97 protein-coding genes and 2 tRNA genes (1 of these 99 running past the window's edge) are annotated in these 114,178 nt (G+C 69.8%); 43 read left to right on the forward strand and 56 right to left on the reverse strand.

What is annotated here, in order from left to right:
* Positions 1 to 110: 110 nt before the first annotated feature.
* On the forward strand, positions 111 to 1,160 hold the full coding sequence (locus tag ACSHV8_RS35280) for a LacI family DNA-binding transcriptional regulator (protein ID WP_436522979.1): 1,050 nt from the start codon (positions 111 to 113) through the stop codon (positions 1,158 to 1,160).
* 110 nt (positions 1,161 to 1,270) lie between these two features.
* Here ACSHV8_RS35280 and ACSHV8_RS35285 read toward each other — a convergent pair whose 3' ends face one another.
* The 7 genes from ACSHV8_RS35285 to ACSHV8_RS35315 form a co-directional block, all read right to left on the reverse strand.
* Entirely contained in the window at positions 1,271 to 1,711 is a 441-nt protein-coding gene (locus ACSHV8_RS35285) for a hypothetical protein (protein WP_436522981.1), read from the reverse strand.
* Between the two features lie 42 nt (positions 1,712 to 1,753).
* Positions 1,754 to 12,472 (reverse strand): LamG-like jellyroll fold domain-containing protein, encoded by a 10,719-nt coding sequence (locus tag ACSHV8_RS35290; protein WP_436522983.1) that lies wholly within the window; start codon positions 12,470 to 12,472, stop codon positions 1,754 to 1,756.
* 272 nt (positions 12,473 to 12,744) lie between these two features.
* The gene (locus tag ACSHV8_RS35295; RefSeq protein ID WP_436522985.1) at positions 12,745 to 13,317 is read right to left on the reverse strand and encodes a hypothetical protein; all 573 of its coding nucleotides are present in this window, start codon (positions 13,315 to 13,317) and stop codon (positions 12,745 to 12,747) included.
* A gap of 36 nt (positions 13,318 to 13,353) precedes the next feature.
* On the reverse strand, positions 13,354 to 13,947 hold the full coding sequence (locus tag ACSHV8_RS35300; RefSeq protein WP_436522987.1) for a GTP-binding protein: 594 nt from the start codon (positions 13,945 to 13,947) through the stop codon (positions 13,354 to 13,356).
* The gene (locus ACSHV8_RS35305) at positions 13,928 to 14,278 is read right to left on the reverse strand and encodes a DUF742 domain-containing protein (RefSeq protein ID WP_436537066.1); all 351 of its coding nucleotides are present in this window, start codon (positions 14,276 to 14,278) and stop codon (positions 13,928 to 13,930) included. The genes ACSHV8_RS35300 and ACSHV8_RS35305 overlap by 20 nt, the downstream gene beginning before the upstream one ends.
* Before the next feature lie 22 nt (positions 14,279 to 14,300).
* The gene (locus tag ACSHV8_RS35310; protein ID WP_436522989.1) at positions 14,301 to 14,723 is read right to left on the reverse strand and encodes a roadblock/LC7 domain-containing protein; all 423 of its coding nucleotides are present in this window, start codon (positions 14,721 to 14,723) and stop codon (positions 14,301 to 14,303) included.
* Positions 14,723 to 17,560 (reverse strand): nitrate- and nitrite sensing domain-containing protein, encoded by a 2,838-nt coding sequence (locus tag ACSHV8_RS35315; RefSeq protein ID WP_436522991.1) that lies wholly within the window; start codon positions 17,558 to 17,560, stop codon positions 14,723 to 14,725. Before ACSHV8_RS35315 ends, ACSHV8_RS35310 begins: the two co-directional genes overlap by 1 nt.
* A gap of 345 nt (positions 17,561 to 17,905) precedes the next feature.
* Here ACSHV8_RS35315 and ACSHV8_RS35320 point away from each other — a divergent pair, with 345 nt between their 5' ends.
* Entirely contained in the window at positions 17,906 to 18,583 is a 678-nt protein-coding gene (locus tag ACSHV8_RS35320) for a hypothetical protein (protein ID WP_436522993.1), read from the forward strand.
* A 12-nt stretch (positions 18,584 to 18,595) separates the two neighbouring features.
* The gene (locus ACSHV8_RS35325) at positions 18,596 to 19,630 is read left to right on the forward strand and encodes a hypothetical protein (RefSeq protein WP_436522995.1); all 1,035 of its coding nucleotides are present in this window, start codon (positions 18,596 to 18,598) and stop codon (positions 19,628 to 19,630) included.
* 106 nt (positions 19,631 to 19,736) lie between these two features.
* On the opposite strand, the gene ACSHV8_RS35330 is transcribed toward ACSHV8_RS35325, so the two are convergent.
* From ACSHV8_RS35330 to ACSHV8_RS35340, 3 genes are all read right to left on the reverse strand, one after another.
* A complete protein-coding gene (locus tag ACSHV8_RS35330) occupies positions 19,737 to 20,234 on the reverse strand; it encodes a hypothetical protein (RefSeq protein WP_436522997.1) in 498 nt (165 codons plus the stop codon).
* A gap of 261 nt (positions 20,235 to 20,495) precedes the next feature.
* Positions 20,496 to 22,601: a M48 family metalloprotease gene (locus tag ACSHV8_RS35335; protein ID WP_436522999.1), complete on the reverse strand. Its 2,106-nt coding sequence runs from the start codon at positions 22,599 to 22,601 to the stop codon at positions 20,496 to 20,498.
* 105 nt (positions 22,602 to 22,706) lie between these two features.
* Positions 22,707 to 24,125 carry a family 20 glycosylhydrolase gene (locus tag ACSHV8_RS35340; protein ID WP_436523001.1) on the reverse strand — a complete coding sequence of 473 codons (1,419 nt, stop codon included), beginning with the start codon at positions 24,123 to 24,125 and terminating at the stop codon, positions 22,707 to 22,709.
* 37 nt (positions 24,126 to 24,162) lie between these two features.
* On the opposite strand from ACSHV8_RS35340, the gene ACSHV8_RS35345 reads away from it, so the two are divergent.
* A complete protein-coding gene (locus tag ACSHV8_RS35345; protein ID WP_436523003.1) occupies positions 24,163 to 24,684 on the forward strand; it encodes a GNAT family N-acetyltransferase in 522 nt (173 codons plus the stop codon).
* A 1-nt stretch (position 24,685) separates the two neighbouring features.
* Here ACSHV8_RS35345 and ACSHV8_RS35350 read toward each other — a convergent pair whose 3' ends face one another.
* The 3 genes from ACSHV8_RS35350 to ACSHV8_RS35360 all read right to left on the reverse strand — a co-directional run bounded on the left by ACSHV8_RS35350 (position 24,686) and on the right by ACSHV8_RS35360 (position 26,713).
* Positions 24,686 to 25,294, reverse strand: a complete 609-nt coding sequence (locus ACSHV8_RS35350) for a hypothetical protein (RefSeq protein WP_436523005.1) — start codon at positions 25,292 to 25,294, stop codon at positions 24,686 to 24,688.
* Between the two features lie 5 nt (positions 25,295 to 25,299).
* Positions 25,300 to 25,797 (reverse strand): sigma-70 family RNA polymerase sigma factor, encoded by a 498-nt coding sequence (locus ACSHV8_RS35355; protein WP_436523007.1) that lies wholly within the window; start codon positions 25,795 to 25,797, stop codon positions 25,300 to 25,302.
* 73 nt (positions 25,798 to 25,870) lie between these two features.
* Positions 25,871 to 26,713: an LLM class flavin-dependent oxidoreductase gene (locus tag ACSHV8_RS35360; protein WP_436523009.1), complete on the reverse strand. Its 843-nt coding sequence runs from the start codon at positions 26,711 to 26,713 to the stop codon at positions 25,871 to 25,873.
* A 33-nt stretch (positions 26,714 to 26,746) separates the two neighbouring features.
* Between ACSHV8_RS35360 and ACSHV8_RS35365 the strand changes: the two genes are divergently transcribed.
* Positions 26,747 to 26,983, forward strand: coding sequence for a hypothetical protein (locus ACSHV8_RS35365; protein WP_436523011.1), 237 nt, complete (start codon positions 26,747 to 26,749; stop codon positions 26,981 to 26,983).
* Between the two features lie 109 nt (positions 26,984 to 27,092).
* On the opposite strand, the gene ACSHV8_RS35370 is transcribed toward ACSHV8_RS35365, so the two are convergent.
* The gene (locus ACSHV8_RS35370) at positions 27,093 to 28,049 is read right to left on the reverse strand and encodes a helix-turn-helix transcriptional regulator (RefSeq protein ID WP_436523013.1); all 957 of its coding nucleotides are present in this window, start codon (positions 28,047 to 28,049) and stop codon (positions 27,093 to 27,095) included.
* A 64-nt stretch (positions 28,050 to 28,113) separates the two neighbouring features.
* Here ACSHV8_RS35370 and ACSHV8_RS35375 point away from each other — a divergent pair, with 64 nt between their 5' ends.
* From ACSHV8_RS35375 to ACSHV8_RS35390, 4 genes are all read left to right on the forward strand, one after another.
* Positions 28,114 to 29,016: an ABC transporter ATP-binding protein gene (locus ACSHV8_RS35375; protein WP_436537068.1), complete on the forward strand. Its 903-nt coding sequence runs from the start codon at positions 28,114 to 28,116 to the stop codon at positions 29,014 to 29,016.
* A 3-nt stretch (positions 29,017 to 29,019) separates the two neighbouring features.
* Positions 29,020 to 29,757: an ABC transporter permease gene (locus ACSHV8_RS35380; RefSeq protein WP_436523015.1), complete on the forward strand. Its 738-nt coding sequence runs from the start codon at positions 29,020 to 29,022 to the stop codon at positions 29,755 to 29,757.
* Positions 29,758 to 29,829: 72 nt separating this feature from the next.
* Positions 29,830 to 31,044, forward strand: coding sequence for a magnesium and cobalt transport protein CorA (locus tag ACSHV8_RS35385; protein WP_436523017.1), 1,215 nt, complete (start codon positions 29,830 to 29,832; stop codon positions 31,042 to 31,044).
* Positions 31,045 to 31,236: 192 nt separating this feature from the next.
* Positions 31,237 to 32,484 (forward strand): hypothetical protein, encoded by a 1,248-nt coding sequence (locus ACSHV8_RS35390; protein ID WP_436523019.1) that lies wholly within the window; start codon positions 31,237 to 31,239, stop codon positions 32,482 to 32,484.
* A gap of 77 nt (positions 32,485 to 32,561) precedes the next feature.
* Here the strand turns inward: ACSHV8_RS35390 and ACSHV8_RS35395 are convergent, their stop codons facing one another.
* Entirely contained in the window at positions 32,562 to 33,209 is a 648-nt protein-coding gene (locus ACSHV8_RS35395) for a hypothetical protein (protein WP_436523021.1), read from the reverse strand.
* 216 nt (positions 33,210 to 33,425) lie between these two features.
* On the opposite strand from ACSHV8_RS35395, the gene ACSHV8_RS35400 reads away from it, so the two are divergent.
* A complete protein-coding gene (locus ACSHV8_RS35400; protein WP_436523023.1) occupies positions 33,426 to 33,755 on the forward strand; it encodes a PRC-barrel domain-containing protein in 330 nt (109 codons plus the stop codon).
* 34 nt (positions 33,756 to 33,789) lie between these two features.
* Here ACSHV8_RS35400 and ACSHV8_RS35405 read toward each other — a convergent pair whose 3' ends face one another.
* The 3 genes from ACSHV8_RS35405 to ACSHV8_RS35415 all read right to left on the reverse strand — a co-directional run bounded on the left by ACSHV8_RS35405 (position 33,790) and on the right by ACSHV8_RS35415 (position 36,565).
* A complete protein-coding gene (locus ACSHV8_RS35405; protein WP_436523025.1) occupies positions 33,790 to 34,659 on the reverse strand; it encodes an MHYT domain-containing protein in 870 nt (289 codons plus the stop codon).
* Positions 34,660 to 34,947: 288 nt separating this feature from the next.
* Positions 34,948 to 35,820: a response regulator gene (locus ACSHV8_RS35410; RefSeq protein ID WP_436523027.1), complete on the reverse strand. Its 873-nt coding sequence runs from the start codon at positions 35,818 to 35,820 to the stop codon at positions 34,948 to 34,950.
* A 196-nt stretch (positions 35,821 to 36,016) separates the two neighbouring features.
* Positions 36,017 to 36,565: a PadR family transcriptional regulator gene (locus ACSHV8_RS35415; RefSeq protein ID WP_436523029.1), complete on the reverse strand. Its 549-nt coding sequence runs from the start codon at positions 36,563 to 36,565 to the stop codon at positions 36,017 to 36,019.
* Between the two features lie 105 nt (positions 36,566 to 36,670).
* Here ACSHV8_RS35415 and ACSHV8_RS35420 point away from each other — a divergent pair, with 105 nt between their 5' ends.
* Entirely contained in the window at positions 36,671 to 37,894 is a 1,224-nt protein-coding gene (locus ACSHV8_RS35420) for an FAD-binding protein (protein WP_436523031.1), read from the forward strand.
* Between the two features lie 165 nt (positions 37,895 to 38,059).
* On the opposite strand, the gene ACSHV8_RS35425 is transcribed toward ACSHV8_RS35420, so the two are convergent.
* Entirely contained in the window at positions 38,060 to 38,482 is a 423-nt protein-coding gene (locus tag ACSHV8_RS35425; protein ID WP_436523033.1) for a rhodanese-like domain-containing protein, read from the reverse strand.
* A 71-nt stretch (positions 38,483 to 38,553) separates the two neighbouring features.
* On the opposite strand from ACSHV8_RS35425, the gene ftrA reads away from it, so the two are divergent.
* Positions 38,554 to 39,531: a transcriptional regulator FtrA gene (gene ftrA / locus ACSHV8_RS35430; RefSeq protein WP_436523035.1), complete on the forward strand. Its 978-nt coding sequence runs from the start codon at positions 38,554 to 38,556 to the stop codon at positions 39,529 to 39,531.
* Here ftrA and ACSHV8_RS35435 read toward each other — a convergent pair.
* From ACSHV8_RS35435 to ACSHV8_RS35470, 8 genes are all read right to left on the reverse strand, one after another.
* Entirely contained in the window at positions 39,498 to 40,055 is a 558-nt protein-coding gene (locus ACSHV8_RS35435; protein ID WP_436523037.1) for a hypothetical protein, read from the reverse strand. The two genes, ftrA and ACSHV8_RS35435, sit on opposite strands and share 34 nt — an antisense overlap.
* 10 nt (positions 40,056 to 40,065) lie before the next feature.
* Positions 40,066 to 41,880, reverse strand: coding sequence for a glycosyltransferase family 4 protein (locus ACSHV8_RS35440; RefSeq protein ID WP_436523039.1), 1,815 nt, complete (start codon positions 41,878 to 41,880; stop codon positions 40,066 to 40,068).
* Between the two features lie 57 nt (positions 41,881 to 41,937).
* The gene (locus ACSHV8_RS35445; RefSeq protein WP_436523041.1) at positions 41,938 to 42,528 is read right to left on the reverse strand and encodes an RBBP9/YdeN family alpha/beta hydrolase; all 591 of its coding nucleotides are present in this window, start codon (positions 42,526 to 42,528) and stop codon (positions 41,938 to 41,940) included.
* A 60-nt stretch (positions 42,529 to 42,588) separates the two neighbouring features.
* Positions 42,589 to 42,972, reverse strand: a complete 384-nt coding sequence (locus tag ACSHV8_RS35450; protein WP_436523043.1) for a hypothetical protein — start codon at positions 42,970 to 42,972, stop codon at positions 42,589 to 42,591.
* Positions 42,969 to 45,650 (reverse strand): hypothetical protein, encoded by a 2,682-nt coding sequence (locus ACSHV8_RS35455; protein ID WP_436523045.1) that lies wholly within the window; start codon positions 45,648 to 45,650, stop codon positions 42,969 to 42,971. Before ACSHV8_RS35455 ends, ACSHV8_RS35450 begins: the two co-directional genes overlap by 4 nt.
* A gap of 124 nt (positions 45,651 to 45,774) precedes the next feature.
* On the reverse strand, positions 45,775 to 47,313 hold the full coding sequence (locus ACSHV8_RS35460; protein ID WP_436523047.1) for a class I SAM-dependent methyltransferase: 1,539 nt from the start codon (positions 47,311 to 47,313) through the stop codon (positions 45,775 to 45,777).
* A gap of 8 nt (positions 47,314 to 47,321) precedes the next feature.
* Positions 47,322 to 48,263 carry an L-histidine N(alpha)-methyltransferase gene (locus ACSHV8_RS35465; RefSeq protein WP_436537070.1) on the reverse strand — a complete coding sequence of 314 codons (942 nt, stop codon included), beginning with the start codon at positions 48,261 to 48,263 and terminating at the stop codon, positions 47,322 to 47,324.
* A gap of 382 nt (positions 48,264 to 48,645) precedes the next feature.
* Positions 48,646 to 50,694, reverse strand: a complete 2,049-nt coding sequence (locus ACSHV8_RS35470) for a beta-galactosidase (RefSeq protein WP_436523049.1) — start codon at positions 50,692 to 50,694, stop codon at positions 48,646 to 48,648.
* Between the two features lie 45 nt (positions 50,695 to 50,739).
* On the opposite strand from ACSHV8_RS35470, the gene ACSHV8_RS35475 reads away from it, so the two are divergent.
* The gene (locus ACSHV8_RS35475) at positions 50,740 to 52,872 is read left to right on the forward strand and encodes a glycosyl hydrolase family 95 catalytic domain-containing protein (protein ID WP_436523051.1); all 2,133 of its coding nucleotides are present in this window, start codon (positions 50,740 to 50,742) and stop codon (positions 52,870 to 52,872) included.
* Positions 52,873 to 52,946: 74 nt separating this feature from the next.
* Here ACSHV8_RS35475 and ACSHV8_RS35480 read toward each other — a convergent pair whose 3' ends face one another.
* From ACSHV8_RS35480 to ACSHV8_RS35490, 3 genes are read right to left on the reverse strand one after another with little or no spacing between them, the layout of a single operon-like run.
* Positions 52,947 to 53,888 (reverse strand): carbohydrate ABC transporter permease, encoded by a 942-nt coding sequence (locus tag ACSHV8_RS35480; RefSeq protein ID WP_436523053.1) that lies wholly within the window; start codon positions 53,886 to 53,888, stop codon positions 52,947 to 52,949.
* On the reverse strand, positions 53,885 to 54,808 hold the full coding sequence (locus ACSHV8_RS35485; protein WP_436523055.1) for an ABC transporter permease: 924 nt from the start codon (positions 54,806 to 54,808) through the stop codon (positions 53,885 to 53,887). The genes ACSHV8_RS35480 and ACSHV8_RS35485 overlap by 4 nt, the downstream gene beginning before the upstream one ends.
* Before the next feature lie 59 nt (positions 54,809 to 54,867).
* Complete coding sequence (locus tag ACSHV8_RS35490) at positions 54,868 to 56,526, reverse strand: extracellular solute-binding protein (protein WP_436523057.1); 1,659 nt, start codon at positions 56,524 to 56,526, stop codon at positions 54,868 to 54,870.
* Positions 56,527 to 56,719: 193 nt separating this feature from the next.
* Here ACSHV8_RS35490 and ACSHV8_RS35495 point away from each other — a divergent pair, with 193 nt between their 5' ends.
* From ACSHV8_RS35495 to ACSHV8_RS35505, 3 genes are all read left to right on the forward strand, one after another.
* The gene (locus ACSHV8_RS35495) at positions 56,720 to 57,826 is read left to right on the forward strand and encodes an ROK family transcriptional regulator (protein WP_436523059.1); all 1,107 of its coding nucleotides are present in this window, start codon (positions 56,720 to 56,722) and stop codon (positions 57,824 to 57,826) included.
* Positions 57,827 to 58,028: 202 nt separating this feature from the next.
* Positions 58,029 to 60,986, forward strand: a complete 2,958-nt coding sequence (locus tag ACSHV8_RS35500) for a glycoside hydrolase family 3 C-terminal domain-containing protein (RefSeq protein ID WP_436523061.1) — start codon at positions 58,029 to 58,031, stop codon at positions 60,984 to 60,986.
* Positions 60,987 to 61,075: 89 nt separating this feature from the next.
* A complete protein-coding gene (locus ACSHV8_RS35505) occupies positions 61,076 to 61,480 on the forward strand; it encodes a hypothetical protein (protein ID WP_436523063.1) in 405 nt (134 codons plus the stop codon).
* A 196-nt stretch (positions 61,481 to 61,676) separates the two neighbouring features.
* On the opposite strand, the gene ACSHV8_RS35510 is transcribed toward ACSHV8_RS35505, so the two are convergent.
* Positions 61,677 to 63,338, reverse strand: coding sequence for a cellulase family glycosylhydrolase (locus tag ACSHV8_RS35510; protein ID WP_436523065.1), 1,662 nt, complete (start codon positions 63,336 to 63,338; stop codon positions 61,677 to 61,679).
* 483 nt (positions 63,339 to 63,821) lie between these two features.
* Between ACSHV8_RS35510 and ACSHV8_RS35515 the strand changes: the two genes are divergently transcribed.
* Positions 63,822 to 64,376, forward strand: coding sequence for a hypothetical protein (locus tag ACSHV8_RS35515; protein WP_436523067.1), 555 nt, complete (start codon positions 63,822 to 63,824; stop codon positions 64,374 to 64,376).
* Positions 64,377 to 64,379: 3 nt separating this feature from the next.
* Here ACSHV8_RS35515 and ACSHV8_RS35520 read toward each other — a convergent pair whose 3' ends face one another.
* From ACSHV8_RS35520 to ACSHV8_RS35530, 3 genes are read right to left on the reverse strand one after another with little or no spacing between them, the layout of a single operon-like run.
* On the reverse strand, positions 64,380 to 65,000 hold the full coding sequence (locus ACSHV8_RS35520) for a GNAT family N-acetyltransferase (RefSeq protein ID WP_436523069.1): 621 nt from the start codon (positions 64,998 to 65,000) through the stop codon (positions 64,380 to 64,382).
* Positions 65,001 to 65,011: 11 nt separating this feature from the next.
* On the reverse strand, positions 65,012 to 66,619 hold the full coding sequence (locus ACSHV8_RS35525; protein WP_436523071.1) for an APC family permease: 1,608 nt from the start codon (positions 66,617 to 66,619) through the stop codon (positions 65,012 to 65,014).
* On the reverse strand, positions 66,616 to 67,266 hold the full coding sequence (locus ACSHV8_RS35530) for a GOLPH3/VPS74 family protein (RefSeq protein WP_436523073.1): 651 nt from the start codon (positions 67,264 to 67,266) through the stop codon (positions 66,616 to 66,618). Before ACSHV8_RS35530 ends, ACSHV8_RS35525 begins: the two co-directional genes overlap by 4 nt.
* Positions 67,267 to 67,508: 242 nt before the next feature.
* Here ACSHV8_RS35530 and ACSHV8_RS35535 point away from each other — a divergent pair, with 242 nt between their 5' ends.
* The 3 genes from ACSHV8_RS35535 (at position 67,509) to ACSHV8_RS35545 (ending at position 69,682) form a co-directional block, all read left to right on the forward strand.
* Complete coding sequence (locus tag ACSHV8_RS35535) at positions 67,509 to 68,357, forward strand: helix-turn-helix domain-containing protein (protein WP_436523075.1); 849 nt, start codon at positions 67,509 to 67,511, stop codon at positions 68,355 to 68,357.
* Positions 68,358 to 68,398: 41 nt separating this feature from the next.
* Positions 68,399 to 68,614, forward strand: a complete 216-nt coding sequence (locus tag ACSHV8_RS35540) for a DUF397 domain-containing protein (protein ID WP_436537072.1) — start codon at positions 68,399 to 68,401, stop codon at positions 68,612 to 68,614.
* Between the two features lie 243 nt (positions 68,615 to 68,857).
* On the forward strand, positions 68,858 to 69,682 hold the full coding sequence (locus ACSHV8_RS35545; protein ID WP_436523077.1) for a S1 family peptidase: 825 nt from the start codon (positions 68,858 to 68,860) through the stop codon (positions 69,680 to 69,682).
* Positions 69,683 to 70,865: 1,183 nt separating this feature from the next.
* Here ACSHV8_RS35545 and ACSHV8_RS35550 read toward each other — a convergent pair.
* Positions 70,866 to 72,101, reverse strand: coding sequence for a hypothetical protein (locus ACSHV8_RS35550; RefSeq protein WP_436523079.1), 1,236 nt, complete (start codon positions 72,099 to 72,101; stop codon positions 70,866 to 70,868).
* A gap of 93 nt (positions 72,102 to 72,194) precedes the next feature.
* A complete protein-coding gene (locus ACSHV8_RS35555; RefSeq protein WP_436523081.1) occupies positions 72,195 to 72,521 on the reverse strand; it encodes a hypothetical protein in 327 nt (108 codons plus the stop codon).
* A 556-nt stretch (positions 72,522 to 73,077) separates the two neighbouring features.
* Here ACSHV8_RS35555 and ACSHV8_RS35560 point away from each other — a divergent pair.
* Complete coding sequence (locus ACSHV8_RS35560; protein WP_436523083.1) at positions 73,078 to 74,892, forward strand: diguanylate cyclase domain-containing protein; 1,815 nt, start codon at positions 73,078 to 73,080, stop codon at positions 74,890 to 74,892.
* Between the two features lie 75 nt (positions 74,893 to 74,967).
* Positions 74,968 to 76,116 (forward strand): helix-turn-helix domain-containing protein, encoded by a 1,149-nt coding sequence (locus ACSHV8_RS35565; protein ID WP_436523085.1) that lies wholly within the window; start codon positions 74,968 to 74,970, stop codon positions 76,114 to 76,116.
* Positions 76,117 to 76,121: 5 nt separating this feature from the next.
* Here ACSHV8_RS35565 and ACSHV8_RS35570 read toward each other — a convergent pair whose 3' ends face one another.
* Positions 76,122 to 77,537 carry an LVIVD repeat-containing protein gene (locus tag ACSHV8_RS35570; RefSeq protein ID WP_436523087.1) on the reverse strand — a complete coding sequence of 472 codons (1,416 nt, stop codon included), beginning with the start codon at positions 77,535 to 77,537 and terminating at the stop codon, positions 76,122 to 76,124.
* Between the two features lie 106 nt (positions 77,538 to 77,643).
* On the opposite strand from ACSHV8_RS35570, the gene ACSHV8_RS35575 reads away from it, so the two are divergent.
* Positions 77,644 to 78,294 (forward strand): DUF305 domain-containing protein, encoded by a 651-nt coding sequence (locus ACSHV8_RS35575; RefSeq protein ID WP_436523089.1) that lies wholly within the window; start codon positions 77,644 to 77,646, stop codon positions 78,292 to 78,294.
* Positions 78,295 to 78,397: 103 nt separating this feature from the next.
* Here ACSHV8_RS35575 and ACSHV8_RS35580 read toward each other — a convergent pair whose 3' ends face one another.
* Entirely contained in the window at positions 78,398 to 79,120 is a 723-nt protein-coding gene (locus ACSHV8_RS35580; protein ID WP_436523091.1) for an SDR family NAD(P)-dependent oxidoreductase, read from the reverse strand.
* Positions 79,121 to 79,152: 32 nt separating this feature from the next.
* Complete coding sequence (locus tag ACSHV8_RS35585; protein ID WP_436523093.1) at positions 79,153 to 79,971, reverse strand: helix-turn-helix transcriptional regulator; 819 nt, start codon at positions 79,969 to 79,971, stop codon at positions 79,153 to 79,155.
* Between the two features lie 136 nt (positions 79,972 to 80,107).
* On the opposite strand from ACSHV8_RS35585, the gene ACSHV8_RS35590 reads away from it, so the two are divergent.
* From ACSHV8_RS35590 to ACSHV8_RS35600, 3 genes are read left to right on the forward strand one after another with little or no spacing between them, the layout of a single operon-like run.
* Positions 80,108 to 80,671, forward strand: a complete 564-nt coding sequence (locus ACSHV8_RS35590) for a hypothetical protein (protein ID WP_436523095.1) — start codon at positions 80,108 to 80,110, stop codon at positions 80,669 to 80,671.
* The gene (locus tag ACSHV8_RS35595; RefSeq protein WP_436523096.1) at positions 80,671 to 82,626 is read left to right on the forward strand and encodes a flotillin family protein; all 1,956 of its coding nucleotides are present in this window, start codon (positions 80,671 to 80,673) and stop codon (positions 82,624 to 82,626) included. The genes ACSHV8_RS35590 and ACSHV8_RS35595 overlap by 1 nt, the downstream gene beginning before the upstream one ends.
* A complete protein-coding gene (locus ACSHV8_RS35600) occupies positions 82,623 to 87,434 on the forward strand; it encodes a DNA repair ATPase (RefSeq protein ID WP_436523098.1) in 4,812 nt (1,603 codons plus the stop codon). Before ACSHV8_RS35595 ends, ACSHV8_RS35600 begins: the two co-directional genes overlap by 4 nt.
* A 39-nt stretch (positions 87,435 to 87,473) precedes the next feature.
* Here the strand turns inward: ACSHV8_RS35600 and ACSHV8_RS35605 are convergent, their stop codons facing one another.
* Together ACSHV8_RS35605 and ACSHV8_RS35610 are read right to left on the reverse strand one after the other, a co-directional pair.
* Complete coding sequence (locus tag ACSHV8_RS35605; RefSeq protein WP_436537074.1) at positions 87,474 to 88,073, reverse strand: FIMAH domain-containing protein; 600 nt, start codon at positions 88,071 to 88,073, stop codon at positions 87,474 to 87,476.
* A 28-nt stretch (positions 88,074 to 88,101) separates the two neighbouring features.
* Positions 88,102 to 89,325, reverse strand: coding sequence for a cytochrome P450 family protein (locus tag ACSHV8_RS35610; RefSeq protein ID WP_436523100.1), 1,224 nt, complete (start codon positions 89,323 to 89,325; stop codon positions 88,102 to 88,104).
* Positions 89,326 to 89,468: 143 nt separating this feature from the next.
* Between ACSHV8_RS35610 and ACSHV8_RS35615 the strand changes: the two genes are divergently transcribed.
* From ACSHV8_RS35615 to ACSHV8_RS35625, 3 genes are all read left to right on the forward strand, one after another.
* Positions 89,469 to 89,969 carry a hypothetical protein gene (locus ACSHV8_RS35615; RefSeq protein WP_436523102.1) on the forward strand — a complete coding sequence of 167 codons (501 nt, stop codon included), beginning with the start codon at positions 89,469 to 89,471 and terminating at the stop codon, positions 89,967 to 89,969.
* Positions 89,970 to 90,121: 152 nt separating this feature from the next.
* On the forward strand, positions 90,122 to 91,222 hold the full coding sequence (locus ACSHV8_RS35620) for a sensor histidine kinase (RefSeq protein ID WP_436523104.1): 1,101 nt from the start codon (positions 90,122 to 90,124) through the stop codon (positions 91,220 to 91,222).
* Between the two features lie 231 nt (positions 91,223 to 91,453).
* Positions 91,454 to 92,116: a response regulator gene (locus ACSHV8_RS35625; protein WP_436523106.1), complete on the forward strand. Its 663-nt coding sequence runs from the start codon at positions 91,454 to 91,456 to the stop codon at positions 92,114 to 92,116.
* Positions 92,117 to 92,212: 96 nt separating this feature from the next.
* Here the strand turns inward: ACSHV8_RS35625 and ACSHV8_RS35630 are convergent, their stop codons facing one another.
* The 5 genes from ACSHV8_RS35630 to ACSHV8_RS35650 all read right to left on the reverse strand — a co-directional run bounded on the left by ACSHV8_RS35630 (position 92,213) and on the right by ACSHV8_RS35650 (position 96,754).
* A complete protein-coding gene (locus tag ACSHV8_RS35630; RefSeq protein WP_436523108.1) occupies positions 92,213 to 93,100 on the reverse strand; it encodes an ABC transporter permease in 888 nt (295 codons plus the stop codon).
* Positions 93,097 to 93,855 (reverse strand): ABC transporter permease, encoded by a 759-nt coding sequence (locus ACSHV8_RS35635; protein ID WP_436523110.1) that lies wholly within the window; start codon positions 93,853 to 93,855, stop codon positions 93,097 to 93,099. Before ACSHV8_RS35635 ends, ACSHV8_RS35630 begins: the two co-directional genes overlap by 4 nt.
* Entirely contained in the window at positions 93,852 to 94,631 is a 780-nt protein-coding gene (locus ACSHV8_RS35640) for an ABC transporter ATP-binding protein (RefSeq protein ID WP_436523112.1), read from the reverse strand. Before ACSHV8_RS35640 ends, ACSHV8_RS35635 begins: the two co-directional genes overlap by 4 nt.
* 23 nt (positions 94,632 to 94,654) lie before the next feature.
* On the reverse strand, positions 94,655 to 95,725 hold the full coding sequence (locus ACSHV8_RS35645; protein ID WP_436523114.1) for an ABC transporter substrate-binding protein: 1,071 nt from the start codon (positions 95,723 to 95,725) through the stop codon (positions 94,655 to 94,657).
* Positions 95,726 to 96,136: 411 nt separating this feature from the next.
* A complete protein-coding gene (locus tag ACSHV8_RS35650) occupies positions 96,137 to 96,754 on the reverse strand; it encodes an NADPH-dependent FMN reductase (protein ID WP_436523116.1) in 618 nt (205 codons plus the stop codon).
* Positions 96,755 to 96,893: 139 nt separating this feature from the next.
* On the opposite strand from ACSHV8_RS35650, the gene ACSHV8_RS35655 reads away from it, so the two are divergent.
* Entirely contained in the window at positions 96,894 to 98,705 is a 1,812-nt protein-coding gene (locus tag ACSHV8_RS35655) for a glycoside hydrolase family 9 protein (protein WP_436523118.1), read from the forward strand.
* Between the two features lie 146 nt (positions 98,706 to 98,851).
* Positions 98,852 to 99,052 (forward strand): hypothetical protein, encoded by a 201-nt coding sequence (locus tag ACSHV8_RS35660; RefSeq protein WP_436523120.1) that lies wholly within the window; start codon positions 98,852 to 98,854, stop codon positions 99,050 to 99,052.
* A gap of 45 nt (positions 99,053 to 99,097) precedes the next feature.
* Here the strand turns inward: ACSHV8_RS35660 and ACSHV8_RS35665 are convergent.
* From ACSHV8_RS35665 to ACSHV8_RS35675, 3 genes are all read right to left on the reverse strand, one after another.
* Positions 99,098 to 99,170: transfer RNA gene (locus ACSHV8_RS35665), tRNA-Lys, on the reverse strand.
* A 54-nt stretch (positions 99,171 to 99,224) separates the two neighbouring features.
* On the reverse strand, positions 99,225 to 100,211 hold the full coding sequence (locus tag ACSHV8_RS35670; protein WP_436523122.1) for an SEC-C metal-binding domain-containing protein: 987 nt from the start codon (positions 100,209 to 100,211) through the stop codon (positions 99,225 to 99,227).
* A 66-nt stretch (positions 100,212 to 100,277) separates the two neighbouring features.
* Positions 100,278 to 100,353: transfer RNA gene (locus ACSHV8_RS35675), tRNA-Lys, on the reverse strand.
* A 134-nt stretch (positions 100,354 to 100,487) separates the two neighbouring features.
* Here ACSHV8_RS35675 and ACSHV8_RS35680 point away from each other — a divergent pair.
* Positions 100,488 to 101,723: an Ig-like domain-containing protein gene (locus ACSHV8_RS35680; RefSeq protein ID WP_436523124.1), complete on the forward strand. Its 1,236-nt coding sequence runs from the start codon at positions 100,488 to 100,490 to the stop codon at positions 101,721 to 101,723.
* 150 nt (positions 101,724 to 101,873) lie between these two features.
* The gene (locus tag ACSHV8_RS35685; RefSeq protein ID WP_436523126.1) at positions 101,874 to 103,133 is read left to right on the forward strand and encodes an Ig-like domain-containing protein; all 1,260 of its coding nucleotides are present in this window, start codon (positions 101,874 to 101,876) and stop codon (positions 103,131 to 103,133) included.
* A gap of 76 nt (positions 103,134 to 103,209) precedes the next feature.
* Here ACSHV8_RS35685 and ACSHV8_RS35690 read toward each other — a convergent pair whose 3' ends face one another.
* Positions 103,210 to 103,674 carry a GNAT family N-acetyltransferase gene (locus ACSHV8_RS35690; RefSeq protein ID WP_436523128.1) on the reverse strand — a complete coding sequence of 155 codons (465 nt, stop codon included), beginning with the start codon at positions 103,672 to 103,674 and terminating at the stop codon, positions 103,210 to 103,212.
* 10 nt (positions 103,675 to 103,684) lie between these two features.
* On the reverse strand, positions 103,685 to 104,233 hold the full coding sequence (locus ACSHV8_RS35695; protein ID WP_436523130.1) for a hypothetical protein: 549 nt from the start codon (positions 104,231 to 104,233) through the stop codon (positions 103,685 to 103,687).
* Between the two features lie 68 nt (positions 104,234 to 104,301).
* On the opposite strand from ACSHV8_RS35695, the gene ACSHV8_RS35700 reads away from it, so the two are divergent.
* Positions 104,302 to 104,880 carry a TetR/AcrR family transcriptional regulator gene (locus ACSHV8_RS35700; protein WP_436523132.1) on the forward strand — a complete coding sequence of 193 codons (579 nt, stop codon included), beginning with the start codon at positions 104,302 to 104,304 and terminating at the stop codon, positions 104,878 to 104,880.
* 4 nt (positions 104,881 to 104,884) lie between these two features.
* Positions 104,885 to 105,277, forward strand: coding sequence for a hypothetical protein (locus ACSHV8_RS35705; RefSeq protein WP_436523134.1), 393 nt, complete (start codon positions 104,885 to 104,887; stop codon positions 105,275 to 105,277).
* A gap of 58 nt (positions 105,278 to 105,335) precedes the next feature.
* Here the strand turns inward: ACSHV8_RS35705 and ACSHV8_RS35710 are convergent, their stop codons facing one another.
* The 5 genes from ACSHV8_RS35710 to ACSHV8_RS35730 form a co-directional block, all read right to left on the reverse strand.
* Positions 105,336 to 106,142, reverse strand: a complete 807-nt coding sequence (locus ACSHV8_RS35710) for a hypothetical protein (protein WP_436523135.1) — start codon at positions 106,140 to 106,142, stop codon at positions 105,336 to 105,338.
* A complete protein-coding gene (locus tag ACSHV8_RS35715) occupies positions 106,135 to 106,656 on the reverse strand; it encodes a SigE family RNA polymerase sigma factor (protein ID WP_436523137.1) in 522 nt (173 codons plus the stop codon). Before ACSHV8_RS35715 ends, ACSHV8_RS35710 begins: the two co-directional genes overlap by 8 nt.
* A gap of 41 nt (positions 106,657 to 106,697) precedes the next feature.
* Positions 106,698 to 107,954 carry a GH12 family glycosyl hydrolase domain-containing protein gene (locus ACSHV8_RS35720; protein WP_436523139.1) on the reverse strand — a complete coding sequence of 419 codons (1,257 nt, stop codon included), beginning with the start codon at positions 107,952 to 107,954 and terminating at the stop codon, positions 106,698 to 106,700.
* A 400-nt stretch (positions 107,955 to 108,354) separates the two neighbouring features.
* A complete protein-coding gene (locus ACSHV8_RS35725; RefSeq protein WP_436523141.1) occupies positions 108,355 to 108,882 on the reverse strand; it encodes a cysteine hydrolase family protein in 528 nt (175 codons plus the stop codon).
* Positions 108,883 to 108,902: 20 nt separating this feature from the next.
* Positions 108,903 to 110,090, reverse strand: coding sequence for a hypothetical protein (locus ACSHV8_RS35730; RefSeq protein ID WP_436523143.1), 1,188 nt, complete (start codon positions 110,088 to 110,090; stop codon positions 108,903 to 108,905).
* Positions 110,091 to 110,842: 752 nt separating this feature from the next.
* Here ACSHV8_RS35730 and ACSHV8_RS35735 point away from each other — a divergent pair.
* From ACSHV8_RS35735 to ACSHV8_RS35770, 8 genes are all read left to right on the forward strand, one after another.
* A complete protein-coding gene (locus tag ACSHV8_RS35735) occupies positions 110,843 to 111,100 on the forward strand; it encodes a DUF6284 family protein (protein ID WP_436523145.1) in 258 nt (85 codons plus the stop codon).
* Positions 111,100 to 111,453: an RRQRL motif-containing zinc-binding protein gene (locus tag ACSHV8_RS35740; protein WP_436523147.1), complete on the forward strand. Its 354-nt coding sequence runs from the start codon at positions 111,100 to 111,102 to the stop codon at positions 111,451 to 111,453. Before ACSHV8_RS35735 ends, ACSHV8_RS35740 begins: the two co-directional genes overlap by 1 nt.
* Before the next feature lie 34 nt (positions 111,454 to 111,487).
* Positions 111,488 to 112,414, forward strand: a complete 927-nt coding sequence (locus ACSHV8_RS35745; RefSeq protein WP_436523149.1) for an ABC transporter permease — start codon at positions 111,488 to 111,490, stop codon at positions 112,412 to 112,414.
* Positions 112,415 to 112,505: 91 nt separating this feature from the next.
* Positions 112,506 to 112,670, forward strand: a complete 165-nt coding sequence (locus ACSHV8_RS35750) for a hypothetical protein (protein ID WP_436523151.1) — start codon at positions 112,506 to 112,508, stop codon at positions 112,668 to 112,670.
* Positions 112,670 to 112,855, forward strand: coding sequence for a hypothetical protein (locus ACSHV8_RS35755; protein WP_436523153.1), 186 nt, complete (start codon positions 112,670 to 112,672; stop codon positions 112,853 to 112,855). The genes ACSHV8_RS35750 and ACSHV8_RS35755 overlap by 1 nt, the downstream gene beginning before the upstream one ends.
* A gap of 84 nt (positions 112,856 to 112,939) precedes the next feature.
* The gene (locus ACSHV8_RS35760) at positions 112,940 to 113,116 is read left to right on the forward strand and encodes a hypothetical protein (RefSeq protein ID WP_436523155.1); all 177 of its coding nucleotides are present in this window, start codon (positions 112,940 to 112,942) and stop codon (positions 113,114 to 113,116) included.
* 95 nt (positions 113,117 to 113,211) lie between these two features.
* On the forward strand, positions 113,212 to 113,364 hold the full coding sequence (locus ACSHV8_RS35765; RefSeq protein WP_436523157.1) for a hypothetical protein: 153 nt from the start codon (positions 113,212 to 113,214) through the stop codon (positions 113,362 to 113,364).
* Between the two features lie 138 nt (positions 113,365 to 113,502).
* Positions 113,503 to 114,178: the 5' portion of an NUDIX domain-containing protein gene (locus tag ACSHV8_RS35770; RefSeq protein WP_436523159.1), read on the forward strand. It continues 56 nt past the right edge of the window; the window shows 676 of its 732 coding nt (coding positions 1–676); it begins with the start codon at positions 113,503 to 113,505; its stop codon lies beyond the right edge, outside the window.

Raw genomic sequence — 114,178 nt, forward strand, 5'->3', positions numbered from 1 at the left:
CGGGGGCGCGCCGCACCTTTCCCGTCCTCGCCGCGTCGGCGCCGGTGGGCCGGGCCCGACGGCCGGGCTACCGTGTGGGCAGCGGAAGGAACGGTGACTGGGTGCCTCGGGTGACGTTGCAGACGATCGCGGATCGGGTCGGCGTGAGCCGGATGACGGTCTCCAACGCGTTCTCCCGACCCGACCAGCTCTCCCCCAACCTGCGCAAACGCATCCTCGACGCGGCGCAGGACCTGGGTTACGCGGGCCCTGACCCGACCGCCCGCGCCCTGGCCAAAGGCACCACCGGCGCCATCGGCATCCTGCTCACCGACTCGCTGCGCTACGCCTTCACCGACCTGGTCGCCGGCAGCTTCCTCGGCGCGATCTCCGAAGAACTCGCCCCGACCGGCCTGTCCATCACCCTGCTCACCTCGGCCGGCACCGAAGACCTGATCCCGGCCCGGGACGTGGCCATGGACGGCGCACTCGTCTACTCCTGCGACCCGACCTCACCGGCGGTCGCCTGGCTGCGCCGCCGCAAACTGCCGATGGTCTTCGTCGACCAGGCCCCGGTCGAGGGCTACGCCTGCGTCAACGTCGCCGACCGCACCGGCGCCCAGGACACCGCACGGCATCTGCTCGATCTTGGGCACACCCGGATCGCGTACGCGTTGGCCGGCGCCCACGGGCAGCACGGCCTGGTCACCGACCGATCGGTGCTGACCGAGGGCTGGGCCTCCGTCCAGCGGCGCCTCGGCTGGGACGACGTGCTCTCCTCGGCCGGCCTGACCCCGATCGTCATCCGGGAGCCGTTCGAACGGGTCGACGCGATCCGCCGCGACGCCCGCGAGCTGCTGTCCCGCCCGGACCGGCCGACGGCCTTCCTCTGCTTCTCGGACGTCACCGCCGTCGGCATCTACCAGGCCGCCGAGGACCTGGGCCTGCGCATCCCGGACGACGTGTCGGTGACCGGCTTCGACGACGGCCCGACGGCGAGCCAGTTGCGGCCGGCCCTGACGACGGTCCGGCAGGACGTGGAGGAAAAGGGAAGGGCAGCGGCCAGTGCTCTGACCGCTGCCCTGCAATCCACCCGGGACGGCAAACCCGTCCCCACTCCTCAAACCCTGCTGCCGGCCACCCTGGTCGTCCGGGACAGCACCGGGCCGGCGCGCGGCTGAAGCCGAGACGACAAATCCGGCCGGCGCTTGTCGGCGCCGGCCGGATCAGTGCGAGACGGGACTCAGCCCGTCGGGACGGGCCGGCCGATCACTTTCTCTTCGCGCTCATCTCATGCGCTGTCCGATGGACTGAAAAACTCCTTCAAGCGCCGGATCGCTTTCCGTCGTTCGAATCGCAGCCAGCGCCGGGGGAAAAGCGTGATGAACCGCGATCGACGGCTGTCGTGATAAACGGTGTCGTCGATCGCGTCGTCAGCGTATCCCGAAACGGTGACGCTGCCGGCACTCGCGGTGTCACGAAGGAGGGCCTTCGCCTTCACCACGACCGCGTACTCCATCGTGCCGTTGAGCCGCGAGTAATCTCCCATGGCGACCAGACCTTGGGCCCGCATCCGCGGATTTCCGGAATCGAGGGCCGCGGCGATCAATTCCGGCGTCGCCCAACCACCGAGAACCATTTTCACCAGGTCGACTCCGGCATCCGGGTCATCCCGTTGAATGCGGGCGAGCAGATCCTGCCTTTCGGCATCCCAATCAAATTCGTCCGACATGGCAGAAACGCTCCTTTCATGATTCGATCAACAACCAGGACACTACTTCTTCTTCTTCGTCAGCACCTCCGGGAGGGGAGCCCCGGTCGGAGGCAGGGGGCGGTTCTTGTTGTCGATCAACCCCAGCTTCTTCAGCGCCGAGAGGACGTTCTCCCCCTGCTTGTCCGTGATGGAGGCGATCGTCGGAACGTGACCGTGATACTCGTGGTAATCCGGTCGCGGATCGTCGTCGTCGTACTGGACATCCCGGTGCCGGTCGAGGATGACGATCTCACCGTTCTCATGATCCACACCGATTCGCCGATCCGAGGTCGGCTTGATCTGGATAGATCGGTCCAGCGCGGCCTGACCATTGCGCGGCGCCGGGCTGACATCGTTACCCGAGCTGCTCGTCGGAACCATGCCGTGTTTGTTGTAGCTGGAGTCGTCGTAGACCGAGACACATTTACGCTTGTTGTTGTTGTGAACCAGGACCGACTCGGCGCCCGCGAACACATAGTACGTGTGCGTGCCGGCGACCGTGAGGTCGCGCATTTCCTTGGTGTCGTCGTAATTGCGAACCTCGTTGACGACGACGTCGCCCTGGCCCTCGACCTTGAGGTGGTCGCCCGGCTTGAGGTCCTTCGCCTCGGTCCACGCCTTGGTGGTCTCGTCCCAGAACGGGTGGTTCTGGGTCGTGTTCAGGGTGGCCGATTTGCCGTCCTGGTCCTTGACCGTGACGTCGGAGAACTCGTGGTCGGTGTTGCGGTGCAGCTGGGTGACCGGCTGGTCGTAGGACTTACCCGTCTCCGGGTCGGTCGCCACGACCGTGTCGCCGACGTTGACGTCCTGGATCGGGCGCTCCGAACCGTCGGCCATCAGGACCTTGGTGTTCGGGTCGAAGCTGTGGCAGCTGGCGCCGCCGGTGATCCCGGAGATGAGGCCGGTGGCCATCGGGAGGCCACCACCGCCGTCGGACGAGGCGTGGCTGGCGCTGCTGAGCGGAGAACCGCCGCCCTTGTTCTTCTTGCCTCCGAAGAAGGCACCCATGCCCGGGATCATGCTCATGGCCGCGGACTTGGGGTCGACCCGACCGGTGGTGACGGCCTGGTTGAAGACCTCGTCGACGCCGTTCTCGACGGCTTCGGTGGCCATGCGGCCGAGGAAGCCGGTGCCGACCTTGCCGGCGACCATGGCGCCGACCTTGCCGGCGATGGCGCCACCGGCGCCGCCGATGAGACCGGTCAGGGCGCCGGTGCCCAGCGAACCGAGCGCGTCACCGAACGAGCTGATGTTGCCCTGGGCGGCATCCTTGGCCAGGTTGACCAGGGCGGACGCACCGACCATACAGGCGACCGCGCCGGCCCCGGCGGTGGCCGCCGTGCAGGCCATGCCGGCCAGGATTCCGACGCCGATGGCCGCGATCTCGATGATCGCGTCTTTATGTTCGACGACGAATTTCTTGGTGGCTTTGGCTGCGTCCTTGATCGCCGCGACCGGGTTCTTGGCCACCCGTTTCGCGGCCGCGGTGACCGCTTTACCCGCCGCCTTGGCCTTCTTCATGACGGCCTTCGTGATCTTGGCTGCCTTGTGGACAGCCGCCTTCACGAACTTGGTGACCTTCTTCTTGACCTTGGCGACCTGCTTCTTGACGTACCGCTTCACCTTCGACGCGTAGTGCTTGACCGCTTTGACCAACCGGTGGCTGGCCTTCTTCACGGCCTTGACGGTGCGGTGATAGGTGGCCTTGACCGCACTCACCGAGCGGTGGTAACTCGCCGCAGCGTACGAGTACGCCGACGACACCGAGTAGGAGACGTACGACGACACCGAGTGGACCGTGTTGCTGACGAAGCTCGTCGCCTTCTTGAAGATCGATCCGAAGCCGAAGTGGCCGGTCGGGTCGGTCACGGTCAGCGGGTTCGCGTCGCCGTACTGGTAGCGGTTGGCGTTGACCGAGTCACCGATCGGGCTGTTCGAGACCGTGTCACGGGTGTCGAACTGACCGGTGTCGGTGTTGTACCAGCGGGCCATCATGTTGACCCGGCTGGTCGAGCTCTCGGTCCACTCCGACTGGTAGCCGAGGTTGCCGACCATCTGCCCGCCGCTGGCGACGGCCTTGCCCAGTGGGTCGTAGACCGTGGAGCCGTCCAGCGCCGTGCCGGTCGCGGTGTACTGGGCCACCACGTCGTTGTGCAGGTCGGTCCAGGCCAGCTTGGTGCCGCCGCCGCTGGCCGCGGTCTCGGCGATCACCTCGTTGCCGATGCCACGGACGTACGTCGCCTGGCTGTCCGCGGCCAGGTCGTTGTCCGCCCCGGTGTAGGAGAAGCCGTCCTTGATGGCCCGGCCCAGCGCGTCGTACTGGTACGTCTGCGTCCCGCCGTTACGGTCACCCTGGGAGACGACCTGACCGAACGCGTCGGTCTTGGTCAGCGTGGTGCCGGCGTAGTTCAGCGTGCCGCGGGCGGTGTAGTTGTAGTTCACGTTGTCCGCGGTCAGCAGCCGGTTACGGGCGTCGTACGTGAACAGCTTGCTGCCGTTCTGCACCCGGTTACCGGACTTGTCGTACGCGTACACCGTCGTGGCCGCCCCGTTGTTCCACGAGGTGAGCCGGTCGGCGTAGTCGTACGTGTAGGTGTTGCTGATCGTCTGACCACCGAACCCGGTGGTCTTCTTAGACGTCAGATCGTCGTTCTCGTTCCAGCCGTAATCGACCTTGGCGATCGACGTCCCGGCCGACGACGTGAGGTCGTCGGTCTTGAGCCGGTGCGCGTCGTCGTAGGTGAAGTTCCGGCTGTTCCCGGTCCCGTACGCGATCTTCTTGACGCTGTTCAGGACGTCGTAGCTGTACGTCGCGTCGACGCCCTTGCCGCTGTTGGTCAGCTTCTGGAGCCGCCCCGCGGTGTCGTACCCGTAGTTGGTCGTGCCCGCCGCGTCGGTCCGCGAGGTCATCGAACCGTCGCCGTTGTAGGAGAAGGACGAGTTCCCGGACGGACCGTTGATGGAGGTGGCCAGACCCCGGTCGTCGTAGGTGATCTCGTTGTCGCCGCCGACCCCGGAGAACTTGGTGACCCGGCCGTCCTTGTCGTACCCGAAGGTGTGGTCGACGGTCGTGGCCTCGGCACCGGCACCGGACTGCTTGGTCAGCTGCCCCATGAGGTCATAGGTGTTGCTGACCGAGACACCGCCCGGGAGCAACTGTTTGACCGCCCGGCCACCCTTGTCGTAGACGACCGTGAACGTGCGGTCGGCCAGATTCGGGTGTGCCGCCGTGGACGGCTCGATCTGCGATTCCGTCAGACCCCAGGTGTTGTACGTGGTCCAGAACGCATTGTTCCGGCCGTCGGTGAACCGGGTCCGGTTGCCCTCCAGGTCGTACCCGAAGCTCGTCTCGATCGCGTCCGAGTCGTTGATCGGCTGCCGTTCCTTGATCAGCATGCCGGTCGGGTCGTACTCGTAGGTGGTCGTGTGCTTGCGGGCGTCGATCACCGCGACCGCGTTGCCGGCCGCGTCGTACTGGCTGGACTCGGTGGTCAGCAACGTGCCGGCGGCGCTGTACTCACTCGACGACACGGGCTGATTGGCCATGTCGTACGAGGTGATGCTGTAGCTGTTGTCGGCCTGGGTCGTCTTCGTCGGACGGCCCAGACCGTCGTACGTCCTCGTGGTCTTGTTGTTGGCTCCGTCGTACGACTCGACGGTCTCGCCCAGCGCGTTGTACTTCACGCTCTGGGTGACTCCGGTCGGTGACGTCGCCTTGGCGATCTGACCGTTGGCGCCGTATTCGAACGTGGTCTCGTACGACGCCGCCGACGGCGCCCGGACGATCTGCGTGCTCTTCTCCTGCCGGCCCATGTAGTCCCAGGTCGTCGCGGCGACGGCTCCGGTCGGGTCGGTCGAGGTGAGCAGATCACCGATCTTGTCGTACGTGTACGCCGTCTCCCCACCGTCAGCGGTGATCATCTTCGACATCCGGTCGAGCTGGTCGTACTCGTACCGGGTGACGTTGCCGTACGGGTCGGTGATCGTCTTGACCTCACCGGAGTCGGTGTAGGTCGTGGTCGTCTCCGGCGTGATCGCCGCCGAACCGTCCGGCGGCGTGTAGGTCGGGCTGCGCTGCAGCGTCGGCTTGCCGTCGGCGTCGTAGTACGTCACCGACCAGTTGCCGAGCGCGTCCTTCGAGTCGGTGACCTCGCCGAACGTGTTGTAGCCGGTCCACGCGACCGCGTTCGCGGTCACCACACCGGTCTCCACCGATTCGGCCTGGGCGGCCGGCGCGGTCGACTTCACCGCGTTGCCGTCCTCGTCGTACGAGGTGTAGCTGGTGTAGCCACGCGGGTCGGTCACCGAGGTGACGGCGTCTTCCTCGTCGTACGTGTAGGCGGTCCGGGTGATCTTGTTGCTGGTCGCCGCGAGGGTGCCGCCGGCCAGCGCCTTGACGTCCGTGGCGGACAGCGCCTGCTGGTACACCTGCACGTCGCGGATGCTGCCGTTGAGGTTGTCGCCGAGCGCGTTGTTCCACATGCCCGACCCGATGTAGACCGGACCGGTCGTGCCGAAGATCGCACCGGTGGAGGTGCTCTCCAGGGTGCCGCCCACGTAGAGCCTGACCGAGCTGTCGGCCGGGTCGTACACGCCGGTGAGCTGGGTCCACGTGTTCGCGGCGGGCGTGCTGGTGGAGAGTGCCTCGGTGCCCGAGTTGGTGTCGGCGGCGTCGTCGCTCACCACGAGGAAGCGCCAGCGGCCACTCTCCTGGTCGTAGGCGAGGTCGTACGGCGACTGCTGCTTGCCGCCACCGCCGGACACCGCCCGGTAGAGCTGGTTCTTGTCGGCGATCTTGACCCAGGCCGAGACGGTGAACGCCCGCGTCGTGTCGACGACCGAGTTGTTGCTGGTCAGGTATCCGTTCCCGGAGAGAACGGCGGACCCGCCGTCGGCGGCGCTCCAGGCCACGGTGCCGGTGGTGACGTCGGCCGGGCTGTTGCCGGCGCTGTCGGCGGCCCGCGTTCCGGTGCCGTCGTTCAGCTTCCAGCGGGCGACCGGGCTGACCGAACCGGAGACGTACTGGGTCTGGGCCACGGCCCGGCCCGCCCGGTCGTACAGCGCCTCGACCTTGCTCAGCACCGAACCGGACGCGTCGCTCTGCGTCGTGGACAGCGCGTTGTCGTCCTTGTCGTAGACGACGCTGGTGGTCCGCTTGAGCCCGTCCGGGTCGGCGGTCGACGATGTCTCGCGACCGGCGAAGTCGTACGTGTGCGTGGTCTTGGTCGTGCTGTTGTTGGTGTACTCGGTGACCAGGTTGCCGGCGTCGTCGTACTCGTTCTGCTCGACGACGAACGAGTTCGTCCCGTCGGTGCGGACGACCTTGGCCTCGAGACCGTTGTCGGTGTAGTAGTGGTTGGTCGTCCAGTCCTGGGCGTCCACCTCGGCCGCCAGGCGACCGGCGTCGTCGTAGACGTTGCGGGCCACCCGGAGGTCGGCCGCGGCCTGCGGCTTGTTCGGGTCACCGGTCCAGCCGAGCAGCCAGGTCTCGGTCAGGTTGCCGGCCTCGTCGTACACGCTCTTGGTGACCGTGCCGTCCGGGCTGGTCTGGTTGACCACCCGGCCCAGGCTGTCGAACGTGAACGTGGTCGTCGCCCCGCCCGGCGAGGTCGAGCTGAACTCCTGGCCGTACTGGTTGTAGCCGTGCTTCTCGACGCGGGCGGTGTCGCCACCGGTCGCGTCCTCCTGCCGTACCTCGGTGATGTTGCCGTCGAGGTCGTAGACCGTGCTGGTGACCTCGGTGTGCACGGCGCCGGTGACCCGGTTGGTGATCGCCGGAGCCTTCTCCGACACCTCCCGGTCCATCCGGTCGTAGCTGTGCGTGCTGGTCACACCGCTCGGGTTGGTGCTGGTCACCTCGGTCTCGGTGAGCACCCGGCCCAGCGCGTCGTAGGTGAACTTGGTGATCTTGCCGGCCGGCTCGGTCACCTGGGCCACATCACCCGATTTGAGGTACGTGACCGTCTGGAACCCGCCGCCCGGCATCGTCACCCTGGTCGGCAGGCCCGCCGGGGGCGTGCCCCCGTCCGCGGCGACCGTGGTCGCGTCGGTGAACGCGGTCCTGGTGACCCGCCCCTCCGGCTCGGTGACCGTGGTCAGGTTGCCCTTGGCGTCGTACTCGTTGGTGGTGAGGTAGCGGTTGTCGGTCTCGCTGGTCGAACCCGCGCCGCGAACCGTGAGCAGCAGGTCGTTCTTCGGGTTGGGGGTCAGCGTGGTGGTCGTCGCGTCCGGGAAGTACGTGTAGTAGACCGACGAGCACTTCTTGGCCGACTGGTCCTGACACGTCACCGACTGCTTGGTGTTGCCCCGCGCGTCCTGGAACGTCTGGGTCAGCACGCCGTTGGGGTCCCAGACCATGCTGGAGAAGCCGCCGACGTCGTACCCGTACTGGGTCGTCTTGCTCCGCTCGTCGGTCTGCGCCACGATCCGGTTGCCGTTGACCAGGTCGAAGTAGGAGACCTGGGCGGCCCGCTTGCCGTCCGCGTCGGCCGGCGTGGTGACCGTGACCTGCGAGACCGGCATGGCGATGGGCGTCTTGGTGCCGGCCACCATGGTCATCGAGACCGGGGCGGTCTGCTTGGCCTTGACCACGTGGTCGGCGACCTGGGCCGGGGTCAGCGTGGTGTCGTAGTACGCGACCTCGGAGATCGATCCCGGCCACCAGCCGAAGTCGGCCGTGCCGTGCGAGGCCCAGCCACCGGACCAGCGGCCCGAGCCGACGTACGCGTGCAGCGCACCGAACGCGGCCGGCGCCTTGGCCAGCGTGCTGATCGGGGTGCCGTCCAGGTAGAGCGCCTGGGCGGTGGTGGAGGCGACCAGCGCGACGTGGTGCCAGTTGCCGTCGTTGACCAGCGAGGTGCTGGTCATCTGGTTGGCCGCGGAACCGGACCAGAAACCGCCGCGCAGCTTGCCGTCGATGCCGACGTAGAGCGCGGGCGTCCAGCCACCGGCCGATGCCTCGCCCACCGGGTCGATCTGGGAAGCGAACAGCACACCACCCTTGGTGCTGCTCTTCGGCATCTTGAACCACATCTCGACGCTGTTCGGACCGGCCGCCGGGATGTCGTCCGCGGGCAGTTCGAGGTACGAGGTGGCGCCGTCGAACGCGGTCGCGGTCGCGTCGGTGAACGGACCGGCCTGGCCGACCTGCACCGCGTTGTAGACCGCGGTCCCGCCGGCGACCTCGTTGACCGGGTCGGCGGCGTTCTGGTCGTCGCCCAGCCGCCAGTAGTCCTTGGGCTTGGCGCCCAGGACGGCACCGGCGTAGACCAGGCTGCTACCGGCGACGCTCGGCTCGGCGAGGTTCCACGTGCCGCCGTTCTCGTCGACGACCGAGGAGACCCGGCCGGTGTTCTTGTCGTAGCCGACCTTGGCGGTCACCCCGCCGCTGGGCCGGGTGACCGTGGACAGCACCGGCTGCGTGACCCGGCCGGACGCGTTCAGCTTGGTCACCGAGTCGGAGGTCAGCGTCTGGTTGTAGAACGCGACGTCGGCGATCGAGCCGGAGAACCAGGACGGGGTCGCGGTCGCGATGCCGGTCTTGGCGTGGTCCGGCCAGCCGCCACCGACGTACCCGGAACCGATGTTGATGTTCGCGGCCAGGTTCTCGACCGTGTAGATGGTTCCGGCCAGCGAGGCCTCGGCCTTGCCGTCCACGTAGAGGATCTGCGAGTCGCCCGCACCGGCCAGCACCACGTGGTGCCACTTGGCGTCGGTCACCGTGGTGGTGGACTTCATCGCCAGGGTGGCGTTGCCCATCCACAGCTCGCCGCGAAGCTTGCCGTTCTTGTCGATGTAGAGCGCGGGCGTGTAGTTGGCGGTGGTGCTGCCCTTGCTGATCGGGTCGGCGTTGTAGCTGAACAGCACGCCGTTCGGGGTGGAGGTGTTGAACCACATGCTGATCGACTGGTACTGGCCCGCGGCGATCAAATTCGAAGGCATCTGCACGTACGAGGTGGTGCCGTTGAAGCCCGCGGTGGTCGGACCGGACGCGGCCAGCGGGCCGGTCTGCCCGAGGTTCACGTTGCGGTACTGGGCGGCGTCGATGCCGGCGTTGGAGAGCACCCGGCTCTTCGCCACGCTCGCACCGGCCGCCTCGTTGAACGGCCAGTACGCCTCCGGGTCCAGGTTCAGCACGGTGGTGCCGTGCTGGGCGGTCTGGTCGTAGCCGTACGCCCAGCAGTGCTGGTAGTCGTTGGGCTGGCAGACCTGGGCCAGGCGGTCACCGGTGTAGCCGTACTGCCAGGTGTTGGCGCTGGTGGCGTCGTTGGCGTCCACGCGGTCGGTGGCCACCGTGGACACGTGGAACGCGGTCGCGTCGGTCGGCTTGGTCCAGGCGACCGTCAGCTTGCGGCCGGACGCGCTGGTCACCGTCGACGGGTTGCCGTCGGTACCGTACGCGATGGTCAGCGTGCGCCCGTTGGCGTCGGTGACCGAGGTCAGCCGGAACACCTTGGCGCCGGCGACGCCGGTGTCGCGGCCGAAGACGTACGCGGTCGCGTCCTTGTCGGTCAGCTTGTAACCGGTGACCGTGGTGCCGGACTTGACCTCCTCGAAGGTCGAGAAGCGGCCCGACGGCGGGATGAACGTGCCGGTCGAGGTGCGGCCGAACGCGACCTCCTCACCGGTCGGGTAGGTGATCCGCACCGACTGCAGCGTGTTGGCCGAGTCCAGGGTCTGCGTCGCCTTGGCGTCGAGGATGCTCGACCAACCGGTGCCGAACGCGGTGTCGGTCCGGGTGTCCAGGCTGTTGTAGCTGCGGTTGATCGCCAGCGACGGGCCGACCGTGTTGATGTTCGCGTCGGTCGCCGAGGTCGTGTAGTTACCGATGCTGGAGTCGAAGCCCTTGCCGCCGTTCTGCGCCAGGTTGCTGGTCACCACCGGTTGCGCGACGTTCGTGGTGAACGCGTACGCGGGCGAAGTGGCGCCGTAGGCGGACTGGTCGTAGGGCCGGACCGTGTACAGGTACGTGGTGTTCCAGGCCAGCTTGCCGGCCGGCACCGTCCACGACGAGGCCACCGCCGCCGAGGTCGCGACCGTGGTCTTGCCGTCGGCGCTGAGCACGGTGAAGACGTAGGTCAGGCCCTTGCCCGGCCAGTTGTCCGAGTCGTGGCCCTTGACCAGCAGCTCCGGGGTCAGCGTGGAGGACACCGAGTTGTTGGCCGGGTAGCGGACGTCGACCTGCGGCAGCACGTTGGCGCTGTAGGTCACCGAGAGCTCCGGCTTGTACGCGCCCGAGGAGTAGTTCGCCGAGGTGAACCGCTTCCACGCGTAGCTGTCGGTCTCCGACGCGGTCAGCGCCAGGCCGTAGTTCGCGTCGCCCTTGGACCAGGCGTCGATCGAGGCCGCGTCCAGCGGCACCGAGACCCACTTGCCCTTGCTCCGGTCACCGCCGGTGTTGGTGCAGGCCGCGCCCGGGTCGGTCACGGTCGTCGAGCCGATCGCGGCCGAGTACGTCGGCGAGTCGGTGATCGACGTCGACGCGGTCAGGTCGGCCACGGTCCACTTCGAGGTGGCCTTGCGGACGTAGAAGATCCGGTCCGTGTCACAGCTGTAGGTCCAGGTCAGGTACAGCTTCAGCGTCGCCGCCGTGACGTGCTTGCCCTTGATGTCGGTGTCGAAGTCGTCCAGGTGGATGAACGAGCGCGCCTTGGTGGTACCGCTGTTGTAGGTACCGACGGCCAGGTTGTCACCGTTGTTGTTGGTGTCCGAGTCGTTGTCGACCATCACGTCACCGGTGGTGCCGGTGGTCGCGGTCGGGTCGACCCGGACCGGGTAGACCCGCGCCGGGTCGTTCAGCCACGCGCGGTCGGCCTCGACCCGCAGCGCGATCCCGCCGTCCAGCTCCACCAGCGAGAACGCGACCTTGGTGGACTCGGCCGCGGCACCGGAGTGCGGGTCGACCTTCGAGTCCTGCATCGAGCCGCGGGGCAGCCAGGCGACCGCCTTGCCCTTGGCGTCGAGCAGTTCGATGCCGCCGTTCTCGTCGACGCGGGGGGTCAGCCCGTGCAGCGTCAGCGGGTACGTCCAGACGTTGGCCGCCTGCGGCGAGCGCAGGACCATCGTCTCCTTGATGCCGGCGTCGAACGTCTCCAGTTCGAGGTCGGTCTCCGGCAGGATGCCCGGGTAGGTGGCGAGGTTGCCCTTCACCGCCGCGGTCACCGGGTTGGCGCCGAGCAGCGAGTAGCCGACGCTCTCGCCGGTCGGCAGTTCGAGGTTGGCCAGCGTGGCCGGCGCGGTCCCGGTGGCGCCCGGCGTGGCCGGGCTCGACGCGGTGGCACTCGGCGAGGCGCTCGGCGACGAGCTCGGAGCGACCCGCTCCGGCGTGGCCTCGGTCTCGGCCGGCGCCTGGGCGGCGACCGAGGTGTCCATCGCGTTGGCGGCGGCGTGCAGCCGGCCGTCCGCCTCGTGCTTCAGGTTGACGTCGATCTTCTGCCAGTCACCGGACTCGTCCTGGAAGTTGACCGGACGCGGGTACGTCTTCGTCGTGACCGTGCCGTCGGCGTTGGTGAACACGTCCGACAGCGGCGTCGACCGGTCCTGATCACGGACGCTGGTCTTCGGGTCGAAGCCCTCCTCGGCCGGGCCGGTACCGCCGGCCTTGGTCGCCGGGTCGTACGGCTGGTACGCGTCGAGCGTTCCGGGCGCCTGCTTGAACGGCCGCCCCGTCCCGCCGCGCGCTTTGGTGTCGGCGTACCCGGCGTCGTCCGGACCACCGTCGCCGTGCCCCTGCTTGGGCACCGCCGGTGTTCCGAACGCCCACGCCGGTCGTTGTGACCACCACGACCATATCCACGAGACCGGTAACTCCGGGTCTCGGACGGCGCCGACTGGAGCGGCCACCGTCAATCCAAGAAGGACCGCGCAAACAATCGCGATCCGGCCCAGCCCACGGCGCATCGGCCGTCCTTCCCCCGAAACTGATAAAAGGCTGGGAGAGTTTGCATCGTAGATCGTCGAAGTACAAGCTTCGCGCGGGAACTTACTTTCGGACCGGAAGTGATTCCGGACTCTCAGTCACTCTTGGACGAGAGCACTTCGGACACCAGGTCATGGACCTGCGCGGTCACCTTGGCCGGGTCGGTCTCGGTCACCCTGACCACGTTGGCCAGCGACCTTCCGTCATCGACAGTGGTCACAGCAATAAAATTGGTCCGCGGAAATTGGCCGGCCCATTGGGCCACTGCACCGGCCGGCGCCGGCCCGGCGGCGAGAACAACATCACACCCGCCGTTGACCAGGGTGGCGAGAAAGGACGACGCATTCTGCGCGGTCTGCGGCCCGTCGACCTCAAGGAAACTGACCTTGCCGCGGGTCTCGGTGGACGCCTGCTGCATGCCCGCCCAGACCGGGGCGGCACTCGCGTCGGTGGTGCCCTGGGCCGGGGTCAGCAGACACGCGGACGCCTCGGTGTAGACCCGGGAGCGTGGGTCCGGGCGCTCCTCGCCGGGCCAGAGCGCCCACGTCGTCAGCCCGGCCGCCACCAGAACGGCGGCGGCACCACCCAGCCACCACGACGGCCGGCCCGGAAGCCGTCGTCCGGAAGTCCGGTCGGTCGTCGCCGACCCCTGCAATCGCTTGTCCATACGTCCACCCAGCACCGGACGAGCGTACTCAGGCGATCAAGCCCGAACTCCGGCGTACTGACGACGGGCCACGTACTCCACCAGCTCGATCAGGACGTTGCGGGCGGCGACCTGGTCGCGGGCGTCGAAGAGCACAACCGGCACACCCGGGTCCAGGTCGAGGGCGCGGGACACCGCGTCCGGCCCGAAGCGGTGCTCCGAGTCGAAAGTGTTCACCGCGACGACGAACGGGGTTCCGCGCTGCTCGAAGTAGTCGATCGACGGGAAGCAGTCGGCCAGACGGCGGGTGTCGGCCAGCACGACCGCACCGAGCGCACCCTGCGACAGTTCATCCCAGAGGAACCAGAAACGGTCCTGCCCCGGGGTGCCGAACAGGTACAGCTGCAGGTCCTCGGTGATCGTGATCCGGCCGAAGTCCATGGTGACGGTGGTGGTGGTCTTACCCTCCACACCGGACACGTCGTCGGCGCCCTCGGCCCCGGTGAGGACTTCCTCGGTCTGCAACGGCCGGATCTCGCTGACCGAGCCGACCATCGTCGTCTTGCCCACGCCGAAGCCACCCGCGATGAGGATCTTCAGCGCCACGGGGATGCGCGAACCGTTGGCGCGGTCAGAGCGCACGGAGTCCATTGACAACCGCCTTGAGTACGTCGACGTCGTGCGGCTGAGTGGCCGCGGGAGGTTCGTACAGCGAGATGAGACCCGCAGAGCGTAGATCACCGAGGAGAACTCGGATCACGCCGATCGACAGGTCCAGGTGGGAGGCGAGCTCCACCACGGAGATCGGCTCCCAGGCGGCGGCCACGATGGCATGGTGCTCCGGCTGCAACTGGACGCCGGACGCCAGGTCCGGCACGGTCGCGACCACGAACGCGACCAGGTCGAAGTCGCCGCCGGACGGCGCGACACGGCCCTGGGTCATCGCGTACGGCCGGACCACCGGACCCGCGTCCTGGTCCATCCAGTCGTGATTCACGCGCGACTCATCGCAGCTTCTCAGGGGTCATGATGTCGCGCTCGGGGGCGCTCATCGTCTGCCCGACCCGGGTGACCAGCATCGCCATCTCGTACGCGATCAGGCCGAGGTCGGCGTCGGCCGAGGCCAGGACGGCCAGGCAGGCACCCTGTCCGGCCGCGGTGACGAAGAGGAACGCATCCTCCATCTCGACCACCGTCTGCCGGACCGCACCGGCCCCGAAATGCCGGCTCGCCCCCTTGGCCAGGCTCTGGAATCCGGCCGCCATCGCCGAAAGATGCTCGGCGTCCTCCCGGCTCATGGCGGCCGAGGCGCCCAGCATCAGGCCGTCCGCGGAAAGCACCACGGCCTGCTGTGCGGTCGGCACCCGCTCGACGAGGTCGTCGAGGAGCCAGGTGAGGTTCGCGCTCTGCTTCGTCGTCTGTGCCACTATGCGTCCTTCTCCGGCCTGTCTACTTCATTACCGCCGGGAACGTCGGCGCGGTCGCCGGCCGCATCACCGTCGCCCCCGGGTGCTGCCTTGTGGTTCCCGGCGCCCGATAGGTCGATCGCCGGGATGATGACGGTGGCCGACGGGTCGTCGGCGCCGCCGGTCGTACCGTCCTGCGCTGTCGCCCGGGAGGCCTGGATCCGGCCCCGCGTCGTGCCCAGCTGCAGTGCGCTCATCAGCGTACGGACCTGTTCCGGCGTACGTTCCGGCGCGGTGGACCGCTCCGGCTCGACCACCGGGTTGCGCAACTGCGGCGCCAGGCTGGCCTGCCGGACCCGCTTGGGCAGGCCGTCCGGGCCGAACTGCCCGGACGCCTCGTCGCCGGCGTCCGCATCGGACACCGGGCTCGTCCCGCCGCTCGGCGGCACCGGGGCCGGCGCGACGGGCATCGGCGCGGCCGAGGCCGGTGCGACCGGGGCCGGCGGCTCCGGGGTGGTGAACAGCGGGGCGGCCGAGGGCGGCATCACCGGCGCCGAGTTGCGCGGCACCGAGCGCGGGGCGCCCAGGGCGCCGGCCACGTCGTCGAGCCGGCTCGGGGTCGCCTCCGGTGGCAGCTCGGCCGGCGTCTCCGGACCGCGCCGGACCCGCTTGCGCTGGACCAGGCCGTCCGGGGTGAACCCGGACGCGACCGAGCTGGGCGCCGGGCCACTGGTCGGTGCCGGGCCGGCGGTCTCGGCCGGGCGGTGCCGGCCGTTGAGCGCCTCACCGGCGACCGCGGGCGCGGCCGAACCGTTCACCCGCTGCGCCGGGATCGCCGGGACCTGCTGCAGCTCACTGCCGCTCTTGTCGGCCCACTGCAGGGCGGCCAGGTCGGAGGCGCCGGACGCGGCCGGGGGCAGGCTGAAGCTGCCGGACGTCTCGCCGCGGCCCCGCGAACCGGCCGGGACGACCGGACCGGGCGCCTCGGTGACCAGATCGCCGGGGATCATCACGATCGCGGTGATCCCGCCGTACGGCGAAGCCGACAGCGACACCCGGATCCCGTGGCGGGTCGCGAGCTGGGCGACCACGAACAGGCCCAGGCGGGCGCTGTCGGCCGGGTCGAACTCGGGCGGCTCGGCCAGCCGCCGGTTGGCGATCTCGACGCCCTCCGGGGTCATGCCCAGACCGCGGTCCTCGACCTCGATCACGTAGCCGTTCGGCAGACCCTGGCCGGAGACCTGGACCCGGGTGTGCGGCGGGGAGAACGACGCGGCGTTCTCGATGAGCTCGGCCAGCAGGTGGATGACGTCACCGACCGACCGGCCGAGCAGCGCCGCCGAGGCCACCGCGCGGATGTCGACCCGCTTGTAGTCCTCGACCTCACTGATCGCGCCGCGGATCACGTCGATCACCGGGACCGGGTTGCGCCAGCCGCGGCCGGGCGCCGCACCGGCCAGGATGACCAGGTCCTCGGCGTGGCGCCGCATCCGCGTGGCCAGGTGGTCGACCCGGTACAGGTCCTCGAGCTCCTGCGGCTCGGTCTCGCGCCGCTCCATCCGGTCCAGCAGCGAGAGCTGGCGGTGCAGCAGTGTCTGGCTGCGCCGGGCGATGTTGAGGAACACCTCGTTGATGCCGCGCCGGACGTTCGCCTCGTCGACCGCGGACTGCACGGCGGTGCGCTGCACGTCGTTGAAGGCGTGCCCGAGCTGGCCGATCTCGTCCTGCCCGTACTCCAGCGGGGGTGTCTCGGCGTCGACGTCGACCGCCTCGCCGCGCTGCAGGCGCCGGACCACCGTGGGCAGCCGCTCGGCGGCCATCTCCAGGGCCTCGCGGCGCAGCTTGATCAGGCGGCCCACGATCGACCGGCCGACCCGCACCGACACCCAGATGGCCAGCACGAACGCGATCAGGCCGACGACGGCGGCGAGACCCAGCCAGAGGAACACGTTGACGGCCAGCGGGGTGGCGTCGGAGGCGACCTCGTCGACCGCGCGCAGCTCGAACGCCCGCAGGCCGGACGACACCTCGTCGTAGGTCGCCTGCCACTCGGAGCCGGAGACCGGTGGCGCACCACCGCTGTAGCTCTGGTCGATCAGCTGGTTCTGCATGATGTCCAGCTGGATGAAGGAGGAGCCGGTGATCAGGCGGGCGTAGTCGCCCTGCGCCTGCTGCGGCATGTCCCGCACACCGGTGCTCAGCAGGTACCGCGAGGTGGCGACGTTCTCGATCAGCTCGCCGCGGCTCTTCTGGTCGATCCGGCCGGCCGCGTTGGCGGCTGCCAGCAGCGCGTCGACCCGGCTCAGGTACTCCTGGCCGCGGTAGCCGGTGATCAGGCCACGGACCTCACGGTCGACCTTCTCGTGGAAGAAGACCGCGGCCGTCGCCGAGACGTCGAATCCGGCGTCCACCGCGTCGTTGTAAGCGGTCATCATGTTGAGCACGTCGACGTCGTGGGCGTCGACCCGGGCGCGGAGCTTCTCGACGGTGGCGAGGCCGGTCAGCATCGCGTCGGTCCGCGCCTTCAGGTCCTCGCTCATGTCCAGGCCCGGCAGGGCCGACCGGAATCCGTTGATCGCCTGGTCGGTGGCGGCGCGCTGGGTCGTCAGGTCGGCGGCCGGGGTCTTGCGGCCGGCCGAGAGATAGACCGCGGAGAAGTGCCGCTCACGCTGCAACTGCGCGATGAGCTGCAGGCCCGGGTCGCCCAGGCGGTGCACCGCGTCGCGCGCGTTGAGCAGGTCCATCGCCGGACCGGCGGTGGCGGCGGTCGCGAAGACCCAGAGCGCGAGGAGCGCGGCCAGTGGCACCGCGACCATCGCGATGATCTTCGATCTGATCGACCAGTTGCGGCTTCTCATCAAGCTCCGCCCGAGGGGGTTCGGCAGGGAACGGCGGCACGCCACCGGGCCCGGTGGCAAGCCGATCAGAAGTGGACGGCGGCGCCCCGGGTTGGATGCGCCTCGGAAGAATACGTAAAGACGTCCGTCACAGCTAGCTCTCGATCCATCGAAAACTTCCCTTCCACTACCTTTGTCCACCGGAGACGGGAGTTGATCTCCAGTTCAACGGCGTCGGAGTTGCGACAGTCCAGGTCAGCGGCGGGTGACGAGTCGCTCACCGAATGGTGCGGGTCCGTTTCCGCCGAACGGGATTGATGAACGGGTGTGAGTGGGAATACCTCCGACGGAAGAAGGAGGAAGCTGATGTCCGCCACCGCCACCATCGTCCTGATCATCGTCATCCTGCTGGTGCTCGGCGCGATCGCGTTCGCGCTCCCGGCCCTGCGCCGCCGCCGGCTCCAGCAGACGTTCGGTCCCGAGTACGACCGGGTGGTCGCCGACACCGGCAACCGCACCGAGGCCGAGCGCGAGCTGCAGGAACGCACCAAGCGGCACGCGCAGCTGGAACTCACGCCGCTGACCGCCGAGGCCCGGGCCAAGTACTCGGCCGCCTGGGAAGAGGTCCAGATCCGGTTCGTGGACAGCCCCAAGGAAGCCGTGGAGACCGCCGACGAACTGGTCACCCGCCTGATCACCGACCGCGGCTACCCGACCGGCGACTACGACGAGCACCTGGCCAACCTCTCCGTCGAACACGCCGCCACGCTGGAGCACTACCGGAACGCCCACGAGATCAGTCTTCGCAGTAAGAATGACGAAGCGGGCACCGAGGACCTGCGCCAGGCGCTGGTCCACTACCGGGCGCTCTTCGCCGACCTGCTCGGCGAGGACCCGGTGGCCGGCGCCGGCACCGTACCCGCACCGCGAACCACCACCGAGGACACCACCACCAGCACCACGACCACCGACCGGTCCGTGACCGGGACACCCGCCCCCGAACCCGGCGTCGCACCCTCCCGGCCCGACGCCACCAGCCGCTGAGGAGCACCCACGATGCGCTTCTTCTCCAACGAGGCCAAGGACAACGTCGAAGATCAGGACGTACGGACGGACGCCGTGCCGCAGCAGCGACCCGGCTCCCCGTGGGACGACCGTCCCGGAGCGAACGCCGAGCCCGCCGCGTTCGGGACACCCGCCCCGGAGGACACCTACCGGAGCACCGACGCCGACGACCGGACGGACGAGGACCGCGACCGTGTGGCCGAGGACCGCACGGTGACGCCGGCCGACGGCGTGACCGAGGACGACGAGCGGGCGCGGTCGAACGACGACACGGTCGCCTGGCCGGCCGGCGAGACCCCGGCCGCCCACGACGCCGACCGCGACCCGGACGTGGACGTGCCGCTGGACGACCACCGGGACACCGACGGCGACACGCCGGAGAACCGGGACGCGTTCGGGGACCCGGACGCGCTCGACGAGCGGGACCGGATCGACGAGCGGGAAACGGCCGAGGACGTGCACGTGCCCGTGCACCGGGCCGCCGAGGACGACGAGGCCGAGGTCGCCGAGGTGACGGAGGACCGCGGAACGTTCGACGACCCGCAGGTGGTGGACGTGGAGAAGGACGACGTGAAGGACGAACCGTTCGAGGCCGCACCCGTGGTCGCCGAGCCGGTCGACGCCTCCGCCGAGACCGAGCCGGTCGACGCTTCGACCGAGGCCGAGCCGGTCGTCGCCGAGCCCGTCGATGCCCCCGCCGAGGTCGAGGCCGAGCCGGTGGTGGCGGTGGCCGCCGTTCCCGAGCCGGCGACTACGGCCGCGGTCTCCGGGCCGGCGCCGTTCTTCCCCGAGTCGGACACGCAGCCGCTGCGCGACCGGTGGCGCGACATCCAGCTGCGCTTCGTCGACGACCCGAAGGCGACCACGGCCGAGGCGGCGACGCTGGTCGACGAGACGATCGAGAAGCTGACCGCCGCGCTGCGCGACCACAAGGGATCGCTGGCCGGGGGCGGTGACGACACCGAGGCGCTGCGCGTGGAGCTGCGGTCCTACCGGGACATCCTGGACCGGCTGCTCGGGCTCTGAGAGCTCACGTCGATCCGCAAAAAGAGGGAGCCCTCGCGGGCTCCCTCTTTCGCTGTCCGATCCCGGAGCCGGAGTCCCCGGCCCCTCGAGCTTTTCCGCCGGCCGGTCACGGCACCGAGGTGCTCGGCTCCTCCTGGCCGGCTTCCTCGTCGCCGGGGCCGTTGCCGGTCCCGTTGCCCGCCTCGCTGTCCGCCGACGGCGGGAGCGACGGGGAGGAATCGGTGGACGGCTCGACGCCGGGGACGGACGGCTCGACGCTCGGCGGCACGGACTCCGAGGGCGCGACGCTCACCGACGCCGACGGGCTGACCGCCACCGACGGCGCCACCGAGGCGCCGGCCGACGGCGACGGGCTGCTGCTTCTGCTGACGGTGGGCGTGGCCGAGGTCGGCAGGATCCACTCGATGGCCGGGCCGGTCGAATCCTCCGAGCCCGCGCCGAAACCACCCTGATCGGTCTGAGCAGCCGGCAACTGCTCCCTGATCGTGGCCGGCGGCGTGCCGACCGGCACGTCGTCATCACTGAGCTGCGCGCCCAGCCACAGTGCCGGGCCGAGCCCGACCGCGACGATGGCCCCGAACAGCGCCATCGGCCCCCGCTCCATGAGCGCCTCCCCTAACGGTCCCCCGCGATCGTCTCGCCTCGCATCGGGCCTGTGCTACCCAATTCGGGCGTACGCGAAGCCAACAACCGCTGAGGTCATTGTGACCCGAAGTGACGTCAGAGTTACTCATTCGTCGCGGAGGAGACTCGCGTTACATCCCGGCTTGTTTCCGGCCCCACTTTCGGACACGGATCAGGGGCGCGGGGAGTTCACACAGAGGTAGCGGGCGTACGCACCATCAGCGGAATCGGGCTTATCCCCTCAGCGGGTTCCGGCCAGGAAGGTGACCGCTTCCTCCCAGGCCGCCCAGCCGCCCGGAAGCTCGTCGGTGTCCAGCGACGAGCGGAGGGTGAGACTGCCGCCGTCCCGCAGACCGATCACCCAGCCGCGGCGACGGCCGGGAAGGGTGGTCACCGCGGCGACGTCGACGAAGGGGACGAATCGCCGGCCGTCGGCGGGAGCCTCCATCGTCGCCACCGCACCCCGGGATGTTTCCCGGCTTTCGTCGGCCTCAGAGCCGGCCGTGGCGCCGGTCTCCGCGGACCCGGCACCGCCGGTGTCGTCGGCTTTCCGGCCCGGAACCGACACCCCGCCGTCGGCGATCTGGTTGAGGCGCCGCTTGGCCTCCGGCCCCTTACCCCGAGACAGGCCCGGGACCAGCAGAAACCCGAGATCGGTGACGAGCAGATCGGTCCGCTCCCCGTCCGCCGACAGATTGATCAACCCGCCCAGCGCCTGCGCCCGCGCGGCCACCCCGTCCCCGCCCGGCGCGGCCAGGTTCACACCGATCTTGGCCAGGTACGCCCGGACCGCCTCGGCCTGCTCGGGGTCGGCCGCCGCGGCGGCCACATCGGTCAGGTTCAGGTACCGCCCGTCGGCCGCGACCAGCTCGGCCGTACCGGTCCAGCTGTGTCGCCATCGGGCGACGTCACTGCGCAGCGCGGCCAGGGCCAGCATCAGCGACAGCAGGTCGACGATCCGGTCGGCCGTCTCCTCCGGCGTCAGGCCGGGGAAGATCGTCGCCGCGGCGGTCCGGAGGCGGCCGTCCGCCGCCAGTTCCAGCACGCTTGCCGCATCCGGCACGGCGACTCCGACCGCCCGGGAGACCGTGGCCAGGGCGGCTTCCGCCTCGCGTTCCATCTCGGCGGTGCGGGCGACGCTCAGGAAGTCGTCCCAGCCGACCTCGGTGCGACCGCGCGACGGGAAGGCGACCGCCTGCAGCGCCCGCCCGAGTCCGGGCAGGTCAGGAACCAGCTCATCAGCCGCCGCCTCCGACGTTTCCGATTTGCCGGGATCCGAGGCTTTTGTCGCTTCTGACGTCGCCACGGCCGACTCGCTGCCGCTCTCCGACACCCCGGCGTCCGTCGACACCTCGGCCGAAGCCGGCACCCCAGAAGCCGGCACCCCAGAAGGCGACGTCGCGAGAGACGTCGTCACCGGCGGTGCCAGCGCGGCCAACCGCTCCACCAGCGGCGGATGCGTATCCCAGGCCCCACCCGGCTCCGCTCCCCGGGCCCGCAGGATCGCCACGTCCTCACCCCGAGCCGCGAGCACCCGCAGGAATCCCCCGAAAACGTCCTCCGGAACGTGTCCCGCCTGCCAGCCCGGCCCCACGTACTCCGCGTGGAACAACCGCTGCATCCCGGCCAGCACCGGCAGATCCCGCAACGCACCGGCCGCCGCGGCCACACCGGCGTGTTCGGCGGCGGCACGATCGGCGGCCATCTCCTGTGCCCGGCTGAAGGGGGCATCCCAACGACGATAAATTTCCCCGTACGCCCGGAAGACCGCCCCCGCCGGGTTCCGCCCGCGACCCCAGCGTGGGGCGAGGCGGCCGATCGCCACCCGGCCCCGGTAGGCCAGGGGCGCCCAGCGTCCGAGCCGGGCCGAGCCGTGCGCGAGTTCATGGGTCACCGCGGCCCGCAGCCGGCCGCTGTCCCAGGCCTGCAGCAGCGGCAGCCCGACGTAGAGGTCCCGGCGCCCGCCGAGCAGCCCGAGCGCCCGGGTCCGTTCGCCGACCACGACGGCCGCGTCGGCCACCACGATCAGCCCGGCCGGTGAGGACACTCCGGCCGCGGCCGACGCGCCGTCGACCAGGGCCCACAGTTCCGGGGCGTCGGCGCGGGGCACGGCGACCCCGGCCGGCACGCGGCGGCGGCCGTGCAGGGCACGCCAGGTCCCGTAGGCCAGCGCACCGAACGTGGCCAGGCTCAGCGGCACCCCGGCCCGCAGCGCCAGCTCGGCCGGCAGCAGTCTCAGCACGGTCCACAGCGCGCCCAGGACCACGATCAGCTGTAGTCCGGCCACGATCAGGAAGCCGGCCAGGGCGGCGGCCGATCTCGCCGCCGCTCGCGCGTCGTTGCTCAAGCCGCTCTCCTCCCACCCCGAAAACGGGCCCAGCCTAGGCGGTCCCACCTATCGGGTGACGCCACCGGCGTGTGGTGAGAAGTACGAACGCCGGGCCCGAGTCGATCAGGCCGACGGCCAGTCGATCTCGGGCGCGCGGAAGTACGACACCCCGGCCGCCTCCCAGCGCGGACCGAAAAGGGCCACCCGCTCGCGGAACGACTCCCAGTCCCGCCCGGCCCGCGGGGTCCAGCCGATCTCGGCCACCGCGGGCAGCCGGGGGAAGGTCAGGTACTGCACGTCGGCGACGCTGCGCAGGGTTTCCGACCAGAGCGGCGCGGCCACGCCGAGCAGCGATTCCTCGGTCACGCCGGCCAGGCGTTCGGCCGGGTCCCAGTCGTAGGCCCGCCGTACCGGTACGAGCCCGGCCCAGTCCAGCCCGAGGCGGGTGCCGGCGTCGTACTTCATGTCGAGGTAGGTCCGGTCGGCCGGCGACATGATCACGGACCGCCCGGCGGCGACCGCCGCGCCCACGCCCGCGTCCTGCTCCTCGGGCCGCCAGTACTGCACGACGGTGCCCTCGGGCAGGTCGGCCGCCGCGATCTCGTGCCAGCCGATCGCGCGCTTGCCATACTTGCCGGGCAGCGGCAGGACCCGGGCCAGGAACGCGCGGTAGTCCTCGGCCGTGGTGGAGAGGCACTCGTCGCCGCCGAGGTGCAGGTACGGCCCCGGGGTGGCGTCGGCCAGCGTCTTGAGCACGGTCTCGACGAAGGCGTACGTCTCCTCCTTGCCGGCCACCAGCGAGCTGTACCCGACCTCGGCGTCGGTGCGCGGCGCGACCGGCTGCCCGTCGGCGGTGAGTTCCGGGTAGGCCACCAGGGCGGCGTTCACATGCCCGGGCATGTCGATCTCGGGGACCACCGTGACGAACCGCTCGGCCGCGTAGGCCACCACGTCCGCGTAGTCGGCCAGGGTCAGGAAGCCCGGCCCCTCGCCGTCGCATCCGGTGCCCGGACCGCCGCCGATCTCGGTGAGCCGGGGCCAGCCCGGGATCTCCAGACGCCAGCCCTGATCGTCGGTGAGGTGCAGGTGCAGGTGATTGATCTTGAACTGGATCAGCAGGTCGAGGTGCGCCTTGATCTCGTCCACGGTGAAGAAGTGCCGGGCCAGGTCCAGCATCGCCCCCCGGTACGCGAAGCGCGGCCGGTCCTCGATCACCCCACCCGGCAGTACGCCGTCACCGGCACCCAGTTGCACCAGCGTCTGCACGCCCCAGAACAGTCCGGCCCGCTCGGCCGCCCGCACCGTCACCCCGGTCGCGGTGATCTCCAGCCGGTAACCCTCGGCTCCGAGCGCGTCGGCGTCGCTCCGTTCGAGGCGGATCTCTCCACTGTCGGCAGAGACGTCCACGAGGGCCCCGGAGAGCACCGCGGCGCCGGCTCGCGCCAGGGCCTCGGGAGTGATCGCAAAGGTCACGGCCGGTTCCGGAACTACCAGGGCGGGGGCCGGGATGACATCGCCGAGCCGCTTCGTCTGAGGGCGCACTCTGAAGACTCTAAACTGTTTCGCTATGGCGATAACTGTGCGTCACGCCACCCATGGCGACGAGCAACCTTTACACGCCCTCGCGACACTTACCTTCGGGTTAGCCTGCCCACCGGGCACCACAAAGGCTGACATCGATCATTTTATCGCCGCGAATCTGTCGGCCGAACGATTCGCCGGCTACCTCGCCGACCCGGCCCGGATCGTGCTGCTGGCCTCCGGCGACGACGGTCCGGTGGGTTATTCGATGCTGGTCCGCGGCCCGATCGCCGACCCGGACGTGGCCGCCGTGGTCGACGCGGACACCAGCATCGAGTTGAGCAAGTTCTACGTCCTGTCCGACCGGCACGGCTCGGGCATCGCGCACACGCTGATGACCGCCACGCTGGCCGAGGCGGCCGCGACCGGTGCGGACTCGTGCTGGCTGGGCGTGAACCAGCAGAACGTGCGGGCGGCCAGGTTCTACACCAAGCACGACTTCGCGATCATCGGCGTGAAGCGTTTCCTGGTCGGCTCGGAGTGGCACGACGACCACATCCGCCTGCGCAAACTCCCCTAGGTCACTTGAGCAGGGTGCAGGGCACGGGATCGCCCTGGACCAGACCCATCTGGACGACCCGCGCCGGGGTGCCGGTGTCGCTGACCTCGTCGAAGATGACGAAGTGCAGGCTGGTGCCTGCGGGCATCGCCATCGGTCGGATGGTGAAGACGCGTTCTTCGCCGTCCGGACCCGGGCGCTCGGCCGTTATGACGTCGTTGAGCTGCGGCAGCGCGGGCTGTCGGTCCTCGCAGCCCACGATGCGAGCATCCGCACCGATCTTCTTGAACTCGACGAGCGCCGGAATGCCGGCCTTCTTCAACGCCGCGGTCAACTCCTCGGGGTGAGCCAGCTGCCGGATCGTCAGGACGACCGAGCCGTCCGGGACGGTGTCGACCGACCAGGCCGCCAGCTCGATCGAGGACGGCGGCTTCGGGGCCGGGCCGGACCGCAGGGCCGGCGCCACCCCGGCGGCCAGGGCCACGGCCAGGCCCACGGCGGCGACCGCCGTGACCCCCCGGCGTCGCCGGCGCAGTTTCCGGCCCCGGGCGGCGATGTCCGGCAGCGAGCGCCGCATGTGCACCGGCTCGAACTCGTCGCGCACCAGGGTGTACAGGTCGTCACTGCTCACGGCGGTCACTCCTTCTCGGTGACGGGGGTCAGATTCGCGCGCAGCGTGCGGGTCGCCCGGGCGAGATGGGCGGTGACCGTGCCGGGGGCGATCCCCAGCGTGCGCGCGGTGGTCTCGCTGTCGAGGTCCAGGAAGATCCGCAGCACGACGACCTGCCGCTGCCGGGCGGGCAGCAGCTTGAGAGCCGCCATGATGCGGCGGTCGGGCACCGCCCCGCCCGGATCGGCGCCCGGGTCGGGCCGGTCGGACCACTCCGTCGCCGGAGCCTCCCGGCGGCGGCGACGCCACCAGGAGACGTGCAGGTTGAGCGCGGTGCGGACAACCCAGGCGGGCGGCGCCGGGTGGTGCGCGACCTTCGTCCACGACGCCCACGCGCGGGCGAAGGCCTCGGCCACCAGTTCCTCGGCCGCCTGCCGGCTGCCGACCACCGCCGCCACGGCTCGCAGGCAGTCGTCCCGGGCGCTCTCGTAGAAGCTGGCGAAGTCCGCCGACCCACGTTCCATACCCGTGTTACGCCCGGCGGCCGTCATCCACTTACCGGCGTGAAGGGATTCGTCACCATGACGCCACAACCGGTCAGGCGACCAGGGCCTGCACCTGCTCGGCGACGAAGCGCACGTAGCCCTCGGGGTCGGGCTCGCCGTACATCGGCTGGAGGATGACCTTGGTGGCGCCGGCCGTCGCGTAGGCCCGCACGGCCGCGGCGATCTCCTCGGCGTCCCCGGCCACGCCCGGCTCGTCCGGCCCGACCTGCTCCCGGTGGAGGCGCAGGCGTTCCCGCGCGCCCGGCCCGAACGCGGCCGACATGAACACCACGATCTCGTGCGGGCCGTCGGCGGCGATCAGCCGTTTCGCCTCGGCGACACCGGCGACCGTGGTCGCCCCGGTCAGGATCGTGCCGTCGCCGACCTGGCCGGCCAGGGCCAGCGTCTTCGGCCCGGTGGCGCCGATCAGCAGCGGCGGTGCCGCGGCGGGCGGCCAGTCCAGCGTCACCGCGTCGAGCCGCACGTAACGCCCGTCGGTGCTCACGGTCTCACCCCGCAGCAGGGCGCGCAGGGCCGTCGCATGCTCCCTGAGCAGCGTCAACGGGGAGGCCGGGCGGGCGCCGACCTGGGCCATCCAGTCCTGCACGCCGTGGCCGATGCCGGGAATCACGCGGTCGCCGGAGAGCCGGGCCAGGGTGGCGATCTCCATGGCGCCGAGCGCCACGTTGCGGAACGGCACGGGCATGATCCCGATGCCGACCCGCAGCCGCTCGGTGACCGCGAGCGCGGCCGCGGCGGCCGCGACGCCGCCGCTCAGGAAGCAGTCCTCCCAGAGCCAGAGCTCGGCCAGCCCGGCCTCGTCCGCCGCCCGGGCGACGTCGGGCAGCCGCTCCGGCGGGTTGTAGGGGAGGTAGATCGCGCCAAGGGTCGTCATGCCCGCCATTCTGGTCGCACCCCCCGACAAGAAATGCCGACAAGGGGGCCGACGCCGGAAGGCGACGAGACCGGCGGGACCACGGATCTGGCGGAGACCACGCCGGTGACGATCAACGGCCGTCCGGCCACTCTGGACCGGGCCGAGGAGGTCTGGGTCGTCAACGGCGGCCGGCTGCCCGACGGGTCGGCGTTCCGGTTGACCGTCCCGCGATCGTTCACGGCCGATCAGGTGCTGCAATTGGCGCGGTCGGTACGCCGTACCAAATAATCGGGGTTCTTCTTGTGGCCGACGCCCCGAAAGTGACGCGAAAGTGTCGCACCCACCGGCTAACTTCATTGATGCGGACCGACGCCACGGGGGTGTCGGTCCGTCCAGATCAGACGGACGTCCCGCGCAGCAGGCTCTCCCCCGCCGCCCGGGCACGTTCGCGCAGCTCAGCCGGGGATTCGATGGTGAAGGGCGCGCCCAGCACGCCCAGCACCATCACCGGCCAGCCGAGGTCGTCGACGTTCATCCGGAGCCGGCAGACGCCATCGGCGACCGGTTCGACGGTCCCCCAGTGGCCGGTCGACTCGGCGATCCGCTCGGCGCTCGCCTCGACGAGCACCGAGACCTCGTAGCGGTTGGGGATCGCCCGGATCCGCGACCGCAGCCAGGCCACCGGGTCGCCGCCGGGGATCTCCCGCGGGCGGAAGCGCGCGCCGGTCAGCGCCGGGCCGGCGATCCGGTCGACCCGGAAGTTGCGCCAGTCGGCGCGGTCGAGGTCCCAGGCCAGCAGGTACCACTTGCGGCCGAGCGGGACCAGCCGGTGCGGCTCGGCGTGCCGGTGGCTGAGCGCGCCCTCGCGCGGCGTGTAGTCGAAGCGCAGCCGCTCCTCGGCCCGGGTGGCCATCGCGATCGTGGTCAGCACCCCGGCGTCCAGTACCGGCCCGCCGCCGAGGACGCCGGGGCTGGTCACCGCCTGCAGCGCGTCGATGCGGCGGCGCAGCCGGGGCGGGAGCAGCTGGATCACCTTGGCCAGGGCCCGCACCGACGTCTCCTCGAACCCGGCGACCGCCCCGGCGGCGGCGGTGCGCAGGCCGACCGCGATCGCCACCGCCTCCTCGTCGTCGAGCAGCAGCGGCGGCACCGCGGCCCCGGCCTGCAGCTGGTAGCCACCGGCCACACCGCGGCTGGCGTCGACCGGATAGCCCAGCTCGCGCAGCCGGTCGACGTCGCGCCGCAGGGTGCGCGGGGAGACTTCGAGGCGGTCGGCCAGCTCGGAGCCGGGCCAGTAGCGGTGGGTCTGCAACAGGGAGAGCAGGCGCAGCATCCGGGCACTCGTGTTCGCCATGGCTCCAGAATCCCTCCGATTGCGGCCAGGAGCTGACCGCAAAAGAACCTAGCGTCGAAGCATGATGATTGCGACGCGAGAACTGACGAAGCGGTTCAAGAGCGTTACCGCGGTCGACGGCATCACCCTGGACGTGGCCGACGGCGAACTCGTCGCCCTGCTCGGCCCGAACGGCGCCGGCAAGTCCACCACGCTGCGCATGCTCACCACGCTGATCCCGCCGACCTCGGGCAGCGCCGAGGTGGCCGGGCTGGACGTGGTCACCCGGCAACGCGACGTGCGCCGCCGGATCGGCTACATCGGGCAGGGCAACGGCGCCGGGCACAGTCAGCGCGGGCGCGACGAGCTGATCAGCCAGGGCCGGGCCTATGGCCTCCCGGTGCGCCAGGCCCGCGCCCGCGCCGGCGAGCTGATCGACTCGCTCGGGCTGGGCGAGGTCGCCGACCGGACCGTCTCCACGCTCTCCGGCGGCCAGCGCCGCCGCCTGGACATCGCCATGGGCCTGATCCACGCGCCCGAGCTGCTCTTTCTCGACGAGCCGTCGACCGGGCTGGACCCGCAGAACCGGGCCAATCTGCAGGAGCACATCGTCCGGCTGCGCCGCGAGCACGGCACCACGATCGTGCTGACCACGCACTACCTGGAGGAGGCCGACTCGATGGCCGAGCGGGTCATCGTGATCGACCACGGGAAGCTCATCGCCGACGACAGCCCGGAGCGCCTGAAGGCCAAGCACGTCGGTGACCGGGTGATCCTCGGCTTCGGCTCCGAGGAGGAGGCGGCCCGCGTCCGAGAGGGTGTCCGGGAGGGCACCCGGGTGGTGATCACGACCGAGGACGGGCCCCGGCTGGTGCCGACCCTGCTGGATCTGCGGCCGCTCACCGTCGAGGTGATCCGGCCGACCCTGGACGACGTCTTCCTCACCCTGACCGGCCGCAGCCTGCGCGAAGAAACCCCGGAGGCCTGAAGAATGAGCTCGATCGTCACCGACACCCGGGTCGTGTTCAGCCGGGAACTGCGCCCGGTGCTGCGCAGCCCGTTCTCGATCGTCTTCTCGATGGTGCAGCCGCTGTTCTTCCTGGCGCTCTACGCCCCTCTGCTGCCCGACGGCACGGCCCTGCAGTGGTTCGTGCCCGGGATCATCGTGATGTCCTGCCTGTTCGGCACGTCGATGACCGGCTCGAACCTGCTCTACGAGATCCAGACCGGCTCGCACGAGCGGATGCTGGTCACCCCGTTGCGCCGCCCGGCGCTGCTGATCGGGCGGGCGCTCAAGGAGATCGTCCCGATGCTGGCCCAGGCCGTGCTGATCGTGGTCGTGTGCCTGCCGTTCGGGTTCCGGCTGCACCCGCTCGGGGCGCTGCTCGGTCTGCTGATGCTGGCCGGTTTCTGCGTGGGGCTGGGCGCGTTGTCGTACACGCTGGCGCTGGCCTCGAAGAACCAGGAGTGGCTGTTCTGGACCGTGCAGCAGACCCTGCTCTTCCCGTTGCTGCTTCTGGCCGGGGTGCTCCTGCCGATCGGTGACGGCCCGGCGTGGTTGCGGTTCCTTTCCAAGATCAACCCGATGACGTACGTCGTGAACGCCGAACGCGGTCTGTTCGACGGCCACGTCTGGGCCCCGGCGACGGGGTACGGCCTGATCGCCGCCGCCGGCGTGGGTCTGCTCGGATTGCTGGCCGGTGTACGGGCGATGCAGCGCTCCGATTGACGCGCGGGCCCGCTACCTTCTTAAATCGCGACTCAACGAGTCGGGCGAGGCGGAGAGGTGGCGGGCAGGCGCATGCTCGGTCGGCGGCGTCGGGACGACGACGAGTTCGTCCTACCCGGTTTCGAGGAAGACGGCTGGCATCCCGAGTCGAGCGACGAGCGGGCCCGGGTCGGCTCCCGATGGCGCGCCCGGCGGCGTGCCCTGCCCGGCCCGTTCCGCCAGTTGCTGGACGGGTTGATCCGTCCACCGGCGACCGCCACGACGGTGCGCCGCGGCAACCCGGACGCGGTGGTGGACTGCGCGGTCTACGCCGGTGGCACGCGACGGGCCGAGCCGGGGCAGGCGCGGCAGATGCCGTACGCGGAAGCCGCCCGTCTTGCTCGTCGCCGCCGCAACGCGTTCGTCTGGCTCGGCCTGCACGAGCCCGACCAGCCCACCATGAACGCCGTCGCCGAGATCTTCGGCCTGCACGAGTTGGTCGCCGAGCAGGCCACCAGCGGCGGGCACCGGCCCGGGGTGGAGACCGCCGGCGACGTGACCCGGCTGGTGCTGCGGGCCGCCCGCTACGTCGAGCACGACCGGCTGACCGACACCTCCGAGGTGGTCGAGACCGGCGACATCACGGTGCTGATCGGCCCGTGGTTCGCGATCACGGTCCGGCACGGCCCGGTCGGCCCGCTCTGGCAGGTCCGTCAGGAGCTGGAGAAACGCCCTGAGGTGCTGCGGCACGGGCCGTGGGCGGTGGCCTACGCGGTCGGCAGCCGCCTGGTCGACAACTACCTGGACGTCGCCGGGCACGTCGAGCGCGACCTGGAGCGCCTGGAGGAGGAGTCCTTCGCGGCCACCCGCAGCACCGGCATCGCCCACATCTACCAGCTGAAACGGGAGATGGTGGAGTTCAAGCGGGCGGTCCTGCCGCTGGCCGAGCCGCTGGCCCGCCTGCTGGAGGACGGCCAGGTGCCGGCCGGGTTGAAGCCGTACCTGATCGACGTGCGCGGGCGGCTGAGCCGGGCCGTGGACCGGGTGGCCGGCTTCGACGACCTGCTCAACTCGATCCTGCAGGCCCGCCTGGCGCAGATCTCGATCGACCAGAACGACGACATGCGCAAGATCGCCGCCTGGGCCGCGATCGCCGCGGTGCCGACGGTCATCGCCGGCATCTACGGCATGAACTTCGATGTCATCCCCGGCCTGGGCTCGCGGTACGGCTTCGACGGCACGATCGCCGCGATGGCGGTGCTCTGCGGCGGCCTCTACTGGCGGCTGAAACGGACCGGCTGGCTCTGATCACCTTCAGTGATCGCGACCAAGGTCACAGTTGAACTCCATTTAGGAGTCCACGCGTCTGGATACTCTCAGGATCAGCCGATCGGACCGGTTTCCACACCGGACGGTGACCCGGATCGGTCACCTTCGCCCCTAGCCCGCGACCACGGCGAGTGACTAGGTTCCGGGTTGTTTGATCTTTGGGGGAGAACCATGTCCAGCATCAGCCTGACCCTGCGCGAGCGTGCCTGGCTGCCGCTGGAACAGATCCGCACGGTCGGCCCGCTGACCGGGATCACCGCGGCCCGGGTCCGGGACGCGTTCATCGGTCTGCACCGGGCCGACCCGGGGCACCGCGCGGTCGCCCGGCTGGACCGGACGGCCGCGGCCTGGGAGGAACTGGACGAGGCCGGGTTCGCGGCCCACGTCCAGGGGGCGGTGACCGACCTCGGTCCGGGGCCGCTGGACTTCGAGGCGATGACCCGGCGGCTGCAGGACGAGCCGGCCGACGATCATCCCGTACGGATCCTGGTCGGTGGCGGCTACGTGGCGCTCAGGGTCTCCCGGGCGTACGGCGACGCCGAGCCGGTCAACGCCCTGCTCCGCGAGCTGGTCCGGGCCGCCTGGGCGGGTCGCCCGGCCGAGCTGGTCCCGTTCACCCCGCACCGCTGGGCGCTGCCGAAGGCATGGATGAAGCAGGTCGGCATGCGTCCGAGCCGCTGGCGCGACGGGCTCGGGGTGCACCACCGGCCGCCGCGCCGCACGCCGGGCCCGACCCGCCCGTGGCAGCCCGCCCTGGTCGCCTGCTCGGTCCGCTCGACCCGGGTGCTCGGCGAGATGCGGGTCTGGCGCGACGAGCACGCTCCGGGCGCCACCGCCTCGGCCATCGCGTTCGCCGCGTTCACCGCGGCCCTGATCGAGCTGGGGTTGCAGCCGGACCTGAGCGGCGGCGTGTTCCTGGCCGACGCGCGCTGGCACCTGGGCCAGGCGGCCGGGGTGGACGGCAACTTCTCGGCCGGTTCGTACCTGTCGCCGGAGAGCCTGACCCATCCGGCGCCGATCGACCGGACGCTCACCGCCGAGCTGGCCGGCGGCCGGATCCTGACCTCGATGCTGCGGCGTGAGGGGCGGCTGCTGCTGACCCGGGCGCCGCGCCGCCCGGAGCCGTACCCGGACCAGGTCGCGATCGAGCCCCGCCCGCGGCTGGTCTTCGACGACCAGGGACGGCACGACCTGCTCGGTGACCTGCCGTGGGGCGTGGACCCGGCGGGCCGGGTGAACCAGAACGTGCCGGCCTACTGCGAGCCCGAGGGGATCGTGCTGGCGATCAGCGAGATGGACGGGGTGCTGCACCTGGACGCGGCGTTCCACGCCACGACCTACGACCCGCGGGTCGTGCAGCGGGCCCTGGATCTGGTCTGCAGCGACCCGGCCGGCCTGATCATGGCCGGCGCCCGCTGAGCGGGATCACCTGACGAACGGAAAGGCGCACGGCCGGGGGGAAGCCGGCCGTGCGCCCTTTTTCATCCGGGATCAGGTCAGTGGTGACCGCTGCCCTGCCCCGGCCCACCGTGGCCCGGGCCGCCCGGCTGCTGACCGCCCGGGCCGCCGGGCTGAGAGCCGCCGGGGTGGGCGCCGCCCTGGTGCGGGGTGCCGGGCTGGTCGTGGCCGGGCATGCCCGGGTTGGTGGGCCCGCCGGGGTGTCCGGTTCCGGGACCGCCCGGACCGCCTTGACCCCCCGGCGGAGTGGAACGCACGACCGGCAGCGTGAGCGCGGTGGTGCGCGTCTGGGTACGGGCCCGCAGCCCGCAGTCGTTGTAGGACACAGTCGCCCAGAGCTTGGCCGCGCCACCGGGCACGTAGTCCGTGGTGACCCGGATCCGGGTGACGTCCGGGCGCCGCGGGGAGAGCCCGCGGCCGGTCAGGAAGCCGGCGGCGCGACGGTTGCCCAGGTATTCCACCCGGACCCGCTCGCCGCGGACCTGGACCTGCGCGTCACAGACCGGCCGGTCGGTCCGCCAGGCGATGTCGACCCAGGTGGGCACGTTGGCCCGGATCGGCTTGAGCCAGCTGCTGACCGGCTCGGGGCCCCGGGGTGCCGCCGCGAGGGCGGGTGCCGCCGCGGCCGTCGCCAGCCCGGCCGCTGCAGTGGCCAGCGCGAACGTCGTTCCGATTCGCCGACTCATGTGCATTTCGAATCCTCCGATGCCCTCTGTTCGCCGGTCCGTCAGTAGCGCGGTCCGACGAAAGGGACAATATGGGAATTGAGTACCTTACTGTCCGGATTTGCCCGCGTTTTTCGGAGGGGAAACGTGATTTGGACAAAGCGGCAGAATTCAGTCATACGAAAAGCTGATGCGGCCGCCCGGACTGAAACCCCGATCACGGGGTATTCGCTGGTCATGGCGGAGAACGCGGAAGATCTCGGCGAGCCGGTGGCCTACCTGGTCCTCAAGAAGGGCGTGCCGGTCTACACGCTCAGCGGCGACAACGTCGGCCGGGTCGGGCAGGTCCTGGCCGACGAGCGCGAGGACGTCTTCCACGGGCTGCTGATCGACACGCCGGACGGGCGCCGCTTCGCCGCCGGCGATCAGGTGGCCGGCCTCTACGAGCGGGGCGCGATCGTCACCGAGCCGGCCGAGCGCCTGGCCCGGCCGGGTGACAACCTGCCCGCGGGCCGCCACGAGAGCAGCTTCAAACGGGCGTGGGACTGGCTGGTCCAGCCCCGCTGACGCCGTACGCGCCAATTCTCTTGATCGTGATTTTCTACTGCTGACCGCGGTCGCGGTAGGTCCAGTTGCCGTTGCCGAGGGTGCCCCGGCCGGACGAGCTCTGCGCGGCCTGCTGGGCCTGCTGGGCCATCCGGGCGTCGATGCGGGCCTTCAGGTACTCACTGGCGGCGCGGTCCTCCTCGCTGGGCGCGGCCATCAGCGCGTAGACCATGCCGAGCAGCGCGAAGACCACCGTGACGCCGATCGGGACCAGCAGCGACTGCGCGCTCGCGCCGTGGACCGCGCCGAAGTGCTGCTCCGTCGTCACTGACATCGCGGACATGCCGGTGAAGTGCATGCCGTTGACCGCGATGCCCATCACCAGGGCGGAGATGAAGATGACGGCCGGCTTGCGGACCACCAGGGTGAGCCAGAGCGCGACGGTGGCGGCGACCACGGCGATCACCACGGAGAGAATGACCCGGGAGCCCTCGTAGTGGATCTCGCCGTCCACGCGCATCGCGGCCATGCCGGTGTAGTGCATGGCGGCCACGCCCAGGCCGGCCAGCACGCCGCCGACCAGGATCCGCAGGTTCCGCGCGCCGTTGCCGAGCAGCGCGATGGCCAGACCCACGCCGACCGCGACGACCGCGATGAGCACGCTGGCGGCGGTCAGGCCGACGTCGTAGCGAACCGTGGAACCGACCACCTCGAAGCCGAGCATGGCCACGAAGTGCATCGTCCAGATGCCGGTGGCGCCGATGGCCAGCGTGCTCAGGACCAGCCACCAGATCTTCTCGGCCTGGGTGCGGCCCGACCGCAGGCGCACCGCGCCGATGAGACCGAGCAACGAGCCGAGCACGGACAGCAGATAGCTGAACGCCGGGGTCACCCATCCGTGGTCAAAGTGATGGATCTCCGCCATGGTGCCGCGCTCCCTCGCCTGAAGAGTTTTGCCGCGCTGCATACTGCCGCAGCCCCGTCGCAGCCGTCACCGATTGTGATCCAACTTTCGTTACAAGCACACGAGCAGATGATCTCGATTTGGGTCACGGTTGATGGCGGATCATCCGAAACGGCGATATCGGACATCCGTTTTGCCACGTAGGACCGGTATAGTCGGCTTTCCGTTACGAACCGACTACAAATGGGACGATCGTGTTGCCGACCGTCCCGGGGATAACTTTCCGTAACCTATCCGAAATGCCGAAGATCAGGCGTCGGCCGGGGCCGGACCGACCGGCGAGAGCAGCCCGAGCGCGGCCGATCGCTGCGAATGCAGAATCTGCACGGTCTCCTCGGTGCAGGTGCCGGGCGCCTCATCCATGACACAGAGTGTGCCCACGACGTGACCCTCCGGGGAATGCAAAGGCACGCTCGCGTACGACCGGACCCCGCTCACCGCGAACAGCGGCGTATCCGCGTACTCGTCGCTCACCCGGCTGTCCCCGATCAGCACCGGCACGTCCTCGGCCACCACGATCGCGTCCGGAGACCACTCGGCCGGAACCCCGCCCGCCTCCCGGACCCACTTCGGCAGGCCGTACGACCCGGCGACCACCGCGCTGTCGTTGAGCATCAGCGTGATCGCCGCCGTCGGCACCCCGGTCAGCACGGCCAGCTGCTGGGCGAACGCGTCCAGCCCGGCCGCCTGCGCGGGCCGGGTCAGAAAGTCCGAGACCGCCAGCAGGCGCGGCACGTCGGCCAGCTGGGCCGCCGTGCCCGGGTGCGCCTCACGGGCCTCCAGCAGCTCGGTCGCGGCCTCCAGCAGGTGCTTCGGGCGGACCGGCTTGGAGATCGTCACGTCGCAGAGCTGCCGGGCCGCGGCCGGCGTGGCCGCCGACAGCATGATCACCGGGATGTCGTGGGTGCTGGCCTCGGCGCGCAGCCGGTCGGCGACCTCCAGGCCGCTCATGCCCGGCATGTGATGATCGAGGATGACCAGGTCGGGCGAGTCGTGGACGATCAGGTCGAGCGCGGCGGCGCCGTCCGGGGCGGTCCGCACGGCGTGGCCGGCGTTGCTCAGCACGGTCTTGAGCAGCTCGGCGATGTCCCGGTCGTCCTCCGCGATCACGATGGACGCCATGACTCGCTCCCCTCTGCACCGGCCCGCGCCGACGGCCACTCCGGTGAGATCACCGGGTGCGGTCGGCCGCACGATCGACCCGACCATAAACCCGGGGAGCGTTACAGATCCCTGAAATCCACAATGTCGGACATCGTCGATTTATGGCCCTTTTCGCGTTGGGGAGCTCCGCGGGCCGCGGCGTCGTCGAACGTTTTCAGGCGGCCCAGGCGAGCTCGGCCGAGCGGATCCTCGTCAGCAGGGTGGCGATCCAGGCCAGCTCGGCCGCGACCAGCCCGTGCCAGTAGGCGTGCTCCAACGTGTCCAGCTCGGTCATCGCAACCGACCCGTCCGGCAACGCCGCCTGCTCCCCGGCCAGGCGCTCGGCCCGCGCCGAGAGCAACGCAACCGCCCGATCGGCCGGGAGACTGCCCAGGTAGGCGACGGCCAGCGCGAAATCCACCGACGCGACCGGGGTGTCCCGCAGGCCGGACTCCACCTTCGCCCGGAAGCAGGCGATACCGGGGCCGGTCAACTCGTACTCCGTCCGGGGCGGGCGGTTGCCCACCTGGCCGGGCTCCCGGGCCTCGACCAGGCCGTCCCGGTGCAGGGACTTGAGCAGGGTGGTCACCGTGCTGCGGGTCGCGCTCAAGTGCGCGTACCGCCCCCGGAGGCGGGTCGCCAGATCGTAGGCGTGCGCCGGCCGCTCCCCGAGGAACCCGAGGATCGGCAGCACCAGACTGTTCCGTGAGGCATCCAGCGGCATGGAACAACGTTATGGGCGTATACACCTAGAGACAACCCAAAATTGACCTTGATCTCCGGAACGACCCCGAATGGCCGACTGGTGTACGCCCGTAGGGTGATGGGGGTGGAACCACTGACGAACTGGGCCGGCAACATCACCTTCGGCGCCCGGCGGGTCCTGCGCCCGCGCTCGCTCGACGAGGCCCGTGAGCTGATCACGGCCGCCACGAAGCTGCGCGTGCTCGGCAGCGGGCACTCGTTCAACCGCCTGGCCGACACCGACGGCGATCTGCTCTCGCTGGCCGGGCTGCCCCGGACCGTCGAGATCGCCCCCGACCGGCGGACCGTCCGGGTCGACGGCGGCATCCGGTACGGCGACCTCGCCACCCGCCTGCACGCCGAGGGCCTCGCCCTGCACAACATGGCGTCGCTGCCGCACATCTCGGTGGCCGGCGCGGTCGCCACCGCCACCCACGGCTCCGGGGTCGGCAACGGCAACCTGGCCACCGCGGTCGCCGCCGTCGAGATCATCCGGGCCGACGGCGAGCTGGTCACCGTGTCCCGCGGCGACACCGACTTCCCCGGCTCGGTGGCCGCGCTCGGCGCCCTGGGCGCGGTGGTCGCCCTGACCCTGGACGTGCAGCCCGCGTTCGAGCTGCGGCAGTACGTCTACGAGAACCTGCCCGCCGCGTCGGTCCGCTCCGACCTGCCCGCGATCCTGGCCGACGGCTACAGCGTCAGCCTGTTCACCCGCTGGACGAGCGCGGACGTCGACCAGGTCTGGCTCAAGCGGCTCGACCCGATGACCGCGCCGACGTTCCACGGCGCCACGCTCGCCGACGGCCCGCGCCACCCGGTGCCCGGCATGCCCACCGGGAACTGCACCCAGCAGGGCGGCGTGCCCGGCCCCTGGCACGAGCGCCTGCCGCACTTCCGGATGGAGTTCACCCCCAGCAGCGGCGAGGAACTGCAGTCCGAGTTCCACGTACCGCTCGACCGGGCCGGCGACGCGATCGATGCGGTGGCCCAGGTCCGCGAGCGGGTCGCCGCCGTCCTTCAGGTTTCCGAGGTACGGACGATCGCCGCCGACGACCTCTGGCTGTCGCCCAACCACGAGCGGGACAGTCTGGCCCTGCACTTCACCTGGATCGCCGACACCGAGGCGGTGCTGCCGGTCGTCGCCGACGTGGAGAAGGTGCTCGCCCCGCTGGGCGCCCGCCCGCACCTCGGCAAGATCTTCACCAGCGCGCCCGAGCTGCCCCGGGCGGCCGAGTTCTCGGCGCTGGTCCAGCGCTTCGACCCCACCGCCAAGTTCCGCAACGACTTCCTCGACCGCCTCCTCAGCTGACCCCCACCCTCCCAGCTGGCGCTCACGGCTGCCCCAACCCGCCCGAAACAGCCCTGAACGCCAGCTGCGGCCGTCCGGCTGGCGCTCACGGCTGCCTCAACCCGCCCGGGACAGCCCTGAACGCCAGCTGCGGCCGTCCGGCTGGTGCTCACGGCTCGGTCGGGGTCAGCAGCCGCAGGCGGCGCCGGCGGGGGCGGTCAGTTCGTCGGCCGGGCGGGACCACTCGCCCTTCTCGTCGCGCACCGGGAAACCCTCGCGGACCCAGTACTCGTACCCGCCGATCATCTCCTTGACCGGGTAGCCCAGCTTGGCGAACTCCAGCGCCGCCCGGGTCGCCCCGTTGCAGCCCGGGCCCCAGCAGTAGGTGATCACCGCGGTCCCGGCCGGGATCAGCTCGGCCGCCCGCCCGGCGATCGCCCGGGTCGGCAGGTGGACCGCGTGCGGGAGGTGTCCCTGCCGCCACGACTCGTCGCTCCGCGAGTCGACGACGACCACGCCGGGCGTGCCGGCTTCCAGGTCGGCGTGCACGTCACTGACGTCGGTCTCGAAGCGGAGCCGGTTGCTGAAGTGTTCGATCGCGCTGCTCATGCCCTTGATCGTGCCGCCCTTCAGGCCCTGGCCCCAGTGGCGCTGATGCCATCCACCGCTAATATTTCGCCATGCTGACGATCGGGCGGCGCGGGCCGTCGGTGACGGTTCTGGCGTACGACGGCATGTCCGTCTTCGAGCTCGGCATCGTCACCGAGGTGTTCGGCCTGCCCCGCCCCGAGTTCGACCGCCCGTGGTACGAGTTGACCGTCTGCGCCGAGTCCCCCGGCCCGGTCCGGGTGATCGGCGGCGCGTCCCTGCACACCGAGCACGGCCTGGACACGTTCGCGGCCGGGCAGACGGTGATCGTCCCCGGGGTGCCCGACGTCCGCGCCGATCCGTCTCCCGCCCTGGTCACCGCGCTGCGCTCGGCCCACGCCCGGGGCGCCCGGATCATGTCGATCTGCTCGGGCGCGTTCGCGCTGGCCGGCGCCGGCCTGCTCGACGGCCGCCGCGCGACCACCCATTGGCGGTACGCGGAGACCCTGCGCGCCCGCCACCCGTCCGTCGAGGTCGACGCCGACGTCCTCTATCTCGACGACGGCGACGTCCTGACCAGCGCCGGCAGCGCCGCCGGCCTGGATCTGTGCCTGCACGTGATCCGCCGCGACCACGGGCCGGCCATCGCCAACGCGGTCGCCCGCCGCCTGGTCGTTCAGCCGCACCGGGACGGCGGTCAGGCCCAGTTCATCGAGGCGCCGGTGGCCGACGACCCGGCCGACGACCGGCTGGCCCGGAGCATGGAGTGGGCGCTGGGCCACCTGGCCGAGCCGATCACGGTCGAGGTGCTGGCCCGGCGCGCGCACATGTCCGGGCGTACCTATCTGCGGCATTTCGCCCGGGCCACCGGCACCACGCCGATCCGCTGGCTGATCGGCCAGCGCGTGCACGCCAGCCTGGCCCTGCTGGAGACCACGGCGACCCCGGTCGAGGCGGTGGCGTCCGCGGTCGGTTTCGACTCGCCGGTGACGTTCCGCCACCACTTCACGCAGTCGATGCGGACGTCGCCGTCGGCCTATCGCCGGGCGTTCGGCGCCGGCCCGCGGTAGGTCAGGTCGGCGTAAAGGGTGTCCGCCCCGATCCGCGCGACGAACAGGTATTGCCCGTGCTCGCCCGGATCGGTGGCGTAGCTGCTGACGATCCTCTCCTCGCCCGATTTGTCGGCCAGCGCTCCCGGGCAGGAGTCGGTCACGTCGGCCCCGGCCTCGGCCGCCAGGCGTTTCCCGGCCCAGGTGGCCAGGGTCGCGCAGGCCTGCGGGGTGGCCGGGGAGGTCGACCAGACCAGGGTGAAACTGTCCTCGGCGAGCATGACCGGATGCCCGTCCTGCTGGGTCCACCGGGCACCGTCGACGTCGATCACCGCCGGGTCCTGACCCAGCTCCCAGCCGTCCGGGCCGCCGTACGCCAGAACGCCCTGCAACGCCGTGTCCCGCGCCGCGGTCGGCGAGGACGGCCGGGTCGAGATCCAGGCGACCAGCGCCACCAGGACGACGACGACCACGCCGGCCGCGATCACGATCGGCCGTCGTCGGCGCGGGGCGGTGATCGGTTCGGCCGGGCTCGTCTCAGTCACCCGCCCAGTGTCACGCACCACCGCCAGGACGTTGCGCCGGGAGCCGGCCCAGCGTCTCGAACAGTTCGGCGACGGTGGCCGCCCAGCTGACCTTCGCGTTGATCTGGGCCCGCAGGTCGGCCGCCCGGGTGACCGAGCCGGCCGGGTCGAGCAGCACCCGGGCGATCTCCTCACCCCACCGCTGGGCGATCTCCTCGTCGGTGCCGTCCATGGAGACGATCTCCCGCGGCTGGGATCGGTCCCCGTCCTCGATCTTCAACTCGCGGAGCAGGTGGGCCAGACCGCTCTCGGCGGTGATCAGCACCGGCACGGTGGCGGCGATCGCCTCGTAGGCGGCCAGGCCGAAACCCTCGTGCCGGGACGGCATGATCACGACGCGGGCCTTGCGGAGATCCTCCCACAGGGTCTTCTCGTCCGGCCGGAACTCCCGCATGACCGCTTTGAAGCCTCGGGTCGAGAGCTCGTCCAGGTGGTCCTTGACTTTTTGGGCGTCGCTCTTCGGGACGCCCCGGATGACCAGCGTCGGCCGGTAGGAGGGTCCACCGGACACCAGCTTGACGGCGATCTCCACCGCCTGCACCGCGATGTCGATCCCCTTCGACCGGAAATCCTCGGCCCGGCCGATCAGCAGGACCTCGCGCCGGCTCGGCGGCTTCACGACCGAGTTGTCGGTGACCCGCAGGCCGGGCGTCAGCCGGAACACCGGCGGCGCCGCCGACTGTCCCAGCAGGTCGTCCGCGATGGCGTCGCTCAGCCACGGGCCCACCCCGGCCACCAGGTCGGCGGTGCCGGCCAGGTCGATCTCGTCCTGGGTGCGCTGCCCGGCGATCTCCATCCGCGACTCGTCGCCCGGCCACTCCTTGGCGACTTCCAGCGACTCGGCGTCGGTGTGCACGATGTGCAGCCGCCGTGCCGCCGGGAAGTAGTCGCGTCGGAGAACCTCCGCGTACGGCCCCAGCAACCGGCCGTGCCCGACGATCACATCCGGGCGGTAGTCGTCACCGGCGAAGGGCGGCTTGGTCAGCAACAGATCCTTCCCGGACAGACCGAGAGCCGGGGTCGACCCGATCAGGGTGACGTCGGCCTGCTCGGCCGCGTCCCGCTCGGACTCGGAGACCTCCGGCACCAGCACCCGGACGTCCGCGCCGGCGGTCCGCAGGGCGACCGCGAACTCCCGGTTGAACGTCGAGATGCCGCCGTGCCGCGACTCCCACTCGTCGGCCACCAGCAGAAAGCTCGGCACGGCCACGGCCGGCTCGCTCGGCCGATCGGTCACGACGGTGACGACCGGCGGCATCGGCGCGGTCACGGCCTCGGGAACGACCGGCTCGGCCTCGGGAACGACCAGCTCCGGCAGCGAACCTGATCGGATGCGGTCCAGACCCGCGCGCAGCGTCGTGGTGTCACGAAGCCGGCCGGAGTCGTCCCGCAGGCGCCACTCGTCCCGCCCTTCGACCGGGCCGACGAGGGTCACCTCGAAACCGTCCACTCTCTCCGGCATGCCGTCATCGGTCGTCCACCCGCCGATCACCACGACCAGCGCCGAGCGGGCACCCGGGGACGGGCTCACCGGGGTGTGGATCTCGTGCCCGACCGTGTCGGCGGTGCCGGAGCACACGTACACGGCCAGGGTCTTCGTCTTTCCCCCGGCCTCCGGCACATTGATGTACGGACGGGGGTGCTGCCGGCCCTGCGACCGTCCCTCGTCGACCCGGCCGTGAAGGTGCTCGGCGATCTCCAGCCGCAGGTCGTCGATCAGCCGGGTGACCGTCGGCAGGTCCTGCTGAACAAGAGCCGAGGTCAGATCCCGCAGCGTTCCGTCCATGTTCGAATGCTAGTCCGGTGACGCACAGCCGGAGCACAGTCGAACGACAGGTTTGGATCAGTCCGCGGTGAGGCGCACACCGGGATCGTCGCACCATTTCCGCACCGACCGCCACGTCCCGTAACCGGCGACCATGTCGAGGTGACCGGCGCCCGGGATCAGGTCGACGTCGAACGCGCCCGGGTAGACCCGATGGGCCGGCGGCGAGCAGTACGGATCGTCGTCCCCGCACACCAGCCGGGGGGCCCGCATCGACGTCGACCGGACCGCGTGATGGGCCCCGGCGGGCGGCTGGAACTCCCGGATCTCGTCGGTCCCGGCCAGGAAGTCCAGGCTGGGCGGGGCGACCAGCAGCACCCGCTCGACCGGCAGGTGCACGCTGCCCTGGGTCGCGAGATGCATCCAGGCCATGCACGAGAGGCTGTGGGCGATCACCACCGGGCGGGCGCCGGCCGACGGGGCGAGGAGCCTCTCGATCACGCCGAGCCAGTCCTTGAGGGCCGGGGCGTCCGGATCGGGCAGTTGCGGGTAGTCCACCTGATGACCGTCGGCGGCCAGGTCCTCGGCGAGAAGGCGCTGCCAGTGGCCCGCCGGCTGCCGGTTCTGCCAGCCGTGCAGGACCAGAAAGCGGTGTGGCGTGGTGGCCATGGCATCCCCTCGCGAGCTGTCGCGCCGTCGCTCTCGGTCAACGACCGCACGGGTACATGGTTAGAACCAGTCACTCCATCGGACGAGACGCGGCAGGAGCAGCAGCGAGACGAAGAACGAGGCGCCGGTGAGCACCAGCGGCAGCAGGGCCTGGCGCAGCGCCCGGCGTTGATTCAGCTGCCGGATGTCCTGCTTCTCGGCCTCGCTGAAGTCCCGGTCGATGTCCAGGTCGGCGTCCCGCTCGCCGTTCTGCAGCACCTGGGCCGCCCAGGTCAGGAACGCGGCCGTGAGCACCCAGAACGCCGAGTCCAGCACGACTTTCCCGGTCGAGACGTCGCCCTCGGGACCGGTGGCGATCGAGGTGACCAGGTTGATCCCGGCACCGGCGAATATCCCGGCCAGGAAGTTCAGCGAGGAGGACGCCGGGAGCATCATCATCTTCATTCCGCCTCATCCGCGTCGGACTCTGGGAAGGGCGGTTCCGGCCAGGCCCGCCCACACACTTCCCGGCCGATCTCGTCGATCTCCTCGAGGACGGCCGGCGGGGTGTGCTCGTCGAAATTCCGGTAGAGATCCTGCACTCTCGTGCGGTGCCGGATGAACGCCTCGAGTTTCTCCTGGACCCGGGCGCTGTGCGCGACCCCCTCGCGGCTGCGCTTCTTGATCTGCTCGGCCAGCTCGCCCTGCAACTGGCTGACGGCGGCCCGCCACATCTGAAGGTCGTGCTCGTTCATTCCTCGCCGGGGCGGGGTGAACGGCGTGACCGGCTCGGCGGCGGCGCCGGCCGGCGGATTCGTCGCCGGCCGCACCGGATCCGACTCGGGCGACGGGATCATGTCACGGAGGATGTCCAGGTACTTCGCGAACACCGTCCGCTCGACGATGTCGGCCAGCTGCGCCGTGATGAACGGCAGGCGCAGCCGTTCCTCCGGCCGGTCCAGGGACACGTCCCGGCTGGACTCCAGCTCCTGATTGGCCCGCTCCAGCAGGGTCGTCAGGTGCGGGTGCACCGAGTCCTCGGTGCACAGCCGCAGCGTCTCGAGGACCAGCGCGAGATCGATCTCCCGGTTCCGTGAGGTCCACTGGCCCTCCCGGCTGCGCAGCCAGGTCAGCGCCTTCTCCACCTTGGGCTCGTCGCGGTGGCCGCTGAGCACCAGCGCGGTCAGGGCCATCGACGTGGCCAGCTCGTCGGTGTTCCACGACCCCGTTCCGCTGCGCCACCAGTGCGACTTGTCGTCGACCTGGCTCAGCAGCCAGTTGCTCGCGCGACGCACGGTCTCGTTGTCCCGGGGCCGGATCACCGCGGAGCAGAGCCCCTGCACGATCCGGGCCGTCACCCAGGGAACCCGGGCCGGGAAGAAGTGACCGCGCCGCTGCTGCGCCCGGGCGGCCATCCGGACCAGATGCTGGATCCGGTTGTCGTCCCGGTACTGCAGCGGGGCCGTGCCCTCCAGCCCGAGCAGCAGACCGAGCGCCCAGTTGCGGTAGGCCTTCTCCTTCTCGGCGTCGAACTCCTGCCAGGACATGCCGCTCGGGTGGCCCGCCTTGCCGTAGAGCTCGTCCTCGCCCCGCATCTGCTCGGCGATCTCCTCGAAGTCCGCGAAGTCCTCGGTGTTGGCGCCGATCGGCTCCAGCGTCAGCTGCGCCGGGTCGTCGTACCGCCACCGCTCGCGGATCTTGGTGGCGATCCTCAGCCACTCCTCGTCCCGGTGCAGCCGGGTCAGCGCCATGGCGGCGAAGACCGCGGCGCCGAGGTTGTCGCCCCAGGCCGGGTCCTCCTCGGTGCTCTGCTCCAGCCAGAACCGGAGATACTCCAGCATCTCCCGGCTCAACTTGAGATACAGGGACTCCACCCGGAGCCGGCCGGGCGACCGGAAGTGGTCGATCCGGCTCAGCGTCGCCTTGAGGCGGGCGTCCCCACCGGCCTGGAGGTGCTGCCAGACGATGTTCTCGGGCCGGTTCTCCGGGCCCTGGGCCTCGATCCAGTGCTCCAGCGCGTACCGGATGATCAACCCGGCGCGGCGGCGCGGGCCGAGCGTGAAGGCGTCGTCGGTCCGGTGTACCACACCACGACGCTGGAAGGCCTCCACCTCGTCGCCGAACAGGGACCGGGCCTCGCCCTCGGGCAACGACTCGCCGAAGAAGCCCAGGCTGGCCAGGTGGTAGAGCGCCGCCCGCTGCCGGCCGGGGGCGACGTTCGCCGTGTACTGCTCCTGCAGCTCGGCCTCGCTCGGCACGCGCGCGTTGTGCACCCGGAACTCGATGGCCGAGGCCGCGGTGTGCACGTCGCCGTCGGCGAGATCGCGGATGTCGCGGCGGACCTCCTCACTGAACTCCCCGTTGTGCTCGTCGAGCATCAGCGTGATGGTGTCCGCGCCGTCGATGCCGATCGTCTGCAGCGTGATCGCGGACTCGCCCTGGTCGAGCAGGTCCGTCATGGCCCGCCAGCTGGTCGCCAGCACCTGGATCGTCAGACCGAAATCCTCGCGCAGCGTACGGATGCAGCCGAACAGTGCCTTCAGCACCGGCAGATTCGCCTGCATGTCGTCGATGACCAGGAGGAAGGAGTCGTTCCGGGCCGCCTGGAACAGGGTCACCAGGACCGATTCCGGCCCGTCGTCCGGGTCGGTGAAGTTCAGCCAGATGACGCCGCGCTCATTGATCTCGGCCTGGTGGGCGAAGTTCGCCGCGAGCGCGGACCGGCCGGAGCCGGGATCCCCGACGACGAGGATGTCCTTGCCGAACTTGAGGGCGCGCTGGACCTGGTCGGCGGCCGGGGTCAGCCGGTAGATCCGCTGGTGGCTCTGCCGCCACTGCTCAAGGGTCGGCGCCAGCGCCTGGCCGATCGGTTTCGGACGCCAGGTGACCGGCAGCGGCTCCGGGCTCATCAGCGCGTAGGCCAGCAGCCCCAGCGGGTCGATCTGCTTCTCCAGTGCGCGGCGCAGCACCGGAACACTGATCCGGACTTCCCGGGCCTGGTCCGGAGCGCCGGCCACCTCGACCACCAGCTGAGGTTCGTCGACGAAGTCGGGCGAGATTTTGGTGATGGACAGGGCCGGATCGTGCGTGTCGGCTATCGACCGGCGCAGGTTCTGCAGGTCGTCCCGGGCGGCCGCCAGCACCTCCCGCGAGTTCCCACTCGACCCCAGGTTTTCAAGCGCAGCCCACCCAGAAGCGACGACGGGCACCGACGCTGGCTCCCTTCACTGCGGTGGGCCGGCCACCGCCGTCGAGGGAACGCCGGTGTCAAGCCTGGGGGGCTCCAGCCGTGCGGCTCGGTCGGCGGGCGAGAACCCTCAGGTACTCGGTACCGATCAATTCACCGGGCACGCGGCCCGCACCGTGCTGGACTATCTCGAATTCTTGATCTTCAAATGCCGTGGTGACATCTCGGGCGTCACCCAGATCGTGACTAGTCATTTTCTGCGCGTATTGCCGGGCGGAACCAGAAAGATCGTCCAAGTCGATCGTCAGCATACCGCGCCACCCCGCGGCACGCTCGCGGAGACGCAGCTCGAAATCATCGGTAGCGGCGGCGACCCGGCGCGACGAGTCCCATTCGATCTCGAACTCGTCAGTAGCCCGGTAATCATTTCCCGGGTGCAGCCGAACGGTGGTAAGAACCGCGCCGCCGGGCCGGAGAAGATGAAACCAACTATTCAATACCTTTTGCGATTCATTACGGGCGAATCGGGTCAAGAAGGCGTCGGCCACGATCAGGTCGAACTCGCCGTCGACCGGCAGTCCGGCCGCGGCCAGGTCACGCTGCTCGGTGACGTCGGCCTGATGCGTCATGATCCGCTGGCCCCAGCGCCGCGCGTACCACCGGTTCGCCCCCAGCGGCGTCTCGCACAGGTCGAGGACGTGCACTTCGAGATCCTTGGGGATCTTCCCGTCCGCGCTCTTGGCCGCGTCCAGCACGAAGGCCAGCGTCGTGTAGTCGGCGGTGCCGCTGATCAGCACTTTCCGCGCGCCGCGCCCGTGAATGGCGTCCCGCAACGCCGAGGCGTAGAAGTCGGCGTGCCAATTCGGGCTGCTCACCATGTCGAACAGCCGAAGGTACTGCCAGGCGCCGTGATACCAGGCGCAGTTGCCGTCACCGAGATAGCGGCTCGAAGTGCAGGAGAGCTGTGCGGCCGACCGGATCATCGGGGCCGACTCCAGCAACCAGCCGGTCATCTCCGGCGCCGGGCGAGGCGAGGCGGCCGTCGCCTTGAGGCGGGCGAGCACCGCGCGCATCAGCCGCTGCGCGTCCGCGATCTCCGACTTCCGGCCGCTGACCAGCCAGGACGCGCTCCCGTTGCCGCTGAACTCCTGCTTCACGACCACGCTGTCGTCGATCAGCCAGACCGTGTTCATCGGGATCTGCGACAGCCGGTCCCAGCCGGTGACGGTCACCGGATGGGACCGGAGCTGGTGCTCCTTGTCGGCGTCGATCAGGTGCGAGGCCCGCAGCTCGGTCTCGTCGCCGGAGGGCACCAGGTAGTAGCGCTCGACGTGGCACCGCTGGGCCAGCTGCTGCCAGATCATCCCGGAGAACAGGTTGCCGGCCGGCTGGCTCGGGCTCAGCGGCACGATCTGCTGCACCTTGTGCTGCACGGTGCTGCTGAGGCACTGCACCAGTTCCTCGACCGCGTCCATCGGCACGCGGACGCTGTGCGGATCGGTGCCCTCGAACGAGACCCGGTGCATGACGCAGGCCTGCCGAGCATGTTCGATCATCTCCACGGCGGCCGGAGATCCCCCGAAGCGCCGGTACGAGTCGATTTTCCCGTCAGGCAACATCTGCGCTCCTACCCACGCGAGGCGACAACAGTCATATGATCGCTGTCCCAATCAATAGCGGTCCGGCAAATTGACCATCCCGCCTTCTCGACCATCTGCACGACTTCATCGGCATCGAACCGGCGGGACAGGAAGCAACGGAATTGATAACCGTGCGGGAGAGGTTTATCGTCCAGCCGCACGTCCCGCAAGAGAGTCACCCGCCCGATGAACGCGTCATCGTGATAGTCGACCTCGAATTCGAGATCAGCAGAACGCAGCCCAGCGGCCAGCAGCGGCTCCAGAGCGGCACACCGGAATTCTTGGCTGTGATAGGCGGCGATGGATGAACGCATCAGTTCGGCGGGTCGTCGCAGCAACACGCTCAGTAATAGAATGTCACCGAGCCGCAACGCCACCGCGAGGTTCTGCAGCGCCGCCACCGGGTCCTCGAGATTGCCGAGGGTGTGGCCGACCATGCCGAGCACGATCGGGTCGTCACCGCGGCGCCACCGCTCGACGCCGGGCGACGGCGAGTGCTCGACATCCCACACCATCGTGTCGACCGAGCAGTCCGGGCCGGCGCCGGCCCGCACCCGGGCGGCGGCGATGTCCAGCAGGGTCGCGCTGAAATCGAGGCCCAGGTATCGACCGACGGGCTGCCCGAGCGAGGCGAGATAGGTCAGCATCGCCGCGGTTCGCCGGCCGTTACCGGGGCCGATCTCCGCGAACGCCGCCAACTCCGGATACAGCGAACGGAGAACGTCGGCGTCGTGCGCCACCGAAGCCAGCATGCTCGCGTAGTCGTCGGTGCTCGCATACCGGTCGTGAGTGAATGCGGCACTGCCGGCATAGGCGAACTTCAAAGGAACGTGGCCGGCGACGACCGCCTCGACCACCGTACGGCGATGGTCCGCGCTCTCGAAGTACGACGCCGGTGGGCGGCTCGCGTCCACACTGGTCAGCGCCACCGGCAAGCCGGCCGGCCTTCGTCGCACTCCGCCCATCCCGCATCGCCTTCCCGTGACGGCTCGGCCGCAGACGATCCACTACGACACCGCGAGCGCCGCCGTGCGCAACCATCAGGTTACAGCTAGTCACCAAGGCTGCATAGGCACCCAGAGTGCCAGGCGGCGCCCGGCGGACACAACACCCATTCGACCGACGTCAATAGACTAATTACCCGATCGGACAGTCGGGGCACCTGCGATCGAGGGGTCCACATCAGCCAAAAGTACGATCAGGACAGTCTCGGCCGACCAGTGCTCAAAAACCCGGAAACAGCGGCCCGCAACCGCACTGACCTCGCCGAATTAGCGATCTAGCCGCTCTGTAAGGTTGCCGACAACCGCATCACCCGGTCCGTGACTTGAATTCACGATCGGGCATGTTGATCACCATCACTCCCCCGGCCGGCACCGTCACCGATTCGGAAACGGCGCGTTTGGTCACCGCATTCGTCCCGGAACCGGGCAATGCCACCACGGCCGGTCCGGAACCGTGGTTGAAGAGGAACAACAGTTCGCCTCGCCGCACCGCCTCGACCTCCGGCGGCCGGCCGGGCAGCAGCGGGGTCACCCCGGCCTCGGCGGCCACCCGCTCCAGCAGTCGTCGCAACGCGTCATCGTCCAGGCCGGGCGACACATACCAGGCCACGCCGGCGCCGAACCGGTTCCGGGTGATCGCCGGCGCCCCGGCCAGGACATCCCCGGCATACCGCACCACGGTCTCGGCGCCGGCCGTCTCGACCCGCTCACTCCAGCGAACACCCTGCTCACCGTCGTCGAGCGCGATCGTCGTGCCCGGGGCCAGCGGCCGCCACTCCACCACCCGCACCCCGAGAACGTCGCGGAACGCGCCGGGATAGCCCCCGAGCCGGATCCGCCCGGCCGGGTCGGCGATCCCGCTGAGATGCCCGACCACCAGATGACCCCCGGCCGCCACGAACTCCCGCAGCGCCGCCGCGCTCTCGTCCGAGATCAGAAACAAATGCGTCAAAACCACGATTTTGTACGGTCGGAGCCCCGCCCCGCCGACCCACGCCGCCCCGCCGGAGCCCACCGCGTCGCCGGCCCTTGACGCCTCGCCGGAATCGGTCCGGCCCGGGAAGACGAAGTCAGTGGGGATGCCGGATCGGTACAGCGCGCGGTGCGTCTGCTGCACGGCCGCCAGGTAGTCGATGTCCGCGGCCGGCAGGCCCCCACCCTGCAGCGCCCACCACGAAGGAGCGTCCCAGCCGATCGCCACACGCGCCTCGACCTCCCCACCGGCGTACGGCGCAATGGTCTTCAAGGTCCTCCCGAGGCCGATCGCCTCGCGGAAGACCGGGGTGTCCGGACCGGCGTGGGGCACGAGCGCCGAGTGGAACAGCTCGGCCCCGCCCCGCGGCTGCCGCCACTGGAAGTACATCGCGCCGCGCGAGCCCCGGGCCACGTAGTTCAGGCTGTGCCGGGTCAGCCGGCCGGGTTCCTTGGCGTGCATCCGGCCCGGTGTGTAGATCAGGTTCGGCGCGGTCTCCATGAGCAGCCATTCCCCACCGGCCCAGCCGCGGGCCAGGTCGCCGCCGAAGGCCGTCTCGGCCTCGCCCCGGCCGTCGACCGCGGCCGGGTAGTGATCGACCGCGACGATGTCCACCTCGGACGCCCAGCGCGCGTGGTCGACGCTCACCCAGCCGCCCTGCACGAAGTTCGTCGTGATCGGGACGGCCGGGTTGGCCTCGCGCAGCAGGTCGCGCTGCTCGACGAACGCGCCCAGCAACTCGTCGGACAGGAATCGGCGGAAGTCCAGCACGTGGGCCGGGTTCGGCAAATACTGCGTGGCGCGCGGCGGCATGATCTGGGCCCAGTCCGAGTATCGCTGGCTCCAGAACGCCGTGGTCCAGGACTCGTTCAGCGCGTCGAGGTCACCGTGCCGTTTCTCCAGCCACGAGCGGAACGCGGACGCGGTCAGGTCGCAGCGGCAATCGGTCCCGTACTCGTTGTGGACGTGCCAGAGCGCCAGCGCCGGATGCCGGGCGTAGCGCGCGGCCAGCTCGGTGGCGATGGTCCGGGCGGCGGCGCGGTAGGCCGGGGCGGAGACGCAATACGTGTCGCGGCTCCCGTGGGTCAGCCGGACGCCGTCGGCGGTGACCGGCAGCCCTTCCGGGTGCGCCAGGGTGAACCAGGGTGGCGGCGAGGCGGTCGGGGTGGCCAGGGCGACCCTGATGCCGCCGTCGTGCAGGAGGTCCATGATCCGGTCGAGCCGGCCGAACTCGAAGCGGCCCTCCTCCGGTTCCAGGTGGGACCAGGCGAAGACGCCGAGCGAGACGATCGTGACGCCGGCCTGGCGCATCAGGGCGACATCCTCGGGCCAGATCTGCTCGGGCCACTGCTCGGGGTTGTAATCGCCGCCGAAGAACAGCATCACACCGCCTTGACTTTAGTTTTGACTCTAAACAAAGTAGGCATCGTGACCGATCCCGTCAATCCGCTGTCCGCACTCCCGGCCGATGCCACCGAGGACTGGGAGCACGCGCTGATCACCGGGAACGGCCGTCAGGGCGCTCTCTGCTACGGCTCTCCGGCCGCGCTGCGGTTCACCCTGGCCCACGAGGACGTCTTCCAGCCGGTGACCGAGCCGCTGCCGGCCCCGGCGACCGCGGCGGCGCTGCCCCGGCTGCGGACGATGCTGGCCGACGGCCGGTTCGCCGAGGCCGCGGCCGAGGTGTGCGAGGTCGCGACGGCGGAACATCCCGGGTACGCCGGCACCCGCTGGATCGACCCGCTCATCGGCACGGCGACGCTGACGTTCACCCCCGACCGCCCCGGCGACGGCTGGTCCCGGGACACCGATTTCCGGACGGGCGTGGTCCGGCTGCGGTGGGCCGGCGTCACCGGTGAGGCGTTCGTCTCGCGGGCCGCCGACCTGCTGTTCATCCGGGTCACCGGCTCCGGCGGCACCCTGTCCCTGGCGCCGATCGCCGGCACGCCGGAACGCCCGATCGACGTCGAGCGGACCGAGGAGCACGGCACCCTCGTGCTGACCGCCCGTTTCCGGGACGCGACCTGGCCCGGCGCCCTCGACGGCTACACCGTCACGGCACGCTCATGGCGTACGGCAAGCGGGGTTGTCATAGCGGCCCGGACCACGCCGGGCCTGAGGCGAACCGCCCTGGGTGAGATGCCGGATTTTGACGCCGTGCTGGCGGAGCACGTGGCCGTCCACGGCGACCTGTTCGACCGCACCCGTCTCACCCTGCCCGACCGGCGCACCGAGCAGCTCTTCGACGCCGGGCGCTACGCGATCATCAGCAGCACCGGTACGCGTCCGCCGACCCTGCAGGGTGTGTGGAGCGGGACGTACTCGCCGCCGTGGCGCAGCGGCTGGACCATCGACGGCAATCTGCAGGCGGCCCTGCTCGCGGTGCACACGACCGGCACGCCCGAGCTCATGCCGCCGCTGTTCGACCTGCTCGACGCGCTCCGCGCGGATCTGCGCGAGAACGCCCGCCGCCTCTACGGGATGCCCGGCCTCTACGCCCCCGCTCACCTGGGGACACACGGGCGGCAGAACCATTTCGGGCCGGTCTGGTGCCTGACCTTCTGGACCGCCGGCGCCGCCTGGCTCGGCCGCCTCTACCTGGAGCATTGGCAGCACACCGGCGATGTCGCGTTTCTTCACGACCGCGCGCTCCCCTACCTGCGCGAGGTCGCCGAGTTCCACCTCGCCTTCGCCGAGATCGCCGACGGGCGGGCCCGGTTCAGCCCGTCCTATTCGCCGGAGAATCACCCGGTCAACACCGGCGCGCAGGCCTGCGTGGACGCGACGCTCGACGTGCGGGCGGTCGGTGACGTGCTGCGTGCGCTGCTGATCCTCGACGCCGCGAATCCGCTGGCCGAACGCTGGCGGACCCTGCTCGACGCGTTGCCGCCCTATCGCGTCACCGACGCCGGTGAGCTGGCCGAATGGCTCGATCCGCGCTTCGACGACAACCACGAGCACCGGCACAGCAGTCATCTCTATGCGCTGTACTACGCCGGTGACGCGGAACTTCTCGACGATCCGGTGCTGCGCGCGGCCGCCGTCGAGACCGTGCGGCGGCGCCTGCGATGGTGGCTGAGCGAGGCGTCCGACGAGATGGGGTACGGCCTGGGGCTGCTGGGCGTCGCCGCCGCGCGCCTGGGGCTGGCCGAGGAGGCGTACGCGGCCCTGACCCGTCTCTCCGCGGCGTACTGGCGACCGAACCTGGTGCCGACCCACAACCGCGACCACATGTTCAACGTGGACCTGGCCGGCGCCTACCCGGCCCTGGTCGCCGCCATGCTGCTGGCCGGCCGGGACGTGGCCGCGGACGGTGTCGCGCGCCTGCACCTGCTGCCGGCGCTGCCGGACGCGTGGCCGTCCGGATCGGTGCGCGGCCTGATCGCCCGGGGCCCGGTGCGGGTCGATCTCACCTGGGCGCCGGGCACGCTGGAGGCGGTCCTGACCTCGGCGATCGCGCGCACCGCGGTCGTCACCGGGCCGGACGGCACGGTCACGGTGGCTCTGGCGCCGGGCACACCGCTTCGGCTGCGGCTCGCCCGTACGCGCAAATCGTCGTGAAGAGTGAGAACCGCCGAGCGGAACCGGAGCTGGGATCCGGAACCACCCGGCGGCAGTTCTTGGCGCCGCAGGCGTCAGCCTTTGATCGCGCCGACGATCACGCCCTTGGTGAAGTGTCGTTGCACGAACGGATAGATGATCAGCGCCGGTACCAGGGTCACCACCACGACCGCCATCTTGATCGCGAGGTTGGGCGGGGCGCTGTAGCCGATGCCGGGAAGGTGGACGACCGTGCCGGCGCCCGCGTTGGTCGGCGACTGACCGGCCAGGATGAACATCTGCAGGACCCGCTGGACCGGCTGCAGGTCGTTGCGGTCGATGTAGAGGACCGCGTTGAAGAACGTGTTCCAGTAGCCGACCGCGTAGAACAACCCGACGACCGCCGTGACCGCTTTTGACAGGGGCAGCACGATGCGGAACAGGATGCGGAACTCGCCCGCGCCGTCGATGCGCGCGCTGTCCAGCAGCTCGGACGGGATGCCCATGAAGAACGCGCGGAGCACGACCAGGTTGAACGCGCTCACCGCGGCCGGCAGGACCAGCGCGAGCAGGTTGTCCTTGAGCCCGAGGCCGGTGACCACCAGGTAGCTCGGGATCATGCCGGGATAGATCAGGAAGGTGAGCAGGAAGTAGAAGAGGATCGGCCGGTGCAGCAGTGTTCCGGTGCGGGAGAGCCCGTACGCCGCGAGCACCGTCACGCTCAGGCTCAGCGCCGTGCCGATCACCGTCACCAGCGTGCTGACCAGCACGGCGTCGGTCACCTGACCGCCCGAGAAGATCACGATGTACGCGGACGGGTCGAACTCGCGCGGGAGGAAGACGTACCCGCCGGCGTTGTTGATCGTCTCGGTCGAGGAGAGGCTGGTGACCAGGACGACCCAGAGCGGGACCACGACGACGGCGACCACGAGAGTGAGGATCGTGCCCTTGCCCAGCTGACCGATAAGGGTCGGCTTCTCCTCCCACACCGGGCGGCGTGATCTCGAGGACGGTTTCAGTTCCGCGAGAGTGGTCACTTGGAGTAGATCCCTTGCTCGCCGAGCTTGTGCGCGACCTTGTTGGCGCCCACGATGAGCAGCAGCCCGACCAGGGCCTTGAACAGGCCCGCGGCCGCGCCGACGCCCCACTGCTGGACCGTGATGCCCTGGTAGTAGACGAAGGTGTCGAGCACCTCGGACGCGTCCCGCCCGACCGCCTCGCGTTGCAGGTAGAACTGCTCGAAACCGACGTTGAGGGCGTCTCCGAGGCGCAGGATCAGCAGCAGCACGATGACCGGGCGCAGACCGGGCAGGGTGACGTGCCAGAAACGCCGGAACCGGCCGGCGCCGTCGGCCGCGGCCGCCTCGTAGAGGTTCGGGTCGATGGCGGCCAGCGCGGCCAGGAAGACGATCATGCCCCAGCCGGCGTCCTTCCAGATCGCCTGCGAGGTGATCAGGAAGTAGAACGTGTCCGGGTTGGTCATGAAGTCCGGCGCGGTGAAGCCGGCGTCGCGCGCGGTCTGCGCGATCAGGCCGGCGCCGCCGAGCATCATCTGGAACAGCGAGACGACCAGCACCCAGCTGAAGAAGTGCGGCAGGTAGACGACGCTCTGCACGATCGAGCGGATCCGCGGCGACAGGATGCTGTTCATCAGCATCGCCAGCAGGATCGGGATCGGGAAGTAGAACACCAACTGGAACGCGGTGATCCCGAGCGTGTTGCGGACCGATTCCCAGAACGCCGGCGTCTCGAACAGGTACTGGAAGTTTCCGAACCCGATCCACTCGCTGGACAGGAACGCCTGCAGCGGACTGTCGCCGGCGAACGGGTTGTAGTCCTGGAACGCGATGACGTTGCCGATGGCCGGCAGGTAGTGGAAGACCGCCAGCAGCACCATCGCCGGGACACACATGAGCATGAGCGGCCAGTCGCGACGCAGGCGCGCCGCGACTGACATTGTGGAAACCGCCGATTTGGTACGGGGTTGTGCTGCGGTTCCCACCACGGAGGGTGCGCTCATCGGCCGTTGTCCGCCAGCACCTTGGCGTAGAAGTCGCGGGCCTTGTCCCCGCCGCCGGCCTTCCACTCCGAGACGACCTTGTCGAAGTCGGAGAGCGGGCGCCGCCCCCGGAGGATGTCGGTGATCTTGTCGTCGGTCGGCTGCTGGATCGCCGCCTGCTCGGTCGGCACCTCGACCTTGATGCCCTCCCACGGGTTCTTCTCCAGGTACTTGGTGGCGTCGTTGCCCCAGCCGACCAGGTCCTGCGCGTAGTGCGGCAGGTCGGGGTCGCTGGTCACCACGGCCGGACGACCGCCCAGGAAGATGAACTGGTTGGCGAACTCCTTGGTGAAGGTCTCGTTCGTCTTCGGGGCACCGCTCGCGTCCCGGGTGAAGTGGGTGCCCTCGACGCCGTAGTTCTGCAGCTCGTACTCCTTGGTGCCGAACGGCGCCGCGGTGTAGTTGAGCACCCGCAGCAGCTCCTTGGTCCGGTCCTCGCCGAGCCCCTTCTTGATGAAGGTCCACATGATCGACGGGGTGCCGCCCCAGCGCACTGGCGGCGTGCTCGCGTCCGCGCCGAAGACCTTCACGGCCTGCATGTTGAAGCCCTTGCCCTGCCGGGTCATCTCCCGCTGGGTCTCCTTCCAGGAGCCCAGACCCGTCGCGTACGAGAAGATCTTCCCGCCCTTGAAGAGCGTGACCACGTCACCGCCCTTGCTGCTGGCCAGGTCGGGGTGGATCAGCTTCTCGGAGTAGATCCGGGCCATCCACTCGACGGCCCGCTTGTACTCGGGCGTCTCGTACCGGTGCAGAACCTTGCCGTCGGCGCCCTTGAACCAGCCGTTCTGCGAGCCGGGGTTGCCGCAGATCTGCAGCACCTCCTGGAAGATGTCGCCGAACGCCCACTCGCCCTTGTCCGGGTCGGTGAACTTCTTGCCGAACTCGTAGAGCGAGTCGAGCGAGGTCGGCGCCGCGATGCCACGCTGGTCGGCGACGTCCTGCCGGATGAAGAGCGCGGTCGGGTAGGGCGAGTCGGTCGGGAACGGGACGCCCATCAGCTTGCCGCCCCAGACCGAGTCCTTCCAGGCGGCCGTGTCCAGGCCGGCCAGCAGTGGGTACGCGCTCGCCTTGTCCCCGGCCAGGTACGGCGTCAGGTCCTCGAAGAGCACGTGCACGCCGTCCGAGAACCGCGCCAGCTTGCTGATCTCCCAGCCCGGGATGCAGGTCAGGTCCGGCACGTCGCGGGCGCCGAGCATGGTGTTCAGCTTGTCGCCGTACGTGTTGCCGTCCTGCACGCTGAACGTGATCGTCCCGCCCATGTCGGCGCCGACCGCCTCGACGTACTTGTTCGAGGTCGGCGGGGCCGGCCCCCACCACGGGGTGGTCGCGGTGACCGGCTTCCCGCTGGTGATCGCCTTGTCGGTGATCGCGTCGACGAGGCTCGTCGGGTACTTCACGTAGCCGTCGGCCATCGGGCGGATGCCCTTGACGTCCGGCGCCACCAGGTTCGAGTCCTTGAACGTCGGCACCACGCCGGCGGCCTGCTCGGCGTTGGTGGCGGTGCCGGTCGAGCCGGGCTTCTTGGAGCAGCCCTCCAGGGCGCCGAGGCCGGCGATCGAGGCCGCGCCGAGGCCGGCCAGGCCCAGGAAAGTACGCCTGTTCGTAGACGCGCCCACGGCGCACCTGCCTTCCTATATGACTTTTTGGTCTTTCTAGGCTTTAGTTTGTCTAGGCTCTAAACTAAGGACATCGAAGACAAGCTAACTGACGCGGCGCGACCCGACAAGGTGCAGTTGGGAGCGCACCCACGGCGGGATGCGGCAAGATTGTTCACAGATTCGGACGGTCCACCGGAGAGCGGAGCTTGACTTGACCACCACCCGGGCGGAACCACAGCCGGCCGACTTCGCGGACGTGCGCACCACCAACCTCGCCGTGGTGCTGCGCCATCTGCGCGCGCACGGGCCGAGCTCGCGGGCCGCGATCGCCGCATCGACCGGGCTGACCAAGGCGACGGTCTCCAGCCTGACCGGCGACCTGATCGGGCACCGGCTGCTGCGCGAGACCGGCCTGAGCGGGAACCGGATCGGCCGGCCGGCCACCGTGCTGGCCCTCGACGGTTCCGCGTACGCGTCGATCGGCATCCAAATCTCGCCGGGGCAGCTGACCGCGCTGGCCGTCGACTACTCCGGTGATCAACTGCTGTTGTGGCACCGCGCGTTCGAGCCCCACCGGCTCGACGCCGAGGTCGTCGCGCTCGCCCAGCGGGCCGCCTCGCGCGTGCGCCAGCAGGGCCGCCACCTGCTCGGACTGACCGTGGCCACACCCTCCCCCGAGCTGCGCGAGCTGGTCGCCGGCTCGCTGCGGCAGAAGGACCTGGTCGTCACCGTCGCCCACCACGCCGCCCTGGCCGCGGTCGCCGAGCAGCGCCGCGGCGGGGATGCCGGAGGCGATCTGGCGTATGTCTCCAGTTTTTGCGGCGTGGAAGCCGGCCTGATCCTGGACGGAAATCTTCTCCGCGGCGGCCGGCTCGGAAGTTTCACCCTCGGCCCGGCCGGCTCCCCCACCCTGCGGGACCAGGCCGGGATCGAGGCGCTGGTGAAGCGCGCGCTGCCCGATTTTGATCCGGCCGCGCTGGCCGACCTGGGCCCGGCCGTCGAGCAGGTCGTCATCCGCGCCCGGTCCGGCGACGCCGCCACCCTGGCCGCGCTGGCGCACACCGGCGGCTATCTCGGTCAGGGTCTGGCCGTGCTGACGAACCTGGTCAGCCCGGACGTGCTGGTGCTCGGCGACCATTTCGCCACGCTGGCCGACTGGCTCATCCCGGCCGCCACGGCCGAGTTGGCCCGGCACGGCAACGCCCCGCAGGCTCGCGTCGTGGCATCCCGATTGGGCCTGCACGCGGCCGCTCTCGGCGGCGCCGTGTCCCATCTCGATCAGGTCGACACCGGACGGATCCCGCAACCGGTGGGCTAGTTCATCGATGTAACGATCGATGACCAAACATGCGTGCCGCACCTTGACCTAGTCACGACGAGGGTGCGAGCCTCAGGGAACTTCGTCCGAAACATTCGCGAAACCACTCGCGTGGTTCTCTTCGCTCGTTTGTCGAAGCGCTTCGACGCTGTTTTTGGGAGCGCTCCAACAACCGGGCACGGCCCCGAAGGAACACGTTGTGATGACCGAATCCCCCTCTCGCGTCGTCTTTCGCGACCCGCAGCAGAAGCTCGCCACCCGTGTCTCCGACCTGCTCGCCCGGCTCAGCACGGCCGAGAAGATCGCCCTGCTCCACCAGCACCAGGCCCCCGTCCCGGCGCTCGGCATGGCCGGATTCCGCACCGGCACCGAAGCCCTGCACGGCGTCGCCTGGCTCGGCACGGCCACCGTCTTCCCCCAGACGATCGGCCTCGCCAGCAGCTGGAACCCGGACCTGCTGCGCCGCGTCGGCGCCGCCGTCGGCACCGAGGTACGCGCCCGGCACCACGCCGACCCCGACCACGTCGGCCTCAACGTCTGGGCCCCCGTCGTCAACCTCCTGCGCGACCCACGGTGGGGCCGCAACGAGGAAGGCTTCTCCGAAGACCCCTGGCTGACCGGGACACTGAGCACCGCGTACGCCGGAGGGCTGCGCGGCGACCACCCGCAATGGCTGCGAACCGCGCCCACCCTGAAACACTTCCTCGCCTACAACAACGAAACCGACCGCTGCCTCACCAGCAGCAACCTGCCCCCACGGGTGCTCCACGAATACGAACTACCGGCCTTCCGCCCGGCCCTCGAATCCGGCGCCGCGGTCGCAGTGATGGCCTCCTACAACCTGATCAACGGACGGCCCACCCACGTCAGCCCGCTGATCAACGAGGTGCTACGCGGCTGGCCGGTCGAAGACGTCATGGTCGTCGGCGACGCCTACGCGGTCCACAACATCGCCGGCGACCAGCACTGGGAGGACGACCACGTGGCCGGCTTCGCGGCCGCACTCCGCGCCGGCATCGACTGCGTCACCGAAGAAGGCGACAACCCCGCGCCGACCATCGCCCGCTTCACCTCGGCCCTCGAACGCGGACTGATCACCGAATCCGATGTGGACGCCGCCGTGCGACACATCCTGTCCGTGCGGATCCGGCTCGGCGAATTCAACCCGGACGAAGACCCGTACCGGAACACCACGACCGAAGTGATCGACTGCGCGGCCCACCGCGACCTGGCCCGGGAAGCCGCACGCGCCTCCATCGTGCTGCTCGCCAACGACGGGACCCTCCCCCTGGACCCGGCCGCGGCCGGGCGGATCGCGGTCATCGGGCCGCTCGGGGACGCGGTCTTCGAGGACTGGTACAGCGGGACCCCGCCGTACCGTAAAAGCCTGCGATCCGCCCTGTCCGACATCTCCGAAGTCCTCTTCCACGAAGGCGTCGATCGGGTGGCGCTGCGGGGCACCGGCGGAACCCTGGTCGCCTCCGACGACGGCCTGCGCGTGCAGCCGGTCGACGGGACGCCCGACACCGCACTCTTCGACATCCTCGACTGGGGACAGGAAACAATCTCGCTGCGGGCCGTGACGAACCGCCGATACGTCGGCTACGACGGAGACCGGCTGCGCAACGACCAACCCGGGCCGAACGGGTGGGAGGTCAAAGAAACATTCACCTTCGAGCCGTACGGGAACGGGATGGCCCTTCGGCACCTGCAGACCGGGAAACTGCTACGCGCCGGAACGGACGGGCTGGTGCGACCCGAGACCGACGACATCGCGGAGGCAACCATCTTCGACGTCGAGGTGCTGGTGGACGGGGTGGCGGAAGCCGCGACAGTGGCCGCGACAGCCGACGTGGTGGTGCTGGCGCTGGGGAACCATCCGATGGTCTGCGGGCGGGAAACCATCGACCGGCGGGATCTGGACCTGCCCGGTGGGCAAGATGCGCTGATGCGGGCCGTGCAAGCCGTGAACCCCCGCACCGTGCTGGTGTTGACCAGCAGTTATCCGTACGCGATCGGGTGGGCTCGGGAAAACCTGCCGGCCGTGCTGTGGTCGGCGCACGGCGGGCAAGAGCATGGGGCGGCGCTGGCGGACGTGCTTTTCGGGGCGGAGCCGGGCGGGCGTCTTACGCAGACCTGGTATGTGGATGACAGTGAGTTGCCGGAGCTGTTGGATTACGACGTTGTCGCTACCGACGCCACCTATCTGTACTACCGCGGGGTTCCGCTGTTCCCGTTCGGGCATGGGCTCAGTTACACCGACTTCCGTTATGACAGTCTCCGGCTAGGGCCCGCCCCCGCCCCCGCCGCCACCACCAGTTCTTGCACGAACACGAACACCGCGACCGCCGACAGCCCGGCCCCCGGCCCGTCGAACGGCACGCCCGACCCACGCGACACCGTGCTCGCCGTAGACCCGTCCGGCACGGTCACGGTGAGCGTCGACGTCACCAACGTCGGCTCTCGTCCAGGCGACGAGGTCGTGCAGCTTTACACCCGGCAGCAGCACTCCCGGGTCAAGCAGCCGCTCCGCCGCCTGCGCGGTTTCCAGCGGGTCGGTCTGGCCCCGGGCGAACGAACCCGCGTCTCGTTCACCCTGGACGTCGCCGACCTCGCGTTCTGGGATGTCACTCGATCCCGCTGGGTGATCGAGCAGGCCTCACACACCATCGCCGTGGGCGGTTCCAGCCTCGACTGGGCGTTGACCGCGACGCTTCGCGTCCGCGGCGAGGTGATCCCGCCACGCACGGTTCGCTCCGGCTTCCGGTTGATCGACAATGATGCGTACGCCGGTACCACGCCCGTGGCGATCGCCGCCGAACCCGGCGAGGCGCTCCGCAGCGTCGTCGACGACGCGTGGGCGCTCTTCGCCGATGTCGATCTGGACGGCGGCGTCCAGCAGGTCGCCGCGCTGGTTTCGGCCGGTCTCACCTCCTCCGACTTGTCCGTTGATTCCTCGGGTGACGGCGGGACTGTCACCCTGCGCCTGGACGATCCGTTTTCCGGGCCGGTCCTGGCCACGCTCACGATTCCGCCGGTCACCGATCGGCTCGGTGTCGTCTCGGTGCGAGCGCCGATCGGCCCGGTCAGTGGCGTTCACGATCTTTTCGTGCTCTTCGATCGGGCCGGCCTCGCGGTTGCCACATTAGCTTTTTCCTGACCGGGTGCCGGCGTTGTCCACAGGCGGCCTCGGCGGGTTGTCCACAGGCCGGTGCGCGGGGATCACCGCATGATCTAGGGTCTTCGGTCATGCGTTTCGGGAGTGTGTTGGTGCAGGTCGGCGGCACGGTCGGGGTTGCTGTTCTCGCGGCGCTGAGCTGGTTCGGCTGGATGGGGTGGGACGGGCAGTATCAGACGGATCCGGTGTCCGGGGTGGAGTCGGGGCCGTATGCGGCGTGGCAGGTGGCCGGGTGCGCGGTGACTCTGCTCGCGGTTTTCGCCGGGGCGGTGGCGGCCGGGGTGCGGCCGCTGTTCGTGTCGGTGGCGTTGACGGTGGCTTTCACCGCGGCGTGGACCGTGACGGCGGCTGCTCGTGACACGACGGGTCTGTTCGCGGTCGGCGCCGTCTTCCTGTTCGTCGGTCTCGGCGTGGCCACGCTTGTTGCTTCGCTCATCGCCATCGCGATCAGGGACCGCCGGCTCGCCCGCCGGTGAGCCGCCGTTGGCCGTGGGGAGCCGCTGATCGGGCGGGGAAGCGGGCAACGGCCGGGCGCGCGGCCGATGGCGGGCCCAGCCGTGGGGGGCCACTGATCGGGCGGGGGAAGCGAGCAACGGCCGGGCGCGCGGCTGATGGCGGGCCCAGCCGTGGCCGCTCCGGCCCCGGGGCGGCCACGGCTGGGGGTCGGGGCGGTCAGCCTGCTGTGCCGGTGACCGTGGTTCCGGTGCGGGTCACCTGGTAGGTGACTGTGGCGCCGCTCCAGAAGATGAACGTCAGGGTGACCGGGGCGCCGTCGTTCACCTCGGCGAAGAACGCGGGCGTGAGTTTGATGGCGCCGGCGGTGTAGTCCGGGGTGAATGTGGCGTCGTATTCCTTGTAGGGCGTCCAGTTCTGCGGGCCCGCGTTCGACCCGTCGGCGTAGGTGGCGGTCATCGTGGCCAGGCGGTCGCCGTTGAAGGCGGCCGGCAGGGCGTACGTGTCGGTGGTGCCGGTGGCGGCCGACAGGACGGGCGTGTCGTAGCTGATGACGTCCAGGCGCCACGTGACACCGCGGTCGAATCGGACGGAAAGGGTGTTCTTCACGCCGTACGCGCGGTCTTTGAGCAGTCGCATGAGCAACCGCGCAGTGAGCGTGAGTTGATCGCCGGAGAGTGAGTAGTCGATGCCGCGGCGCAGCGCGGCGTGGCCGAGGTCGAGGCCGGTGAAGCGGGTGCCGTTGGGGTTCAGCGTGATCGTCTTGGGGGTGATCGGGGCGGAGGCGGCGCTGAAGACGAGGTCGGTGTCGGCGGTGCCCGAGCGGGTGTGCCAGCTGGAGCTGAGTTGGCGGTAGAGGGCCGGGTCGCGCCAGGTCAGCGTGGTGCGGTCGAGGTGTTGGCCGTTGTCCCAGAGCATCGTGGTGACGTGGTTGATCCGCGCCTGGGCGCCGAAAAGTTCGAAGAATTTGAGTTTCTCGCCCTGTTCGACGGTGCCGGTGCTGCGGTCGAAGCCGAGCAGGCCGTACTCGCCGATGATCACCGGGATGCCGTGGGCGACGAAGGTGTCGTGGACGCGCTGGAACGTGCCGAGCAGGTCTTGTCGTGCGGTGGCGTCGAAGCGGTAGCCGCCGGCGATGTTGACGCTGAACGGCCAGTAGCCGTAGTAGTGCACGGTGGCGATCAGGTTCGGGTCGTTCAGTGCGGTGATGGTGTTCGCGAGCTGGTCGAGGTAGATCTGGTCGGCGTTGGTGTGCAGGGTCGGGAGCACGAGCAGGCGGCTGGTGTTGCCGCCGCCGGTGCCGCGCACGATGGTGTGGAACGCGGTGTTGAGTTCGGTCAGGAATGGTCCGTCGCTGACGAACTGTGGCTCGTTGAGGCTCTCGAAGACCAGCCGTCGTGGGGCGTCGCGGAAGGCGGCGGCGACCTGGGTCCAGATGGCGTCGAACCGGGCGAGTACGGCGTCGTGGTCGTTCGGCATGGTGTTGACCCACTGCCACGAGTCGTGATGAATGTTGATCATCACGTAGAGGCCGTCGTCGAGCGCCCAGCCGACCACTTCGCGGAGCCGGGCCAGCGTCACCGGGTCGATGGTGTAGTCGGGTGCCGGGCCGAGGTGCTGGCTCCAGGTCACCGGGATGCGGATGCTGTGGAAGCCCTGGGCGCGGATGCCGGCCAGCAGTTCGCGCGTGACCTTCGGGTTGCCCCAGGAGGTCTCGTCGGCGCCGGTGGCGTCGAAGGTGTTGCCCAGGTTCCAGCCGGGCTGCATGGCCGCGACCGCTGCTTCGGCGTTCTTCGGGGTGTTCGGAGCCGCCTGGGCCGCGACCGGCGCGGTGAGGGCCAGGGTGGCGGTCAGGGCCAGGCTCAAGAACCTGCCGAGCATGGCGCTCCTTCAAGTGGATGGAGGCTTGGTCTCGGCAGATTATGTTCGAGCGTTGAACTATGTCAATCGGTGCACATGGATGCGGGCCACCTCGGAGGCGGGGGGACTATCGCCTCACCGGGGTGGCCCGCAGTGTCCGGCCGCGTCGGACCCGTTCCGTCGTCGAAGGGATCCCGCCAGGTCGCACATAGGTGAACACTCCGCGTTCAGCGCACGGAGTCCAGTACTCGGAGTATTCCGCAAAAAGGCCGACTCACGGAATACCGAACCTTTCCCGGAACCAATTCCAGCGGGAGCTCGATCGGGTTCGACATGGCCTTCAACCTGCCAGTTTGCAAGTTGCATGCAGTTCCGCTAATGACCCTCCTTTCTGGAATTTGGCACACTGATTTACCGGGAACGCATTGTCCCGGAGCTATTGCACTTCGTACTCTGATGGTCAACTGTCATCGATCGACATAAGTGCGATGAAGCGGGGCAGCCATGCTGATCAAAGTCATCGACCAAATCACCGATGAAGAGATGCACGTGGCCGCGTGGGAGCTCTACGAGCGGGCGCTCGGAGAGATGCGTTCCCTTGCGGTGCAACGACACCTCATGTACCGGTCCGAGTTCGACGAGGTCATGCTTGACCTGCGGATCGACAAGTACCTCTGCTACGACGACGATGGCACGCTGTCCGGGTTGTCGACCTTCAGCAACGACCTGCGCGCGATGCCTCTCATCTCACCGGAGTACTTCGAGCGCCGCTGGCCCGAGCTCTACCAGGAACGGAGAATCTGGTACGCCGGTTTCGTGGCGGTCGATCGCGTGGCTCGTGGCTCTCGCGCCCTGCTCGAGCTGATGGAGGCCATGTACCACACGGCTTCGGCCAACAACGGCATGATCGCTCTCGACTTCTGCCGGTTCAACGACAGCAAGCGGAACATGGGCAAGGCCACCGAGCGGATCCTCGGCCGGTTCGCGCGCGGGGTGATTCGCGCCGAGCGGATGGACGAGGAGCAGTTCTGGTCCTACGAGTTCCCGGCTGCCGCCTGATCCTCAGAGACGAGCCATAGGCGGCCTCCACATGGCCCAGAGCGGAGGCCCGTCGGGCAGGTCGATCACGGTCCGCACCTGGTAGCCGTGACGAAGGTAGAGATCGCGATTGCGCGGGTCGTTCGCCTCCAGGTAGGCGGGGATACCGGCGCTGTCGAGCCGGGTGTGATGCCGGTCCAGAAGCGCGCCACCGATGCCGCGGTTCTGCCGGCTCGGACGTACCGCGAGGAATGCCAGGTAGTGGTGCGGATCGAGCGGATGGTGGGCTTCGAGCGCGGCGTCCAGTCGCAGGACGCGGTCGTGCGCGTCCTCGCTCGCCTCCTTGACCCGTCGGTCGTAGTCGGCCGGTGGCGGGATCATCGAGGTCAGCGGGAACCACAGGGCGACGCCCGCCATCCGCCCGGTATCCGCGTCCGAGGTGCTGTACACCTCGCCGTACTGAACCGCGTAGTCGACGAAGATCTCGAAGTACCGCGGAGCGTTCCGGCGGCGCATCATCGGATCCGGGTGGAGCCAACGGGCGACCGGACCGTCCCACATCGCGTCGGCCACGACGTCGGTGATCTCGGCCGTGTCGAGCGGCGACACGTGCCTGATCACAAGGTCCTGGATGGCGTACGTCATGGAAGTAGTCCCTACCTGATCGACGGCATCTGACTGTTGACGGGAACGGAGTGCGAGTGCGGGCGGACCATCTCCGGAAGCTCGATGAGCGCTCGGCCGTCACCGCCGCGACCGATCATCGCGTAGGAGTGCGGCCTGGTCCGGCGCATGATCAGCGCCCAGCCGATGCCGAGTACGGCGGCGACGGCGTAGCCGACCGGGAAGACCCAGCGGAACGTCGAGCCCTCGGGCACCTGCAGGATGTCGCCGAGCCCGATCACGGTCGCGTCCAGCACCAGGCTCAGCATGAAGAACGCGAGCACGGGCGCGATCTTCGACCGCCAGACGTTCTCCCGTCCCGGATTCTTGAAGAAGAACGCGATGACCGCCGCGGACGCCGCCCACATCAGGATCAGTACGCCCAGGCCGCCGATCGTGGTCAGCCAGGCGAACAGGTACACCAGCGGGTCCGCGTTGATGAACGAGTAGAGGATGATCACGCCGAGGGCGAGCACGCTCTGCGCGATCGAGCCGACGACCGGCGCGCCGGTCCGCGGGTGGGTGTATCCCCAGACGTGCGGGAGCACACCTTCGCGGCCGAGCGAGAACTGGTACCGCGCGACGGCGGCGTGGAAGGCCAGCAGCGCGGCGAAGATACTGGTCATGAACAGCAGGTAGCCGATGGTCACCAGGATCTCCGGCACGTGCGGGCCGACCAGGGCGAAGACCAGGTTCGTCTTCTCCTGTTGAGCCACCGCGACGATCCGGGTCGCGCCGGTGCTGACCGACATGGCCCAGGCCGAGATGCCGAGCAGCAGACCCGCGATGATGACCGAGATGTGGGTGGCCCGGGCGATCGTCCGCTTCGGGTCCTTGGCCTCCTCGGAGAGCACCACTGTCGCCTCGAAGCCGACGAATCCGGCGATCGCCAGCACCAGCATCGCGGCGACCTCGGGGGTCAGCAGCTGCACCGGGTTGAGAGTGGTGAAGCTGACCGAGCCGCCGGCCGGGTTGCTGATCATCACCGAGTCGTAGATCACGACCACGGCGATCTCCAGGGCCAGTAGTACGCCCAGCACCTTGCCGCTGAGGTCGACCCAGAGCACGCCGAGCACCGCGACCAGAGCCCACGCCACCAGCGCGCACGGCACCCAGGAGGTGGTTATGCCCAGGGCCGCCAGCACGCCCGAGGTGACCACCCCGAACAGTCCGAACAGGCCGATCTGCATCATCGAATAGGCCGGCAGTGCGACGAAGGCGGCGGCGACACCCAGCACCCGGCCGAAACCCTGGCTGATGTACGAGTAGAACGCGCCCGAGTTGACGATGTGCCGGCTCATCGCCACGAAGCCGACCGTGAACAGGGACAGGATCGCGGCGACGACCAGGTACACCACCGGCGCCGCGACCGAGCCGCTGATCACCGCGTACACGGTCGAGATGCCACCGATGACGACGGTCAGCGGGGCCGCGCCGGCCACCCCGAAGAACACGACCGACGGGATGCCCAGCCGGTTGCGGGCCAGAGCGCTGCTGATCAGGTCGGGTTCCGCGGCGGTGCTCCGGCGCTGTTCCATCAGGACGCGGCCGGCCCACTGTTCGTAGTTGTCGCGGCGGCGCTGATGCCTTCCCCGGCTCACCGGCGCCCCACCGCGAGAGCGGAGCCCACCGACGACTCGGTGCACTCGACGAGCTCACGGAGGTCGTCGGGCAGCGAGGCGATCATGCTGGGCAGGGCGTGGTAGATGTGCGGGTACATCTCGAAGCCGTACATGACGTGGCGGGTCAGGCCGGTGGCGACGACGATACCGACGAGGACCCGGTCGGCGACGCTGAGGTCCATGCCCCGGACCAGCATGTTGGCGATCCGGGTGGAGGCCCACGCCGCGGCGTTGCGCTGGCGGGCGGTGTTCGGCATGTAGAGCGTCTGGGTGCCGCCGAGCATCCGGCGCCGGGTGATCGCCTCGACGGCGCCGACCCGGATCAGCCGCTCGGCCACCCGGAGCGCCGAATCCTGCGCCAGGAATGCCAGCCAGGTGTGCACATCACGGTGTTGTGACTGTGCGCAAAGTAGATCAAGAATGTCGTGGGTGAGAGCGTCCCTCGGCGGATGCTGATCAATGATGAAAAGATCGCCGTCGGTTACGCCGATGCGTCCCTCTAAGACGAGTTCGGACAGTAATGCGGCGGCCAGCCCCAGGCCGGTCGCACGGGGATGTAGCCTGGACCGCCCGGTGCGGTCCTCGTGTGCGATCAGGTAGTACTGGTCAGCCAACACTTGCGCCACGCCCCTTAGACGCCAGTCCCAATGATCATTTCGCCTATGTAGCAAACAAGACAGAACTCGATGTCCGTCGCATCATGTCCCCTACATCAAGGTCAATGCAAGAAGTACTAGACTTCTTATTCAGGCCCCGCTGCTCAGCACCCTCCTCCTATGATCATCAATAGTCGATCATGAATGGGGGTACCCGGACCGTGAGGAACACTCGTAATATCAGCCTCCTCAGCACCTTTAGGGAGTCTTAGGTGTCCGATATTGAGGGTCCGACACTGCGCCGCCGCCGCCTTGGGGTGGAACTCAAGCGATGCCGCGAGGCGGCCCATTTGACCCAGCAGGACGTGTCACGGCATTTCGAGTGGCACTCGGCCAAGGTCACCCGGATCGAGACGGCGCGGGTCGCCGTGACGCCGCGCGATGTCCGAGATCTACTGACCCTCTACCGGGTCGAGGACGAGGAGTACCGGGAGGCTCTGGTCGAGCTGGCCCGCTCCTCGCGGGAGCGCAGCTGGTGGACCGACTACAAGGACATCATGCGTCCGGGCAACTTCGTCGGCATGGAGGCGGCCGCGACGTCGATGCGATGCTGGGAGCCGATCATCCTGCCCGGCCTGCTGCAGACCGAGGCGTACATGCGGGCACTGATCAGTACCGGTCGCTCGGCCGATCCGCCGCAGCGCATCGATCGGCGGATCTCGCTGCGGCTGACGCGGCAGAGCCGGCTGCGCGGCGAGCACCCGCTGGAGCTGGCCGTGATCGTCGACGAGGCGACCGTCCGTCGCGTGGTCGGCGGCGAGGACGTGATGAACGCCCAGCTCGAACATTTGATTGACATAGCTAAATTGCCAAATATTTCATTACAGATCTTGCCGTTCAGCGCCGGTGAACATTCGTTCCTCGGCGGCGCCGTCACCCTTTTGGAATACCGGGATACCACCCATTTGGATGTTGTCTACCTCGAAGGCATTGCGGGAGACTACTACGAGGAGCAGCCGACTGAGGTTGCCCGGTACAGGCAGGAGTTCGAGCGATTGAGCACGAGGGCGCTCGACCATCGCACCACCATAAAGATGATCGAGAGTCTGCTCGCCGCTTAGCGACTCCCGAAACAATCTCATAATGGAGGGAGGTGCACGAGTTGCTCGCGCACCAGCTCAAGGGTGCCGTCTGGAAAAAAGGCAGTCGCAGTAACGGCAACGGCGGTAACAACTGCGTCGAGGTTGCGTTCCTCAACGAAGGAATCGCCGTCCGTGACAGCAAGAACCAGACAGGCCCAGCTCTCATGTTCACGCAGGCGGAGTGGACCGCCTTCGTGGACTCTGCCAAGGACGGCGAATTCGATATCGCCCCGTGAGCCTACCGATAGGCTCGCACCGACGGAAGGGTCCGACTGAACTTCTTCGGTGCATGATCTGAAAGAGAGCCGCAACACCCGGTTGGGTGTTGCGGCTTTCTGCATGCTCGTTCTCGGTCAGGATCCATAAACGTTGACATAGAAGTACGCCGATGCGAGGGTACGGGCACCGTCAGACCCACGGTGACGATCCCCACCCACTCGGCCGGGCTCCGTCACCTCACAGAAAGGGACGACCCCCGCATGCGCCTACGTCGCGCAGTCGCCGTCGTGGCCGCCGCCATCGCGGCCACCACCGCAGCTCTCGCCGGACCCACCCCCGCCCAGGCGGTCAGCGCGGTGACCCTGGCGAACACGATCACCCTGAGCAACTGCTCCGCCTCACTGGTCCGCTACCCCACGTCGGTCAGCACCGACCGGGCGATGATGCTCACAAACGGACACTGCTACGAAGGCGGACTCATCCCCGCCGGAACCGTCCTGCAGAACCGGACAAGCAGCCGCTCCGGAACCCTGCTCAACAGCAGCGGCCGCTCACTCGCCACCGTCCGCGCCGACCGCATCCTGTACGCGACGATGACCGGCACCGACGTCACCCTCTACCGGCTCACCAGCACGTACGCGACACTGTCGAGCAGCTACGGCGCGAGCCCGCTGACCATCTCGGCCAGCCACCCCACGGCCGGCGCCAGCATCAGCATCCCGTCCAGCTACTGGAAGCGGATCTGGAACTGCAAGATCGACAGCTTTGTCTCCACACTCCGCGAGGACGAGTGGACCTGGCACGACTCGATCCGGTACAACGCCGACTGCGACACCATCCACGGCACCTCCGGCTCGCCCATCGTCGACGCCACCAGCGGACAGATCGTCGGCATCAACAACACCGGCAACGACGACGGCGAGATGTGCACCCTCAACAACCCGTGCGAGGTCGACGCCAACGGCACCACACACGTGTACCAGGGCCAGAGCTACGGCGAAGAGACCTACTGGTTCACCACCTGCCTCACCAGCACCCGCACCATCGACCTGACCAAAACCGGCTGCCTGCTGACCAAGCCGTAGGCCACCGCGCCCGGCCGGAGGTCCCCCGGCCGGGCGCGGCCCGCCACACGCGCCCCGCGATCGTTCACCACGCGAATCCGCGATCGGCCGACGCCGATCCATACGGAGAAAACGCGGGACGGCGCGGGGCGCGTCGCATGATCGGCAATTCTTCAAAACCCTTTTCCGGTACGGAATTCGCGCACTCGAAGCGGTCCACTCACGGCCATCAAAATTCAGACATTCATTTCCCTGTACGGTCGTAGCCCGCGCCCGTCGGCACCGGTGAGCCACCGCGCGACGGCCCGGCACCGCAGCTCTCGCGTCACCCGGCACCGCAGGTCTTCCGTCGCTCGGCACCGCAGGTCTTCCGTCGCTCGGAACCGCAGGTCTTCCGTCGCTCGGCACCGTCGATCACGTCGCTCGGAACCGTCGATCACAAAGCACCGCGCGACGGCAAGCCCCGGAAGCCACAAGACGCCGCGCGACGGCATGCCCACGGAGGTCACGAGGCCTCGCGCGACAGCGACGCCGGCAGTAAGGATGCGACCCGCATCAGCTGCACAGGGGTTCGGTGCCGAGCGGCAGCGAGACGGCGGTGGGGCTGGTCGGAGACGGCTGCCGCCGATCGCATTCGGTCGGTCACGACGCGGTCAGGCGGTGCCCCCGCTCACCACAGAATCCACCCCACCCGGGGGGCCACCTCCACTGGGTCATTCTTGCCGAAAACGCCAAGATCATGCGGGCGGCCTGTGGACAAACCATCGATGTGGATAACCCTCAATGGGCCTTGCGGAGGCGATACCTTGGGCCGGCAAAACGCCAGACAGCGTTGGGTGGTGCTGGCTTGCGCGGCGTGCTGCCGACTCGCATGGCGCGGTACCGGCTTGGCGGTGCGTAACGGTGCCGGTTTGGCGGGCAGTGCCGACTTGGCGATGGTGGCGTGGCGCAGTGCGGTGCAGTGCGCACGGTGCGATGCGGGGCGCACGGTGCGATGCCGGGCGGGGCGGGGCGGGGCGGTGCAGAGCACGCGGTGCGATGCGAGGCGATGCGAGGCGATGCGGTGCCGTGCGCACGGTGCGATGCGGGGCGGTGCAGTGCGCACGGTGCGATGCGGGGCGATGCGATGCAGGGCAATGTGGTGCGGGGCCGGCTGAGGGTGCGGGGTTGGCTTGGGTGCGGGCGTTGCTGCTGGCGGGTGGGGTCAGGCGATGCGGGCCAGGGCGGCGGGGTGCGGGGCGGGCGGGGCGGTGACCGGCTCCGACGGGAGCAGGTGGTGGACGGCTGTGGAGTGGGCTTCGGCGAGGATGGCCTCCTGGCAGAGGCTCTGCCAGTTGCGGCGGGAGGTCTGGGCGTCGTCCCAGGCTCGGGCTTCGGCTTCGACGGCGCGGTTCCAGACGGCTTCCAGGTGGGCGGCCGAAGCGCGCTGGACGACCAGCTCCTGGTCGACCGGGTGCAGGCGGGCGTCCCAGCCGCCGCGGCCGGTCAGGGCGTCGGCTACGGCGCTGGTGGGGAGTTCGCCGCGTTCGGCGGCGGCGCGGACGGCGAGGTGCAGGAAGCGTTCGCGGTCGGCGTACTCGGCCGGGCTCTGCTCGGTGGCCGGGGTGTGGAAGGCGGCCGCCATCTGGATGCGGCGGGCCCGCGAGTCGGCGGCCTGCCAGGCGCGGAACGCGTTGTCGACGCGTTCGGCGGCGGACTCCCAGTGTTCCTGCCAGCGGTCCGCGGCGTAGCCGGCGCTCTCCGCGGCGATCCGCACCTCGTCGGCGTAGCGGACCACCCGGATCGCTTCGGCCTCGCGCCGGAGGCGCTGTTCACGGCGCTTCGCGGCCCGGTACAGGAAGCGGCCCAGCCGCGAGCGCCGGCCGGACTCGTGGTCGGCGGAAACGGGGCCGGCGGAGAGGAATGCGACAGGCGGCGCGGATTCCGTGGAAGCGGACGCAAACGGATCGGCGTCCGCAAAAACGGAAGAGTTGATCGCGTCCGGAACGGAACGGCCCGCCGCGGACAGAACAGCGTCCGGAACAGCGGCCGGGCTGGAAGCACCGGCCGCGGGCGAAACAGCGGGTGGAACAGGGCCAAAAGCAGCGGGCGAAACAGCGGCGGAATCAGCGGGCGGAACAGCGCCGGGAACGGAACGGGCGGCCGGGAAAACGGACCGCGAGCGACGCGGCGAGGGCGCGGCCGGGTGGACGGCAGCGCCACCCTCGGCCGGCACTTCGGCGGCGAAAACGGCATGGGTGGCGAACGGCCCCGGGGCGGGACGGCGACGGCGGGGGCGGCCGATCAAAAACGTACACGCGTCGGCCAGGGCGCGACCCGGGTTGCGGACGCCGGTGGGGCTGGCGAGGACGATCATGGCCGGTACGGTGGCGAGCCACAGGGTGGCCCAGATCGCTACCGGGGCCGGCTCGTGCAGCAGCATTTCGGCAACCATGTTCATGGGATTTTCCGTTTCCGCTCGTCTGGGGATTCCGCTGGCCGGGCACGTGCACGCGGCCCCGGAACGGCCGACGGGCGGCCGTTCTCGAGGACTTCAGGCGGCGGTGCGGGGCGGTGCGCGCGAACCCGCGGCCCCGGCCGAGCGCTGCGCGAACAGGACGCGCGTGCGGTCGGTGACGGGGTGGCCGGAGACCGGCTCGACGGGCGGTGCGGTGTTCTCGGCCGGGGCGGTGGCCTGGGCGGCGACCGGGGCGGCGGAGGTGGCGGAGGCGCCGGAGACGGCGACCGCGGAAACGGGAGCGCGGTGTGTGGCGGGTGCGAAGCCGGCCGGGTTCGCGGGAGCCGCGAAGAAGGCCAGCAGCAGTGCCAGGAGCGCGGGCAACGACCGGAACACCGAGGTGCGGTGTGCGGTCGTCGTCATGGCTGCCAAGGTAACCGTCCACCCTGGTCAGCCGCGGGACGCGGCGCGCCGCGGACCCGGGTTCACCCGCAGGTGGCGGCCCGTGCGCCGGACAGGAGACGCCGAGCGCGCCCCGAAGCCTCGACAGCGGCAAACGCGAGCCCGACGACCGCAGCGCGGAGAAGCCGGGCGGCGCGAGGACTGCGGGCCGGCGCGAAGACTGCGGGCGGCGCGAGGACTGCGGGCGGCGCGAGGACTGCGGGCGGCGCGAGGACTGCGGGCGGCGCAAAGGTCGCGGGCGGCGAAGGTCGCGGGCGGCGCGAAGGTCGCGGGCGTTGCCGGGAGGACGCGACGGCGTGATCCCGGGGGCGCCACGGACGGGGACCCGGGCCGGCCCCTTCGCCCGCAGGGGAACCGGCCCGGGCCGTCGGTGCCGGGCAGCGGCACGGATCGAGACAGTATGGGGGATTCCGGGTGGATCAGAACAGCCGCTAAGGCCGATTTAAGAGAGTTCGCTCACGTCTGCCCGCCGCAGGCCGATGGGACCCTCCGGACCACTCCAACAGCGGGAGCGAGCATGCGGAGAAATGCGGGCGACCCCGTGCTGCTCGCCGTCGTGCTGGGCGGGTTGCTGCTGGTCCCGCTCTTCCTGACCGGGCTCGGCGGGAACGCGGCGTCGTGGACGGCGCAGACCGCCATCGACGTACTGGATGTCTGTTTTGCCTGGCGGTTGGCTTCTCATCCGGATGTTCCGGGGGCCGGCCGCCGATTCTGGCGGGCGGTGATCGTCGCCTGCGCGGCCTGCGCGCTCGGTGATGGATTTCAGACGATTTCGACGTACGTCGGAGCCGGCCCCCAGATCAGCGTCGTCCAGACCGCGTTCGTGGTCACGGGCATGGTGATCGTGGTCGCGGCCACGCTGCGCCATCCGCTGGGCGGCGAGGGCCGGCAGCGGCTGCGGCTCTGGCTGGACGCGGCGACCGTGCTCACCGGGGTGGCCGCGTTCCTCTGGTATTTCCTGCTCGCGAACGAGTTGAGCGAGCAGCAGGAGATCGACCGCTGGGGTGCCGCCGCGACCGCTGTGGTGATGCTGCTGATCGCGTTCGGCGTGCTCAAGTTGATCTTCAGCGGGACGGCCCCGTTCACCAAGATCTCCGGGGTGCTGGGCTGTCTGGGGCTGGCCGGTACGGCGCTGGGCGCGTCGGTGGCCGGGGTGCTGTTCGGCGCCGAGGCCGACCCGCGGGTGATGTACGTGGTCCAGCTGGTCCCGTGCGTGATCATCCTGGCCACCCTGCGGCTGCAGCTGCTGCAGACCCGGCCGGTGGACCCGGCCCGCGGTCACCGGCTCGCGCAGCGGCCGAGCGTGCTGCCGTACGTCGCCGTGATCGCCACTCAGCTGCTGGTGGTGTACGCGTTGAGCGACGGCGCACCGGATCTGCGCACCTGGGGTGTGGCGATCGGCGCGGTGGTGATCACCGCGCTGGTGGTGGGCCGGCAGATCTCGGCCACGCGGGACAACGAGCTCCTGGTCACCGAGCTGGACGGCCAGCGCGAGTGGTTCCAGGCGTTGGTGCAGAACGCCTCCGACATGACGATCGTGGTCCGTGAGGACGGCCGGGTGGAGTACGCCAGCCCGGCCACCAAGCGGGTGCTCGGCACCGATCCGGCCGACCTGATCGGCACCTGGCTGCCCGGCCGGACCCACCCCGAGGACCGGCCCCGGGTGGACCGGCACACCGAGGTCCTGGAGGCCAATCCGGGCGTCGGCGTGCACATCCAGGTGCGCTGGCGGCACGCCGACGGGACGTACCGGTGGCTGGATGTGATCAGTACCGACATGCATCACAACCCGAGCATCCGCGGCTTCGTGCTGAACGCCCGCGATGCCGGCGAGACCCGCGCGCTGCACGACGAGTTGGAGCGGCAGGCGACCCACGACGCGTTGACCGGGCTGGCCAACCGGGTGTTGCTGCAGCGCCGGATCGACGAGGCGGCGTCCGACGACGAGAGCGCGGTCAGCATGCTGCTGATCGACCTGGACGGGTTCAAGGCGATCAACGACCGGCACGGCCACCACACCGGTGACCAGGTGCTGGTGATGGTCGCCGAGCGGCTGGGCGGGCTGCTCGGCGCCGGTGAGGTGGCGGCCCGGCTGGGCGGGGACGAGTTCGCGGTGCTGCTGCCCGGGACCGGTGAGCAGGAGGCGGCGAAGCTGGCCGACCGGATCACCACGGTGATCGCCGAACCGATGATGATCAGCAGCCAGTGGCTGACCGTGGGGGCCAGCGTCGGGGTGGCTTCCGGGCGGGCCGGCGAGGGCGACCGGTTGCTGCGCGAGGCCGACGCCGCCATGTACCAGCGCAAGCACCGCCGCCGCGCGACCCTCCCCTGACCCGGCCCGGAGCGGGCGATTCACATCGATGTCGGCAACTGTTACTTTGCGGTAACACGCGAGAAGCAGGTGCCGATGTCCGCCGACGTGCTCACCACCCTGGTCCATGCGCTGGCCGGCGACGCCCGGCTGGTCGACGACGTGGTGGCCTCGGCGCGGGCGCAGTCCCCCGAGTCGGCCCGGCTGCCCACGGCCGAGAGCCGCCGGCACGTGGCCGCGCTGATCACCGCCGGGTGCACGGCGTTCCTGCGGGCGGCCGAACCGGACGACGGTGATTTCGCCGACGCGCGCCGGTTCGGGGCCGAGGGGGCGGCGCTCGGGGTGCCGGTCGGCGCGCTGCTCTCCGGGGTGCACGGCGGGCGCAGCCGGATCCTGGAGATCGCCATCGCGCGGGGCCGGGCCGCCGGGCTGCCGGACGACGTGCTGCTGCAGGGGCTGCTGCGGCTGGACCGGTACGGCACCGCGCTGGAACGGCACGTGCTGGACGGTTACCGGACCGCCGAGCGGCAGTTGGACACCGACCGCCGGGCGGCCCGGATCCGCCTGCTGCGGCAGCTGCTGCTGGAGCCGGACGGTACCGAGGCGGGCGAGGATCTGGGCCGGTTCGGGCTGACCGCCGAGGGGTGCTATCACTGCGTGGTTTCCGATGCCTCCGATCCGGTACGGGTCCACGAGCTGGAGCGGGCGTTCGCACGGTGCGGTGGCGTGCTGGCGCCGGTGGGCGGCCGGTTGAGCGGGCTCACCCCGCGCCTGCCCGCCCGGCTGGACGACAAGGTGCTGGTGGTGAGCACTCCGCCCGTACGTCTGAAAAATGCCGCGGCGGCGCATCGCGTCGCCCTGGCCGCCCTCGACGCGGCTCGCGTGCGCCGCAAGGCCGGGCCGCACGGGGTGACCGAGTTCGCCGGGGAGACCGCGCTGGCCGGGCAGCCGATGCTGGCCGGGTTCCTGCGCGACGAGCTGCTCGGCGCGCTGGATCCGGCGGACGACTTCCATCGGGATCTGGCCGGGACCGCGCTCGCCTACCTGGATCGGGGGCAGCGGCTGGATCTGACCGCGGGATCGTTGCATCTGCACCCGAACACGGTCCGTTACCGGTTGCGGCGGCTGCAGGAGCTGACCGGTTTCGGCGCGGCCGAGGAGCAGCTGACCGTGCTGGAGACGGTGCGCTGGTGGTGGGCCCTGTGGGCCTGGCGTGAGGCCGGCCCGCCGGCCGGCCTCACGTAGAGACATCACCAGGTGTAGAAGTTCTCCTGGGTCTGCGCGTTGAACTGCCGGGTGCGGAACAGCGTGGCCCCGCGGAGGCGGCGGTCGTCGATCTTCAGGACGTCCAGGCCCTTCTGGATGTCGCTGGAGTAGACGTAGCCGTTGTACCAGTACGCCGACCAGGACCCGCCGAGGATCATGCGCTCGGTGCTGAGCGGCCCGCGCTCCCAGTAGGCGATCTCCACCGGCTTGCGGGAGTTGGTGAAGTCCCACACCGAGATGCCGCCCTGGTACCAGGCCTGCACCATGATGTCGCGCCCGGGCACCGGGATCAGCGAGCCGTTGTGGGCCACGCAGTTCTCGGTCGAGGCGTTCTCCCGTGGGATCTTGAAGTAGCTGCGGAACTCCAGCTTGGCCCGCTTGCCCTTGCCGACGATGTCGTAGATGGCGTCGGCGCCGCGCTCCGGGCCGACCGTCGGGTTGCAGGTCGCCCCGCCACCGCCGCCGAGCTCGTCGGTGAAGACGACCTTGGTGCCGGCGTTGTTGAACGTCGCCGAGTGCCAGAACGCGAAGTTCTCGGTGTCCCGGACCGTGGTGATCACCTTGGGCGCCACCGGGTTCGAGATGTCGAACAGCGCGCCGTCGCCCATGCAGGCGCCGGCCGCGATGTCGCGCTGCGGGTACGCCGTGATGTCGTGGCAGCCCGTGGTCGGCGAGCTGTCGGTGTCACCGCCGAAGCCGCCGTCCGGGAACAGCACCGGTGTCGCCACGACGGCCGCGGCGGCCGGGTCGCGCAGCGGCACCTTGACGATCGAGATCTTGTCGTGGGGCAGCGCGCAGTTGGGCACGCTCGCACCGGAGAGGTTGTACGACGACACGTACAGATAAATCGATTTGTCCCGGCCCTTGCCCGGGATCATCGTCTGGGTGTGCGAGCCGCAGTCGGTCTTGACCGCGGCCACGTAGACCGGGTTCAGCGGATCCTTGACGTCGAAGACCTTGATGCCCTCCCAGCGCGGGGTCTCGGCCGGCGCGCTGCCCGGCACCGAGGTGCTGTTGCAGGAGTCGTCGGTGCGCTGCGAGTCGGTGGCCACGAAGAGCAGGTTGCCGTAGATCGACAGGTCGTTCTGCGAGCCCGGGCAGACCACCTGGGTGGCGATCGCCGGGGCCTTCGGATTGCTGATGTCGTAGACGGTGAAGCCGTTGTAGTTGCCCCCGAACGCGTACTTCCCGCTGAAGGCCCAGTCGGTGTTGTAGGAGTTCTCGGCGGCGAACGGACCGGTCTTGTCCAGGTGGCCGACCTGGGCGATGTTCGGACTGCTGACGATCTCGTCCACGCCGGGCACGACGGCGGCCGCCGGCTCGGCGTGAGCGGGTGCGGCGATCACCAGGCCGACCATGACCGTTATCGCGGCCAGCCCTCGTGAGGCCAGGTGCTTCATGGAGCTCCTTCCGGCTGCGCGTCACCGGCGAGCACCACATGTGAACGTGCGCGCACCGTCGGCGACATCGATGGTTTTGGTTACGATAGCCGCCGGAGGGCGATAGATGAATCGGCAATCATGGATGGGCCTGGCCGGCGCGGCGTTGATCGGCACGGCCCTGATCGTGGGCTTGCGACCGGCGCCGGACCGGCCGCCACCACCCCCGCCCGGGCCGCCGCCGGTGCGCGTGGTGCTGCCCGGACGCCCCGGGCAGTCCGCCACGGTGACCGACTCTGATCAGGTGCGTGCGCCGGACGGGTCGACCTACAACTCGATCGACGTCGCCTACGCCCAGATGATGATCGCGCACCACGGCCAGGCCATCGCGATGGCCGGGCTGGCCCCCGACCGCGCCGCCAGCGCCGAGCTGCGCGCCCTGGCCGGCCGGATCAGCGCCGCCCAGCAACCCGAGGTCGCGGTGCTCCGCTCCTGGTTGCGGGACCGCGGGCAGCCCGAGACGGATCCCGGGCACGACCATGCGGGGATGCCCGGGATGCAGTCGGCGACCGCCGTGAGCGAACTGACGGCGGCCCGCGGCGCCGACTTCGACCGCCGCTTCGTGACCATGATGATCGCCCACCACCGCGGCGCCCAGCAGATGGCGGGCGACCTGCTCCGCGGTGGCGCCGACCAACGTCTGTCCGAAATGGCCAATGAGACGGCGGTCGAGCAGGGCAGCGAGATCAACCGCCTCGACGACCTGGGTCTGGCCTGAGACCCCGATCAAAACCCTGCTTCGGTACGGCCATGGCCACGCCCCGCCGCGGGCCCGCCGACGGGCGCGGGCCATGGCCGTACGGGAAAGGGGATTTCGGGGTTTAAAGGTACATTCCGCCGGAGGCCTCGATGCGCTGGCCGGTGATCCAGCCGGTGCCGTCGGCCAGCATGGCGGCGATGACCCCGGCGATCTCCTCCGGCTCGCCGACCCGGCCCAGAGCGATGACCTGGGCCAACCGGGAGCGGACCTGCTCGTTGTCGCGGAGCAGGCCGCCGGCGAAGTCGGTGGCCGACGGGCCCGGCGCGACCACGTTGGCCGTGATGCCGCGCGGGGCGACCTCCTTGGCCAGGTAACGGGTGAAGACCTCGACGGCACCCTTCATGGCCGCGTAGGCCGCGTAGCCGTCACCGGTGAAGCGGGCCAGGCCGGTGGAGATGTTGATGATCCGGCCGCCGTCGGCGATCAGCGGGAGCAGCTTCTGAGTCAGGAAGTACATGCCCCGCAAGTGCACGTTCATCAGCTGGTCGAAGGCGTCGACGGTGGTGTCGGCGATCGACGCGTGCACGCCGACGCCGGCGTTGTTGACCAGGAAGTCGAAGTCGTCGCGGCCGAACCGGTCGCGCAGCACCCGGCGCAGCTCGGTGACGAAGGCGTCGTAGCCGTCCAGGGCGCCGACGGTGAGTTCGAGCGGGACGGCGTCGATCTTCTCGCCGGGGTCGCCGCGGTGGGTGTAGATGACCTCGACGCCGGCGTCGATCAGGGCCAGGGCGGTGGCCCGGCCGAGTCCGCGGTTGCCGCCGGTGATCAGGGCGATTTTGGGCATGGTGATCCCCTCGAAGGTCGTGAGCTGGGGTTTTAGGAGACGGCGGCGAGCAGTTGGAGCTTCTCGTAGCTCTCGGAACCGGGGGCCGCGGTGAAGACGAGCAGGGTCTGTTCCTGCTCGGGGTCGGACAGGTTCTGGCACCACAGCTCGATCTCGCCGAGCTGCGGGTGGACCAGCGTCTTCTGGGCCACGTGGTAGACGCCGACCTGGTGCTGGTCCCAGATCTCGGCGAACTCGGGGCTGACCGCGAGCAGCGCCTTGACGATCTCGCCGGCCCGGCCGCCCGGGTCCACGGCATAGGCCCGCCGCAGGTTGGCCGTGAAGAACCGGCCGTGCTTCGGATAATCGCGCTCCGGGTAGACGCGCCGGCTCTCCGGATCGGTGAACCAGCGGTAGACCGTCGACCGGGCCAGCCCGGTGTAGCGGGTCTCGTCGCCGAACAGGGCCACCGCCGGTGGGGTCTGCCGCAGCGTCTCGCCGAACCGGGACAGCACCATGGCCGGGGTGTCGGTCATCCGGTCGACGATCCGCATCATGCCGGGGCTGATGTGATCGTCGCGCAGCGACCGCAACGGCGCCGGGTGCCCGCTGAGCCGGAACAGGTGATCCCGTTCCTCCAGGCTCAGGTGCAGGGCCCGGGCCAGCGCGGCGAGCATCTGGTCGGACGGCAGCGGGCCACGCTGCTGCTCGATCCGTCCGTAGTAGTCGGCCGACATGCCGGCCAGCGCCGCCACCTCCTCCCGCCGCAGGCCGCCGGTGCGCCGCCGTGGGCCGCGCGGCAGTCCGACGTCCTCCGGCTGCAGCGCCTCGCGGCGGGTCCGGAGGAAGTGGGCCAGTTGTTCCCGATCCATGAGCCAAGTCTGCCGCGACCGGACACCCGGATGAAGGCCGTCCTTATCCACGGATCGGTTATCCGGGGATAGACGCGTTTGCTCCCGCCTGAGACCCTGTGGGCCGCACACGAACAAACGGGAGACGGACACTTTCATGGGGAACGGATTCATCGAAGCCGCGCTGAGCTTCCCGACCGTTCTCCTCACTCCCCTGCTGATTCTCGTGGTCGGTTACTGGATCGTGGTGATCGCCGGCGGGGCCGACCCGGACGCCGGGCACGGTCACGGCGAGTTGCTCGGTGTCCCGGTTCCCGTTTTTCTTTCGCTGCTGGTGGCGCTGGCCTGGTTCGGCACTCTGGCCGGCAGCGAGTGGCATTTCTCGTTCCCGCTCTGGATCGTCCCGATCGTCGCCCTGGTGGCCGCCGCGATCATCACCCGGCTGATCGCGATTCCGCTGCGCAAACTGCTGCCGGACGGTCCGGACGCGTCGCGCGCCGATTTCGTCGGGCTCACCTGCGTCATTCGGACCGGGCGGGTGACCGGGACGTTCGGCCAGGCCGAGGTGCACGCGGCCGACGGCTCGTCGGCGATCATCCAGGTCCGCCAGGCCGGCCAGGACCCGTTGCCGGCCGGCACCGTCGCCCTCATCTACGACGTCGACCCCGAAGGCGAGTTCTTCTGGGTCGTTCCCGCTGATATCGCCAAGAAAGGCCTTTGATGGACGTTGTCTCCACCGGTTTCGGTGTGCTTATCGCCGTTGTCGTACTCATCGCGCTCGGCGTGCTGTTCTTCCTCAGCCGGATGTTCCGGAAAGTCGAACAGGGCAAGGCGTTGATCGTCTCCAAGGTGCGCCGCGTGGACGTCACCTTCACCGGCGCGGTGGTGCTTCCCGTTCTTCATAAAGCCGAGATCATGGATATCTCGGTCAAAACCATCGAGATTTCCCGTACGGGGCGTGAAGGCCTGATCTGTCAGGACAACATCCGTGCCGACATCCGGATCACGTTCTTCGTGCGGGTGAACAAGACCACCGAAGACGTGATCAAGGTGGCCCAGGCCATCGGCACCGCCCGCGCCAGCAGTGAGACGACCCTGCAGGAACTGTTCAGTGCCAAGTTCTCCGAGGCGCTGAAGACGGTCGGCAAGCAGCTCGACTTCGTCGACCTCTACACCAAGCGCAACGACTTCCGCGATCAGATCATCGAGGTCATCGGCACCGACCTGAACGGGTACAGCCTGGAGGACGCGGCGATCGACTTCCTGGAGCAGACCCCGGTCGGCTCGCTCGACCCGAAGAACATCCTGGACGCGCAGGGCATCCGCAAGATCACTGAGCTGACCGCGATCGAGGCGGTGCGCACCAACGACTTCCGGCGCAACGAGGAGAAGGAGATCACCCGCCAGGACGTGGACGCCCGCGAGGCCATCCTCGAACTGGAACGCCGCCGGACCGACGCGGAGATCAAGCAGCGCCGGGAGATCGAGACCATCCGGGCCCGCGAGGAGGCCGAGATCGCCCTGGCCCGGGCCGAGGAGACGCTCCGCTCGGAGACCGCCCGGATCAAGACCGAGCAGCAGCTCGGTGTGCAGACCGAGAACAAGAGCCGGGAGATCGCGGTCGCCGAGAAGAACCGCGAGCGGGTCATCGCGATCGAGACCGAGCGCATCGAGAAGGACCGGATGCTCGAGGTGATCGGCCGCCAGCGGGAGACCGAGCTGTCCACCATCGCCAAGGACAAGGAGGTCGAGACCGAGAAGCGGTCGATGGCCGAGGTGATCCGGGAGCGCATCGCGGTGGAGAAGACGGTCGCCGAGCAGGAGGAGAACATCAAGCGCCTCCGGGTCGTCGAGGAGGCCGAGCGGACCCGCCAGGCGGTCATCATCAACGCCGAGGCCGAGGCGCAGGAGTCGCTGGTCAAGGACATCAAGGCGGCCGAGGCCTCGGAGGCCGCGTCCAAGTTCAAGGCCCGCGAGCTGCTGCTGCTGGCCGAGTCCCGGCAGCAGGCGGCCGAGCTGGACGCCCGGGCCGCGATCCGGCTGGCCGAGGGCAAGCAGGCCGAGGCGGCGGCGTTCGGCCTGGCCGACGTCCAGGTCCGCGAGCGCAACGCCGAGGTGATCGAGAAGACCGGCCGGGCCGAGGCCGAGGTCATCGAGAAGACCGGGCTGGCCGAGGCCGCCGTCGAGCGGCAGAAGGCCATGGTCGCGGCCGAGGCGATCAAGGAGAAGCTGCTCGGCGAGGCGATCGGCCTGGAGCACAAGGCCGGCGCGATGGCCACGCTCGACGACGTCACCCGCGCGCACGAGGAGTACCGCCTGCGGCTGGAGATGGAGAAGGAGATCCGGCTGGCCGGCATCACCGTGCACAAGGAGATCGCCGAGGCGCAGGCCATGGTGGTCGCGGCCGGGCTGGAGAAGGCGAACATCGACATCGTCGGCGGCGACTCGGTCTTCTTCGACAAGCTGGTCGGCTCGATCACGCTGGGCAAGAGCATCGACGGATTCGTCGAGCACAGCACGGTCGTCCAGGGTGTCGGCGCCCGCTACCTGAACGGCGAGGGCGAGCTGGCCGAGGACCTGCACAAGCTGGCCTCCGCGGTGTCGACCGCCGACGTGGCCAACCTGAGCGTGGCCGCGGCCGTGGCGAGCCAGCTGAAGAAGGACCAGGCTGAGTGACCGAATCGAACATCGACGCCGGCACCTACGAGGTGCTGCGGGCCCGGCTCGGCGCCAAGGCGCGTGAGCTGGCCGAGCGGGCCGAGGCGCTGAACGGGCGCCGGGTCGAGGTCTTCGGCGCCCAGCAGACCGAGTTGCTGGGCTCCGAACGGATCCGCACCGGCAACAACTGTGTGCCGGCCGACATCGCGCCGGCCGGGGAGGCGCTGCTGTTCGGCGCCAACGCGTTCCTCGGGATGAAGGCCGAGACCGCGGTGGACGACGTGTTCACCGTGGTCGACCGGAAGTTCCAGCCGGCCCAGGCGCCCGGGCTGCTCGACGACCCGGGTTTCCGGCGCGACTTCGCCGAGCTGTACCGGTACTACAAGGAGACCCGGCTGCGGCAGTTGCGCCGGGTCGAGGGGCTGCTGCTGGCGATCTTCCAGACCGGGGCGCGGGCCGACGACCTGAAGGTGCTGCGCTGGCGGGTCGGCGTCGACGGGGCGGTGGCGTACCAGGACGCGCGGGGCGAGCGGGACCACGTGCTGCCGCCGACCCACGACTTCACCTGGACCGTCACCACCCGGGAGCAGCACGTCCTCGGGCGGCACCCGCACGTCTCGATCGAGGACGAGGTGTTCGTCGAGGCGGTCGGCGGGACGCTGACGGTCAAGGTGGAGAACAACACCGAGGACGGCGAGGGCATCTACTCGGAGCCCGTCGACGAGCCGCTGCAGAGTCTGGCCGATGCCGAGATCGCGTACGCCCGGGTCGGGCCTTTGATCTTGTTGAGGGTCCTGCCCTATCAGGAGACCGTGCAGCGGTATCTGGTCTTCAACACCCGGACCCGGGACGTGCGGCGTCTCGACGGGATCGGGCAGGCCTGCCGGCGGTTGCCGGAGGACCAGGGCGTGATCTTCCCCGGCGGGTACTACCTGGCCACCGGGGTCGCCAAGACGTTCGACCAGGACACCACCGGGCTGGCCTTCGAGCGCGTGGTCCGGTCGGTCAACGGCGAGGACGTGCTGCACGTCTTCCACGACGCCGGGTCGGGGCGGTACCTGCTGCTGCCCTACAACGTGATCCGCAAGGAGGTGGCGACGCCGATCGCCGGCCACGGCTACGCGATCTTCGACGACGGCGCCCTGGTCGTGCTGCGCAGCCCCGGCGACGAGCCGACGCGCGTGCACCCGGTGCAGGTGTGGCAGACGTCGTACGTGTCGGACGCGCACGCCGCGGCCCAGCCCGCCGGAACCGGGCCGCTCGACCGGATCGGCAACGCCGACCTGGTCCGGGGCATCGCCGACGCGCTGTCGGTGACCCGGATGGTCGACGAGATGTCCGCGGCCGGCCCGGTCTTCGAGGCGATCATCGCGGCCTGCACGCGGGCCTTCGACACCTATCACTGGCTGAGCGATCCCGAGCTGGAGAACCTGGCCGAGCCGCTGTCCGAGGTGCGGGCCGCGGCCACCCAGGTGCTCGACGAGTTCGCGTCCGTGCAGGCGCTGACCCAGCAGGCCGAACAGGCGCTGGCCGACGCCGAGGCGGCCGCGGTGACGCTGATCCGCCGGTCCGAGGCCGAGGCGCCGACCACCACCGGCGGCTGGGTGTCGCGGCTGGCCGAGCTGCGCCGGGAACGCGGCAAGCTGGCCGGGCTGCGGGAGATGCGCTACGCCGACGTGGCCCGGCTCGACGGGATCGCCGACTCCCTGGTCACCGCGACCGACGAGACGGCCCGGCGCGCGGTCGAGTTCCTGCGCCGGCCGGACGCGTTCGCCGACTACCAGACCGGCGTCGAGGAGCTGGCCACGCAGGCCACGGCCATCGCCACGGTGGCCGAGGCGGAACCGGTGGCGATGCGGATCGGCGAACAGTCCGACGGGTTGCAGGTGGTCACCGAGGTGGTCGGCGGGCTGGACATCGCCGACGCGACCGTGCGGGTGTCCATTCTGGAACGCATCGGCACGGTGCTGGGCGGGCTCAACCGGGCCCGGGCCACCCTGGACGCCCGCCGCCGGGAACTCGCCGCGGTCGAGGGGCGGGCCGCGTTCGCCGCCGAGTTCGCGCTCTTCGGGCAGTCGGTGTCGGCCGCCCTGGCCGCCGCCGACACCCCGGAACGCTGCGACGAGCACCTGGCCCGGCTGATGGCCCAGGTGGAGACCCTGGAGACCAGGTTCGGCGACGTCGACGACTTCGGCGAGCGGCTGGCCGCCAAACGCACCGAGGTGTACGAGGCGATCGCCGGCCGCCGGCAGGCCCTGCTCGACGAGCGGGCCCGCCGGGCCGACCGGCTGGCCGAATCGGCCCGGCGGATCCTGGACGCGGTGCACCGGCGGATCACCACGCTCGGGGACCCGGACGAGGTCAACACGTACTTCGCCACCGACCCGATGGTGGCCAAGGTCCGGACCGTCGCCGACGAACTGCGCGCCGCCGGGGACACGGTCCGGGCCGAGGAACTGGAAGGACGGCTCAAGGCGGCCCGGCAGGAGGCCGGGCGGGCGCTGCGGGACCGGCTCGACCTGTTCGACGAGGGCGGGATCCGGCTCGGGCGGCACACGTTCGCCGTCAACGGGCAGGCGATCGACCTGACGCTGGTGCCGCAGGACGGCGGGTTGGCCTACGCGATCACCGGCACCGATTACCGGGCGGCGATCACCGATCCGGCGTTCGCGCTGACCCGGGAGTTCTGGGATCAGCCGCTGATCTCGGAGTTCCCCGGGCTGTACCGGGCCGAGCATCTGGCGGCGGCGATCCTCGCGGCCGATCCGGCCGCCGCGGCCGCCGCCCAGGTGGACGGGACGCTGCGGGATCTGGTGCGGCGGGCGGCCGAGGAAAGGTACGACGAGGGGTACGAACGCGGGGTGCACGACGCCGACGCGACGGTGATCCTGGACGCGCTGCTGCGGTTGCACGCGTCGGCCGGGTTGCTGCGGTTCGACGCGTCGACTCGGGCCGAGGCGCAGCTGTTCTGGGCATTCGGGACGACCGAGGAGCAGCGCAAGCTGTGGACGCTGCGGGCGTCGTCGCTGATCCGGGCCCGGGAGTTGTTCGGGTCGGCCGGGGCGGCCCTTGACGAGTTACGGGCCGAGCTGGACACGGCGGCGGGTTCGGTCGTCGGGGAGTATCTGGTCGAGGAGTTGGCCTCGGCTCCTTCGGGTTTCGCCACCAGTGCCGGAGCACGGACTCTGCTCGATCGATTCCATCGGGAGCTGGGTGGGGTTCGGTTCGCTGATGACCTCCGGGCTCTGGAGTCGGATCTTGCCGCCCGGCGGCAGCTCGCCCTTGCGTGGCTTGATGCATTTTTGGCAGCAAAGCCCGACGCTGGCGACAAGTCGGATTTGGCGGAAGCGGCGGCGATCGAGCTGACCTCGCTGACGCGGTACGACGTCTCGGCGGCCACCAGCGAGACGGTGTCGGGGCTGCTCGGAGTGCATCCGCGGATCACCGATGGACGGTTGACGGTCCGGCTCGACGCGCTCCTACCGGCCGCCCGAGATTTCCGGAACATCCGGATGCCGGCGTATCGCGCCTACCAGAAGCAGCGCGCCGCCCTGGCCGCGACCGAAAAGGATCGGCTGCGCCTGGGCGAGTTCAAGCCGCAGGTGATGACCACGTTCGTCCGCAACCGGCTGCTCGACGACGTCTACCTGCCGCTGATCGGCGACAACCTGGCCCGGCAGATCGGCGCGGCCGGCGACGGCAAACGCACCGACCGCTCCGGCCTGCTCCTGCTGATCTCCCCGCCCGGCTACGGCAAGACGACCCTGATGGAGTACGTCGCCGACCGGCTCGGCCTGGTCTTCGTCAAGGTCAACGGGCCCGCCCTGGGCCACGGCGTGACCTCGCTCGACCCGGCCGACGCGCCCGACGCCACCGCGCGACAGGAGGTGGAGAAGATCTCGCTCGCGCTCGAGATGGGCAACAACGTGCTGCTCTACCTCGACGACATCCAGCACACCAACCCCGAACTGCTGCAGAAGTTCATCTCCCTGTGCGACGCGCAGAGGCGCATGGAGGGCGTCTGGAACGGACGGACACGGACGTACGACCTGCGGGGCAAACGGTTCGCGGTGTGTATGGCCGGGAACCCGTACACGGAAAGCGGTCGTCGTTTTCGCGTCCCCGACATGCTCGCCAACCGGGCCGACGTGTGGAACCTCGGTGACGTGCTGGCCGGGCGTGAAGACCTGTTCGAGCTGTCCTATCTGGAGAACGCACTGACCGCCAACACCGTGCTGGCGCCGCTGGCCGCCCGCGACTCGGCCGACCTGCCGCTGCTGCTGCGGCTGGCCGAAGGGGACGAGACGGCTCGGGCCGATCGGCTGTCCTACCCGTACTCGGCGGCCGAGCTCGAACAGATCCTGGCCGTGCTGCGCAAGATGAAACGGGCGCAGCGGGTCGTGCTGCGGGTCAACCAGGCCTACATCGCCTCGGCCGCCCAGGCCGACTCCAGCCGGACCGAGCCGCCGTTCAAACTGCAGGGCTCCTACCGGAACATGAACAAGCTGGCCGAGCGGATCGTGCCGGCGATGAACGACGACGAGCTGGAGCAGGTGCTCGACGACCACTACCTGGGCGAGGCCCAGACACTCACCGGGGGCGCCGAGGCCAACCTGCTCAAGCTGGCCGAACTTCGCGGGCGGCTCGACCCGGCCCGGGCCGGACGCTGGGCCGAGGTCAAGGCCGGGTATCTGCGGGAGCAGGCGCTCGGTGGGAGCGAGGCCGATCCGATGGTACGGGCGGCCGGGGCGGTCGCGCTGGTGGCCGACCGGGTCGCCGGCGTGGAGGCGGCGATCGGCCGGCTCGCCCGCCCGGCCGCCAATTAGCTATTCGGACATTTCACCCGATGTCCGGATGGAGGGGGTTCAGGCCTTCAGCGCGGTGGCGACCTGGCCGGCCTGTCCGGCCAGGGCGTTGAACCCGGCGTCGCTGATCTTCTGATCGTCGTGCAGGTCGGCCAGCTTGTCGGCGAAGTCGCCCAGCCGGTCGACCGCCTCCTCGGTGTCGTTCTTGCGCACCGACTCGGCGATCTTGCGCAGCCGCTGGTTCAGCGAACGGGCATCGTCCCGCTCCATCTGCCTGTTCCGCACCAGCACGCCGAGCTCGCGCTGCATCTGGCCCAGCACCTGGGTGACCTTGACCGGCGCGGTCACGACCGGCGGCTTGGTGGTCGGCTTGCTCGTCGGCGGCCTGCTGGACGGCGTGACGGTCGACTCCTCCAACGCCTCGATGCTCTGCGTCTGGATCACCTGCACCGGCGCGGACGTGGCGGCCACCGGCGCCTGGTTGTCGTCGCCGCCCGAACCGGACAACGCCCAGTAGCCGATGGCGAGCACCAGGAACACGCCGGCCGCGCCGAGCACGATCAGGCGCAGCCGATTGGCGCGCCGATACTTGTCGTGCTGGGGCACGGTCGGCAGGACGGTCGTCGGCCAGTGCGGCGACGACGGCCGGGGATCATGCATGTCGGACACGGCCGACATCATGCCCTCTTCACAGAAAGACCGGCAATCCCTCCAGCGCCCGCAGCAGCAGACCGGACCGCCACGTCAGCTCGCCGGGCGGGACGGCCAGCCGCAAGCCGGGGTGCCGATCGAACAGCGCGGTGAACGCGACCTGTGCCTCCAACCGGGCCAGCGGGGCGCCCAGACAGTAGTGAAGACCGTGCCCGAAGGCCAGGTGACCGGGGCTCTGCACCCGGTCCAGCCGCAGCTCGTCGGCGTCGGTGAACTGATCGCCGTCCCGATTCGCCGACAGCAGGCCGATGATCACCGGCTCACCGGCCCGGATGGTCGCGTCGCCGAACTCCACGTCCTCGGTGGCGACCCGGAACGTGGACGTCTTGAGCGGACCCTCGTACCGAAGGAATTCCTCGATGGCGCTCGGCAGCAGCTCCCGGTCGGCGCGCAGCCGCTCCCACTGCGTGCGGTCGCGCAGCAGCAGGTAGGCACCGTTGCCGATCAGGTTGACGGTGGTCTCGTGCCCGGCCACCAGGAGCAGGAAGACCATCGAGGAGAGCTCGTCCTCGGTCAGCCGGTCCTCGGCGTCGCGCACCTGGATCAGGCCGGACAGCAGATCGTCGCCGGGTGATTTTCGTCGCTCAGCCAGCAGCGCGTGGATGTAACCGACCATCGCTTCGAGCGCCGGGGCCAGCTTCGCACCGGCCGCCGAACCGGCGACCACCGCGTCCGACCACTCACGGAAGTCGTCCCGGTCCTCCGGCGGAAGGCCGAGCAGCTCACAGATGACCTGGATGGGCAGCGGGAACGCGAAATCGTCGACCAGATCGGCCCGCTCCCGGCCCTCCAGCCCGTCGAGCAGATCGGTGGCGATCCGCTCGATCCGCGGGCGCAACGCCTCGATCCGGCGGGCGGTGAACGCGGCCGAGACCAGGCGACGCAGACGAGTGTGATCCGGCGGATCCACCGCCAGCATGTGCCGGGAGATCGCGGCGCCGATGGCCGCGGGCATCGCCGCGGCACCGGCCGTCCGGGAACCGCCGACCGGCGCGCCCTGCGGTGCCGGGGTGGTCCGCTTGGACAGGCGTGGATCGGTCAGGGCCCGGCGGGCATCCTCGTAACGCGTCACGATCCAGGCCTGCGTGCCGCTCGGCAGCACCGCGCGGCGGATCGGGCCGGTGCGGCGCCAATCCGCGTACAGCCCGTGAGGGTCGTCCTGAAACGCCTGGTCACCCAGGTCCACGATCTCCTGCGTCATCGGTCCTCCCCGAATGCCGGAATCGAGTACCGACAATACCGTCATTCGGGCGGACAGATCGGGCAGTCGGGCATTGATCTCCACCCGGCTCTCCACCCGTGGATGGCGGCGCTCCACCCGGCCCGAAACCTAACTTCAGAGGCATGAATCTTGCCACCGCGCTCCTGGTCATCGTCGTCATCGTCTACGCCATGGTCCGTCGGTTCCTCGGGGAGCCGCTGTCCGCACGCAGGCTGATCCTGCTTCCGCTGTTGCTTTCCGCGTACGGCGTTTATCAGGTCGCCCAGACCGATCTCGTCCACCGGGGCGCCGACCTGACCGCGCTGTTCCTGGGCGGGGTGCTCGCCATCGCCGGCGGGGCACTGCGCGGCCGGACCGTGCGGGTGTTCGTGCGGGACGGGCACGTCTGGTACCGCTACACCTGGGCCACCATCGCCGTCTGGGGTGGGCTGATCGCGCTGCGGCTCGGCCAGGCCGCGGCCGCCGTCGCCATCGGGGCCGACCGGCCGGTGCTGACCGCGTCCCTGGTGCTCTCGCTGGGGCTCAGCTTCCTCGGCGAGGGGGCCGTGGTGGGGCCGCGGGCGATGGCGACCGGGGCGCCGTTCGCGCCGCGGCGGCGGGAGCGGGTTGTGGCCGGGCGGTGACCATGACTCCGGCCGTTCCGATCACGCCTGGTCCGACTTCGATCGCTCCTGCTTCCGATCCGATCGGTCCTGCCCTTGCGGGGGTGACCACGGACACCGCGCCGGTCGACGCTGACACCGTGGTGACACCGATCGTTCGGCAGACTGATCCCGTGTTCACCGTCGACCGGTCCCGGTTGCTGCTCGTGTGGCGCCGGGCCCGCAACCTGATCGTCCTGGTCGTCATCACCGTGGCGATGCTTCAGGACAACCCGCTCGGCCCGGCCCTGGTGGCCGGGCTGGTGGTCGGCGGGCTGGGCTGGGTCGTGCTGGCCCTGCGGGTGCTGCCGCCGAGGCAGCACCTGGTCGCGGTCGGTGTCACCGTCGCGACGTCGCTGTGGCTGATCGCGGTGGCCGGGCCCGGGCTGGCCCCGATCTACCTGATCGTCGGGCTGGCCAGCAGCGCCGCCGTGCTCGGCCTGATCACCACCGGCGTGCTCACCGGCGTCGCCCTGATCGCCCTGATCGTGGCCCTGGCCGCGCACGACGTGGCGGCGCCCTCGATCGCGGTCTGGTGCGGCGTCACCATCGTGGTCACGCTGCTGGTCCTGCTACGCCGCCAGCGGGACGCCGGCGCCCGGCAGGAGAAGCTGCTCGCCGACGAGCAGGCCCGGGCGGCGGCCCTGGCCGAGCGGGCCCGGCTGGCCCGGGAGATCCACGACGTGCTGGCCCACTCCCTGTCGGCGCTGTCGGTGCAGCTGGAGACCGCCGCCGCCCTGCTCGAACGGGACCGGACGGCCGACGCCGCCCGGCTGATCGACCGCGCCGGGACACTGGCCCGCGACGGCCTCACCGAGACCCGCCGGGCGGTGAGCGCGCTGCGCGGCGACCCGCTGCCGGTGCCGGAACTCGTCGGCGAGCTGACCGCGGGCTACGGGCGGGATCTGGACGCACCGGCCACGTTCACGGTCGACGGCGAGCCGCGGGAGCTGGACGCGGAGACCGGGCTGGCGCTGTTCCGGGCCGCTCAGGAGGCGTTGAGCAACGTGCGCAAGCACGCGCCGGGGAGCGCGGTCGAGACCCACCTGGCGTTCGAGGCCGGGGTGGTCGCCCTGCGCGTCCGCAACCATGGTCCGGCCGGGCCGCCGGTGTCCGGGCTGTCCAGCGGTTATGGATTGATCGGGCTGCGGGAGCGGGCCGAGCTGGCCGGCGGCACGGTCACGGTCGGCCCCGACGACGACGGCTGGCTGGTCGACCTCAGGCTGCCCGGATGAGTCGCGCGCGGGCGGATCCGCGCTCTCGCACGGCGCAGGGCCCGGCGCGGGTGATTCGGTGGCGTGCGCCTCGACGATCCCGTGGCGCGGACAATTCGGCGGCTCACGGCTCACGGCTCACGGCTCGACGATCCGGCGGCGCGGGCCATCCGGCGGCTCGCGGCTCGGTGTGGGCGGACGGGGTGAGGGTGTGGGGCGCGGGAGTGGGCTGATGGGTGTCAGGATCGGCGGGTGAGCATCCGGGTGGTGGTGGCCGATGATCAGACGGTGGTCCGGGAAGGGCTGGCGGTGATGCTGAGCCTGCTCGACGACGTGGAGGTGGTCGGTGAGGCGGCCGACGGGGACCAGGCGCTGGAACTGGTCGGCCGGGAGCGGCCGGACGTGGTGCTGATGGACCTGCGCATGCCGCGGCGCGACGGGGTGGAGGCGACCGCGCTGATCAAGGCCCGGTTCCCGGAGACGCGGGTGGTGGTGCTGACCACGTTCGCCGATGACGAGCACATCCTCGGGGCGTTGCGGGCCGGCGCGGTGGGTTACCTGACCAAGGACGCCGGCCGGGTGCAGATCGCCCAGGCGGTGCGGGCGGCGGCGATCGGGCAGGGCGTTCTCGATCCGCAGGTGCAGCAGCGGCTGCTGGCCGCGGCGTCCGGGGGCGGGCCGGTGGCCGCGCCCGCGGGTCCGGGCGAGCCCGGGCTGCCGGACGGGTTGACCGCGCGGGAGGCCGAGGTGCTGCGACTGATCGCGGCCGGACTGTCCAACAAGGAGATAGCGAAGCGGCTCTACGTCACCGAGGTCACCGTGAAGTCGCACGTGAACCGGTTGTTCGCCAAGGCCGGGGTGCGGGACCGGGCCCAGGCCGTGCGGTATGCGTACCAGCACGGCCTGAGCGCTTGATCCACGCTCCGCAGCCGACCGGGCCGCGGCTTTCCGACGCGACCGGCTTTTGAGGCACGGCCGGCGTTCGATCGGGGCCGGCTCCGGCGGCAGCGGCTAGATCTTGCGGCCGGGCTGTTCGGGGGCGTAACGGGCCAGGGTCAGCTGCTCGACCACGCTGATCAGCGTGTAGAGCAGGATCGAGGCCACGGTCACGATGGTCACGCCGGTCCACATCCGGTCGAGTTCGAAGGTCGTGACCGCCGCCAGCATCAGGTAGCCGAGCCCCTTGCCGGTGGCCAGCCATTCCGCGAGCAGGGCGCCGACCAGGGCGAGCGGCGCGGCGACCCGCAGGGCCGCGAAGAGGGCCGGCAGGGCCCCGGGCAGTTGGACGCGGAACAGGGTGGTGAACGGTGAGGCGCCGTACGCGCGCATCAGGTCCAGCGATGAGCGCGGCACCGACCGCAGGGCCAGGGACACGTTGACCAGGACCGGGAAGAACGTGACGATCCCGGCGATGACCGTGACCGCCAGCAGGCCACGCCCGAAGATCAACGCGATGAGCGGGGTCATCGCGACGAGCGGCACCGCGCGCAGGGCCATGGCGATCGGCAGCAGGGTCTGCTCGACGCCGCGCCACAGCGCGAACGCGATCGCCGTGATCAGGGCGGCGACGGCGCCACCGGCCAGGCCCAGGAACGCGTCGACCGCGGTGACTTCGGAGGCTTCGCGGAGCAGGGCGCGTTCGGCGTCGTTGGCCGGGTCGGTGAGGTAGTTCCAGACGTCGAGCGGGCCGCGGGTCAGGAACGGGTCGAGTGCGAAGCCTTTGACCAGCAACTGCCAGACACCGCAGATGATCGCGACCGAGAGCAACGCGCCGCCGACGCCTTTGGCCAGGCGGATCAGCGCCCGCCGGGCGACGTGCCGGTCGAGGCTCGGCGCGGCGGCGGGGACCCGGCCGGCGACGGTGGCCGGGCTGACGGCGCCGGCCGGTGTGGCGGTCATCGGGCGCCGCCCGGGGCCCACGGGGTGAGCAGGCGGCCGACCAGGGCGGTCAGGGCGTAGGCGGCACCGGAGAGGGCGGTCGCGACCAGGGCGATCCCCCAGGTCCGTTCGACCGCGAGGGCCTGCTGTGAGTTGATCATCGCGACTCCCAGTCCGGATTCGGCGCCCAGGTACTCGCCGATGATCGCGCCGAGCATGGCGGCCGGGGCGGCGATCCGCAGCCCGGCGAAGAGGCTGGGCAGGCTCGCCCGCAGGCGGACGCGCCACAGCTGGGTCCACTTGCCACCGCCGTACGCCCGGATCAGGTCGAGGCTGGTGCGGTCGGCGCTGCGCAGCCCGACCAGCGCGCCGACGAGCGTGGTGAAGATGACCGAGATCGCGGCCAGGATCACCTTGGGGGTGTCGTCGCTGAACAGCACGGCCAGCACCGGACCGATCGCGATCACCGGCAGGCAGTAGCTGACCAGGGCGAGCTGCATCAGCGCCTTCTCGACCATCGGGACCTGGACCAGCACCACGGCCAGCACGATCGCGATCGCGTTGCCCCAGAGCCAGCCGAGCCCGGCCTCGCGCAGCGTGGTCTCGACGTTGGGCCAGTAGAAGCCGAACCCGTCGTGCCCGAACTGGCTGAGGATCGCGGTCGGCGGCGGCACCGCGCGGCTGTCGGCGAAGACGGTCCGCCCGAGGACCTCCCAGACGATCAGGAGGACGAGCAGACCGCTCACGCCGAACAGCCACTGCGACGGCTTCCTCATCCGACCGGCTCCGCGACGTCGGCCTCGGCCTCGGCGGTGCCGAACAGCAGGGCGCTCAGCTGGTCCTCCAGCTCGTGGAACCGGGCCGTACGCATCATCTCCGGGGTCCGCGGCCGGGGCAGGTCGATCTCGACCTGGGCCACGATCCGGCCCGGCCGGGCGCTCATCACCGCGACCGTGTCGGCCAGGAACACCGCCTCGGCGATCGAGTGGGTGACCAGCAGCGTGGTCGTGGCCCGCTCGGTCCAGATCCGTTGCAGTTCCAGGTTGAGCCGCTGCCGGGTCATCTCGTCGAGGGCCCCGAACGGCTCGTCCAGCAGCAGGATCCTCGGTTCGACAACCAGCGCGCGGGCGATCGCCACGCGCTGGCGCATGCCGCCGGAGAGCTGGGCCGGGCGGGCCTGTTCGAAGCCCTCCAGGCCGACCAGCTTGATCAGGTCGGCGATCGTCCGGTCGTCGACCTTGACGCCGCTGACCTCCAGCGGCAGCCGGATGTTGGCCTCGACCGAGCGCCAGGGCAGCAGGGCCGCGTCCTGGAAGGCGATGCCGAGGTGGTGGTTGCGCCGGGTGGCCTCGGGCGCCTCGCCGTGCACGAGGGCCTCACCCGAGGTGGGTTGTTCGAGGTCGGCGAGGATACGCAGGATCGTCGACTTGCCGCAGCCGGACGGCCCCAGCAGCGCGACGAACGCGCCCGCCGGGGTGTCCAGGTCGACGTTGTCGAGCGCGGTGACGGCCGACCGGCGGATCGTGAACTGCTTGGTCAGGCCACGCAGCACGATCCCCCGGTCGTCGGCGCCGGTCAGGACCCCGCCTTCAGCGACGGGTTCTCGGTGTACAGCTCCTTGATCAGCGAGAGGTCGAAGAGCTGCTCCTTGGTGATGGTCACCCCGCCGAGCGCGAGCGTCTTGATGGTCTCGTCGACCTTCTCGTCGGTGATCGTGAACAGACCGTTGGTCTTGGTCTCGTCGGTCTGCACGACGGTGTTCTGGGCGGCCGATTCGAGCGTCTGCTCGGCCTCGTCCAGGCCCAGGTCCTTGCCGTACTTGGTGGCGGCCAGGTTGGCGCCGACCTTCGGGTCGGCCAGGGACTCGGTCCAGCCCTTGACGTCGCCGGTGAGCACGGCCTTGAGCTTGTCCCGGTCGGAGGTGAGGCTGGACTTCTTGACCACGTAGACCTCGGAGACCATCGGGTAGCCGTGGTCGTTGAGCAGCATCGCCGCGGTCTCGACGCCCTTGACCTTGAGCAGGTTGGGCTCGTTGGTGAAGAACGAGAACCAGCCGTCGACCTCTTTGGACACCAGCGGGGACGGGTCGAACTGGGCCGGCACCTTGGTGATCTTGCTGGGGTCGATGTTGTTGGCCTTGAGGAACGCGTTCCAGACGGGCTCGTTGGTGGCCTGCACGCCGATCTTCTTGCCGATCATGTCCTGCGGGGTGTTGATCGGGGTGCCGGCCAGGCTGACGATCGCGAACGGGTTCTTCTGGTACTGCGCGCCGATCACCACCAGCTCGGCGCCCTTGAGGATGGCGGCCGCGGTGATGTCCGGCGACGAGATGCCGATCAGCGCCTTGCCGGAGGCGACCACGGCGTCCTGGCTGACGCTCGGGCCGCCGGCCATCAGGTTGACCGAGGTGAACCCGGCGGCCGTGTAGTAGCCCTTGGTGTCGGCGATGTAGGCGCCGGCGAACTCGACGTTCTTCACCCAGGACAGCTGGTAGTTGAGGGCGCCGAAGCTCTTGGCACCGCCGGAGGCGCTGCCGGTCGAGGAGTCGTCATCGCCGCAGGCGGCGAGCAGGGCGGCCGAGACGCCGAGGCCGGCCAGGCCGAAACCGCCACGCAGCAGGGCACGTCGATTTATGTTCGCGGTCACGCGATGCTCACTTTCCCTCAAGGAGGGCCCGAAGCTAACCAGCGCCTGTTTCGTGGCAGTTTCCACGGAACGGCCGGGATGTAGCGCTCTCCACCTGCGTGTTTCGCAAGGTGTCGAATCGGAAGTGAGCGGCGTTCCCGGTCAGCCCGCGTGGCGCCGGAAGAAGCGGGGTGGGCGCACCGGGAGACGACGGCGGCGGGTCGCCGGCAGGATCGGACGGTCCGATGAGGAATGATTACATTCAGTGACCACGATGATACGGGTGTGCAACGGGTCTGCGCTGGCCACGACGATGGTCCCCTTCCGGGCAACGACTCGGGTGTCCACTATGCGTTACAGACGTCGCGCTTGACCCACTACTTGAGGTTCTTTTAAAGATCATCTCAGCGGGCGATAACCCACGGCGTACGCCTAGAAGGGTTTGCGACCGAAGGTCGGCATGTCGGAACGGGTGATCACCGGGTAGAGGCTGGACTGCACCTGCCAGGACGGCGCCGGCTTGGGCATGGCCGAGACGCGGGCCAGCGCCCCGAGCATGTCCTGCAGCGCCTGGTGCAGTTGCGGGTCGGTGACCAGGCCCTGCTCGTCGACCGCGCGCATGTCGAGCGGGATCCGCACGCAGGCGGCCCGCAGCAGGCGCGCGCCGCCGTGCCCGAGGACCGACTCCAGACCGGCCCGGGCGCCCTCGTCCTGCCCCGGCGCGACGACCGACAGCCAGGCGGTGGCCTTGCCGGTCAGCACGCCGCCGTCGATCAGCCACTCCAGCAGGTTCTTCAGGCTGCCGGGGAGCGAGCCTGCGTACTCCGGCGTGCTGAACAGCACCGCGTCCGCCTCGGCGACCCGGCGGCGGAGATCGTTCACCGGTTCCGGCGGCGCCGGGTCGCCCGGCACGAACGCCGGCAGGTCGCGCAGCCCGGTGTAGAGCGTGGCGTCGACCTCCGGCGGGGCGAACCGGCTGGCGGTGCGCAGGGCAGCGGTGTGCAGGGATCCGTCGCGAGTGCTGCCCGGGATCAGCAGGACGCAGGTCATGGCCGAGACGATACGGCGTCGGTGCTTCCGGCCCGTTCACAGCGAACTGTCAGATCTTTGGCGGACAGCCGGTGCGTCCGCACGAACGTGTACTCGGTGAAGCTTGCGCATCGTGAAGCGCCGCCCGTACCGCGTACCGATGATCGTCCTGATCCTGCTCACCGCCTCGTGTTCCGCACCACCGCCGAAACCCGAGCCGCGGCCGACGCCCAAGCCCTCGCCGTCGCCGACCCGGGCGCTGCCGGCCGCCCGGATCCGGGTCGACCAGGTCGGCTGGATCACCGGGGAGAGCAAGATCGCGCTGCTCATGACCCCGTCCGACGCGGCCGGCGCGAAGGCCACGGTGATCGACGACCACGGGAGGACGGTGCTCACGCTGGCCGCCGGGCCCAGCCGGGGCGACTGGAACACGCGCTATCGCGCGATCAACCCCCTGGACCTCACGGCCCTGCGGACTCCGGGCACCTATCGCGTACGGATGAACGACCGCGTCACCGCCGAGTCCCCGGCGTTCCGCATCGACGCCGCCGGCCGGCTCTACGGCCCCCTGGTGGCCGACACGGTTCAGTACTTCCAGGCCCATCGGGACGGCCCGGACCAGGTCGGCGGGGCCTGGCAGCGGACGGCCGCGCACGCCGACGACCGGTCGGCCACCGTCTACCTCACCCCGGACGACGACGACAGCGCGCTGACCGCGACCGACACCCGGGTCGACGTCGAGGGCGGCTGGTACGACGCCGGCGACTACCTCAAGTTCACCCACACCACCGCCTACGCCCTGATCGTCATGCAGCTCGTGGCCCGGGACGGCCCGGCCCCGGCGACCCTGACCGCGGAGATCCGGCACGGGCTGGACTGGCTGACCAAGATGTACCACGACGGCGTGCTCTACACCCAGGTCGGCGTGGGCGGCAACGACGCCTACCTGGGCGATCACGACGCCTGGCGGCTGCCGCAGGCTGACGACGGGCTGGACGTGCAGCCGGGTGACCGGCGTTACTACCAGCGCTACAGGCCGGTGTTTCGGGCCGCCGCCCCGGGCGAGCCGATCAGCCCGAACCTGGCCGGGCGGGTGTCGGCCGCGTTCGCCCTGGCCGCCCAGCTGGACGCGCACACCGACCCGGCCCGGGCCCGGTCCTACCTGGACACCGCGGCCCAGCTGTTCGCGCGGGCCGGCACCGGCGCGGGCGGAGGTCTGGTCACCACCGTGCCGCGCGACTTCTACCCGGAGGAGAGCTTCGACGACGACCTGACGCTGGGCGCGGCCGAACTCGCCCTGGCCGGGAAGGCGCTCGGCGACAAGCGGGTGACGGCGTGGACCGGCCAGGCGAAGCGCTGGGCCGGCGAGACCGCGGGCGGCGACGACGGCCTGACCGTGTACGACGTCGACGCGCTGGCCGACGCCGAGCTGTACCGGCTGGCGCCGGCGACCGCGCTCGCGGCCGACCTGCGGTCCCGCCTCGACAAGGCGGTCAAGGCGGCGTCGGCCGACCCGATGGGCGCGACGGCCGGCGCCGGCGGGTCGGACTACGCGGCCCGGCAGCTGGGCTGGGCGGCGACGGCCGCCCTGTACCGGCGGATGACCGGCGACGACCGGTACGCGGCGTTCGCCACGGCCCAGCGCTCGGTCGCGCTCGGCGCCAACGGCTGGGGGCTGTCGATGGTGATCGGCGCCGGCGACGACTATCCGAAGTGCCCGCACGACCAGATCGGGACCCTGACCCGTACGTCGCTGACCGGCGCCGTGGTCAACGGGCCGAACACGGCCGGCCGGGTCGAGTCGCTGGAGGAGGAGACGCCGGACTCGCTCTGCTCGGACGGGTCGTACGAGGAGTTCGACCGGGACGACGCGCAGTACGTCGACGACATGCGGGTCTCGGCCACCAACGAGCCGGCCCTGGACTTCACCGCGACCGGGATGCTGGCCTTCGCGTTGGCCGCGGCCGGCTGATCTCGTAGCAGCGCGTAGCCGTTTCGCCGAAAAATGACGTGCCACAGTGGCCTGATCGGTGAACTGATTACCGAACGTAGGCGTATCCCGGAGTGAGTCACGCCGGGGCGGCCGGCTGGTGACCACGATCGGGAGTGTGATCCGCAATGGCGCAATCAGAGGTCACCGTGGAGATCGACGGGCGGGGCGAGCCGGCCCGCCCGGTCGATTACACCGCGGCGATGTGCGGCGAGACCATGGCCGGCGCGGCCTGGCTGGCCCGCCACGACGCCGAGTGCGACGACTACTGCAGCCGGGTGGCGCTGGTCTGCCTCAACCCGCTGGACCGCGTCCTCATCACGGGATGACCCCAAGCAAGAAGGGCCCCGGATCCGGGGCCCTTCAAGGTGTTGTGCGCCGCGTAGGACTTGAACCTACAACCCGCGGATTAAGAGTCCGCTGCTCTGCCAGTTGAGCTAGCGGCGCCGGCCAACGAGGAAGAACGTTAGCACACCCGCGGGGTGCCGCTTACCGGGTGGGTCAGGCCCGGGAGCGGGGCAGACAGCACTTCTTGTACTTGGCGCCGGAGGCGCACCAGCAGGCCCCGTTCCGCTGCGGGGGCCACTCGGTGAGCTCGCCCCCGTCGGCCCGGTCGGCCGCGTAGTCGGCCTGGGCCTCCCGGTCGCCCGGGTCCACCCCTGCCTCGGCCGCGTAGGCGAGCAGGCCCGCCATCGACCCCGGGATCAGCGCGATCCGGGTCACCCCGGTCGACGACCAGGCGGCCAGGGTCCGCTCCACGTTCGTCCGGTGGTCCAGCCAGTCCAGCCCGTAGATGTCGGCCCGCTCGGGCCAACGCTGCAGCACCTGGGCCAGCTCCGCCTCAGGCCAGTAGAGCAGCGCCTGACCGCTCTCGACCGGCTCGTCCTCGTCGAGCGCGTCCTCCATCTCGTGGAAGAGGCCGTCCAGCTCGTCGTGCGGGAACTCCATGGACTCGCGGATCCGGTGGCGCTCGGTGAGCACCGCGAAGAGCAGGTCGAGCACGCCGAGGTCGTCGGAGTCGTCCTCGGGGCCGAATTGGTTCTCCTCGACGATGGTGCGCGCGGCCACGGACAGCCACTCCTCGGCGACGGCGCCCAGACCGCAGGCGTCGAGCGCCTCACCGACGTACGCCGGAGCATGTGGATCTTGCAAAAGCTCAGGCCGCAGCGCGTCGAAGAGCTCGCGCCCCTCCTTCTCGCGTCCGGATTTGACCAGGAGCTCGGCGTAGCCGGCGCGGGCCAGGCCGTCCTCGCCCGGCACCTCGGTCGCCCGCCGCGCGTAGCCGAGCGCGCCCGGCAGATCGCCGGCCCGCTCGGTGATCTCGGCGGCCAGGATGAACGCGTGCGCGGCAGTCTCGTCGTCCTCGACCGGACCGCGCTCGACGGCGGCGATCAGCTCGGCGACGACCGGCGTCGGATCGTCGAGGGCGGCGGCCCGGTAGGCGATGGCGTCGAAGTCGTCGACGGTGAGGGGAGTCTCAGAAGGCACGCGCCAGCGTAGCGCGCGCAGAAACGACAAAGGCCGCGACACCGAGTGGTGTCGCGGCCTTCGTGTTGGTGCGTCGCGTAGGACTTGAACCTACAACCCGCGGATTAAGAGTCCGCTGCTCTGCCAGTTGAGCTAGCGACGCCTGGCAACGGAGAAAACCGTAGCACGGCCTCGGAAGATCCTCGAAATCGCCTGCGTACCTCCTTAAGGGGGACCCGGGATTTGCTTTCGTGCGCAAGGATGGCTGCGCCGAGAACTCCAGAACGGGGCCCGACGATGGTTGACTTCCGCCGCAGTGTGGCGATAGTGCTCGCGCTCGCGGTGGCCGTGCCGCTCGCCGCCTGCAGCAACGACAAGAAGCCGGCCTTCACCGACCCGGCCGAGGCCGCCAGCGCCGCGCCGGCCACCTCGGCGCTCCCGGAGAGCACGACCGCCGCTCTCCCGGCCACCCTGTCGATCACCCCGGCCGCCGGTAAGAAGGACGTGCCGGTCAGCACCGAGATCGGCCTCAAGGTCAGCAACGGCAAGGTGACCTCGGTCAAGCTCACCGATGCCAAGGGCAAGGCGGTCGCCGGCAAGCTCCGCGACGACAACTCGTCCTGGGTGCCCGGCACGACGCTGGCGACCAAGCAGGCCTACACCGCCGAGGTGACCGCGACCGCCGACAACGGCACGACCACGACGTCGAAGACGACCTTCACGACGATGGGCGCCCCCGGCAAGCGGACCGGCACCGGGCTCTACCTCTTCGACGGCCAGACGTACGGCGTGGCCATGCCCGTCGTCGTCGAGTTCACCCCGGGCGTCAAGAAGGCCGACCGCGCCGCCGTGCAGAAGCGGATGTTCGTCGAGACCAGCCCGTCGCAGCCGGGCACCTGGTCGTGGACGTCGAGCGGCACGCAGGCCTACTACCGCGCCCCGGAGTACTGGCAGACCGGCACCACGATCAAGGTGCGGATCGCCGTCGGCGGCCTGCCCATCGGCAACGGCTTCTACGGCGACCGGGACCGCTCGGCCACCTCCAAGATCGGGCGCAAGTTCGAGATGAAGGTCGACAACGCCACCAAGAAGATGACGGTGACGCAGGACGGCAAGACGGTCCGGACGATGCCGGTGAGCCTGGGCAAGAAGAGCACGCCGTCGTCGAGCGGCACGATGGTCGTCATGGAGAAGATGGCCTCGACCGTCTTCGACACCACGGACACCGACGGCGCGAGCGGCTACCGCACCACGATCCAGTACGCGCAGCGGCTCACCTGGAGCGGGCAGTACATCCACTCCGCCCCGTGGTCGACCGGCGCCCAGGGCCGCACGAACGTGTCCCACGGATGTGTCAACGTGTCCCCGTCGAACGCGAGCTGGTTGTTCGACAAGACCCTGATCGGCGACCCGGTCACGGTGAAGGGCACCGGGGACGAGCTGGACTACGGCAACGGCTGGACGCCATGGGACGTGAGCTGGAAGAAGTTCGCCGAGGGCAGCGCGCTGCCGGTGCCGGCCGACCTCGGCTGAGACATTCGGTACATCCCGGGTCAGTGTTCGCCAGGACACACCGATAGGCATGGTGTGGCGTTCGCGGCACGAATCCGGGATTGGTCAACTGGTGTTTTCGGAGCAGTATTGGTCGCCGGGGAGAGACGACGCCGTGAGGGGACCATGGAGATGAATGGAGTTCGGTCGGCCGGGCTGAGTCAGCCGGCCGGGAACGGTCGACGCCGGGTGCGGGCCGCGCTTGTCGCGCTGCTCGCGGGCAGTCTGCTGTTCACGGCCGCGTGCAGCAGCAGCACCAGCAAGTCACCGAGCTGGCAGGGCGGCGGGAGCAACGGTGCCGCGGGCACCGCCGAGTCCGGCGCTCCATCGCCCACGCCGACGCTCAGCACCGTCGCCGTGACCTCGCCCAAGGCGGCGGCCACCGACGTCGAGGCCTGGTCCGACGTCAAGTACACGAGCGAGGACCCGGAGAACACCACCGTCAAGGTGACCAACGCCGCCGGTGAAGAGGTCAAGGGCACCGTCGACAAGGACGAGAACGTCTGGCACCCGGGCGAGTCGATGGACTGGGGCTCGAAGTACACGGTGACCGTCAGCACCCCGGCCGTCGACGGCAAGGGCAACGAGACCACGAGCGACTTCACCGTGATGAAGAAGCCGGCGAACCTGGTGCGCGTCACCAGCTTCCTCGGTGACGGGAACGTCGTCGGTGTCGGCATGCCGCTGATCATGAAGTTCGGCCGCGCCATCCCGGCCAAGTACCGGGCGACCGTCGAGCGCAACATGGTCGTCACCGCCACCCCCGCGCAGGAGGGCACCTGGGGCTGGATCAGCCCGACCGAGGTGCACTACCGGCCGAAGGTGTACTGGAAGGCCGGCACCAAGATCGACTACAAGGTGCAGCTCAAGGGCGTCAAGCTGGACGACGGGTGGTATGGCAAGTCCGACCTCACCGTCGACCTCAAGATCGGCCGCTCGCTGATCATGACGGTGTCCAACAAGACCAAGAAGATGACCGTCACCGAGAACGGCAAGGTCATCAAGACGCTCCCGGTCAGCCTGGGCAAGCCGTCCACGCCGTCCTCCAGCGGGACGATGGTGGTGATCGAGAAGAAGGAGCACACCGTCTTCGACACCACCGACACCGACCCCAAGGGCGGCTACAAGACCAACATCGACTTCGCCCAGCGGATCACCTGGAGCGGCCAGTTCATCCACGCCGCGCCGTGGTCCGAGGGCCAGCAGGGCAAGTACAACGTCTCGCACGGCTGCGTCAACGTCTCCGAGGCGATGGGTGCCTGGCTCTTCAAGCAGACGATGATGGGCGACGTGATCACGGTCTCCGGCACCGAGGAGAAGCTGAAGAACGGCAACGGCTGGACCGACTGGAACATGAGCTACGACGCGTTCAAGCAGACCAGCGCACTCTGACGGTCGTCTCACCCCCGCTCGGCGCGGGCTCGGTCCTTCGGGACCGGGTCCGCGCTTTTTTCTTTCCCGTACGGGGTCAGCTCGGCTGGACGCCGCCGGGCGGGGTGGTGGCCAGGGAGCGGACGAACCGGCGCGACCGTTCGTGCGTGTCGGTGTAGCCCAGGTTCTCGTAGAAACGGTGCGCCGAGAGCCGCTGCCGGTTGCTGGTCACCTCCATGAACAGGCAGCCGGCCGAGCGCGCCCGGTCCTCGGCGGCGGTCATCAGCGCCCGCCCGACCCCGCGCTTGCGGCTCTCGGCGTCCACCACCAGCGCCACCAGCCGCGCGAACTTGCCGGTCACCTCGATGATCGGCGTCACGTGCAGGGCCGCGACCCCGGCCAGCACGCCGTCGTCGTCAGCGCCGAGCAGGTGACTCGCCGGGTCGTCGAGCCAGTAGCCGAGCCGGTGCCGGACGTCCTTCTCGCTCGACGGGTAGCCGAGTTGCTGGAGCAGGACCGCCAGCCGGGGCGCGTCACCCTGGTGGATCGGGCGGATGTGCATGCCCAGGACGTTACGACCGCGGCGGCACAGCGTCCCCGGAACGCGGCGCGACGGTGTAACTGAACGAGATGACCAGGTCGATCACGAGGACCACGGTCCACGGGGCCATCACCGACCAGAGCGGGGCAGCCTGCTCGAAACCGCCGGCCAGCGCGGTGAAGGCGAGGAGCAGGGCGGCGGCCACGACGTAGGTCAGCAGGTGCCAGAGCCACTGCCGCCGCTCGTGGGCGGCGTGCGCGCGACCGGTCCGCGGCGGCCGGACGGGCGCCGGGCCACCGGCGAACCGATGCGCGAACCGGACGTCGGCCCACCGCATCAGCGAGTGCCCGGAGACGACGGTGACCGCGAGATAGACGGCCGCCAGCCCGTGCGCGAAGCCGGCCTCTCCCCCGCGGCGCAGGTCGATCGCGGCCGACGCGAGCAGCACGACGTCGAGCAGCGGCGCCCCGAGCAGCAGGATCGCGCCGATGCGGCGGCGGCCCAGCGGATATCGGGTCACCAGCCCGGCCAGCAGGAAGACCCAGAAGCCGATCTCGCACGCGACGATGAGCCCGATCATGAGCCGCCCCCTTTTTTTCACACGGTCGTGTTTTCTTGTTTATAACACGACCGTGCGATGATGAACCGGTGCCGAAGATCGTCGATCATGATCAGCGCCGCCGCGAACTGGCCGGAGCCGTCCAGCGGGTGATCGCCCGCGACGGGGTCGCCGACGTGTCCATCCGGACCGTGGCCGCCGAGTCGGGCTGGTCCACGGGCGCGCTGCGGCACTACTTCGCCACCCGCGACGAGCTGCTGGCCTTCGCCTGCGAGCAGGTGATCGCCCAGGTCACGGACCGGATCGTGGACATGCCGACGGACGGGCCGGTGCACGAGGTGGCCCGGCGGATCCTGCTCGAGACGATGCCCGTCGACGCCGAGCGGCACACCGAGGCCGCGATCGCGTTCGGATTCCTCGCGCTCGGGCTCGGCGATCCGGCGCTCGCCCGGGTGCAGAGACTGCACTTCCAGAGCATGTTCGATTTATGCGTACGGGTGGTGGCCGCGCTCGCACCGGACGCCGACGAGCCCGAGCGGCGCACCCGGGCGCGGCGGCTGCACGCGGTGGTCGACGGTCTGACCGTGCACGTGCTGGCCGGGCACCTGACCGCGGACGAGATGGTCACCGAGTTGGACGCGTTCCTGACCCGGGGCGGCCTAAGTTGAACGCATGACCCGTTTCGTGCTGTTTGTCGCTTTGCTCCTGTCGGCCGGTCTGGCCGCCTGCGGTGACGACCAGACCCCCGGATCGCCCGCGCCCGCCCCCAGCGCCTCCTCGGCCCCCGTCGATGACCCGCCCGGGCTGCTCACCTGCCGGGCGCTGGCCACCGCGGTGCGCGAGGCGTCACTGATGCAGCCGGGCGTCATCCAGGGCATTGTCGCGGTCAGCGGCACGGCCGACGCCCCGGTCGCGGATGCCGCGACGGCGCTGGGTCAGGCGTACGCGAAAGCCTTGGCCTCTCATGAGACGCAGAGCGAGCCGGACGCGATCGCGGCGGTCAGTGCCGCCGCGGCCGACATGTCCCAGGTGTGCGCCGACAGCGGCCTGGACTCGGCCAACTGAGACCCCTCCGGGCTGAGACACCCGCCGGGCCGTCCCCGCCAGAGGCGGCCCGGCGGGGTCAGCTCGCGGTGAAGGCCCCCGTGACCTCCGCGTTCTGGTCCCCGGCCGAGCAGATCGCACCGTAGAGATCCGCGCCCGGGTCGCGTTTCCCGGCGGCGTGCTCGTACTGCGCGGCGAAGACGTACCTACCGGGCGCGAGGCGGCCGCCCGGCTTGAGCGTGTACCGGTAGATCAGCGCGTCCTTCTCCTCGGTCAGCGTGATCGTCATCATCTCGGCCGGGATCGTGCTCCAGTTCCCGGTGCTCTTCACGCCGTCGGTCCGCGCCACGCTGATCGCCAGGTCCAACGCGGTGATCTCCTGCGTGGTGGTGAGCGTCACGTCGCTCTGCGCCCAGGTCTCGGTCGAGTACGAGTTGATCACCCCGGTGGAGCTGACGAAGCCGGCCACCGGCTGGAACTTCGGCGGCGGCGGAGCCGAACTCGGCCTGTTGCCGGAACGCGCCGGCGGCGGAGCGTCAGCCGTGTGCCTGGACTTCCCGGTCGTCGCCGGCGTCGGCGAGGTGATCACCGGCAGCGGCGGCGTGCTGGTCGGGGCCACCGACGCCGGGCCGGTCGTCGCGGCCGGTGCCTTCCTCGGCTCGTCCCGGGTCAGCACCCGGATCCCGGCGAAACCGGTGACCAGGACGGCCACCACCGACGCGGCCGCGGCGACCGGGCGCAGGCCGGTGAACCCCGGGAAAGGGCGCGACGCTCGCACCGGCTCGGGAGCGAACCGGCGACGGTTGATCCGGTCGAACATCGCGTCGCCGTCCGGCACGTGCCGCTCGGCCTCCTGGCGCAGCACCGCACCCAGGTCCTCAGCCATCGTGGCCACCTCCCGTCATCAGCGGCATCCCCCGCAGGAACTCGCTCAGCTGGGCCGCACCCCGAGAGGTGTGGCTCTTCACCGCACCGACCGAGATCCCGAGAATCGAGGCGACCTCCTTCTCCGGCACGTCGAACGCGTACCGGAGGATGACGCACTCCCGGCGCCGGAGCGGCAGTCGAGCCAGCGCCGCGCGCACGTCCAGGATCGCCGGGGTATCGGTCTCGCCCCGGTCGCGGCGCAGCAGCCCGAGCCGCAGCAACCCGGCCCGCTCCCGGGTCTGCTTTTTGATCCACTGACGCGCCAGATTCGTCACGATGCCGCGGGCGTACGCGATCGGGCTGTCCGCCGCCTGCACCCGCTGCCAATGGCGCCACACCTCGACGAACGCGTCCGACGCCAGATCGTCGGCGACCTGCGTGTCCCCGGTGACGAGGTACGCCAGGCGCGACAGATCGGTGTGGTGTTCGTCGAAGAAACGCCTGAAGGCGCGTTCGTCGTCGTGCTCCGGCACGCGGCTCTTCCTGACCGTCGAGGGCCCGCAGGCCGACCGGGTTAGCTGATCTTCACCGAGTAGGCGCTGGTGTCGAGCTGCCCCGAGCCGGTGAAGACCTCGGTTCCGGCCTGCACGCTGGACAGGTACTTGGTCTTGTCGAGCCATCCCCGCCCCGCCAGGTCATTGGTGAAATCGGTCAGGTTCAGGTCGGCCGAGGTGGTGTTCGAGGTGCGCACGAACGAGTACACGTCCCAGCCGATGTTGCCCTTGTAGAGGTCCCAGGTCGTGCCGCCGACGGTCACAGTCGCCTGCTTCGTACCGACCGGGCCGGCCCCGCCGCTCTTGTACAGCCAGACCATGACCTCGTCGGTCGGCTGGTCCGACCAGTCGGCGTTCCCGATCTTGTGGAACCACAGGTCGTAGGAGACGTTCATGATGTTCGACGTCTTCTGGGTGACCGTGAAGTTCCAGCTCGCCTTGACCGCCTTACCGGCGCTCAACTGGACGGGCAGGCCGGTGCCGGTGGTCTTCCAGCCCCAGTGCCAGCCCAGGACCGCACTGGCATACGACTTGACCTTGGTGGTGTCGCCGGCCCAGGTCCAGCTGGTCCCCCAGCTGAGGTTGTCGCCGCTCAGGCCGTTCTCCCAGACGCATTGGGAGCCGGTGCCGTCGGCGCGGCCCCAGACGTTGTTGTTCACCCAGTACTTGCCGCGGACCAGGGCGGCGTAGTCGGTGCAGTTCTCGGCGCCCTTGGTGGCCGCCGGGGTGGCGCTTTTCGTCGGGCCGGCGCTTTGAGTCGCGCCGGCACTCGGGGTCGGGCTGACACTCTGGGTCGCGCTGGCGCTTTTTGTCGCGCTCGGGGACGTGGTCGCCGCGGTCGCCGCGGGGGACGTCGTGACAGCGGTCGCGCCGCAGGTCACGCCGTTGAGGGTGAACGCGCTGGGGATCGCGTTGGTCCCGCTCCAGGTGCCGCTGAAACCGAGAGCGACCGTGGCCCCGGCGGCGATACCCCGGTTCCAGCCGGCGTCGGTCACGACCACCTTCGCGCCGGTCTGGGTCCAGGTGCCGGCCCAACCGGAGGCAACCTTCTGTCCGGAGGGGAACGTGAACCCGAGGGTCCAGCCGTCGACCGCCGACGCACCGGTGTTGCGGACCCGCACATCACCGGTGAAACCCGAGTTCCACTGGCTGTTGACGGTGTAGGTGACGGCACAACCGACGGTCTCGGCGGCATCGGCGTTCAGAACACCGAAGACCGCGGCACCGGCGCCGATCGTCACGACCGCGAGCGGCACGACGAAACGCTTGGCGAGCATCAGGGGACTCCCGGGGGCAGGGATTTGCGTTGATCACCCACCCAGTGGTCCCGGCGACACGAAAGGTTGCGCGCTCCCCAAAAAATCTTTTCCGCCGTACGGATTCCTGACCGGCCCTCAGGACGGTGCGCGCACGAAAAAGGCCCGGTCCGAAGACCGAGCCTTTAGCGCTACATGGGGTGATCGACGGGACTTGAACCCGCGACCCCCTGGACCACAACCAAGGTCATTACGCCCAGCACGCCCTGCGTAGTGGCTGAATTCCCAGCTCAACTACTCTAGGCAGCCGATCAGAGACAGCGTCAGACCGTAGATCACAGACGCTGACCGCTCCCAAGTTGCTCCCACTTTGCTCCCACAACGCTCGACGAGTTGTGGGGGTCCCGGACGCCGCGTGCTCTTACGGCGCCGGGATCATCGGCTCAAGGGGCACATCAGCGACGCTAATGATCTGTCCCCGGCCGATGAATCGGCGGATGACGAGCATCCCAGCGTCGTGAACGTCCTGCCCCGCGTGGCTAGCGGAGGCCTCAGCGATCACCCAAGGCGTTAGATCCTGTTCGAAGGCGTCTACGGCGGTTTTCAGGACACAACTCTCTGTGGCTATCCCGCAAATGTAGATATCTTTCCAGCCCCTGTCGCGAACAAGTTGCGTTCCCTCCTCCGAGAAAAGGCTGTAGATAGTCTTGTCAAGGACGATAGATTCGTTCGCTAGCGCAACAAGTTCCGGAACGATATCGGTCTCAGGGGAGTCGCGAAGCTTCTCCCAATGAATCATACGCTCGAAAGGGCTTCCGGGATAGTTGAGGTAGCGCGTAAAAACAATTTCTCCCCCCTCACTCTTCCATCGGCTTGCCAGTCTTTCAATTACGGGAACCACTGGCGCCGAAGGAGGACGTATAAATCCGTTCTGGACATCAACGACCACAAGAACAGCGGATTTGGGAATCAAATTTCACCTCCGGCACTGTCGCGCAGCGCCTCGATGGATTGCGCGAGATGACTTTCGAGATCACATGTAGCCAGGATTGCATTTCTCATGGACCGATGTTGTTCGTTCTCCTGTGGCCTAGCGTTCGCGATCCGCGATCGAGCACCCCGCAGAAACCGCCATCCATATTCGGCCGGAACCACGGGATCGGAGCCGCGCTCAACGAGTCGATTCAGGTGATCCGAGTAAGCCCAGAGGGATTGGACCGCCAACTCGCAGTGCACTAGATCCTCCTCGGCCAAGGATCGTTGATATGCCACCGGGAAGTATACGACGCCTGACCACGAAGCGTAGGCAATTGATATTCCTTTAATGCCGAACGGCACTATACCAGCATGCTCGAACCCTTCCACCAAGAGAGTTCGCTCGACAAGTTCCGCGTGGCCCAGCGCATTCACAGGATCGATATCGCGCTCTAGAAGAACCTTCGGAACGGCGAGGATCTGCAGGGCCGCGTCTAGAGTTTCCCCGGACCACGGCGCTTCTTCGATCCAATACGCACTGAGGACGTATGCCGCTTCTATGTCATTGCGCTCCGCCAGTTCACGAATTTTCCCTGTAGCCCAGCCCATATTGTCCTTATACGACTGCACTCGCCAAACGCTAAGCGAAGCGATGTTTGGCAGTGCGAGATCTTCAACCAAATGGAATATTGCAATCCCAAAGGGCCAGACGTGTAGGTCACATTCCCCGTTGATGACATCTACAGGCATTACTCTACAGTCAAGCCAGTGTTTATCGTTGGCGACAGCTCGGGGATCATCGCGCAGACGCTCTGCCGACTCAACACCGATAAAGACTGGGATGAACTTATGCGATCGAACGACTAGACGTTGCTCCGCTGCAGGGTCTGCACCAATCCAACCGAATAGCTCCTGCGGCGTGGCTTCATAAGCAAGACAGTAAAGCTTACGGTAGGTATCGTCTCGAACTTGAACGCGCCCAGTTTCGTGCCTGTATAGAGATTTCTCCAGCGATTCGAGGTCAGGACAACCCGGCAAGTTGTCTTTCCATATTCGGTGCAGCTCGCGCGCGGCCCTCCGCCGAGACGTCCAGCCCCGCGCCTCACGCTTGGCGGTTAGAACCAAGTTGGGTTGAAGCTGCCGGCTGGCTCGGATCTTGTCCGTCACCTTGTCCGTGGACATGTCCCCTGTCCCCCCGTGTCCTTCTCTGTCGACTGCCACTGAGGCCCGCGTCACACCAAGGTGGAGACATGACCCAGACGGCAGATGGCATTCAGGTAGTGATCGCTCGCTTAGGGCCAGGCGCCGCCGGCGGAATCCCGTTTTCGCGTGCCAGCTTTCGAACATATGCGGAGGTAAACGGCGAGAGCCGTTCGACCTCCGTCGGGCCTACTCCTGCTCGGAGCGCAGCTAGGACGGCTTCGATCGCTGCGCGACGAGCGTCTTCGTGCGCCGTTTCCGTTCGCTCATAGCGGCGCGTCGCCGCAGCTAGAGCGGCTCTTTCATCGGTCATAACCAACAGAGTACCGCCACCCTCTTGCGCAACTCGTCGGCGAACCGCTACCTTGAAGCGCATCGGCAATTCGCTACTAAGAGTCGCTTCCAGGGTGGCGAATCCGCAGATCTAGCTACCGCTGGCCACGTGCCAATGCGGGTGTGACAGCGCCTCGTTTCGAGAAGCGATCTAACTCCATAGCGACAGACCTGATTCACAGGCGAAACCACAGGGCCGCGATGACCTCCCATCAACTGCCGGGAGCAAGCGGAAGCCGGAGCCGGGTGGACAGGGGAGTTTCAAGGGCTCGCAGCCTCCCTTCGAATAAGGCTGCCGCGCGCTGCTCTGGTCGGCGCATTCGATCTATTTTCGCTGGTCAGCGCGGCGTTAGCCGCTCGTGTTGGTGCCGCGCTGACCCATGACTTGGAGGAACAATCCCGTGAGGGACCACGACTACGACTACGACGCTGAGCCGCCCGTCGCCGATCTGGCGGCGATTGAGGATGCGGAACCGCTGATCGCTGCCGAGTTCGAGTGGGCGGTTGCTGAGGTTGCTCTGCTGGCCGCGGCCAGCCGGGGCCGGGCGACCGTGTTGGACGTTCGTCGGGTGCGGCGTGCCGAGCACGCGGTGATCCGTGAGACGTTCGCGCACGTCGCCAGGATGGCGCGGCCGGTCGCGCCGCGACGCGCGGCCTGATGGCGCGGGTCCGGGCCGCGTTCCGCGATCCGGAGGGCGCTCGGTATGGCATCCCTACCTTCTGGTGGCAGGGTGCCCCGCCCGGCTTTGCTACCCGCCGTCAACTGCGGAAACGCGGGCTCTGCCCCGGCGGTCAGCCGGTCGCCGCTCAGATTTTGTGGTGCGGCGTGGGCGGCACCCGAGCCGCCTACCTCTACCGCATCGACCTCGCCCGGCCGAAGCGCACCGCGAGCGCCGCACAGTTGCGAGCGCTCGACAAGGCGCTGACGGCCCGGCGCACCTGCTCGACCTGCCGGATCGTCCGGCCCTACTACATTCCGCGCTCGCTCGGCTGCTGCCTCAAGTGTGCGTGACCTGCCCTTATCCCTGCTCCGGAAGGAACAGCCGATGACCGCCACGACCGCCCCGAGCGCTTACCCGCGCACGGTCAATGACCTGATCCCGCACGCTCGCGACCTGGCCGACCAGCTCGGCGAGATCCCGAGCCGCAACAAGCTGATGGCGCACTTCAAGATTGGCGGACCGAAGGCGAAAGAGCTGCTGACCGCGCTCACGACCGCCCCGACCGCTCCCGAGCCGGTCGAGCCCGAGCCGCCCGCCGACCCGGTCCCGCCGGTCGAGCCGGTCGCCGAGCCCGCGGTGACCCGGCCGGCGCTTCCGCCGATCGATCCCGCGGACGAGATGGCGTGGGTCGGTATCGCCCGACCGCCCGCCGAGCCGGTCGAGCCGCTGGCTGCTGGCTATGACGGAGAGGTGCCGCCGCTGCCTTCGGCCGCCGATCACTGGGCGGCCATGGCCGAGGTCGCTGAGGCTCAGGCCGTGCTCACCGAGGCGTTCGGCCCGGGGCCCTGGCCCGCCGCGCCGGTCGCCGAGTCCGAGCCCGCTCCGAAGCGCCGCCGGCCGATCGTCTGGCCCGTGTTGATCCTCTGCCTGCCCGCTTTCGTCGCGATCTGGGGCGGCTGGGTCGAGATGGGCAGGCTGACCGGGTTCGGCATGGTCACGCTGCTGCCCGGCATCAGCAACTTCCAGATCAACACCGCGATCACGCTGCCGATCGGCGTCGAGACCTACGCCGCGTACGCGCTGTACGTGTGGCTGTCCGGCATGGTCACCGGCCCGGCGCTCAAGTTCGCCAAGTGGTCGGCGCTCGCGTCCCTCGCGCTCGGCGCGCTGGGCCAGGTCGCCTATCACCTGATGGCCGCCGCCGGCTGGCTGCACGCCCCGTGGCCGATCACCGCCGCTGTGGCCTGCATCCCGGTCGCGGTGCTCGGCATGGGCGCCGGTCTCGCACACCTGATGCACCGCTCGCACTGATTTCGCCCGGAGCGCGACCTCAACGGCCTGGAAACCACGGCCGCGCTCCGGTCCCCCCATCCAGTCACCAGACCTTCGGGAGGTCACCAGTATGGCAAGCAACCTGTTCGGACCGGGAACCCGCCGCGAGCGCTCTGCCGATGAGGTCGAAGCGGACCAGCGGCGGCGCCAGGCCGAGGCCGACCGCGCCGCCCGCGCCGAGGCCCGGCGTAACGGCCGCGACCGCCGCTCGATCGGGAACGGCGGTGGCCACTGATGGGCCGCAAGACCGGCGGGATGGTCGATTACGAGACCGGCCGCACCGGCACGGGCCGGATGCCGAAGGGCTCCATCGAGGACCCGGCGACGTTCCGGGAGAACCAGATCGCCCGCGCGGCCGGCGACGTCGCCGGCGCGGCCGGACGGGCGCTGCTGCGAGCCGTCACGCGTCGCAGGCCCTGACCGTTCTGACCGCTTCCGCCAGGACCGGCACAGCCGGTCCTGTGCGGTGGCCGCCAGATCGGCAGGCCAGGACGAGGAGATCCGATGTCCAGCAAGCGGTACGCCGTCATCAAGACCGACGACAACCTCAAGACCAGGCAGGTCGGCGCGGCCAGCAAGACCCCGGCCAAGGCCGAGGCGCTGCGTCAGCGCATGCGCGGCCAGCAGCCGCTCGGCGGCTCGGCCAGCTTCACCATCCGCGAGTCCCGCAAGACCCGCTAGTCCCGCCCGGCGGCACGGCACGGTTCCTAGGCCATCAGCCGTCCCGCCGGTCCCTCACCCCCGGTCAGCAGCGACCCACAAGGGAGAACACCACGATGACCCGGCCGGTCCCGAACACGATCACCGACCAGCAGATGGCCGACCTGCGGCGCCGCGCCGAGAAGGTCGCACCGCCGCTGCTCAGCAACGAGGCGACCCGTCGCCGTCTGGCCTCGTCCGCCCAGCAGGCCAAGGCCGACCGCAGCTGACACCAGCACGGCCACAACTGCTGACTACAACTTCCACTGATCTTTGCCCGGCGGCACGGCACGGTTCCTAGGCCATCAGCCGTGCCGCCGGTCCCTCACCCCTGCAAGTCCCTGCGAACTCTTGGGAGAGAGACCCTGATGTTGTCAGACCACACCCCCGCCGGGCGCGTGTTCCCCCGCCCGTGGGACACCCCCGCCCCCGGCTATCTGCCGGTGGACATCACGCCGCCCGAACTGACCGGCGCCGGGCTCGCCGCGAGCGTCGCCGAGGGCCGGGCCGAGCCCGCGCTGACCCCGACGGCCGTGACCGACTGGCCCGCCCGGCAGGCAACCGCGGTCGTCCCGTTCGACCTGGTCGACGGGATGCCGCGCAATCCGGCCGGCCGAACCGGCCGGGCCGGTCGCGACCTGGGCCGGTGGGGCGAGAACGCCGCCGCCGACGCGATCGTCATCGCCGGTCACGGCCCGGCCCGGTCGGTGCTGATGATCCTGCGCGGCGACTGCAGCCTGTGGGCGCTGCCCGGCGGCATGATCGAGCCGGGCGAGACGCCCCGGCAGGCCGCAGTGCGTGAACTCGCCGAGGAGACCGGGCTGGAGCTGGGCGGCCGAGTCGCCGTGCCGGTCTACGGCGGCGTGGTCGACGACCCGCGCAACAGCGACACGGCGTGGATCGCCACGACCGCGTTCCTGTTCCGCACCGGCCACCGGTACGCGGTCGCCGGGCATGACGACGCGATCGGCGCCCGCTGGATCCCGTTCAGCGACCTGCGGGCCCTGGCCCACGAGATGGACGGCTGCCAGGTCCTCTACCCGG

Source organism: Actinoplanes sp. HUAS TT8, from assembly GCF_051380535.1.
Taxonomy (GTDB): Bacteria; Actinomycetota; Actinomycetes; order Mycobacteriales; family Micromonosporaceae; genus Actinoplanes.

What these genes read in the sequence shown, in the direction of transcription:
- ACSHV8_RS35285 (WP_436522981.1), bottom strand. Translation starts at nt 1,711, where the DNA reads ATGTCGGACGAATTTGATTGGGATGCCGAAAGGCAGGATCTGCTCGCC.
- ACSHV8_RS35295 (WP_436522985.1), bottom strand. Translation starts at nt 13,317, where the DNA reads ATGGACAAGCGATTGCAGGGGTCGGCGACGACCGACCGGACTTCCGGA.
- ACSHV8_RS35300 (WP_436522987.1), bottom strand. Translation starts at nt 13,947, where the DNA reads ATGGACTCCGTGCGCTCTGACCGCGCCAACGGTTCGCGCATCCCCGTG.
- ACSHV8_RS35305 (WP_436537066.1), bottom strand. Translation starts at nt 14,278, where the DNA reads ATGGACCAGGACGCGGGTCCGGTGGTCCGGCCGTACGCGATGACCCAG.
- ACSHV8_RS35315 (WP_436522991.1), bottom strand. Translation starts at nt 17,560, where the DNA reads ATGAGAAGCCGCAACTGGTCGATCAGATCGAAGATCATCGCGATGGTC.
- ACSHV8_RS35320 (WP_436522993.1), top strand. Translation starts at nt 17,906, where the DNA reads ATGTCCGCCACCGCCACCATCGTCCTGATCATCGTCATCCTGCTGGTG.
- ACSHV8_RS35325 (WP_436522995.1), top strand. Translation starts at nt 18,596, where the DNA reads ATGCGCTTCTTCTCCAACGAGGCCAAGGACAACGTCGAAGATCAGGAC.
- ACSHV8_RS35330 (WP_436522997.1), bottom strand. Translation starts at nt 20,234, where the DNA reads ATGGAGCGGGGGCCGATGGCGCTGTTCGGGGCCATCGTCGCGGTCGGG.
- ACSHV8_RS35355 (WP_436523007.1), bottom strand. Translation starts at nt 25,797, where the DNA reads ATGGAACGTGGGTCGGCGGACTTCGCCAGCTTCTACGAGAGCGCCCGG.
- ACSHV8_RS35360 (WP_436523009.1), bottom strand. Translation starts at nt 26,713, where the DNA reads ATGACGACCCTTGGCGCGATCTACCTCCCCTACAACCCGCCGGAGCGG.
- ACSHV8_RS35365 (WP_436523011.1), top strand. Translation starts at nt 26,747, where the DNA reads ATGCCGACAAGGGGGCCGACGCCGGAAGGCGACGAGACCGGCGGGACC.
- ACSHV8_RS35370 (WP_436523013.1), bottom strand. Translation starts at nt 28,049, where the DNA reads ATGGCGAACACGAGTGCCCGGATGCTGCGCCTGCTCTCCCTGTTGCAG.
- ACSHV8_RS35375 (WP_436537068.1), top strand. Translation starts at nt 28,114, where the DNA reads ATGATTGCGACGCGAGAACTGACGAAGCGGTTCAAGAGCGTTACCGCG.
- ACSHV8_RS35380 (WP_436523015.1), top strand. Translation starts at nt 29,020, where the DNA reads ATGAGCTCGATCGTCACCGACACCCGGGTCGTGTTCAGCCGGGAACTG.
- ACSHV8_RS35385 (WP_436523017.1), top strand. Translation starts at nt 29,830, where the DNA reads ATGCTCGGTCGGCGGCGTCGGGACGACGACGAGTTCGTCCTACCCGGT.
- ACSHV8_RS35390 (WP_436523019.1), top strand. Translation starts at nt 31,237, where the DNA reads ATGTCCAGCATCAGCCTGACCCTGCGCGAGCGTGCCTGGCTGCCGCTG.
- ACSHV8_RS35395 (WP_436523021.1), bottom strand. Translation starts at nt 33,209, where the DNA reads ATGAGTCGGCGAATCGGAACGACGTTCGCGCTGGCCACTGCAGCGGCC.
- ACSHV8_RS35400 (WP_436523023.1), top strand. Translation starts at nt 33,426, where the DNA reads ATGGCGGAGAACGCGGAAGATCTCGGCGAGCCGGTGGCCTACCTGGTC.
- ACSHV8_RS35405 (WP_436523025.1), bottom strand. Translation starts at nt 34,659, where the DNA reads ATGGCGGAGATCCATCACTTTGACCACGGATGGGTGACCCCGGCGTTC.
- ACSHV8_RS35410 (WP_436523027.1), bottom strand. Translation starts at nt 35,820, where the DNA reads ATGGCGTCCATCGTGATCGCGGAGGACGACCGGGACATCGCCGAGCTG.
- ACSHV8_RS35415 (WP_436523029.1), bottom strand. Translation starts at nt 36,565, where the DNA reads ATGCCGCTGGATGCCTCACGGAACAGTCTGGTGCTGCCGATCCTCGGG.
- ACSHV8_RS35425 (WP_436523033.1), bottom strand. Translation starts at nt 38,482, where the DNA reads ATGAGCAGCGCGATCGAACACTTCAGCAACCGGCTCCGCTTCGAGACC.
- ftrA (WP_436523035.1), top strand. Translation starts at nt 38,554, where the DNA reads ATGCTGACGATCGGGCGGCGCGGGCCGTCGGTGACGGTTCTGGCGTAC.
- ACSHV8_RS35440 (WP_436523039.1), bottom strand. Translation starts at nt 41,880, where the DNA reads ATGGACGGAACGCTGCGGGATCTGACCTCGGCTCTTGTTCAGCAGGAC.
- ACSHV8_RS35445 (WP_436523041.1), bottom strand. Translation starts at nt 42,528, where the DNA reads ATGGCCACCACGCCACACCGCTTTCTGGTCCTGCACGGCTGGCAGAAC.
- ACSHV8_RS35450 (WP_436523043.1), bottom strand. Translation starts at nt 42,972, where the DNA reads ATGAAGATGATGATGCTCCCGGCGTCCTCCTCGCTGAACTTCCTGGCC.
- ACSHV8_RS35460 (WP_436523047.1), bottom strand. Translation starts at nt 47,313, where the DNA reads ATGTTGCCTGACGGGAAAATCGACTCGTACCGGCGCTTCGGGGGATCT.
- ACSHV8_RS35470 (WP_436523049.1), bottom strand. Translation starts at nt 50,694, where the DNA reads ATGCTGTTCTTCGGCGGCGATTACAACCCCGAGCAGTGGCCCGAGCAG.
- ACSHV8_RS35485 (WP_436523055.1), bottom strand. Translation starts at nt 54,808, where the DNA reads ATGTCAGTCGCGGCGCGCCTGCGTCGCGACTGGCCGCTCATGCTCATG.
- ACSHV8_RS35500 (WP_436523061.1), top strand. Translation starts at nt 58,029, where the DNA reads ATGACCGAATCCCCCTCTCGCGTCGTCTTTCGCGACCCGCAGCAGAAG.
- ACSHV8_RS35505 (WP_436523063.1), top strand. Translation starts at nt 61,076, where the DNA reads ATGCGTTTCGGGAGTGTGTTGGTGCAGGTCGGCGGCACGGTCGGGGTT.
- ACSHV8_RS35510 (WP_436523065.1), bottom strand. Translation starts at nt 63,338, where the DNA reads ATGCTCGGCAGGTTCTTGAGCCTGGCCCTGACCGCCACCCTGGCCCTC.
- ACSHV8_RS35515 (WP_436523067.1), top strand. Translation starts at nt 63,822, where the DNA reads ATGCTGATCAAAGTCATCGACCAAATCACCGATGAAGAGATGCACGTG.
- ACSHV8_RS35520 (WP_436523069.1), bottom strand. Translation starts at nt 65,000, where the DNA reads ATGACGTACGCCATCCAGGACCTTGTGATCAGGCACGTGTCGCCGCTC.
- ACSHV8_RS35545 (WP_436523077.1), top strand. Translation starts at nt 68,858, where the DNA reads ATGCGCCTACGTCGCGCAGTCGCCGTCGTGGCCGCCGCCATCGCGGCC.
- ACSHV8_RS35550 (WP_436523079.1), bottom strand. Translation starts at nt 72,101, where the DNA reads ATGAACATGGTTGCCGAAATGCTGCTGCACGAGCCGGCCCCGGTAGCG.
- ACSHV8_RS35555 (WP_436523081.1), bottom strand. Translation starts at nt 72,521, where the DNA reads ATGACGACGACCGCACACCGCACCTCGGTGTTCCGGTCGTTGCCCGCG.
- ACSHV8_RS35560 (WP_436523083.1), top strand. Translation starts at nt 73,078, where the DNA reads ATGCGGAGAAATGCGGGCGACCCCGTGCTGCTCGCCGTCGTGCTGGGC.
- ACSHV8_RS35565 (WP_436523085.1), top strand. Translation starts at nt 74,968, where the DNA reads ATGTCCGCCGACGTGCTCACCACCCTGGTCCATGCGCTGGCCGGCGAC.
- ACSHV8_RS35570 (WP_436523087.1), bottom strand. Translation starts at nt 77,537, where the DNA reads ATGAAGCACCTGGCCTCACGAGGGCTGGCCGCGATAACGGTCATGGTC.
- ACSHV8_RS35575 (WP_436523089.1), top strand. Translation starts at nt 77,644, where the DNA reads ATGAATCGGCAATCATGGATGGGCCTGGCCGGCGCGGCGTTGATCGGC.
- ACSHV8_RS35580 (WP_436523091.1), bottom strand. Translation starts at nt 79,120, where the DNA reads ATGCCCAAAATCGCCCTGATCACCGGCGGCAACCGCGGACTCGGCCGG.
- ACSHV8_RS35585 (WP_436523093.1), bottom strand. Translation starts at nt 79,971, where the DNA reads ATGGATCGGGAACAACTGGCCCACTTCCTCCGGACCCGCCGCGAGGCG.
- ACSHV8_RS35590 (WP_436523095.1), top strand. Translation starts at nt 80,108, where the DNA reads ATGGGGAACGGATTCATCGAAGCCGCGCTGAGCTTCCCGACCGTTCTC.
- ACSHV8_RS35595 (WP_436523096.1), top strand. Translation starts at nt 80,671, where the DNA reads ATGGACGTTGTCTCCACCGGTTTCGGTGTGCTTATCGCCGTTGTCGTA.
- ACSHV8_RS35605 (WP_436537074.1), bottom strand. Translation starts at nt 88,073, where the DNA reads ATGCATGATCCCCGGCCGTCGTCGCCGCACTGGCCGACGACCGTCCTG.
- ACSHV8_RS35610 (WP_436523100.1), bottom strand. Translation starts at nt 89,325, where the DNA reads ATGACGCAGGAGATCGTGGACCTGGGTGACCAGGCGTTTCAGGACGAC.
- ACSHV8_RS35615 (WP_436523102.1), top strand. Translation starts at nt 89,469, where the DNA reads ATGAATCTTGCCACCGCGCTCCTGGTCATCGTCGTCATCGTCTACGCC.
- ACSHV8_RS35630 (WP_436523108.1), bottom strand. Translation starts at nt 93,100, where the DNA reads ATGACCGCCACACCGGCCGGCGCCGTCAGCCCGGCCACCGTCGCCGGC.
- ACSHV8_RS35635 (WP_436523110.1), bottom strand. Translation starts at nt 93,855, where the DNA reads ATGAGGAAGCCGTCGCAGTGGCTGTTCGGCGTGAGCGGTCTGCTCGTC.
- ACSHV8_RS35650 (WP_436523116.1), bottom strand. Translation starts at nt 96,754, where the DNA reads ATGACCTGCGTCCTGCTGATCCCGGGCAGCACTCGCGACGGATCCCTG.
- ACSHV8_RS35655 (WP_436523118.1), top strand. Translation starts at nt 96,894, where the DNA reads ATGATCGTCCTGATCCTGCTCACCGCCTCGTGTTCCGCACCACCGCCG.
- ACSHV8_RS35660 (WP_436523120.1), top strand. Translation starts at nt 98,852, where the DNA reads ATGGCGCAATCAGAGGTCACCGTGGAGATCGACGGGCGGGGCGAGCCG.
- ACSHV8_RS35680 (WP_436523124.1), top strand. Translation starts at nt 100,488, where the DNA reads ATGGTTGACTTCCGCCGCAGTGTGGCGATAGTGCTCGCGCTCGCGGTG.
- ACSHV8_RS35685 (WP_436523126.1), top strand. Translation starts at nt 101,874, where the DNA reads ATGAATGGAGTTCGGTCGGCCGGGCTGAGTCAGCCGGCCGGGAACGGT.
- ACSHV8_RS35690 (WP_436523128.1), bottom strand. Translation starts at nt 103,674, where the DNA reads ATGCACATCCGCCCGATCCACCAGGGTGACGCGCCCCGGCTGGCGGTC.
- ACSHV8_RS35695 (WP_436523130.1), bottom strand. Translation starts at nt 104,233, where the DNA reads ATGATCGGGCTCATCGTCGCGTGCGAGATCGGCTTCTGGGTCTTCCTG.
- ACSHV8_RS35705 (WP_436523134.1), top strand. Translation starts at nt 104,885, where the DNA reads ATGACCCGTTTCGTGCTGTTTGTCGCTTTGCTCCTGTCGGCCGGTCTG.
- ACSHV8_RS35710 (WP_436523135.1), bottom strand. Translation starts at nt 106,142, where the DNA reads ATGGCTGAGGACCTGGGTGCGGTGCTGCGCCAGGAGGCCGAGCGGCAC.
- ACSHV8_RS35720 (WP_436523139.1), bottom strand. Translation starts at nt 107,954, where the DNA reads ATGCTCGCCAAGCGTTTCGTCGTGCCGCTCGCGGTCGTGACGATCGGC.
- ACSHV8_RS35730 (WP_436523143.1), bottom strand. Translation starts at nt 110,090, where the DNA reads ATGTCCACGGACAAGGTGACGGACAAGATCCGAGCCAGCCGGCAGCTT.
- ACSHV8_RS35740 (WP_436523147.1), top strand. Translation starts at nt 111,100, where the DNA reads ATGGCGCGGGTCCGGGCCGCGTTCCGCGATCCGGAGGGCGCTCGGTAT.
- ACSHV8_RS35745 (WP_436523149.1), top strand. Translation starts at nt 111,488, where the DNA reads ATGACCGCCACGACCGCCCCGAGCGCTTACCCGCGCACGGTCAATGAC.
- ACSHV8_RS35750 (WP_436523151.1), top strand. Translation starts at nt 112,506, where the DNA reads ATGGCAAGCAACCTGTTCGGACCGGGAACCCGCCGCGAGCGCTCTGCC.
- ACSHV8_RS35755 (WP_436523153.1), top strand. Translation starts at nt 112,670, where the DNA reads ATGGGCCGCAAGACCGGCGGGATGGTCGATTACGAGACCGGCCGCACC.
- ACSHV8_RS35760 (WP_436523155.1), top strand. Translation starts at nt 112,940, where the DNA reads ATGTCCAGCAAGCGGTACGCCGTCATCAAGACCGACGACAACCTCAAG.
- ACSHV8_RS35765 (WP_436523157.1), top strand. Translation starts at nt 113,212, where the DNA reads ATGACCCGGCCGGTCCCGAACACGATCACCGACCAGCAGATGGCCGAC.